The organism is Pandoraea sp. PE-S2T-3 (assembly GCF_002179965.1).
Classification (GTDB): Bacteria; Pseudomonadota; Gammaproteobacteria; order Burkholderiales; family Burkholderiaceae; genus Pandoraea.
Genome location: NZ_NGUQ01000018.1, coordinates 1 through 115,343, shown reverse-complemented (window position 1 = coordinate 115,343; position 115,343 = coordinate 1). Strand labels below are relative to the sequence as shown.

Genomic DNA, 115,343 nt, shown 5'->3' with positions numbered 1-115,343 from the left:
ACCCCGTCGTCGTCCACATGAAGCGTCGCCCCGGCGCCATTCTCCAGCGCCATCGCGATATCCGAGTCTTCTGCGCCAACAGAAAACGCACCGGACGGCAGGGGCAACGAGCGCCCCGCGAGCGGGCCGTCAAGCAAGGTGAGTGTGTACGTCGTCGTCATGCTTTCGGCTCACCGGACGTGGGCTCGGCCTTGATGAGGAACAACCGGATCACGCTTTCATTGCGATGCGTGGTCGAGCGGAAGAGCCACCCGATAAATGGAATATCGCCCAGCAGCGGGATCTTGCTTTCCTGCTCGTGCTGGGTGTCCTGAACGAAGCCGCCGAGCAGCAGACTCTGTCCGGCCTGAAGCGTGGCTTGCGTCGAGATTGCCGAATTTCGGATAGTTGGGACCTCGTTGCGTGAGTCGCGGGCGCTCCGTATTTCGCCGCCGTCTTCGATGTTGAGCGTAAGCATGACCTGATCAAGACCACCGGCATCGTCGGGCACCAGTCGCGGCGTCACGCGTAACAGCGAACCCGACGTCACGCTCTCGAGCTTGGCCACCTTTTCACCGGTGACCTTCGTATAGAACGTCACGCTGCGATCGAGCACCGCCTGCATGTTGTCGAGCGTGACGATGGACGGCCGCGAAAGCACGCGCGCTTTCGAATTCCGCTCAAGTGCGGAGAGATTGACCATGAATTTGTTGGTATCTCCGACCACCGCCGAAAACGTACCCTGATCGTTCGCGTCGGCGCCGTTGTCGCCTCGCATGCGATTACTGTTCAGGCCCAGCGTGCCGAAGCCGCCAAGCCGCGCACTGCCGGCGATGTCGACGCCAAGCTCGGCAATGTCGCTCGCGTTCACGTCGATGATGGCGACCGAGATGTCGACCAGACGCGGACGCACATCCAACTGCGCAACCAGATCCGCGTAGAGCGGCAGGTTGCGGCGTCGCTCGCGCACCACGACAGCGTTGCGGCGGGCATCCGCGGAAAAACGCGGGGTGTTCGCACGCGGCGGACTCGCTGGGGTCCCCGCTGCCCCGGCTGCTTCGCCCGCCACGGCGACGAGCGGGCCAGCGCCGAGAATAAGGTCTTGCAAGACGCTGACGACGCCGGGGACGACAACTTCCTGTCCGCGATAAAAGTACCTCGTGTCGGCCGCCGTCGCGAATTTCAGGGGAAAAATCTCGATGGTCTCCTCGCTCTCCTGCTGATCTCTGGCGTCGCGCTCCAGATGTTCGGCGAGCATCGCCACCGTTTCCAGGCAGGCTGGCACGCCAGCGATCTCAAGTGCGCGAGCGGCGGGAATCGCCCGTGCGACGCAGTGCTGCGGGTGAAGGACACCTGCACTGCGCAAATGCGAAAGCAACTGATCCGGCGATGCATAACGCAGCGACACCACCTGTCTCGCGACCTCGCTGGCCTTATAGATATGCAACGTCTGGCCGTTGAAATACCACGAAAGCCGATAACGTTCGGAGAGCGCGTCGAGTGTCACCTGTGGTGTACCCGCCGGTAACGCGCCGATGAACTTGTCGGTGACCTGCGCGCTGACGATCGTCGGGATGCGGTGATGCGCACCGAAGTCGCGCAACAGTTCGGCGAGTGGCGTGCCGGCGCTCTGGAAGAGGAACGCGCCACCACGCCAGACCGGCAGGGTGGCTGTCGTCGAAACGGGATTCGCAGGCGTGAGAAGCGTTTCGGAGGCAGACGAGGGGAGTGCGAACGCCGGCATGGGCGCCGCCAGGTAAAAAATCGCGGCAGCACCCGCGGACAAGGGCAACAGCGCCACACGCCGTGAGACACGATGAAACGAGCGGTGAATCCCCATGGTCATGAGCGGCGCATGGCACGAAGCCGTTGGCTGGCTTGCCGGGCGCCGATGTGCTGGACGGGCGCTGGCGACGTTGGGTTGCGGGGTTCGGTGTCGGCTTTGGGCGCGACGAGGTGACAGGCGAGTATCTGGCGGCGAAGCTGCGCCTCAACGCTGGCGGGCGTCTCGTCGGCATCGAATCGATGCATCCACCACACGTCACCGTGTGCGATGCAAACGCTGTCGCAGCGAAGCTCGGGCTGGGCGGCCAGCACGAGGGTGAGCCGCGTGAGCCAGCCCGGTGGCAGGGTTTCGTAGTCAGTGGCACGCGCGCCGAGCCGGTGTTGGACAGGCACCGGTATCGCGATGGCCACACAGAAACTATCGTTGATCGTGCAGACCCAGCCACGTTGACCGTCGAGATCAATGGCATGACGCGCGCCTTTTACATCGCGCGGGGTAATCCAGTCGAGGGCGGCGAGCGCGAAAGGCAAACGCATACGTGGAGAAGATTGTCGGGAGAGAGAAGGAGGGTGGCAGCGCACCCCGCAAAGCGGCGGTCGAGCGAGGACGATCCGTGTGGCCGGCCTGCGCCCGCAAAGACCGGAATTGTCGCGCGCCTGCGTGCGAGTGCCATCCGGCACATACCTGATTTCATGTGCCAGTGCGCGACTGGGAGGAAAAACGCCAACGCGATGTCGCGTCAGAGATACGGGATAAAGCTCAAGAATCGCGTCGCTAATTCGGATACCAAAATTATGGTCAAAAATCCGTATATCCATAAAACACAAATGTCCAGGAGTCGGGAATGACGGGAAGCACAGGCGTTATCGTTGTAGAGGACCACGAGTTGCTGGCGGACGGCATGTGCCGTCTGGTCGAGGGGGATCTCAAGTGGCGCGTGCTCGCCCGGGTGGCCAACGGGCTCGACGTCTACCGCGCGTGTCAGGTGCATCGTCCCGATCTGGTGATGCTCGACCTCGGGCTGCCGGGGATGGACGGCATCGATGTCATTCGCCAGTGCTGTCAGCGCTGGCTCGGCCTGCGGGTATTGGTCAACTCGGCGAGCAACGACGGCGAGCGCGCGCGTCAGGCGCTCGATGCGGGCGCAGCCGCGTACGTCCTGAAAAGCAGCGCGCGCGATACGGTGATTCACGCTGCCCGGCAAGTGATGACGGGGCGGCGCTTCATTGACCCGGCCGTGTTTGGCGTGATGCGAACCCCGACGCAGCCGCCGTACCTGCCAATCCCCTGCGACAACGAAACGCCGGAACGTCTGCTGACGTTGCGAGAGCGTCAGGTACTCAAGCTGGTCGCCGAGGGGCAACGCAATCGTGACATCGCCGCACTGCTGTCGATCAGTATCAAGACGGTCGAAACGCACCGGCTCAACATGATGCGCAAGCTCGATGCTCACAACGTGGCCGATATCGTGAACTGGGCACACCGGCTCAGGATGATGTTGTGACGCCCGGACGATCTCGCGTTTTGGGGTGAAGTTCAGGTCTGCGCCGGATGTCCGGTGCAACACGCGTGCGAGACCATCGCTCGTGTTCCTGTCATTCCACTTCACGACTGCCCAACCGGTATCCGGTGCGCGCCGCATGCACTCCTCCCCGATCGATCTCCAGACACAACGCAAGCTTGAACAGCTCTTCGAACTGCTGGCGCTGCCGGCACGCGCGATCGCACCGAAGATGCGGGTGACGCTTGCGCCGTGTCACCTGATGATCGAGGCCGGGACGACGGGGGTGACGCTGGCGCTGACATTGATCGAGCGGAGCACCCGAGCGGAGCGTTGGTTGCCTTTGATGCTGCAAACCTGCGCGCCGGAGTGGAGCCTCGGGATTCCGGTGCGGGCCTGCGTCGCGCAGGGACGCCCCATGTTGATCGCCACGCCGACCGTTGCGTCTCGCATGCAAGCGGGAGACTGGTGGCAATGCCTTTCGCGCATGCGACGCCTGCTGGAGCGTATCCATGCCGAACAACAGCGGGATTCGCGCGATGTCCCCGATGGCCGTAGTGCTGCGGAGCCGCGAGCATGACCCGCGTGATGTCGTGGCTTGGCGCTGCCGCCGGACGGCAAGACATCGTGCTTGCGGCGCTGCTGCTCGTCACCGTTCTGATGATCATCATCCCGATGCCACCCTCGGTGATGGACATGCTCATCGCGCTCAACCTTGCGGTGTCGCTGCTGCTCCTGATGGTGGCGCTCTACGTCAACGAACCGCTCGACTTCTCTGTCTTTCCCTCCGTATTGCTGATGACCACCCTGTTCCGGCTGGGGCTGACGATCAGCACGAGCCGGCTGATTCTGCTGCGCGCTGACGCTGGCGATATCGTCTACACCTTCGGAGACTTTGCGGCGGGTGGCAACATCGTGGTGGGGATGATCGTGTTCCTGATCATCACGGTGGTGAACTTCATCGTGATCACCAAGGGCTCCGAGCGGGTGGCGGAAGTGGGCGCGCGATTCTCGCTCGACGGCATGCCCGGCAAGCAGATGAGTATCGACGGCGACCTGCGTGCCGGGACCATCGATGCGGTCGAAGCCGGCCGTCTGCGCCGGGTAGTGCAGAAGGAGAGTCAGTTCTATGGCGCGATGGATGGAGCGATGAAGTTCGTCAAGGGCGATGCCATCGCCGGACTCGTCATCATCGTGGTCAACTTGCTGGGCGGGATCGGCGTCGGCGTTTTCATGCACGGCATGAGCGCGAGCGAGGCGGGTGCGCTCTACGCCATCCTGTCGATCGGCGACGGGCTCGTGTCGCAGATTCCGGCGCTTCTCATTTCGGTGACAGCGGGCATTATCGTGACGCGCGTGCCGGGGGAGCACCGGCATAACCTTGCGCGCGAACTGACCGACCAGCTCGCCGCGCAGCCGCAGTCGCTGATGGTCGCTGCGGTGGTGCTGGTCCTGTTCGGCCTGATTCCCGGCTTTCCGATGCACTACTTCATCCTTCTCGCGGCCATGTCGGGCACGGCGGCGTGGTGGGTGCGCCGCCGGGCGCGCGAAGGTAGCACCGGCTCTGGTGGCACCCGCGCAGACGGCAGTGCAGGGGGGGCGCAAACCGGCCGCCCGGGCGCGCAGCCGTTGCAAGTTCGCGTGGGAAGCGGGTTGGTGAGTGCATTGGCAAGTCCATCCGGCGGCGCCGGCTCGCTCGCCAACCGGATCGACGCATTACGTGATCAGAAATTCGAGCAGTTCGGCGTGCCGATGCCGGAAGTCAGTCTGGTGATCGACGCGTCGCTGGCGCCGGACATGCTCGACATTCAGCTCTATCACGAGAGCGTATTGACGCTTCCGATGTCGCCCGGCATGGCACTCGCCCGATTTGACGGCGAGCATACGTTGACGGCACTGCGCGGGCTCGTCGCCCATGACAACGCAGACAAAGCTGACAACGATGACCTTGCGCGAACCCCGTTGGCGTTCGGCGGCCACGTGCTTTACTGGCTCACGACGGCGCAGCGAGATCGGTGGCGCGAGCACGGCGGCATCGCGCTCGAAGGCGATGAACGCGTCGCACATTGCGTGTCGCTGGTCATCGATGCGCATGCGGCCGATTTCCTTGGCGTGCAGGAAACGCGCTTCTTGATGGACGCGATGGAAGATCGCTATGGCGAACTGGTGAAAGAGTTGCAGCGGCAGTTGCCGATCAACCGCACGGCCGAAGTCTTGCAGCGACTGGTGGCCGAAGGCATTTCGATTCGTGACCTGCGGCGCGTGTTCGAGGCATTGATCGAATGGGCGCCTCGCGAGCGCGATCAGATCATGCTCACGGAATATGTGCGACTCGGTTTGCGGCGCCACATCACGCGGCGTTTCCGGCGGGGTAACGCGCAGATCGCAGGCTGGAATGTCGGCCAGGGGATCGAAGACACGGTACGCGCAGCCGTGCGTCAGACGTCGTCGGGTTCGTACGCCGATCTGAACGCCGAGCAGACGGAATCGATTCTGTGCGCGATCGACGACGTGCTGGCCGCGCACGACGGCAGCCCCGCCGTGCTGTTCACGGCGCTCGACGTGCGCCGCTTCGTGCGCAAGCTGATCGAGCGCGAGCGCGCCGATCTGGCGGTGCTGTCGTTTCAGGAAGTCGCGGACGAGCCGCAGGTTCGCGTGCTGGGCACGATCGATCTGCAAGGGGCCTACTGACATGCGCCAGCCCGACGCCATTCGTGTCGCCAACGCCTTGCGGCGCTCGCTCAGCGCACGCCGAAAGGCCTGCGTCGAATGGCGTGCCGCGCCCGGGCGAGACATCCCTCATGGACGCATCGACAAGGTCACGCCGAATGCGCTGCGTGCACGATTACCCGGCGCATCGCTTGGCGAGCAGTGCCGCATCGTGTCGCCCGTCATCGATGCGGAAGTGATTGCCGTCGAAGGGCCGCATGTCTGGCTTTCTCCCTATGCGGAACCGCGCGGCGTCGCCAGTGGCGCGCTGGTGTATGCGCTCGGCACGCCGTCGCGCGTCGCCGTGGACGAGCACATGGGCGGGCTTGTGCTCGATGGTCTTGGGCGACGGCTGGATGCCGATGTGACGTCGGGGAGTGCGTTCGATGACTCGCACGGCATCGCGCGGTCCGGGACGGTCTGGCGACCCCTTGACGCTGCGCCGCCGCCCGCGATGACCCGTGCGTTGGTCAGTACACCGTTGCCGCTCGGCATTCGCGCCATCGACGGCTTGTTGACCTGCGGGCGAGGACAGCGAATCGGCATCTTCGCCGCCGCGGGCGGTGGCAAGAGCACGCTGCTTTCCATGATGTGCCAAGGGGCGGATGCGGACGTGATTGTGCTGGCGCTGATTGGTGAGCGTGGCCGGGAGGTTCGCGAATTTCTCGAACATGCGTTGCCCCCTGCCGCCAGAGCACGCACTGTCTGCGTGGTGGCAACCTCCGATCGCCCGGCGTTGGAGCGCATGAAGGCGGCCTACACAGCCACGGCGATTGCCGAGGCGTTCCGCGACCAGGGCAAGAACGTGCTGCTGCTCATGGACTCGCTCACGCGCTTCGGGCGCGCTGTGCGGGATATCGGCATGGCGGCGGGCGAACCGCTGGGCGCGACCAGTGGTCTGCCGCCGAGCTTTTATGCGCGCCTGCCGCGCTTGCTCGAACGCGCCGGTACGGCAGCGCACGGCAGCATCACGGCGTTCTACACGGTGCTGGTCGAAGGCGACAACCTCGACGAGCCGCTCGCCGATGAGGTTCGCTCGATCCTCGATGGCCACATCGTGCTCTCCCGCCGTCTCGCGCAAGAAAACCACTATCCGGCGATCGATATCGCGGCAAGTCTGTCTCGCGTGATGAGCCATGTGACCGACACGCAGCACGTCGCTGCCGCCGCGCGAGTGCGCCGCGCCATGGCACTGGCGTCCGAGGTCGAACTGCTCGTGCGCGTTGGCGAATATCAACCGGGGGAAGACCCCGAGACAGATGACGCGCTCTCACGCGCTCCCGATATCCGCGAATTCCTGTGTCAGCCGTATGGCGAAATCGCGCCATTTGATGAGACACAGGCATGGCTCGCGCGTCTCACGACCTGAACGCGATCGCCCAGATAGACGCATTGGCGTCGATTGCCCGGCGGCGAGAGGTCAGCCTGCGTGTCGCCGTGACGCGGGCAACGCAGGCGCTCAACGAGGCCGAGGCGGCCGAGACGCAACGGCGACACGCGTGTGAGGTTCAACGACAGCGCTGGCGCGAAGCACTCACACGCGGTGGTGTGTACCGCCAACGCACGCTTTCCGAGGCGAGTCATGCCGTGGAGACCGAGCGCTCGGCGCTGGTCGGCGCGTTGTCTGCACAGGACGCTGCAATCGCCGCCAGCGCGCAGGCACGAGCGGCCTTGCAGGAGCAACGGGCGCTATTGCAGACCAATGCACGCAAGCAGGAGAAGCTGCGCGAATGGCGTGCGTCGTTGCGGCCGTAGCAGACATCAACAGATGTAAGAGACGTAGAGGATTTCGCGCCGCGGATGAGAATCAATCGATTTTTGTTCGCAACCACAATGCAACCAAAAGGACTTCACGATGAGCACGATACGTCGCAATGGCATGTCAGCAGAGGCATTCGCCAGTCTGGGGGCCGGTTCGCTGGTGTCGCATCGTACGGCGAGCAAAGGAAGCGCGACACGTCGGCAAATGGATGACGACGATGAACGGGAATTCACACTGAATGCGCCGGCGCCGCGCGTCACCGGGCCAGCCGACGTGTTGCGCTGGCTACGCGTCTGGCATGCACGGCAGGAGCAGGCGTGGGATGGTGGGAGCGCATTGCGGATCTGCGTGCACGGTGGCGTGCTCGATGAGATGGTCGTCGAGGCCAGACGCGGGTTACACGGCGTCACCCTCAGTCTGCTGTCGCCGCGTCTCACGTTGTACCGCCGATTGTTGACGCAGCGTGGCCGTCTCGCCCGGGCGATGACATGTCGGCTCGGATTGCCGGTGACGGTGGAAGTCGAGGCACGCTATGCACCCTGATGCCGGCGTCGCGATGGGCGGGGGCATCGCTGACGAGATATTCGGCGACATGTTGGGCGGTGGCGGCAGTGTCCACTTTGCGCAAGGCGACTTGCAGGTGCAGGCCGGTTGGTTGCGCGTGAGTGGCGAGGGGCTGATTGTGACGGCGCGCGTAGACGAAGGCACGGTCGGGGAGGTGCGCTTCTGGTGCGATGAACAGCAGTGGCGTGATTGGCTGGCGCCGTGGCTGCCGGTACCCTCGTTCGAGGCGCTGCCGCAAGCGTGGCACGACATTGCCGCATCGCTGACACTGGCTTCCAATGACGTTGACCATGGTGGCGATGCTTGGCCGCAGGCGATACGACTCGCGTCAGGGACCGCAGATGCCGCGTGGCGTATCGGCGTCGTATTGCAACGCGACGGCAGGCGGCTGGCGCTGGCATGGATGGGCGGCGCGGCGTCATGGCTTCGCGAGCGTTGCGAACGGGCCGAGATGGCTTCCGAGCCGATCGATCCCGCCGGGCTGCCGCACCGCGAGTGTCTTCTGGTGGCGGGATGGGCCGATATTTCGCGTGCACAATGCGACGCGTTGCGCGCCGGCGATGCGGTGATGCTCAGCAAGTCGGCCGACGTGACGAAGGGGGCGCATTGGGTCATCGACGGTGATTTCGCGTTGTCATTTCGCGGAGACCTTACCGGACACCCTGCCGCGCCTGCGAGCGGGGCGGATGTGTTTCGACTGACGCCGGTGAACGTGAATCGGGGGGACGTGACGCCGGACGCGCTGTCGCTTGTGCGTATCTTCGCGACGCTGTGCGCGAAGCCGTTCCCGGTGCCAGTGCTCAACGCTTGGCGAACCGGAGAATTACCGGCAGCGGGCGCGATCCACTCACCCGCCGAACCGGCGCTCCACATGAGCCGCGTCACGCTCTGGCGCGACGGTGCCGCGTGGGCGATGGCACGCTTGCTTCGTTTTGAAAATGACCAACTTGCGGTTTGCCTTGAAGGTGAACGCGAGAACGGCGACACCTCGCACGTCAGCACCCAAAGTCGCGCCAATTCGGGTGGCGACCTGATGGGCGTGCACCCGCAGACCCCCTAAGATCGCGCCACTTGTCGTGGCATCCCGTGCATCGTCTGCGGAACACGCCGCGCCGCATCGTCAGGCGCTCGCACGCTGCCGCACTTCCACGCCGCACACGCGTGCCGGCCTCGGGTATTCAACGGAGTCCGTATGTCCCTGCTCGACCACCCGGTGCAGCTCGTGGTGTTGCTCTCGCTGCTGTCGATCCTGCCGCTGCTGGTCGTCCTCGGGACGGCGTTTCTGAAGTTGGCCGTCGTGTTCGCCTTGCTGCGCAATGCGCTCGGCACGCAACAAATTCCTCCCAACATCGCCATCTATGGTCTTTCGCTCGTGCTGACTTGTTTCATCATGGCGCCAGTCGTTTTCGACATCGAAGCCAATCTCGCGAAACGTCCTGTGGCGCTGTCCTCGCCCAGTGCGGTGGCCGATGCCGACGCCAGCATTCTGGTGCCGTACCGCGCCTTTCTCACGCGGCATACCGACCCACGCCAGCGCGACTTCTTCGCCGGAATTGCGAGCGATACGTGGCCTGAAAAGCACCGTGCCCGCATCGGTCCCGATTCTTTGCTCGTGCTGATGCCGGCGTTCACGCTGAGCCAGCTTGCCGAAGCCTTCAAGATCGGGCTGCTGCTCTACCTGCCGTTTGTCGTCATCGATCTGGTGATCTCGAACATCTTGCTGGCGATGGGGATGATGATGGTCTCGCCCATGACCATTGCGCTGCCGTTCAAGCTGCTGGTGTTCGTGATGATGAACGGGTGGGAGCAGTTGGTTCGCCAGTTGCTGCTGTCGTACGCGTGATTCGGTATGGGTGATTTGGCATGAGTGAAGCGATCGTCGTCAAATTCACGAGCGAAATGCTCTGGCTCACGCTGCTGCTGTCGCTGCCCACGGTCATCGTGGCATCGGCCGTCGGGGTGTTCGTGTCGCTGGTGCAGGCGCTCACGCAGGTGCAGGACCAGACCGTGCAGTTCCTGATCAAGCTCCTTGCGGTGTCGGTCACGCTGGTGGCGACCTATGGCTGGATGGGGAATGTGCTGCTCAATTACGCGGGCAGCGCATTCGAACAGATCAGCCGAATGCAATGACCGGCGCCCTCGCATCGATATTGGGCCCGGCACTCGGGTCACCGATCGGACAGGCACTTGGGGCGGCACCTGGCGATGCGTTGTTCATGCGGCTCTGGGGCGACCTGTCCGGCTGGCTGCTCGCGTGGGGCGTGGCGGCGCTGCGCCCGCTTGGCGTGGCGATGCTGCTGCCGGTGTTCTCGCAAGGCATGCTCGGCGCCGGCATGCTCCGCAACGCGCTCGTGCTGGCGTTGGCGCTGCCCGTCGTGCCGTTAGTGCATGTGGGCCTCGACATCGCGCCGCAGTGGGGCTCGTGGGCGATGTTGATCCTCGGGGAATTGAGCGTCGGGCTCTTGCTCGGCTTTGCGGCCGCGCTGCCCTTCTGGGCGGTCGACATGACCGGCTACGTGATCGACACGATTCGCGGTGCGTCGATGGCGAGCGTGCTCAATCCGCTCATGGGGGCCCAGTCGTCGATCTTCGGCATCGCGCTCACCCAAATGCTGTGCGTGCTGTTCTTCGTGACGCCGGCAGCGCATTCGGTGCTCGCGGCGTTGTACGACTCGTACGCCGTGTTGCCGCCCGGCACGTCATGGCGTTGGCAGGCGCAGGGCCTGCCGTGGTTGCTCACGCTCTGGCAGGCCATGCAGACGATGTGCGTCGCGGTGGCGTTGCCCGCCATGGTGGTGATGGTGCTGGTCGACATGGCGATGGGCTTCATCAATCGCGCCGCACAGCAACTCAACGTGTTTTTCCTTGCCATGCCGGTCAAGAGTGCGATGGCGCTGCTCGTCACGCTGGCCAGTCTGCCGTTCGCCATTGCCGTGCCGTTGGGCTATTGGTATCGGCTGCCCGAGATATTTCAGGCGTGGGTGGTGACTGCCTTGGGGAATGGCTGAACGTCCATGAGCGAAAAGAATCAGCCGCCCACCCCCAAGAAGATTCAGGACGAGCGCAAGAAGGGGCGCGTCGCGAAGAGCGCCGACCTTGCGGTTTGCGCGCAACTCGGCGTGGTGCTCGCCTGGCTGGTCTTCGAAGGGCCTGAGTTGTACGGCGCCTGTGTGGGGCTCGTGCAGCGGATGTTGCTCGTGCTGGGCGATCCCGTCGGCGAAGCGGTGCGTGGTTTGCTGGTGCCGTCGCTACTGCTGCTCGTGCGATTTTGCGGCGGGCTGGCCGTGGTGCTGATCGTGACCACATGGCTCGTCATGGTGTTGCAAATCGGCGTGCTGGTGGCACCGGACGCGATCACGCCCAAATTCGAGCGCATCGATCCCATTGCCAAAGCCAAGCAACTGTTCTCGATGCAGTCGCTCTTCGAGTTTGCGAAGTCGTTACTCAAGGTCGGCGTACTCGGCACGGTGTTTTTCTATCTGATCCGGCAGTACACGCCGTCGCTCGCCGTGCTGCCGCAATGTGGCGCGGACTGCGGCCTCACGCTGACGGCGCGCCTGCTGTTCTGGCTGATGTCGGTGCTCATCATCGCGTACGTGGTGTTCGGTGCGCTCGATTTCGCCTATCAGAAATACAACCTTCACAAGCAACTGATGATGTCGCATGACGAGATCAAGCGTGAATTCAAAGAGGTCGACGGCAATCCGGAGATCAAGCACAAACGCCGCGAAATTCACCGGGAAACGATCGAGAGCGGCAGTCTTGCCAGCAATGTAAAGCGCTCGACGGTGGTGGTGCGAAACCCCACGCGGCTGGCCGTGTGCCTGCGTTATGTGGCCGGAGAAACGCCGGTGCCCTGTGTGATCGAGAAGGGGCGTGCCGCTCGCGCACGCACGATCGTCGCGTTAGCCGAGCGCGAAGGCGTGCCGGTGGTCGAACACATTCCGGTGGCGCGACGGCTGATGGCAGAGGTTGCTATCGATGCCCCGATTCCGTCGGATCTTTTCGACGTCGTGGCAGCGATTCTGCGACTTGCGCTCGATTTGCCCTATGAGGTGAATGGGGGCGTCAAGCCGGGCGAAGGAGAGGCGTCGTGACGCGATCGACGATTGACGTGTGGCGCTGGCGGGTACGGATGACGTATCCGGTCTGGGTACCCGGCGTCGTGCTGGCAGTGGGGCTCATCCACGTGCCGTTGGGGGTGCAGTCCGCGCAGGACCGCCTGACGCTGCCCTCGCATCCGCGCATGGCCGAAGCGGGCATCGAGGTGCCGGTACGGCGTGCCGTGCCTGTCGCCGCAAGCGCGTCTGCCCATGAGGCTGAGGCGTCGGGCGTTGACGCGTCAGGCGATCAAGACGACGAAATTGAGGACGCCCCGTCGCCAAGCCTGCCGTTCGACGCGCTGGTGCAGACGACGGCGAACGACCTGTCGCTCGATGCCGCGTTGCTGCATGCCATCGTGAACGTGGAGTCGGGATATGACGCGCTGGCCGTGTCGCGCAAAGGCGCCATCGGTCTGATGCAGGTGCGGCCGCAGACGGGGGCCCGCTTCGGCTTTCGTCGTCTGGAAGATCCCGCCGAGAACCTGCGAGCGGGCGCCACGTACCTGCAATGGCTGCTCACGCGCTTCGACGGCGATTTGTCGCTGGCGCTGGCGGCGTACAACGCGGGGGAGGGCGCGGTGCTGCGGTATGGGCGAAAAATTCCGCCATACCCGGAAACGCAGGGTTACGTTCGAAAAGTGATGGCCGGCTATTCGCGGCTGGTGGCAGCCCGCGTGCCGGTGACCGCCGCAGAGCGGGCACCGGTGAGCGCGCGCAAAGTCGGTGTTGCGGCGGCCCCGCCGGAGAATTCCCGGGCGTGGCAACTGCTGAGGGGGCTTGGCGCGTTGATTACGCGTAGTCCGTCGGACGCGCCAGACGGTGGTGCGGCCTTGCAAGGCCGCGACGCACCGGCCGTCGCCGTACCGGCCAAGCGGCGGCCGCCAAGTCACGGTTAGGCAAGGTTAGGCCCGGTTAGTCATGGCGAGTTACCACCGGTCATGCGCGCAGCCACGGCCAGCGTCGCGCATAGCCGTGGATGACCTTGGATGGGGACTTACGCCGGTGCCGTGTCGGCGACCGACGGGCGTGCCGACATGCGCTCGAAATGGCGTTCGAGATTGGGGTGGTCGCGGCGCCATTCGATTTCCGGAAAGCGGAAGTCGAGGAAGCCGAGCGCGCAGACGAGGGCCACATCGGCCAGTGTCAGGCGGTTGCTCGCGCACCATTGGCGGTCATCGAGCCCCTGCGACATGGCGCGCAGCGCCTCGTCGATCTTGCTGCGCTGACGGTCGATGAGCGCTTGTGAGCGTGTGGCCTCATCGTGGAACTTCATTTCGACACGAATCTGCACGGCGGCGTCGGTCACCCCGTCGGCAAGCGCTTCCCACACCCGCACCTCGGCGCGTTCGCGGCCCGAAGGGGGAATGAGCTTGCCCACCGGCGAAAGCGTGTCGAGATACTCGCAAATCACCCGCGAATCGAAGACGGCTTCCCCGTCTTCCATCACCAGACATGGCACCTTGGCCAGCGGGTTGGACTGCTGGATGCGGGTGTCGTCGGCCCACACGTTCTCTAGCTCAAACTTGTAATCGAGCTTCTTTTCCGCAAGCACGATGCGGACTTTTCGAACGTAAGGGCTGGCGAGGGCACCGATCAACTTCATGTGAATCCTTGATAAATCGCAATAGCGCCGCAGAGTATAACGTGCTGCCCGGGGCATCGCGTAGCGACCCGGTCAGGCCCGCCGGGAGCGGAAAGGGCGTGAACCGGGCGGGCAATGGTAAAATATCGGCCTTTCCGAGTTGGCGTTTCCGTTTTGCAAGGTTTGGCCGGCGTCGCGCGGTGTTCCGGGCTCCCCCAGAGGGACGGCCGGCCTCGTGCGAGTGCTGCGGCAGGCCTCGCCGGCTCCCCGGTTTTCTTTTTCGGTGCCCAGTGCCATGTCCGACGAATTCTCCCCCTTGACCGCGCTTTCCCCGCTCGACGGCCGCTATGCCAGCAAGACCGACGCTCTGCGTCCGTGGCTGTCCGAAGCCGCTTTCATGCGCCATCGCGTGACGGTCGAAATCCATTGGCTGATCGCCTTGTCGAAGGCCGGTTTCGCTGAGATCGCCCCGTTCTCGGCCGAAGCAGAGAAATTCCTCCTGGATCTGGCGGCCAACTTCTCGAATGCCGATGCGCAGCGCATCAAGGACATCGAGAAAGTCACCAACCACGATGTGAAGGCTGTCGAATACTGGCTCAAGGAAAAGGTACTGGGTCAGGCCGAACTCGAGAAGGCGAGCGAGTTCATCCACTTCGCCTGCACGTCGGAAGACATCAACAACACCTCGCACGGCCTGATGATCAAGGGCGCACGCGACAAGGTGATCGTGCCCGCGCTCGAATCGCTGGTCGCCAAGTTGAGCGAACTGGCCCGCGAACACGCATCGCAGCCGATGCTCTCGCGCACCCACGGTCAGCCGGCCTCGCCGACCACGCTGGGCAAGGAACTCGCCAACGTGGCCGTGCGTCTGGCCCGTGCCCTGGAGCGCGTGCGTCGCGTCGAACTGCTCGCCAAGATGAACGGTGCCGTGGGTAACTACAACGCCCACCTGTCGGCTTATCCGGCATATGACTGGGAAGCGTTCTCGAAGGCCGTCATCGAGCAACGTCTGGGCCTCACGTTCAACCCGTACACGATCCAGATCGAACCGCACGACTACATGGCCGAGTTGTTCGACGCCGTGGCGCGCGCCAACACGATCCTGCTCGACCTGAACCGCGACGTCTGGGGTTACATCTCGGTCGGCTACTTCAAGCAGAAGACGAAGGCCGGCGAAATCGGCTCGTCGACCATGCCGCACAAAGTCAACCCGATCGATTTCGAGAACTCGGAAGGCAATCTGGGTCTGGCCAACGCCGTGTTGCACCATCTGGCCGAGAAGCTGCCGGTGTCGCGCTGGCAGCGTGACCTGACCGACTCGACCGTGCTGCGTAACATCGGCGTCGCGTTCGGCTACAGCCTGCTCGCCTACGACTCGTGCCTGCGCGGTCTGGCCAAGCTGGAAGTCAACCCGCAGCGACTGAACGAAGATCTGGACAACACGTGGGAAGTGCTGGCCGAGCCGGTGCAGACGGTGATGCGCCGCTTCGGTGTGCCCAACCCGTACGAGCAACTGAAGGAACTCACGCGCGGCAAGGGCATTACCCGTGAAGCGCTGCAAACCTTCATCAAGCAACTGGCGATTCCGGAAGATGCCAAGGCGCTTCTGCTGGAAATGACGCCGGCAAACTACATCGGTATTGCCGAGTCGCTTGCCAAGCGCGTCTGACGCATCTGATGTATCCGACGTGTTTGACACGTCGTTCGCTGCAAACAAAAAGGGCCGCTGATGCGGCCCTTTTTGCATGTCATACGGGGTACTGACGAGATGTGTATCATGGCCGCATAACTCAAAAGGAGAATCCCCTGAAATGAAGCTCGCCCTTGCTCTCGCTACCCTCGCCGCGGCTTTGGTCCCGGCGCTCTCGCACGCTCAGTTCGCCAAGCCCGACGACGCTGTGGAGTACCGCCAGTCGGCCCTGTTCCTGCTCGGTAACCACTTCGGCCGCATCGGTGCGGTCGTCAAGGGTGACGCGCCGTTCAACAAGGACGACGTGGCCAAGAACGCCGAACTCGTGGCCACGCTCTCGAAGCTGCCGTGGCCCGCATTCGACGGCGGCCAGACCACGGCAAAGAGCAAGGCCAAGCCGGAAGTCTTCACCGACAAGGTGAAGTTCCAGCAAGCGCAGGAGAAGATGGAAACGGCCGTGGCGCAATTGAACACGGTCGCCAAGGGCGGTGATCTGGCGTCGATCAAGAAAGCCTTCGGCGACGCTGCACAGACCTGCAAGAGCTGCCACGACAACTTCCGCGCGAAGTAAGTCAGTCAGTCAGCCGATTTGCGGCATGTGTGGGGCGGCTTTTGCCGGCTGAGGCTGCCAAAGAAAAAGACCGGTCCCCGTGAGGGCACCGGTCTTTTTTTGTCTGATGACGACGCTTGGGCGATGTGAGGACAGACTTCGGCCAAAGCCCCCGTGAAATCAGTACGACGGCAGCGAAGCCACAGCCGGCGTGAGATGGACGATGCGGTACACCAGCGCCGACGCCAGCACGATCAGCACCAGCGCGCCGGTGCGCACGCGCCAGTCGTCGCGGGCAGGGCGGGCGGGCGTGGCGAGCGGCTTGTCGCCGACGATCATGGGCGTGATCAGGTCTTTCTTCTTGCCGAAGCGATAGTAGAGAATCGCCAGCACATGCAGCACCACCAGCCCGATCAGTACCCACTGGTTGAGCTGGTGCCAGCCGGTGAGCGTGTCGCTCAGGTCCTTGTCGATGAACTTGACGAGCGGGCCGTCGTTGAAAATGTCGTCGTTCGAGAACAGCCCAAGCACGACCTGAATGCCGAAGAACAGCAGCATGGCAATGACCGACAGTCCGCCGAGCGGCGTGTGCCCGGCAAAGCGCGCGTCGGTGGCAGCAGGCGTGCGCAATGACCGGAAAAACGTCCGTGGACCGGTCATGAAGTCGCAAAAACGCGCATAACGCGGGCCCACGAGCCCCCAGACCAGCCGGAAGATCAGCAACGCGAGAATCGCGTAGCCGCACCAGAAGTGATAGATCATCGCGTTGCCACCGGTCTTGGCGGTGACGTAGGCGGTGACCGCCAGCACGACAAACGACCAGTGGAAGAGACGGGTGGGCAGGTCCCAGATGCGGATCGGCTTCATGGCGAGGGATGTCGGGGAATGTTGTAGATAGTCGTAAGCGACGAATCTCGCGAGATTACCGCAAGCCCGTTGCGCGCGCACGTATTGGGTTCGACATTCGGGTCGACGAACGCAAGCGAAAAAAAACCGCCGGACAGGCCGGCGGTTTTTTCAGACAAGTGACAAACGGCAACGCAAGCCGGTCAGACGCGTGCGCCAAAGTTCGGATCGTTACGATCGGAACCTTCTTCTTCGTCCTTGCTGTTGTGCTTGATGAGGTCTTCGCGCTTCACGCCGAACCACATCGCAAGCGCTGCTGCCACGAACACCGACGAGTAGATACCGAACAGAATACCCACGGTCAGTGCCAGTGCGAAGTAGTGCAGCGTCTGGCCGCCGAAGAAGAACATCGACAGCACCATCATTTCCGTACTGGCGTGGGTGATGATCGTACGCGACATGGTCGTCGTAATGGCGTGATCGATCACTTCCTGCACGGTGGCCTTGCGCATCTTGCGGAAGGTCTCGCGAATCCGGTCGAAGATAACGACCGATTCGTTCACCGAGTAGCCGAGCACCGCCAGCACCCCCGCAAGCACCGCCAGCGAGAACTCCCACTGGAAGTACGCGAAGAAGCCGAGAATGATCACCACGTCGTGCAAGTTGGCGATCACGCCGGCCACTGCGAATTTCCATTCGAAGCGGAACGACAGGTAGATGATGATGCCGACCACCACGAACGTCAGCGCCAGCAACCCGTCGGTAAAGAGCTCGTGGCCGATCTGCGGGCCGACGAATTCCACCCGGCGCAGTTGCACGTCAGGCGCGTCAGCCTTGAGCGCGCTCATGACGGCGTCGCTCTGCTGGGCGCTGGTGACTTGCTTGCCGTCCGTGCCGGTCTGAATCGGCAGACGGATCATCACGTCGCGCGAGGTGCCGAAACTCTGCACCTGCACGTCGCGATAGCCCAGCTTGCCGACTTCGCCGCGAATCTTCTCGAGATCGGCCGCTTGCGTGTAGGCCACTTCCATGACCGTCCCGCCCGTGAACTCGATCGACAGATGCAGACCGCGTGTGAGCAGGAAGAACACGGCCGCGACAAATGTCAGCGCCGAAATAACGTTGAAGATCAGGGCATGCCGCATGAACGGCACGTCTTTCTTGATACGGAAAAATTCCATGACTGTTTCCTCTCGCGCCTGCGGTTATTGCTCGCCTGCGTCGGGTGCGTTCTTCGCACCGTCCGGGCGCCAGACTTGACCGATCGCCAGCGATTTGAGCTTGCGACGGCCGCCGTACCACAGGTTGACCAGGCCGCGCGAGAAGAACACGGCAGAGAACATCGAGGTCAGGATACCCAGGCAGTGCACCACGGCAAACGCGCGCACCGGGCCCGAACCGAAGGCCAGCAGCGCCAGACCGGCGATCAGCGTGGTCACGTTCGAGTCCAGAATCGTGGCCCAGGCATGTTCGAAGCCCAGCGAAATGGCCTTTTGCGCCGAAGCGCCGGCCCGCAGTTCTTCACGAATCCGCTCGTTGATCAGCACGTTGGCGTCGATGGCCATACCGAGCGTGAGCGCGATAGCGGCAATACCCGGCAGCGTGAGCGTGGCCTGCAACAGCGACAGCATGGCGACGAGCAGCAGCAGGTTGAACAGCAGGGCGATCACCGAGAACACGCCGAACAGCATGTAGTACATCATCATGAACAGGGCGATGGCGATCAGGCCGTACAGCACCGAATCCACACCCTTTTGCACGTTATCGGCACCGAGGCTCGGGCCGATCGTACGTTCTTCGATGATTTCCATCGGCGCAGCCAGCGAACCGGCGCGCAGCAGCAGCGCCAGATCGTTGGCACCCTGTGCCGAGCCCATGCCGGTGATCTGGAAGCTCTGACCCAGTTCGCTGCGGATGTTCGCCACCGTCAGCACTTCGCCCTTGCCCTTTTCGAACAGCACGATGGCCATCGGCTTGCCGATGTTGTCGCGCGACACGTCGCGCAGCACACGGCCACCGGCGGCGTCGAGCTTGATGTTCACCGACGGTTGCTGGTGATCGTCGAAGCCGGCGGCGGCGCTGGTGATGCGATCGCCGCTGAAGATCACCGAACGCTTGAGCAGCACCGGCGCGCCATTGCCATGCAGGAACAGTTCGTCCTGCGGCGGCACCGGCGTGTCGGCGGTTACGAGACGCGGCGCGTCCGGGTCTGCCAGACGGGCTTCGAGCGTTGCCGTACGGCCGATGATGTCCTTCGCCTTGGCGGTGTCCTGCACGCCCGGCAATTGCACGACGATACGGTCCGGGCCTTCCTGCTGGATCACCGGCTCAGCCACGCCGAGTTCGTTCACGCGGTTATGCAGCGTGACGATGTTCTGCTTGACGGCGTTGTCCTGCACCGCGCGGCGTGCCGCTTCGGTGAACGCACCCACGACCTTGAACGTTCCGTTGGGACCGGCTTGCGTGGTGTAGGTGAGATCGGGCAGGCCATCGGCGAGCACGCCGCGGGCGCGATCGGCTTCATCCTGACTCGTGAAGGCGACTTCGATGCCGCTGTCCGTGCGCGTCACGCCGTTGTGGCGGACGTTCTTGTCGCGCAGCAGGGCACGGGCGTCGGCGGCCGAAGCGTCGAGACGCTTCGTGATGGCGCCGGCCATGTCCACTTGCAACAGAAAGTGCACACCGCCACGCAGGTCGAGACCGAGATACATCGGCAGCGCGTGCATCTTGGTCAGCCACGAGGGCGAAGCCGAGAGCAGGTTCAGCGCGACGACATAGGTCGGGTCGGTGGGGTCGGCGTTCAGCGACGTCTGGAGAAGATCCTTGGCGCGCAGTTGCGTGTCGGTATCCGAGAAGCGGATACGCACGCTCGGGTTGCTACCGGTGCTGTCGAACACTGCCCCTTGATAGGTAATGTTCTGCGCCTTGAGCGCGTCTTCAGCGCGCGCGAGCGTCGAGGGGTCGACCTTGACGGTCGCCTTGACGCTGGAAATCTGTACCGCGGGTGTTTCACCGAACAGGTTCGGCAGCGTGTAGAGCACCCCGATGGCAAGAGCCACCAGAATGACGATGTATTTCCAGAGAGGATAGCGATTCATAGCGGCGGGCTAGGGTGATGCCTCGTGGCAAACCGTGCTTCAGACCGGACGCATGGCGGTACCGGTGCCCCGAAGGGCGGGTACCGCCATGCGCTGCGGCCGCCGGATATGGCGGCCGCGTGCGGTTGCGCGAAGGATCAGAGCGCCTTGATGGTGCCCTTCGGCAGCAGGGTCGTGATAGCGCCCTTTTGCACGTTGATCTCGACGTTCTCGGCGATCTCAACGGTCACGAAGGTCTCACCGACCTTCGAGATACGACCGGCGAGGCCGCCCGAGGTCACGACTTCGTCGCCCTTGGCGAGCGCTGCCAGCATGTTGCGGGTTTCTTTCTGACGCTTCATCTGCGGACGGATCATGATGAAGTACAGCACCACGAACATCAGTACGAGCGGCAGGAAGCTCATCAGGTTGCTGGTCGAGCTGGCGGCGCCAGCCGTCTGGGCGAAGGCTTCTGAAATCAGCACGTTCGGTTCTCCTTATGTGTAAGACGTGTAAAAGCCGCGTGTGGCCGAATATCCGGTCACGCGCGGCATGTGTTTCGGTGCGAGGATGCAGGATCCAAGCCCGGCATTTTACCACCGCCCGACCCCATTCCCCCGGGGATTCGGTGCCTGAGCCTCAGGCGCCGGCCGTCAGTGCACCCCGCGCGCGCGATCGGCCCGGAATTGGGCGACGAAGGCGTCGAAACGGTGGGCCTCGATGGCATCCCGGATTTCCTGCATCAGCGTCAGATAGTAATGCAGGTTGTGGATGGTGTTGAGCCGCGCGCCCAGAATCTCCCCGGCTCGCTGCAAGTGGTGCAGATAGGCGCGCGAGAAGTTTCGACAGGCGTAACAGCCGCAAGTTTCGTCCAGCGGACGCGTGTCGGTCTTGTGCGACGCGTTACGAATTTTCAGATCGCCAAAACGGGTGAACAGCCAGCCGTTACGCGCATTGCGGGTCGGCATGACGCAATCGAACATGTCCACACCTGCGGCCACGCCTGCCACCAGATCTTCCGGTGTGCCCACGCCCATCAGGTAATGCGGCTTGTCCGCCGGCAGGCGCGGGGCGACGTGGTTGAGCACGCGCATCATGTCTTCCTTCGGCTCGCCGACCGACAATCCGCCGATTGCGTAGCCGTGGAACGGCAATTCCGACAGCCCGGCGAGCGACTCGTCGCGCAGGTTCTCGTACATCCCGCCCTGCACAATGCCGAACAGGGCGTTCGGGTTTTCCAGTTTGTTGAATTCGTCGATCGAGCGCTTGGCCCAGCGCATCGACATGCGCATCGACTGACCGGCTTCAGTTTCGGTGGCCGGGCGGCCGTCGATCTCGTACGGCGTGCACTCGTCGAACTGCATGACGATGTCCGAATTCAGCACGCGCTGAATCTGCATCGAGATTTCAGGGGAGAGGAAAAGCCGGTCGCCGTTGACTGGCGAGGCGAATTTCACGCCTTCTTCGCTGATTTTGCGCAGTTCACCGAGGCTGAAGACCTGAAAACCGCCCGAATCGGTCAGGATCGGCTTGTCCCAGCCCATGAACTTGTGCAGTCCGCCGTGCGCGGCAATCGTCTCCAGACCCGGGCGCAGCCACAGGTGGAACGTATTGCCGAGGATGATCTGGGCGTTGTTTTCGACCAGCTCGACGGGCGACATCGCCTTGACCGAGCCGTAAGTGCCCACGGGCATGAAGATGGGCGTTTCGACCACGCCGTGATTGAGCGTGACGCGCCCCCGACGGGCTTGTCCGTCGGTGGTGATGAGTTCGAACTTGAGCATGTGTCTTGCGCCCCGGCACCACCGGCAAAACAAGCCGGCGCCCGCACGGGACGGGATAAAGCGGCACGCGCCCCATGCGCGGCCAGGCCGCTATTGTACCGGCTCGGGCCTTGCCGGTTCGATAAGCGTCATACGCTCGTTGATGGGGTAGCGCACACCGCGCCCGAACGCATCTTCCATGGGCGTTCCGCCCGTGGTGTCGTCCTCGCGAACGACCGCCCGCTCAAGCGCTTCGGCGAATGCAAAGGCATCGCCCCGGCGCAGCACGGTGACGGCGATGTCTTCGCCAGCATTGGGACCGGTGCTTTCGTTGCGATCGCAGTGAGCCGGCACGCCATTGTGTCCACCGAAGATCCGCGTATTGGTGTCTACGTATTCCAGCAGCTTGCGGTGTGAGACGAGGTACTGCTTCACGTCACTGCCGGGAAGATGTGCCAGCAACTCCCCCGCGTAGAGATGATCGCCGGTCCAGATGCGATTGCCGTTGCGCTCGATCAGCGCGGTGGAGTCGGCGCTATGGCCGGGCAGGGAGAGCACATCGAGTGTCAGGCCGCCGAGTTCGATTGCATGCCCCGGGGCGAGCCACTGGGTCACGCGAAACGGGGGCGGATCAAAGCCTTCGCGCTTGCCGAGGTGTATCTCTGCGGGCACCCGCACGCGGCCGTCGTCGCCGATGAGCTGGCGGGTGAAGGGCAGGTCGATGAGGGCAATGTCATCGAAGTGCTTAAGACCACCGATGTGGTCGAAATGCAAATGCGACGGGAGTACCAGAATCGGCTTGTCCGTCAGGTGCGCAATCGCGCGGCGAATATCCTTGCCGGCGCTGCCGCCCGGGTCGAACAACAGGGCGCGTTCACTCCCGACGATCAGATACGCGACGTTGCGCTGCCAGTACCCCGGCTCATGGATGGCGTAGTGGTGTTCATCGAGGCGTTCGATGGCAAAGCCTTGTCCGTCGAGCGCGGAGGTGGACGGACAAGGCGCCGATGGCGTTGCCGGTGTGGATGCGGGGGCAGGAAGGTGCGCCCCGGCCACGGACGCGTTGGCAGGACCGCATAACGCGACCATCAGTCCGACCGTCATCGTGACCGCCACCGCGACGCTGGCGGCGACGCTAGCGAGAACGCTTGCGAGCGAGCGCTGGCGAGAACGACGGTGATGGGAGAAACAAGTGGTGTACGAGGAATGCCGCAAATGCAGCGAAGAGCAAGAAGCAGGGGCTGGCATGAAAGACTCCGGAGGTGCGAACGAGCGTGTCGCAGTGTGCCTCCGGGGATGTGGCCGACGTAACGCTCTGCGAGTCACAATCGGCCGTTTTGGGATGCCGTCCTATCAGGGGTTAGGGTGGCGTCCCAGCCCTACCATCAAGCCGCGGCCTTCGGTGCCTCGTGCATTTCCACGCGCGACAGGATCATCGCGTCGCCGTAGCTGAAGAAGCGGTAGCGCTGTTCGATCGCATGACGGTAGGCCGCGCGGATCGTCTCCATGCCCGAGAACGCCGACACGAGCATGAGCAGCGTCGACTTGGGCAGGTGGAAATTGGTGATCATCCGGTCGACCAGCTGGAAGCGGTAACCCGGCGTGATGAAGATGTCGGTCTCAGTGCTGCCCGCGCGTAGCGTACCCGCCTCACCGCCCGCAGCCAACGTCGCCTGTGCGGCAGACTCCAGCGCGCGCATCGACGTTGTGCCGACCGCGATCACGCGGCCGCCGCGTGCCCGGGTGGCGGCAATCGCATCGACCAGTTCGGGCGTGATTTCGTACCACTCCGAGTGCATCTTGTGCTCGCCGAGATTCTCCACGCGCACCGGCTGGAAGGTGCCTGCGCCCACGTGCAGCGTGAGCGTGGCGCGCTGCACGCCCAGCGCGTCGAGGCGTTCGAACAGGGCATCGTCGAAGTGCAGGCCGGCGGTCGGTGCGGCCACAGCGCCCGGGTTACGGGCGTAGACGGTCTGGTAGCGGGTCTCGTCACCCGCATCGGCTTCGTGAGCGATATACGGCGGCAACGGCAGGCGGCCGTAAGTTTCCAGCAATGGGTAGCAGTCGCTCGGGAAATGCAGGGTGTAGAACTGGTCGACGCGCTCGCCGACGGTGACTTCGAAGGCGTCGGCCAGCCGCAGGACGGTGCCGGGGCCCGGGCTCTTGCTGGCGCGGATCTGGGCGAGCACCGTGGTGCTGTCGATCACACGCTCGACGAGCACTTCGATCTTGCCGCCGCTCGCTTTCTGGCCGAACAGGCGGGCCTTGATGACGCGGGTATCGTTGAACACCAGCAGGTCGCCCGGTGCCAGCAGGCCCGGCAGGTCGGCAAAGCGGCGGTCGTAGAGATGCGGCGGCGTGACGCTGCCGTCGACCTCCAGCAGGCGGCTGGCGGAGCGCTCGGCGAGCGCGGTCTGCGCGATCAGTTCGGGCGGCAGGTCGAAATCGAAATCGGAAAGGGTATACATCAGCGTTTACAATGCGTAGCAACCGACATTTTACTTGGTTCGTCCGATGGCTTGCCGATAAGGCGTGCACCCGAGGGCGAACGCCCGACGCCGCGACTGCATGACCGAACGCCGAATGCCTGCCCCAGCGCCTGCCGCCGACCTTGTAGACCTTGCCGATGCTGCCGATGGCACTGCCACCGGCGCCGCGTCCGCACGGGGTGACGCGGCGCAAACCGGGGGCAAAGCCGTCACGAAGCGCGGTGCGAAATCGAAGGCTGGTGTCTCCGCCAACGACGATGCCGCGGCTGGCGCATCGGCCAAAAACAGCACCAAAAGCGCCGCCAAAAAAGCGTCTTCAAAATCTTCCGAAAAGCCCGCTGCCGGCAGCAGCAGCGCCGCCCGCAAGGGCAGTGCGGACAAGCTGGCCAAACTCGGCCTCAAGCGTGACATCGATCTGATTCTGCATCTGCCGATGCGGTATGAGGACGAGACGCGCCTGAGCAAGATCGGTGACGTCCTGCCGAGTGAACTCGCGCAGGTCGAAGGCACGGTCACGTCGAGTGACGTCGCTTACCGTCCGCGACGCCAATGGCTGGTACGCATCGAAGACGAAGGGCACGAATTAGTGCTGCGTTTTCTGAATTTCTACGGCAGCCAGCAAAAACAGCTTTCCGTCGGCACCCGCGTGCGTGTGCGCGGCGAAGTCCGCGGCGGCTTCTTCGGTCTGGAGATGGTGCACCCGTCGTATCGCGTGGTGTCCGACGCCGCGCAGCCGCTGCCTGAAGCGCTCACGCCGGTCTATCCGAGCGCCGCCGGTCTGTCGCAGGCGTATCTGCGCAAAGCCATTCATAACGCCATGGAGCGCACGCCGCTCCCGGAACTGCTGCCGCCCGGGCTCCTGCAAGCCTCGATCGGGCCGGACCATCCGCTGCCGTCGCTCGCCGACGCCGTGCGCTTGCTTCATGCGCCGCCGCCGAAGGTCTCCGAGACGTCACTCATGGAGCGCTCGCACCCGGCATGGCTGCGCATCAAGTGTGAAGAGCTTCTGGCGCAGCAACTCTCGCTCAAGCGGGCACAGGCCGCACGTCGCCGACTGGCGGCGCCTTCGCTTGGCAAGCACGTCCCCGGCGGCCTGCTCGAACGCTTCGAGGCGGCGCTGCCGTTCCGGCTCACCGGCGCGCAGCAGCGCGTGTGGGCGGAAATTCGCGCGGATCTGACCGAACCGCACCCGATGCAGCGCTTGCTGCAAGGCGACGTGGGCAGCGGCAAGACGATCATTGCCGCGCTCGCCGCAGCGCAAGCCATCGACGCCGGATATCAGGCCGCGATCATGGCACCGACCGAAATTCTGGCCGAACAACATCTGCGCAAGCTCTCCGGGTGGCTGACGCCGCTGGGTGTGCAGGTCGCGTGGCTCGCCGGCAGCATGAAGGCGAAAGAGAAGCGTGAAGCGTTGGCGCGTGTCGCCAGCGGCGAGGCGCAACTCGTCATCGGCACGCACGCGATCATTCAGGACACGGTGACTTTTGCGCGCCTCGGTATGGCAGTCGTCGACGAGCAGCACCGTTTCGGTGTTGCGCAGCGTCTGGCGTTGCGCAGCAAGATGCAGACGGCGGGGATGGGCGCGAACGCCATGCCGCACCAGTTGATGATGAGTGCGACGCCGATTCCGCGCACGCTCGCCATGACGTACTACGCCGATCTCGACGTCTCCGTGATTGACGAACTGCCGCCGGGCCGCAGCCCGGTGGTGACCAAGCTGATCAGCGACACGCGGCGCGCCGAAGTGGTCGACCGTGTGCGTGCGGCGGCGCTGGCCGGGCGTCAGGTCTACTGGGTGTGTCCGCTCATCGAGGAAAGCGAGGCGCTGCAATTGCAGACCGCCGTCGACACCCATGCGCAACTGATGGTCGCGCTGCCCGAGTTACGTGTGGGCCTCGTCCACGGACGTCTCTCGCCGGCCGAGAAGGCGGCCGTGATGGAGGACTTCACGCGTGGCAACACGCATCTGCTGGTAGCCACGACCGTGATCGAAGTGGGTGTGGATGTGCCTAACGCGTCACTGATGGTGATTGAACATGCCGAGCGTTTCGGCCTCGCACAGTTGCACCAGTTGCGCGGGCGCGTTGGGCGGGGTTCCGCCGAATCGGTGTGTTTGCTGATGTATGCGTCGCCGTTGTCGATGGGCGCGAAGGCGCGCCTGCAAACGATGCGCGAGACGACCGACGGCTTCGTCATTGCGCGTCGCGACCTCGAAATTCGCGGTCCCGGGGAGTTTCTCGGGGCGCGGCAATCGGGTGCCGCGATGCTGCGCTTCGTCGATCTGAACGAAGACGGCTGGATGATTCCCGGCGCGCAGGAAGCCGCCGAGCAACTGCTGGCTTCGCATCCGGGCGCCGTGGCGGCGCATCTGGAGCGCTGGCTCGGTGCGCGAGAAGACTATCTGAAAGCCTGACCGGAGACGTGCGCTTCAGCGAGAAGCCGGTCTTATCGAAACGGGCTGCAATTGGCTGAATCCGGGGTCCGCTCAATGCGGCGACGACGATCGGACGTCGCCTGAAAACGGGCAATGACCGCTCGATTGTGCTATAAAAAACAAAATCTATCGATTGCGGTAATCCGATTAATTTACAGGTTAGGACGACATGACCCTCACGGAACTCAAGTACATCGTGGCGGTGGCGCGAGAACGCCATTTTGGTCGCGCAGCGGAAGCCTGTTTCGTCAGCCAGCCGACGCTGTCGGTGGCGATCAAGAAGCTCGAAGACGAGCTGAATGTGCAGATTTTCGAGCGTGGCGCCGCTGAGGTGAGCGTCACGCCGCTGGGTGAGCAGATCGTTGCGCAGGCGCAGCGCGTGCTCGAACAGACCATTGCCATCAAAGAAATTGCCAAGCAGGGGCGCGACCCGCTCGCCGGGCCGCTGCGTCTGGGCGTGATCTACACGATCGGGCCGTATCTTCTGCCCGCGCTGGTCAAGCAGATGATCGAGACCACGCCGCAGATGCCGCTCATGCTGCAAGAGAACTACACGCTCAAGCTGATCGAATTGCTCAAGCAGGGCGAAATCGACGCGGCGATCATGGCGCTGCCGTTCCCCGAGAGCGGGTTGATGGTGCGCCCGCTGTACGACGAGCCGTTCGTGGTGGCGCTGCCGCGCGCCCATCCGTGGGCCAACCGTGATCAGATCGACGCGGGGGACCTGAAGCAGGAAACGATGCTGCTGCTGGGCAGCGGTCATTGCTTCCGCGATCACGTGCTTGGTGTCTGCCCGGAGCTCATGCGTTTCTCGCAGAACGCTGATGGCATTCAGAAGACCTTTGAAGGCTCGTCGCTCGAGACGATTCGCCATATGGTAGCGAGCGGCGTCGGCATCACCGTGTTGCCGAAGACGTCGGTGCCTGAAGTGCAGGCGTCCGACAGCCTGCTGAGCTACGTGCCGTTCTCGGCCCCGGTGCCCGATCGTCGCGTCGTGCTCGCATGGCGCAAGAGCTTCACGCGCCTGCCCGCGATCGAGGCGGTGGCGCAGGCCATCGCGCGATGCAATCTGCCCGGTGTGATCACGCTCGATCTGCCGGCTACGGCCAACTAAGAGGCCAACCAAGGCCAGCCAGACGCCTGCGGCCCGCCACCGGGCCGTCTCTCCCCCAAGAACGTCATGCGCCGCTGCTTCCCGCCGCGGCGCATTGCTTTTGGCTATGCGATAGATAAAAACGATTAATTCGACTGTTTTAATTAGAATTATTAACCTAGCGACACGCGTTTGCGAACCTTTGCGACCCACTGGAGGCGACCACGATGACCGCACTGAAAACCTATCTGCACGACATCGAAGCCACGCTGGAGCACGTGCTTGCCGAGTTTGCGCAGATGGCGGCGTAAGCCCATTCCCCCCCACAGCCTGCCCGACAGGCTGACCGATCAAGAAACAGGAGAGCGTCGCATGTCCGATTCCACGAATCCCAAGAAACTCACGACCGCCGCCGGTGCACCGGTGCCCGACAACCAGAACACGATCACTGCCGGCCCGCGCGGCCCGGCGCTGCTGCAAGACGTGTGGTTCCTCGAAAAACTCGCCCACTTCGACCGCGAAGTGATTCCCGAGCGTCGTGTGCACGCCAAGGGTTCCGGCGCCTACGGCAAGCTCACCATCACGCACGACATCACCCGTTTCAGCCGTGCCCGCGTGTTCGAAGGCATTGGCAAAGAAACCCCGGTGTTCCTGCGCTTCTCGACGGTGGCCGGCGAGCGTGGCGCGGCCGACGCCGAACGCGACGTGCGCGGCTTCGCGTTGAAGTTCTATACCGATGAAGGCAACTGGGATCTCGTGGGCAACAACACGCCAGTGTTCTTCGTGCGCGATCCGCTCAAGTTCCCCGACTTCATCCATACGCAGAAGCGCGACCCGAAGACCAACCTGCGTAACCCGACGGCCGCATGGGACTTCTGGTCGCGTCACCCCGAATCGCTGCATCAGGTCACCATTCTCATGAGCGACCGTGGCTTGCCTGCGAACTACCGCCAGCAGCACGGCTTCGGCTCGCACACGTTCAGCTTCATCAATGCGGCGAACGAACGGTTCTGGGTGAAGTTCCACTTCAAGTCGATGCAGGGTGTCGAGAACCTGACCAACGCACAAGCCGCTGAAGTTGTCGCCGGTGACCGCGAGAGCGCGCAACGCGATCTGTTCGATGCCATCGAAGCGGGCAACTTCCCGCGCTGGCGCATGCAGGTGCAGGTGATGCCGGAGGCCGACGCGGCAACGTACGCCATCAATCCGTTCGATCTGACGAAGGTCTGGCCGCATGGCGACTACCCGTTGATCGACGTGGGCGTGCTTGAACTCAATCGCAACCCGGAGAACTACTTCGCGGAAGTGGAGCAGGCGGCGTTCAACCCGGCGAATGTGGTGCCGGGCATCAGCTTCTCGCCCGATCGCATGTTGCAGGGGCGCCTGTTCTCGTACGGCGATACGCAGCGTTATCGTCTTGGGGTGAACCACAGCGCGATTCCGGTGAACGCACCGAAATGCCCGTTCCACAACAGCTTCCATCGCGATGGTGCGATGCGTGTGGACGGCAATCTGGGCGGCACGACGAACTATCAGCCGAACCGCTACGGCGCGTTCGCCGATCAACCCGAGTTTCGTGATCCGCCCGAAGCCGTCGGAGCGGTTGCCGATCGTTACGACCATCGCGTCGACGACGATTACTACTCGCAGCCGCGCGCGTTGTTCCGCTTGTTCGACGATGCACAGAAAGCGCGCCTGTTCGGCAATGTCGCCGCGTCGATGCAGGGCGTGCCCGACGATGTGGCGGACCGCCAGTTGGAGCATTTCGGCAAGATCGATCCGGCCTACGCGCAGGGCGTGAAGGCGGCGCGCGAGGCGCTGGCGAAGTCGTAACGCTTAGCTGGCTGGCCAGAACGCTCGGATGGCAGCGATGCCGTAGGCGCCCGCGTGACGCGCGGCCGTCAGGCTGTCGGCACGCATGCCGCCGAGCGCGAAGACCGGCAACGTTGTCTGTGCGGCGAGCGCGGCGAACGCCGGCCAGCCGAGGGGCGTGGCGTCGGGATGCGTGGCGGTAGCGAGTACCGGTGAGAGCGTCACGAAGTCGACGCCAAGACGACCGGCGTGTACGAGTTGCTCAGTGTCATGACAGGCGGCGCTCACGAGTTTCCAGCCGGTCGGCCGCTCACGGCAGGCCAACAGCCGCGCACTCGTGAGATGCCAGCCGTCGGCATGCGGCACCGTGTCGGCGTGAAGACCCTTCGCGGCGTCGAGCCAGAGATCGGCAACGTCGGCGCGTGGATTGAGCAGCAACTGCGCGCCTGCCGCATGCGTGAGTGCCAGCGCCGATTCCGCAAGTGCGCGATAGCCGTCGGCATCGAGTGAACGGTTACGGAGTTGCACAAGCCGGGTGCCGCGCGCGAGCGCCTGTGCGAGCCGTGACGCAAACGACGCGATCTCTGCGCGTGACGTGACTTCCGGCGTCACCAGAAGTTGACGGGGCAGGGCGGCATCAGCGCTGTCGCCCTGCGCGTTGGCGGCGCTGGACGCACTTGAAGAACCGGACAGGCTGGACATCGACAGGAATCGGGCTAGGTCGGCAGGCATGGGCGCAGTGTAACCGGAACATTCATTGCGTTGCCGCATCAGACAAATAGTGTGCCTCGCATCGTCACTCGATTCTGGTGACAGGGCAGGCGGCAAGCCGTGACACCGCAAGCCTGCCGATTTCGCGAGAGCGTGCCCGCGAGGGCCAATAAAGTGAACTTAACGAACGGAGTGATCATGGCTAAGAAAAACAACGTCGCCAGCGTGAATATCGGGATCAGCGAGAAGGACCGCAAGCGCATCGTCGAAGGATTGAATCACCTGCTCGCCGACACGTACACGCTGTATCTGAAGACGCACAACTTTCATTGGAACGTGACTGGTCCGATGTTCAACACGCTGCATCTGATGTTCGAAGGCCAGTACAACGAACTGGCGCTGGCGGTCGATCAGATTGCCGAGCGGATTCGCGCACTGGGCTATCCGGCACCGGGCACCTACAAGGAATTCGCAAAGCTGTCGTCGATTCCCGAGGCCGAGGGCGTGCCGAGCGCGGAAGAGATGATTCGCCAACTGGTCGAAGGGCAGGAAGCCGTAACGCGCACCGCACGCGGCATCTTCCCGACCGTGGACGCCGCATCGGACGAGCCGACCGCCGACCTGCTCACCCAGCGCATGCAGTTGCACGAGAAGAACGCCTGGATGCTACGCAGCTTGCTGGCATAAATTGCTGACAGAAGTTGCTGACATGAGTTGCTGGCATAAGCGCCCTATCGTACGAGAAATGTCATAGAGAAAGGGTGCACTCGGATAGGCAGTCCAGTACACTGGCCGGATGCCTACCGATTGGCTTATCCGCAATCTCTTCGTCAGTCTGTTCCTTCCGCCCGCCAATGTTCTGGTGCTGGCGTTGCTGGCGTTCGCCTGCTGGCGGCGCTGGCCGCGGCTGGGCAAGACACTGTCCGTCGTGGCCGTGCTGGCGTTTTGGCTTCAGGCCATGCCGTGGGTCGCAAGCCGCGTGTCGCACGCGCTCAACGTCGGGGTGCCGATCGATGTGAAGGCACTCGACGCCGCGCGCCAGTCGCCGGAGGCTGCCGCCAAGCTGCCGCAGGCGGTGGTCATTCTCGGCGGCGGCACCAGTCTGGGCGGGCCGGAATTCGGCCGGCCCGATGGCGCCGATGTGAGTGAGATGACCCTTGGCCGCGTGCGCTACGGCGCGTTTCTCGCGCGCCGGGCCCAACTTCCCGTTCTCGTGTCCGGCGGTGCGCCGTCGGGCTATCCCATTGCGGAGGGCCGCCTGATGGCGCAAGTGCTCTCCGACGAATTCGGCGTCCCGGTCCGCTGGACCGAGGCCCAATCGCTGAACACGGCGCAAAACGCCACGTTCAGTGCGCGCATGCTGGCCAATGCCGGCGTCACGCGCGTCTATCTGGTGACGAGCGCCTGGCATATGCGCCGCGCCCGCGACCAGTTTGTCCGCGCCGGACTCACGGTGGTACCCGCACCGTGCTGCAACGAGCGCGCGCTGGATCCCGATGCGATTCCCGGCTGGTGGCCGACACTCGACGGCATGCGCGCCACGCGCGTCGCGCTGCGCGAGTGGATGGCAATTGCCGTGGGGCATTGAGCCGCCCTCGGTGTGCCTGATGTCACGAAGCGGCGGCATAGTTCGTGTGAACGGCCGCACGTGCCGCGACCGGAGCGCCGGCTTTCTGTTTTGCTCACCCACCCGAATGAGAGAGACATATGAAGACCAAAGCAGTCCTGACCGCTGAAGACGTACAAAAGATCAACGCTGCCGCCGTGGCCGAAGCCACCGCGAACGGCTGGAACGTGTGCATCACGATCGTCGATGACGGTGGCCACGCGTTGTCGCTGCATCGCATGGACGGCGCTGCCCCCAGCACCGCGATGATGTCGTTGGGCAAGGCGCAGACTTCGGCGGTGAGCCGTCGCGACAGCGGCGTGTTCGAAGAGATGATCAATGGCGGCCGCTACGCCTTCCTGAGCGCGCCGAACACGGCCATGCTCGAAGGCGGCGTTGCCATCGTTGTCGACGGCAATGTGATCGGTGCCGTGGGTGTGTCGGGCGTGAAGTCGGCGCAGGACGCGCAAATCGCCCGCGCTGGTATTGCTGCTGTCGTTAGCGCGTAAATTAGCGCCTGCGTCGCGGGATGAAAGTCTCGCGACGCGTTGAGCGCCACCACACATCCGGCAGCCCAAAAAAGAAAAACCCGCTCTCGCGAACGGGTTAAAGGCTTGTCAGGCCGGATGGCCGCAACCTGAGGCTTGGCAGGTTGGGCCACGAGGAGAACATCAATGAAACCCTTGTGGCTGGACAAAAAAGTGGCTTGGCTGGCGCGCAACGCAGGTAGAGAGGGGCTTGCCGTAACTACATGGGATCGCGTTGCGTTCGCTGGCTACTGCCAAACACCTCTTAGGCGAGGTGGTCCCCACAAAACTCGGTGAAGGCGGCGGCAAGGTCGTGGTCAAGCCACCGCCAAAATTCTTTACTTCGCCTTCTTACTGCTTCTTGCAACTTACCTCGGTTACTTCGTCAGAATCAGCTTGCCGTAGCGCGTAGCGCGCAGTTGGTAAGTCTGGCCGTTGTGCAGGATGTTCACGCATTGCGTGCCTTGCAGCAGATGGTCGCTCGTCAGGACGCGGCCGGGTGTCGTGCTTGCCGGCTTGGCTGCCACCGGGCTAGCCACTTGCGTACGCGACACCGACAAGGTGCGGCGCGGCGCCGTAGCGGGCGTGGTCTGGCGTGCTGTGGTGTGGCTTGCGCTCATCTCGCTCATCCGTATGTCTGACTGTGAGAAGAATATTAAATGAGAATCATTCCCATTTGTATTTGAATTTGTCTATTGTGTTGTTAATGGCGATAGATTTATTGAATTCGTGGAGTGTCGTGCCGGACGCGATGACGAGACGTCCGGCACGACGTCACTGCTGACGTCAACCGAAGGGCAGCGCGCCGCTCAGTCGAGGGCGCCTTGCTCGGCGAGCGCGCGAATATGCGCGATGGTGTCGATGTCGGCCTCGCGATAGGCCGATTTCACGAACTCGCTGTAGCGGGTATCGGCCGTGGCGGCGTCTTCCGGCAGCGTGGTGCTGTAGATGAAGCGTACGAAGTAGTGCGTGGGCGACGGCTCTTCGATGGCCATCGTGAGCGTGCCGCCCGCGTGCTGCTCGGTGGCGGCGGTCTCGTAGCGCACCGATTGCAGCGCCGTGAAGATCACGCGATCGCGCACCACGGCTTGGCCGAAGCGCAGTTCGCGCTCCAGCGTGTCGTCGGTGCGCGCATGCAGGATGCACTCGTCCAGACCCAGCACGAAGTTTGCCGGCTGCTCGGCGCGCAGCACGAGCCCGTTCCAGAGTTGTTCGCGCGAGAGCGAAAAGGCCAGCGGGTTCAGGAGGTCGTTGACCTCGATCAGGTGTTCGTACTGCAAGAAATTTCCCCTTGAATCGATAACCGCCAGCGCGCCACATTGGCGGGCCGGCGGAGCAGGTGCGGGCTGTGACGCGTATCCACAGCAATGACGGCCATCCGTCGCCGCGTTACTCGATGAGTGAACTGTCGATCGCGATCGTACCCGACAACACCTTGTGAATTGGGCACGCGTTGGCGATTTCCAAGAGGCGCTGACGTTGTTCTTCCGACAGATCGCCACCGAGCTCGATCTTGCGTGTGATTTGCGTCGTGCCTGCCGCGGGTTTGCCATCCGGATTCATGGCCAGCGTGACCTTCACTTCCTTGAGCGGCCACTCTTTGCGGCGGGCATACATCTGCAACGTGATCGACGTGCAGGCGCCCAGACTCGAGAGCAGCAGCGCAGAGGGCATCGGGCCCAGATCGCCGCCACCCAGCGAGGCGGGTTCGTCGCCGATCCATTCGTGCTTGCCATCCGACAGGCGCGTAGTAAAACCGGCCGCACCCAGATGGGCGGTGACAATCGCTTCTGCGCTCATAACAACTCCTGTTAGATGCTCCAATGGATCACAACGCACTCTGCGTGTCATTGTGACCCAAATTGGTCCCTCAAGTGCGGCGGCGGGTATCTCGGTGCACCCTCGCACCTTGATACCCGCCGTTCGTCTTACTGCCGCTACGTCGATACGTCGGATGGGCTTCGATCAGGCTGCGGAACCCGTGGCCGGAATGTGGCCCATACGTCCCGCTTGAAAATCGAGAATCGCCTGACGAATCTCGCCTTCCGTATTCATCACAAACGGGCCGTAGCGTGCGACCGGTTCGCCCAGCGGCTTGCCACCGATCAGCAGGAACGACAGCGGCTTGTCGCTGACGTTGCGTACGGTCACGCCTTCGCCTTTGCCGTCATCGTTGCTGCCGAACACGACCATCTGGTGCTTCTTGGCCGCCGATGCTTCCGTACCGAACTCGCCTTCCCCGTCGACCACATACGCAAACACGTTGAAGTCGGCCGGTACTGCCTGTTCGAGCAGCGCCTGCGGTTGCAGCGTGAAGTGCTGATACAGAATCGGCGTGCGGGTCTCGATCGCGGCCTTCGTACCGAGGGCTTCACCGGCAATCACGCGCACCGACACCTTGCCGTCCGCGCTGGTGGCGCTCGGAATACCGGCGGCCGGCAGTTCCTGATAGCGCGGCGTCATCAACTTGTCCACGCGCGGCAGGTTCACCCAGAGCTGAAAGCCGTGCATTTCACCGCCACGTTCCTGAAACGCCTTCGACGGCATCTCGGAGTGAATGACACCGGCCCCGGCCGTCATCCACTGCACGTCACCGGGCGTGAGTTTGCCTGCGTGACCTTGCGAGTCGCGGTGTTCCATTTCGCCGGCGAGCAAATACGTCACCGTCTCGAAGCCGCGGTGCGGATGGTCAGGCGCGCCCTTGGCATCGCCGGGGGCGACCTGCATCGGGCCCATCTCGTCGAGCAGCAAAAACGGATCGAAGTCCATCAGCATGCGCGTGGGGAACGGGCGGTTGACGTAAAAGCCGGCACCTTCCTGCGTTTGCGCAGCCGTGAAGACGCGGGCAACCGGGCGGGTGTAGGTCGTGCTCATGAGGGGACTCTCCTGTGGAGGGCTGACACGCCGTGGCGTAATCAGTCCGTTGTCATGTGCAGACTATATCGGGGCGAGTGGGGCGGGGAGTAGCCCTCAAGCGGGGAAGGATTGTTACCCGATTGGAACAATCGGGCGGAAGTCGTGGCACAAGACGAAAAAAAGCGCGGTGATGAAAACCGCGCTTTTCGACTTCTGTACGACTTCTGCAACTTGTGAATTGCCCGGACGCTTACTTGGCCGGTTCGGTCACGAAGCCCAGTTTGGTGACGCCAGCCGATTGCGCGTCGGCGAGCACCTTGGCGACGCTCTCGTAACGCACGTTCTTGTCGGCGAACAGGTGCAGCTCGGGTTGCGGCTGCGCGTCGGCGGCTTGTTGCAGGCGGGCGTGCAGCGTGGCCTCGTCGACCGGCTGCTTGTCCCAGAAGACCGTGCCGTCGGCCTGAATCGACAGATCGATCTTGGCCGGCTTGGTGTCTTCCGGCTGGCTGCTTGCCTGCGGCAGGTCGAGCTTGACGGCGTGGTTGAGCACCGGCAGCGTCACGATGAAGATGATCAGCAGCACCAGCATAACGTCGACCAGCGGCGTCATGTTGATTTCGCTCATCATGCCGTCGTCCATGCTTTCGTCGCTGCTATAAGACCCCATGGCCATGGCGAACTCCTTCTCTCTTGCGGCGGCTTAGCTGGCGCTGGCCGGGGTGGACTTGCGCACCGGCGTGACGTTGTTCGCGAACTGCGGCGAATGCAGGCTGGCACCGGTCAGGAAGTAGGCGTGCAGGCTGTGGGCAAAGCGGTTCAGCTTCGAGACCACGCCCTTGTTGCCGCGCGTCAGGGCGTTGTAGCCGAGCACTGCCGGGATGGCGACGAACAGGCCGAAGGCCGTCATGATCAGGGCTTCACCCACCGGGCCGGCCACCTTGTCGATGGTCGTCTGACCCGACGCGCCGATCGCCAGCAGGGCGTGATAGATACCCCACACCGTGCCGAACAGGCCGACGAACGGCGAGGTCGAACCGATCGAGGCCAGCATGGCCAGACCGCTTTGCAGGCGCGAGACGGTGTCGTCCACCGAGTTCTTCAGCGCGCGCGTGATCCAGTCGCTCACGTCCATCTTGTCGTGCAGATGCGGCTGGCTCTGGCGGTGATGTTCGGCCGCGTCCTGACCGGCGAGTGCCAGTGCGAGGAACGGGTTGTTGCTGCCCGACGATTCGCCCAGCTTTTGCAGACCGGCGGTGAAGTTTTCCGAATGCCAGAAGTCCGGCTCGGCCGTGCGCGTGAGGCGGCTCAGGCGGAAGATCTGCGTGCCCTTGATGAGGATGACCGTCCAGGACAGCACCGACATCACCAACAACACGATCGCGATGGCACGGGTGACGAAATCGCCCTGCGCCCAGACGTGGCTCAAACCATACTCTTGCATTTTGCGTTCCTCGGGAGATCCAGTTCGTGAATCGTTACGTTAATCGTTGAGATTGAAATTAAACGGTTTGGTCGCTGCGGCTTCCACCGCGCGGCCGCCCTGCATCGGGGGCGCACAGCGCATCGCCAGCGCGGCGGTGCGGGCCGCCTGATCGAGACGGGGGAAACCGCTCGACTTGACGATATTGGCCGTCGACACCACGCCACGCGTATCGATCACCAGACGCAGCGTGACGGTGCCTTCCTCGCCAACGCGTCGTGATTGCGTAGGATAGACCACGCGCGGCTCGTCGCACTTGACGGCCAGACCTTCGATCGGACCCGACGGTGCGGGGGCCGGCGTCGGCGCGGGCGGTGCGGGCGGTGTCGGGGCAGCGTTCTGCGTCGGCTCGGCCGGGGCCGGCGGTGCAACAGGCTCGGCTTTCTGCGTGATGGCGTTTTGCGGCTGCACGCGCGGCTTGGGCGGCGGCGGCGCGACCTTCGGCTTGGGCGGTTCGGGTTGCGGCTTGGGCGGCGCCGGTTGCGGCGGCGTGGGCGCAGGGGTGAGCGGAATGATCGTCGCGGTAAACGTCGTCGGCTCGATCGTTGCCTTCTCGGGTTCGTTGTGCATCAACGAAAGCCCGATCAGGGCGGCAATATGGACGACTACGATCGCTGTGGCGACCGCGATAGCTCGCGGCGACATCAACGGATCGCGGCTCGGCATGAGCGCGAGGGTCGTAGGGGGCACGGTCGACATGGTAACGGCTAGGGTACGCTAATTGCGGCGGTGAACGGTGAGAGAAGCGCGGTGTGCGGAACTCGGGAGTTCGGAAAGGCCGGACGTGCGATCAAAGGAAAACCGCGCCAAGGGGCGCGGTCGGCGAAAACTGCGAATGTCGCGAAAGCAGTGAACCGAGAGATTGCCGGGCACTCACCTTCGAAACAGGAAGAACGATAAGCATAACGTTGAGACAAAGCCAATCAGGAGTTCCATTTGACACCTCCGTGGGTGACGCGAATCGCTGGCTGGCGCATGGCCGCCTGATGCGGTTGACCGCATGCGAGACGCCTGGCTGGCTCCCTTGCCGTCGCGACGTTGCTGCCCTGTCGCAATGGCGAAATCCTACCGGATGACACGTTACAGGCGCTACCCGGCGCTCATGAATCAGAGGCGGGCGCGAACGCTGAATTACGCTGCCAACGCGAGTTCTTGCATGACGACGACTTCCGTCGTGGTCGTCGTGGTGACGTCGCAGGCGGACTGGCAGCAGCCACCGCACGAGCGGCCGCAGCACGGCGACGCACCGGCCACCATTTCTTGAACGAACGGACCGCACTTGCCGCAGCACAGGGCCACGCCGAGGTCGATCTGGAGATCTTCCATCGAAGTGGCGCCAGCGTCGAGACAGGCCTTGATCTGGCGCTCGGAGACGGATTTGCAGACGCAAACGATCATGATGAAAACGTCAAAATGTAACACTAATGAGAATAATTATTATTTAACCGATCAGATTTTGCAAGCCTAAATACCCTATCCCATAGCACGCTCATGGATATACGGGTGTTTGAATCGGGCTAAACAGTTGGGAACTATGGGAAGGTTTGCCGGGCGATGCGTGGGGCAGAAGCCCGTGGGACGGGCGGCAGCGGCCGATGACCGGCATTCGCCGCCGCTAAATCTCAGTTGGCGAGTGCCGAGCCCGTTTTGACTGGTGCATCGATCCGGGGCCACGCGGTCCCGTCGATTTGTCCGATTTCGACGATCTGGGCGACCGGCGGGTTGACGAGCAAGCGGTCCGCCATCGTCTGAAGCGCCTGAACGTTGGCCGTCGTGAACAATTGCATGTTCCCGCTGGCGCCGGGGTCGCGCGGTGCGCAGAGGCCATCGGTTTCCAGACGGCGTTGCAACTGCCGCGCGATGGCCGCGCCGGTGTCGATCAGCGTGAGCGCCGTGCCGAAGCGCTGGCGGATGGCCGGAATCAGGAACGGGTAGTGGGTGCAGCCCAACACCAGCGTGTCGGCGCCTTGCGCCACCATTGGCGCGACGTAGCGCTCCAGCAACGCCATGACGGCGGGCGAGTCCACATCGCCTGCTTCGATGCACTCCACCAGACCGTGTCCCGGCTGGCAGAGGAAGCGTTGCCCCTGCGCCGTGTGACGGGCCAGCAAGTCGGCAAAACGAGCGCTGCGCAGGGTGGCGGCCGTGGCAAGGACCCCAATCACACCAGTGCGCGACACAGCGGCGGCCGGCTTGATACCCGGTTCGACGCCCACGACCGGCCACGGCGCGTCGGCCCGCAGGGCGGTGACGCCATGCGCGGTGGCCGTGTTGCACGCGACCACAAACGCTTTGGCGCCGCGCTCGCGCAGCCAGCGGCCGACGGCGAGACTGCGTTCGGCGATGAAGGCGTCGGGACGTTCGCCGTAGGGAGCGAAGGCGGAGTCGGCCACGTAGAGCAGCGACTCGTGGGGGAGCAGGGCGCGCACGGCCTGAAGGACCGAGAGACCGCCGAGACCGGAATCGAAGACGCCAATCGGCGCGTTGGAGGACATGGTAAACAGAAAAGGGCCGGCAAATGGCCGGCCCCGGAATTCTAGCGCAAAGCCCGTTGGGCGGTATTCACCGACGCTGTGTCGGTACTTGCCAACGGGTGTCGTGCGTAATTCTCTAACCCGCTCAGTCTTCGAACGACGCCATGCCCGACTGTTGGTAGTTTTGCAGGCCGACCTTGGCGATCAGTTCGATCTGCGTTTCCAGCCAGTCGATGTGCTCTTCCGTGTCGTGCAGGATTTCGTTGAAGATTTCGCGCGAGACGAAGTCCTTCACGGTTTCGCAGTGCGCCACGCCTTCCTTGCAGGTCTTCTGCGAGAGGTATTCCAGCTTCAAATCGCAAGCCAGAATTTCTTCCGTGTTCTCGCCGATGAGCAGCTTGTGCAGGTCTTGCAGGTTCGGCAGGCCGTCGAGCATGAAAATGCGCTCGATGAGCTTGTCGGCGTGCTTCATCTCACCGATCGACTCGTCGTACTCGTGCTTGCCGAGCTTGTCGAGACCCCAGTGCTTGTACATGCGGGCGTGCAGAAAGTACTGGTTGATCGCGGTCAGTTCGTTGGTGAGCTGAGCGTTGAGGAGTTCGAGGACTTTCTTGTCGCCTTTCATTTCGGATCCCTATATGCAGTTGTGCAATTTGCAAGCGGTTGAACGATAGCCTGAAAAGCTCGGAAAGCCAAGCCCTGCAAGGCTTTTCGTGAACCGAGACACGAATGGTAACGCGATCCATTCGCGTTGCATTCGGCCTGTTTTCAACAAGAAAAAGGCCCGGGCATTGCCGGGCCTTTGACTACAACGCCATTACGACAGCATTACGCCGCTGCGACCGGAATCTTGCCGATCTTGGCTTGCCATTCCTTCGGGCCGGTCTGGTGCACCGACACGCCGGTGGAGTCCACCGCGACGGTGACGGGCATGTCCTTCACGTCGAATTCGTAGATGGCTTCCATGCCGAGGTCTTCGAAGGCCAGCACGCGTGCGGCGCGAATCGCCTTCGACACCAGATAAGCGGCACCGCCCACGGCCATCAGGTACGCAGCCTTGTGCTTCTTGATCGCTTCGATGGCGGCCGGGCCACGTTCCGACTTGCCGATCATGACCGCGAGGCCCGTCTTCGACAGCATCATGTCGGTGAACTTGTCCATGCGCGTGGACGTGGTCGGACCGGCCGGGCCGACGACTTCGTCACGCACCGGATCGACCGGGCCGACGTAGTAAATCGCGCGGCCATTGAAGTCGACCGGCAGCGGCTCGCCCTTGGCGATCATGTCGGCGATGCGCTTGTGAGCGGCGTCGCGGCCCGTGAGCATCTTGCCCGAGAGCAGCAGCGTCTGACCCGGCTTCCAGCTGGCGACTTCTTCCGGCGTGAGCGTGTCGAGGTCGACGCGCTTGCTCGTCTCGGTGTTCGGTTCCCAGTGCACGTTCGGCCAGGCGTCGAGCGACGGGGCGGCGAGGAACGAGGGGCCCGAGCCGTCGAGCGTGAAGTGCGCGTGACGCGTGGCGGCGCAGTTCGGGATCATGGCGACCGGCTTCGACGCGGCGTGCGTCGGGTAGTCGAGAATCTTCACGTCGAGCACCGTGGCGAGGCCGCCGAGGCCTTGCGCGCCGATACCGAGGGCGTTGACCTTCTCGAACAGCTCGATACGCAGCTCTTCGTTCCAGTTCTGCGGGCCGCGCTTGATCAGGTCATGGATGTCGATCGGGTCCATGAGCGATTCCTTCGCGAGGACCATGGCCTTCTCGGCCGTGCCGCCGATACCGATGCCGAGCATGCCCGGCGGGCACCAGCCGGCGCCCATCGTCGGCACGGTCTTCACGACCCAGTCGACGATCGAGTCGGACGGGTTGAGCATCACGAACTTCGACTTGTTCTCCGAGCCGCCGCCCTTGGCTGCGACCGTGATGTCGACCTTGTCGCCTTCCACGATTTCGTAGTGGATGACGGCGGGCGTATTGTCCTTCGTGTTCTTGCGGCCGCCTTCGGGCGGGGCAACGATCGAGGCGCGCAGCACGTTCTCGGGGTGCATGTAAGCCTGACGCACGCCTTCATTGATCATGTCCGTGAGGCTGCGCTTGGCATCCCACTGCACGTTCATGCCGACCTTCACGAAGACGGTCACGATACCGGTGTCCTGACACAGCGGGCGGCGGCCTTCGGCGCACATGCGGCTGTTGGTCAGAATTTGCGCGATGGCATCCTTGGCGGCGGGGCTTTCTTCGGCCTCGTAGGCACGGCCCAGCGCTTGGATGTAATCGTCCGGATGGAAGTAGCTGATGTACTGAAGGGCACCGGCGACGCTCTGAATGACGTCGTCTTCTTTAATGACGGTAGACATGAAACGGCTCTCGACTTAGTGGGGACTTGGTGAGGATTTAATGGGTATTGTTATTAGGTACAGCCGGTACAGCTTGGGGGGTAGCGTACGCCGGGGCGTGGCTGTCGTTGGTCATCTTGTTGACCACGGCCATCACGACGGCGGAAAGCAGGAACGAGATGTGGATGATGACTTGCCACATGATCGTGTGCGGCGTTTGCTGGGACGCATCGATAAACGTCTTGAGCAGGTGGATCGACGAGATGCTGATGAGCGCCATCGAGAGCTTCACCTTGAGCACGCCGGCGTTCACGTGATCGAGCCATTCGGGCTCGTCGGGGTGGCCTTCCACACCGAGGCGGGAGACGAAGGTCTCATAGCCGCCGATGATCACCATGATGAGCAGATTCGAGATCATCACCACGTCGATCAGGCCGAGCACGACCAGCATGATCTGCGTTTCGTCGAAGCTGGCGGCGTGGGTGACGAGGTGCCAGAGTTCGGCGAGAAACTTGTAGACGTAGACGCCTTGCGCTGCGATCAGGCCGAGATAGAGCGGCAGTTGCAGCCAGCGGCTGAAGAAAATGATGCGGGGCAGCGGGCGCATCGGCGCGTCGGAGGAGCGGCCGGGAGTCGACATGGCAATCTTGACGAAGTGGGGGGACATTCGCCTGCGCCCGAAGCCGCAGGCCATTATTATCAAATCAACATCAAATCAAAGCATCCGGTCGGATTCACGAGGCGAAATCCGACACCGGCGGCATTTTACAACGTCTTGCCGGGCGAGCCGCCCTTATCCGTGGGGGCAGCGGCCAGTTTCTTGCTGGCGCCCGCGCCGGGCATGGCGGCGAGCACGACGCCCGAGACCGTCAGCGCCAGCGCTGCGCCTTGGGTGAACGTCAGCTGTTCGCCGAGAAACACGACCCCGTAGGCCGTGGCGGCCACCGGCACCATGGCAGTGAAAACGCCCGCCAGTTGGGCGCTCACGTGGCGAATGCCGCGCATCCAGAGGAAGAACGAGAACACGCTCGCGGCGAGCCCGTACCAGACGATGAGGGCCCAATGGCCGGGCGTGAGTACCGAGTAATCCACGGCCATCAACCCCACGATGCCGAGCGGCAGCATCATCGCCCCGCCGAGCAGATGGGTGTACGCGCAGATATCGATCGCCGAGAGTTCCGAGGCGAGGCGCTTCGAGACGATCACGTAAATCCCCTCGCACACCACAGCGCCGAGCACTAGCAGATTCCCCAGCCACGCGTTGCCAGTGGAGCCGCTGCCACTGCCCGCCCCGTGCGCGTCGCCGCGCGACAGGTTGAGCAGCGCAACCCCGAGGATGGCCAGCCCAATGCTTACCAGCGTGCGCCGCGACGGGTGTTCCCGCAGCACAGCCCATGACAGCAGGGCGACACAGGCGGGCAGCGTGGCGGTAATCACCCCGGCGGCGGTCGCCGTGGTCTGACGCACGCCATAGAGCATCAGCAGGGTGAAGAGAAACGTCCCGAAGAACGTCTGCACAAAAAGGTTGCGCCATTGCGACCGGGTGACGAGCCGCATTCTCGCCGGGCGATAACGCGGGGTGAGGGCGATGACGGCGATCACGAAGCGCCAGAGGGCGAAGGCGGCCACGGGCATGACGGCGACCATGGTTTTGCCGATGCCGACATTGGTGCCGACGAAGGTCATGGCCAGGGCCAGCGCGAAACTCGGAAAGCGGGCAAACAGCCGGTCGGTTGACGATGCCGACGCGTGGGCTGAAGGCGTGGATTGGGACGAAGAGGTCGAATTCACGGGCGCTCCGGGCGAGTCCGGGGTTGGCGGGATAGGGATGATGCGGGTAGGATTGTAGCGAATACGCCACGGTCTGCTGCACCGCAGTGACGCGCTTGCGTGAGTCCCGCACGCGAGAGACGTCACGCGGGTGCACCAGTGTAAGGCGTTAGTAAGTCGCTCGTCTTAATGTGGCGTTAGCGATTTGTTTTGGCTTGATTGCAATCGTTTTTGCATATCCATAAGAGGGGACAACTCATGGCAGCAATTGAATCGGTAATGCAGGAGCAGCGCATTTTCGCGCCGCCGCAGGCGCTTGTCGCCAAAGCGAACATCTCCGGCATGCCCGCCTATGAGGCGCTGTGCGCCGAGGCCGAGAAGGATTACGAGGGATTCTGGGCGCGTCAGGCGCGCGAGAATCTGGCCTGGCACAAGCCGTTCACCAAAGTCCTCGACGAGACCAACGCCCCGTTCTACACGTGGTTCGAAGATGGTCAGCTCAATGCGTCGTACAACTGTCTCGACCGCCAGATTGAAGCCGGTCTGGGCGACAAGAACGCCATTCTCTTTGAAGCCGACGACGGCACGGTGACCCCGGTTACCTACCGCGACCTGCTGGCGCGCGTGAGCCGCTTTGCGAACGCGCTCAAGGCTCAGGGCGTGAAGAAGGGCGACCGCGTCGTGATTTACATGCCGATGTCGATCGAAGGCGTCGTGGCCATGCAGGCCTGCGCACGGATCGGCGCGACGCACTCCGTCGTGTTCGGCGGCTTTTCGGCCAAGTCGCTGAACGAGCGCGCGATCGACGCCGGCGCCGTGGCGATCATCACCGCCGACGAGCAGATGCGTGGCGGCAAGGCGCTGCCGCTCAAGGCCATCGTCGACGAGGCGCTGGCGATGGGCGGCTGCGATCACGTGAAGTCGGTGATCGTCTACCGCCGTACCGGCGGCAACGTGACGATGCAGGCGGGCCGTGATCACGTGCTGCAAGACTTGGTCGCGACGCAATCGGATCAGTGCGAGCCGGAGTGGGTGGGCGCGGAGCATCCGCTGTTCATCCTCTACACGTCGGGCTCGACGGGCAAGCCGAAGGGTGTGCAACACAGCACGGGCGGCTATCTGCTGTGGGCGTCGCTCACGATGCAGTGGACGTTCGACATCAAGCCGGACGACGTTTTCTGGTGCACGGCGGATATCGGCTGGATTACCGGCCACACGTACATCGCTTACGGCCCGCTCGCGGTCGGTGCGACGCAGGTCGTGTTCGAAGGCGTGCCGACGTATCCGAATGCCGGGCGTTTCTGGGAGATGATCGGTCGCCACAAGGTGTCGGTGTTCTACACCGCGCCGACGGCGATTCGTTCGCTGATCAAGGCGGCCGAGCAGACACCGGACGTGCATCCGAAGAAATACGATCTGTCGTCGCTGCGCATTCTCGGGTCGGTTGGTGAGCCGATCAATCCGGAAGCGTGGATGTGGTACTACGAGAACATTGGCGGCGGCCGTTGCCCGATCGTCGATACGTGGTGGCAGACGGAGACTGGCGGTCATGTGATCACGCCGCTGCCGGGCGCGACGCCGCTGGTGCCGGGTTCGTGCACGCTGGGGCTGCCGGGGATCGACGTGGCGATTGTCGATGAGACCGGGCAGGACGTGCCGAACGGTCAGGGTGGCATGCTCGTGATCAAGCGCGCGTGGCCGTCGATGATTCGTACGATCTGGGGCGACCCGGAGCGTTACAAGTCGAGCTACTTCCCGCCGGAGCTGGGTGGAAAGATCTATCTGGCCGGCGACGGTTCGATTCGTGATGCGAAGACCGGGTACTTCACGATCATGGGGCGCATCGACGACGTGCTGAACGTCTCGGGTCACCGCATGGGCACGATGGAGATCGAGTCGGCGCTGGTGGCGAATCCGATCGTGGCGGAGGCTGCGGTGGTGGGCCGTCCGGACGACACGACAGGCGAGGCGATTGTCGCGTTCGTGGTGCTCAAGCGTTCGCGCCCGACGGGGGATGAAGCCAAGCAACTGGCGCTCGAACTGCGCAACTGGGTGGGCAAGGAGATCGGACCGATCGCCAAGCCGAAGGACATCCGCTTCGGCGACAACCTGCCGAAGACGCGTTCGGGCAAGATCATGCGCCGTCTGTTGCGCGTGATCGCGAAGGGCGAGGAGATCACGCAGGACACCTCCACGCTTGAAAACCCGGCGATTCTCGATCAGTTGAAGCAAGCGCAGTGAGTTGGCTGCGGCAACTGTGTCGCGGAGATTGATCCGGGTACAGTGCCGCAGGCTGCGAAAGCCGAGACAACTTCCTCGAAGCAATGTCTGTGGGGTTCCGTCAGGACTTGACGGGCCCCGTGAGCGCCCATGGCGCGTAGACATTGCTGCACCTCGGAACATGGCGATGATGAGTCTTCCGCTGCGTGCTGGCGGTACGTCGGTGTTGCGGAACGCCGGAGTGCGTCGATGGTGAATCCCCCGAAAACCGATGCCGGTGATCTGTCAGCAACGTCCGCACTGACCGACGGTTTGCCACGCGATTCGCATTGGCATCGAGAAGCGGCCGCGATTGCGGCGCGTCACTGGCACCGCACCTTGTGGCTGGTGGCGGCGCTGATGACGATCGGCTTCGTGGTGACGTTCGTTCCGCAGTTCTGGGCGCGAGAATGGATGTCAGTGCGATTTGCCGGCTGGCCGTTGCCGTTCTACATGGGGGCGCAGGGTTCGATCCTTATCGATATCGGATTAATCGTCATCTATGCGTTGATCCAGCGTCGTAACGACGCACGATATCGCGCTGACCTGCAAATTTTGCGCCGTGCACACAGTGACAGCCTTGGGCTTGGCGATGCTGCGGTTTCCGGCATGTCCGGCGGCGCGCAGGGCACTGCTTCCGCTTCTTCTCGCATGACTTCTCGCGCCGCGTCGGCGCCGACTTCCCGATGAGTTACACGCGCAGACTGCTGCGCTACTACCTGTATTACACGGCGGGTTTCTTCGCGTTCGTGCTGATGATCGGCTTGCTTGAGCGGGTCAACGGGCCAGGCGTATGGATCGGTTACGCGTTTCTGTTCGTCACCATTGCCGTCTACGCGGTGATCGGACTGATTTCCAGAACGTCAGATGCTACGGAGTACTACGTTGCAGGACGCCGCGTGCCACCGGTGTTCAACGGCATGGCGTGTGCGGCCGACTGGATGAGTGCGGCGTCGTTCATGGGATTGGCGGGTTCGTTGTACGTCTCGGGCTACGACGGCTTGGCCTATGTCATGGGATGGACGGGCGGCTACTGTCTGGTGGCGTTTCTGCTGGCGCCGTACCTTCGCAAGATGGGGCGCTACACCGTGCCCGACTTTCTCGGCACGCGTTACGACAGCAATGTCGTGCGGGCGCTGGGGGTGTTCTCGACGATTCTGTGTTCGTTCGTCTATTTGGTGGCGCAGATTCAGGGCGTGGGGTTGATCGCGTCGCGCTTCATCGGGGTGGAATTCACCATCGGCATCTTCTTCGGGCTGGCGGGCATTCTGGTGTGCTCGTTCCTCGGCGGGATGCGCGCGGTGACGTGGACGCAGGTGGCGCAGTACATCATCATGATCACGGCGTTTCTGGTGCCGACGGCGATGATCGGGCACCAGACGGGACATGGCTGGTTTCCGCAGTTCAGCTACGGGCAGGCGCTGGCAAAGGTGGAGGCACTGGAGCGAGAGATTCAGCAGTCGATTCCCGAGCGAGAGGTGCGCGATTATTACCGGGAGCAGGGCGAGCAGATGCAGCGCCGGCTGGACGGTCTGCCGGACAGCTTCTACACCGAGCGCGCGGAGCTGGAGCGCCAGTTGCTCGATACGAAGCGCCACAACGGACCGCTGCGCGATGTGAAGGTGCTGGAAGCGAAGCTGGATGCGTTCCCGCGCGATGTAGGAGACGCGCAGAACCAATGGCTGGAGTTGCGCAATCAGTATGCGGAGCGCAGTGAGCCGCCGCATGCAATGACGGAGCCATTCCCGGCGCGCGACGAGACGACGCGCAGTTCTCAGCGATTGAATTTCCTGTTGTTGATGGTGTGCCTGATGATTGGCACGGCGAGCTTGCCGCACATTCTCACGCGGTACGGCACGACAGCAACGGTGCAGGGGGCGCGTAGCTCGGTGGGCTGGACGCTGTTCTTTGTGGCGTTGTTGTACGTGAGTGCGCCGGCGTTGGCGGTGATGCTCAAGTACGACGTGCTGCTGCATCTGGTCGGGGCGCGATACGAGAACTTACCGGGATGGGTGATGCAGTGGCGGCACGCGACGCCGGTGCAATTGGACATTTCGGATGTTTATCGGGATGGCGTGGTTCAGTGGGGCGAAATCTGGATGCAACCGGACATGCTCGTGCTTGCCGGACCGGAGATAGCGGGGCTGCCGTATGTGATCTCAGGATTGGTGGCAGCGGGCGCGTTGGCGGCGGTGCTGTCGACGGCGGACGGGTTGTTGCTGACGATTGCGAACGCGCTGTCGCACGACGTGTACTTCCACATGGTGGATCGCAATGCGTCGAGCCAGAAGCGGGTGACGACGTCGAAGATTCTGTTGCTGTGCGTGGCGATGTTTGCGTCTTACGTGACGTCGTTGAAGCTGGGCAATATTCTGTTTCTGGTGGGCGCGGCGTTTTCGCTGGCGGCGTCGTGCCTGTTCTCGGCGTTGGTGCTGGGGGTGTTCTGGAAGCGAACGACGCGGTTGGGCGCGACGGCCGGGATGGTGAGTGGGTTGCTGGTGTGCGTGTACTACATCATGACGACGTATCCGTTCTTTACCCGACTGACAGGCTTTGCGGGAGCCCGCTGGTGGGGCGTGGATCCGATAGCGGCCGGGGCGTTCGGCGTGCCGGTCGGGTTCGCCGTGGCGATCTTGTTCAGCTTGCTGGGCGGGCGCCCGAGCGAACGGGACGAGCATCTGGTGGACCACCTGCGGCGCCCGTAAGGAATAAATTTTGAAGGGGTAGCGGCGAAAGGGGGTGGGATATTCCCGGCGACCTGCTATAATGCGCGACTCTTCAGGAGAGATGGATGAGCGGTTTAAGTCGCACGCCTGGAAAGCGTGTATAGGTTAATAGCCTATCGGGGGTTCGAATCCCCCTCTCTCCGCCACATATTCCAAACGGGTTTCCGGCTAGCGCCTGAAACCCGTTTGTGTCATAAGCCGAGCGTTGTGTCATTCAACCCGGTTTCTTGAGCGAATTCACTCGCTCGACCTTCCACCGTTAGATTTGCTGTGTTGTTCTGCTATCCGCGTGCGAGAGCAGGGCACGTGCTTGCTCAAGCGACTCCGCGTCGCTTGCCTGCACCTTCTCCCGGCGCGCGTGGTCATGACCCCGCCACGCCTGCCCGCTTGATACAACGTTTTTTATGCACTTTGGCGCTGGACGCCGAGGCCCGCCAGCATTGGCGGGAAGGGGCATTTTCGGGTGCAAAAACAGTGTGCACTTTCATGCGCCAAGCTTGTGCAATTGCGATAATCGCCCATCACATGAAGAAATCGGGGGATCGCTTGGACGACGATGCGAAGGATTGGAGACTGCACACTCAGGCGAAGGTCGCCGAGGACGCGATACTTCCTTGGAGCGGACAGGTAGTCAAAAAGGGGACGATCATTACACAGGCGGTAACAGTCCCATTGGCAGCAAAGAAACGGACACTCTTTTTCCACGTGCCGAATGCGACGGCGCTATTCCTGAGCATGGCCCATCGAGAGTTTCAGGCGGCGCGAACCATAGGGGAAGAGCGCGACATTTTCGCTGGACTGGCGAAGCAGGCCAACTTCGCGAGCAATGATGAGATGGCTCGCTATTTCGAAAGCATGTTCACGTCGGTCATCGCGGCATATACCGCGATTGAGGCGTTTGCTAATGAAGTGATCCCTGACGATTTTTGTTATACACGCGAGCGAAACGGTGTTGCTGAAACCCTCCGGAAGGACGCCATTGAGCGTCGGTTAGCGTTGTCGGAAAAGCTCGGCGTCGTTATTCCGGAAGCTCTCAAAATTGCTTCACCGAGGAGCCATCGCTCCTGGCAAGACTTTCATCGTTTAGAGAAGATGCGTGACCGATTGATTCACATGAAGTCAGCTGACCGCAAAGCGACGGGGCTATCAAAGGGCACGATCTGGCACGACATCGTGTTGTTTCCGTCACCGACGGCACTCGCGACGCCCATCCTGGATTTCCTCGCGTCGAAGATTGACGTTAAGCGCTCGTGGCACCTCTCACGCCCGTTTGATAAGCCCCCTAAGCCCACGTAGATCGAACCCGCGACCGGCGTATAACGGGCGAAGCTATTCCACGGCGGGTGTCGGGAAAAAGGTAACCGGGGTAACCAGTTCGAGAAACTGCCTCGAAACCCGCATGAATACAGGATTTCACTGGTTACCTTTCAAAGGTAACCGAGAGTAACCAAAAGGTAACCGAGATCTAAGTTGTTGATTTTAAGGAGAGTGTAAGAATTGAAAAGTTACCTTTTATTTAAATCGCTGAAAGGCTTTGCTGGTGTGGGTTTGAGGCCGACTATAGAGGGTCGGTTACTTCGGTTACCTTTTTCCCGACACCCGCCGGATTTTCGCCGTTACGATGCTGGCAGTGGGACGCCTTATCGCGCTCCGCTGGTAACCGGCATGCTCGATGTCGCAAGACAACACGAATCCATCATCGGCACACTATGGGCGTCATCTATCTGGATCAGAACTTTGTCTCCGACGTAGCGGGGGGGACCCGCGTTGCTGACGCAGATGTCGAGCGCGCACGAGCCACAGAGATCGTCAAGGCAGGTGATTACCGCTTTGCGGTTTCGGTTTGGAACATGTACGAAACAGCCCGGGCCGAGCGAGAGGACACGAGGGAAGGTTGTATTGAGTTCATTTCGGACGTCGTGCCGATCTATTGTGTGAACCCGCGCCTTGTTCAGGTGCAAGAGATCGTCCGATACGCAGCCTCCAATCACCCCGACGAGCCGTATCGTCTCGAGGAGATCAGACCTTTCTGCGACACGCCAGCTCAGATGTGGGCCACTTACACGAGCCCGGACAGCCAGGCGACACCTCTCGTGGGCGAAAGCTTTCGCGATGGCGTGGAGATGTTTGCTCGTTCGGATCTGCGTGTAGAACTTGACGATGCGCTTGATGATGGACCGGCGGCCGCCGACGCCGGCCGCCAAGCTTTTGCGGCCGGCGTAGTAGAACGAGACGAGCAGCTGATTGACAGGCAGTGGCTGCTGGAATTGCTTCCCGAGCGGCATCAGGCCAACGGCAAATTTGTCGATCTACGACGACGCGAAGCGTTGGTAGACTTCCTACTCCAACAGATCGAAGATGTGTACTGTCACTGCCCGACACTCCACGCCGAAGAGCAGATCTATCGGCATCGAATAGCCGGTCAGCGCAAGCTGAGACGATCGGATGGAGTTGACATCCAATTCGGCGTCTTGGCCATCGCGCACTGCGATGTGATCGTTACATCGGACAAGGCTCTGCGAGAGATGCTCGGTGTCGTGGGGGAGAAAATTGGCTCTCCCTGCCGAGTGCTTTCGCGACTCACGGACGTGTAGGCAACCTTGCGCGAGCGAAGGCTGGCTCTCGCGGGAAATTGTGTGTCCTTCAACTTACACGAAACGAGTCATATCAAGCACTTGCGGGAACGGTTTAGACAATTCTGTGACACAGTGAAGCTGGCGTAGCTATATGAATTTACTATGGAATTGTTCGTTTGCTATGTAAGTTAATAGCCTATTAGGGGTTCGAATCCCCCTCTCTCCGCCAGTTACTCATAAATGAGGGCACCGCCGGCATAGTTGCCCTCATGTGTGCTAGGGCCGCCTCCAAAACTCCGATGTTCGGCCCTGATACGCTGGCTTCGTCCGCGTAGACTCGAATCTCCCCGACCACCAAGTGCATAAATGCTCTTGCGTCGTCGCTACTAGAGTCCTCCAAAAGGGCAATTGCTGCAGCGCGGAACGTGCCGACGTCGATACTGTTAGCGATGTTCGCGGACAGAGTAACGGGGACCCTGATGCTGTTCAGCTTCACAGTTAAGTTCTTCAGCTCATCCTGCCAAGACTGGATGCGCCTCCCCAGACTGCCATCGATTCTCACCTTCTCATCCTCGACGAGCCTGTAAAGGTTGGTGAGTTTTCGCTCAACTTTTGCTCTCGCATCAGTAATTTGACGGCGCTCTGTCCCCTGGTGTTTCGCAAAGCGGTCCGCGTGAGTACAGCAATCATCGAGAATCGTCTTCAGTTTGCGTTCGGACAGAACGTGTTCCGCAACCGTTTTGAGAATCATCTTCTCAAAGCGTTCATAAGGCACATTTGGGCTCCTACAAATTGAGCCTGAAATCGTGTGGCGCCTACTGCACTTTAGATAGCGGTAGCGCCCGCTCTTTCCCGTAACGATGTGCATCGACGATTGGCAGTACCCGCAATGGCAGAGTCCTGTGAGCAATGTTCTGGGGGCCACGTGCAATGGGGGCGTATTTCGTGGAGCTCGAGCTGCTCGTCTGACTTCTACTCGCTGGAATCTGTCCTTGTCGACGATAACTGGTACCGGAACCGATACAACGGAGTCATCGTCCTTATCCAAGGCTACTCCGTAGCTACCAGATGGCATTGTGTTTCGATTGTGAAGCTTCCATCGAGCGCCGAACTCGAAAACGCCCGTATAGACAGGGTCGCTTAATATCTTCTGAATCTTCTGGACCCTCCAGAGTTGCCCGCGGCACAGGCATTTCGCATTCATGTACTCAACAATCTTCCTCATACCCATCGGAGCAGGCACGCCGACGCCCTCGTAGAGGTCAAAAATTTCCCGTACTATCGCCGCTTCGTCGTCGTCCAAAGCTAGAATTTTCCGATAGCCTGTGCGCCCAATGACTTTTGTCTCAGTCGTTCTGTATCCGTATGGTGGTCGACTGCCATTAAAAAACCCCCGTCGCGCATTTTCCTTGAGAGCACGTTTTACGTGCTTTGAATTCTCAGCCGAATTCATTTCATCAACCAAACCATAGAACAGAGTGACGAAACGGCCAATCGGACTGTCATCCACATCTTGAGTGACAGAAATGAGTCTAGTTCCGGCTTGGCTAAGACTTCGCAGGTATAGCGCCAAATCGGTTACATTTCTAAACGCTCTTGAGAACGAATGAACAACTATCGCATGAATTTTTTTATCATTGTTCATTACACTATCAATCATCGCCTGAAATGCTGGACGGTTATCGTCGGTTGCAGTTCGACCTTCATCAACGTACTCATCTAAAACAACGAAATTGCGAGACTCGCAATACATCCGCATCCTATTGAGCTGGTCTGGAATAGATAAGTCCTTTACCGCTTGTCGTTCGGTGGAAACTCGCGCATACAAGAAGACAAAGATTGCAACGTCAGATTCCTTCTGATTTTCCATAATGGCCTCCTGATTCTTGGCTGCGCTCAGCGGCAATTCGCTCGATTACTCGTCTTGCAAAATATCGAAATTGCGGGCTTGTTTCCAAAAGCGACCAGCGATCAGTGTGCAAGTAACACTCGCAGCGCAACGTCAAGGTGTCCGACAGCAGAAAACGCAGCTCGAGCAGCTCATCCGAGGGCGAACTCTTGTCACGCGTACTGATTGCCCCAGCACAACTGGGTGGCTTCTGGCGAGCGTCAATGACGTGGGAGGCTCCCGTCCGCATAACATACCTATGCGTTCTCACGTTCTGTTCGGTCGGTCAGTTCCGGCGATTTTCATGGCACCTCCTTGTCGCGACATTGATGACATAGAAATTATCAAGATAAATTCAGATTCAATTTTATTATTTAAAAAAATCAAGTCAAGAATAAATTCATTTAATAATCAATGATTTGATGGTATGCGCCGTCTGATGAAAGTGCGATTTTCATGTTATTCGGATATTTTAAATTCGCGTTGTTTTGTTAAATTTTAATTTTAATATTATGTGAGAATTTACTTTAATTAATGTTTCAGGAGACCTGCCTCCCTCGATGTTCGTTGGGCTTCGGCGTAAGCGGAAAAAATGTGCCTCTTAACTGGAAAAATCTATCGTAAGAGGCACATTTTTGCCGCTTACGGTGACAACCGACGCCGCGATAAGGTGTTAACTTTGCAGGTCGTACAACAACAAACTTAACCCATGGCGAACATCGGGGACTTGAAGGGCGTAGCGCGGCAATTCTTGAGTGGTTCTGTGGCATCTGAAGTTCCGAGCCTTTCAGCAGCGATAAGCTCAGGTGCCCATCCGCGCGAATCGTATAGAACCGTACCGGGCTAGCCAGCGTCTCCAAACGGAGGACGTCGTGGGGTCCGGGATACCTAGTCATTTTCGCCAAGACCTCCAGGTATCACGGAGTTTCATAGCTTTTGAAACTTCTCAAGTGCGATGAAACCACATTGCTTTCGAGAGAGATGCACTTCCCGGCCCGAGAGACCCTAGCCCAATTGGTGAGCGCGCACGGACTCCTAGCCCCTCAAGACGTACACTATTCAAGCAAGGATGTAACCGCTGCGCGCAATGCCGTCGGGCAGTGACGGTCACCCTGTCATGGATGATGAGCGTCGGTGATGTAGTTGTTGTCGCTCATGCTGACGGGCGTACTGACCACCAAGGCGTGAGGTAGGTCGAACACTAGGGGCTGCCTTGAGAAGCTCAACGCGCCGGCGAAGATGGAAGCGCGAGGCGTAAGGCAACGAAGATTTCATGGGAAATGAAACGATTCAAATTCGAAGATACCGCTTGATACCGGCCATGGCCGTCAAGAATGGTCGAGTAGTGGTGAGGGCGCATCCTCAGTGCGGCCCCAGATACACCTACACATCGTGTGAAATTCGCTGTAGGCAAATCAGTTTGGACTGTCTGGAACCTAACGCTTCAATTAAAGACCCAAATTTTGTGGTTGGCGAAATGACTATGCCGGCATTAGATTTTCTACCATATAATCAAAATCTGATGTTGTATCTCAATGCTGTAGTGGCGCGCGCAAACATATCGGGGGATGTGTTTGCCGCCGGTTAAAGGGTGATGAAAGTCGGTGGTCTCGAAAAACATCTGGCTGTGACGATGCCGTCGAAGTAGGCGGTATCGTCAATAGGTTCCCTTTTTCATGTCCAATAATTGCCGCACATGGCGTAAGCAGATTCGCGACCAGTATGACAACAGGGAAAAAGAGAAAGACAACTGCTCCTGGGCAAGCGTATGGATACCTCGTTCAGGTCGTGCGCGTGTTGTGGCACCTCCTTCGAGCCAATCCCGGTGATGTTGTTGCATTTGAGGAATTGGGAGATGTCTCCCGTGCCGGGGGCAGTGAAACGCTTTCAGAGGAAGACAAAAGCGGACTCGCGCACAATCCAATTTCGGACGGTTCACCATCGCTTTGGAAGACGTTTGCTAATTGGGTGGCCGCTCGCCAGGACGGGACGCTCCCTGAGGGGTGTAAGTACATCCTGTACGTTGCCCAGCCATACGACGGGGCGTGGGTTCAACGTTTGAGTGATTGCGAGTCTGCCCCTGAAGCGGACAAGCTGGTGCGCAAGCTGCGCAAAGAAATGAAATCCAAGCTTGAGCAACCCGGTGAAGACGGTGTCGGAGAAGCACTGCAGGCTCAGCTTATTCGTTTGTTCTCCCATAGCGACAAGCTAATCGCAAGCATCGTCACGGATTTCACGCTCGAGAAGGCGGAGTCCTCTCCAATTGAGGACGTGGAGCTAGAGCTTTCACGCGGCGTCGCTGACAATCATGTACACGACCTCACCGATAGTCTTTTGGGTTGGGTTAAGACTCGGCTGATGAAGCAAATCAAAAAAGGCGAACCCGCGCGGATACCGTACAACGATTTCAGGAAGCAGCGACTGAATGTCACACAGCGCATTGCAGGCAGGCTGATAGCTTTCCCAGAAAGTCAAATTGACGTTACAAGCGAGCAGATTGCCGCGCAGTTTGTCGACAGCACTTACGTGCGCCAATTGAACCTGCTCCAGCTGAATAACGATGAAATCGAAGTGCATGTTAACCACTTCTTACGTGCGTCTGCGCAGAGAGTCATATGGAGTGAGGATGGCTTTCTTAATAAGACGAATATTGAAAGGTACGAAGCAGACTTGGTTGACATGTGGAAGCTCAGTCGCTCCCACATTCAGCGTACCAAGTCGGAAGCGTCTCCCGTCGTCCGCGGGGTTGAGATTCTGTTTCGCTGTCTTGACGGGCGCGCCCAAGTGGAGTCTGTTCCTGTGCCGGCGTTCTTTTTGCACGGCAGCTTCCACGCGATAGCCAACGAGCCGAGGATTGGTTGGCACCCGGACTGGGAAGGGCTTTTGAATGCTGAACGGAAGGAAGGTGGCTGACCATGCTCATGAACGACGTTGAGCAAATACAAAACCCAGGCCTTGGTGCAACGCTCATCTGGCGGTTCGTATGCGGATACATAGCCGACGGCAGACATAGCAGGGCTCCATTAACGTATGCATTTTTGGTCGTTCCGTTACTTTTCAATAGGGCCGCGCTAGACGCAGTGGCCTCTTCGTATAAGGGGTTGCGAAAAGTCGAAGAGAAGGTGGCCGGGCAAGATGCGCTTGCCGCGTCGTTACAGGATTCGGTGCTGGCAATGCGCGCACTGTCACAGGAGTCCGTCGGAATTGCCATACGTGCTGGGCTCGTATCGTTGGATGTCAAAAGTGCGTTGATGCAGCCTCTGAGCACGAGTGCACCGACCCTGAAGGAGGCTGGAGCCGAACGCATGCTCGGTGCAGCCGAGAAGCTCGGGGCCTGGGCGAGCCAAGTATCGCTGCGTGAGTTCTGCTTCGTATTTAATTTGGAGCTCTGAATTGAAGCTGCAAGTCCTTGAAATTGTCCTTTGGCCGCGAAAAGCCGGTCACGAGCCTCGACGCGTGGCCTTCGAGCCCAACATGGCCAATGTGATTACGGGGGCCTCAAAGACGGGTAAGTCGTCCATCATTCCGATTATTGACTACTGCCTTGCATCTGACCGTTGCACGATTCCTGTCGGTGTCATTCGACAAGCGGTTGCTTGGTTTGGCATTGTGATTCAGACCGATGAGGGGCAGAAGCTGCTGGCTCGCCCCGAGCCGGGGCAGCTCAATAGCCCCACTGAAATGTACTTGGCCGAGTTTGATGAGATCGCTGTCCCGCAAGTCATTCCAGAAGGGAATACGAACATCAAGCAAGTGAAGACTATGCTTGACCGTCTGGCGCAACTCACGATGCTGGGGACGGATGCTGAAAATCAAGGGAGCGGATTTTCCGGCCGACCGAGCTTCCGCGACTTGATGGCCTTCTGCTTTCAGCCGCAAAACGTTGTCGCCAACCCCGATGTGCTGTTCTACCGAGCCGATACCACGGCGTATCGAGAGAAGCTTCGGGCTATTTTTCCGTACGTTTTGGGGGCGACAACACCAGAAATTCTGGAGAAGGAATGGGAGCTGGAATCGCTCAACCGCGCGCTTCGCATGAAGCAGAGGGAAATGAAGGCATATGCCACCGCCTCCGAAACCTGGAAAGCAAATCTCGCCAACTGGGTGGGAGAGGCGCACGAACTCGGTCTCGTCGGAAATGGCGCCCTTCAACTCAAGGAAGAGGCGGCCCTTCTATCATTGCTGAATTCGCTTGTACATCGTGACGTGCCCGAACGCCCATTGTCTCCAGATGCCATCGAAGATTCCGCGAAAGAGTATGCCGAGTTGCAGAATGAGGAGGCCACGCTGAACGCGGAGCTCACAGAGGTAAGGCATAGATTGAACCGACTTGCAGACCTACGGAAGTCCGTAGGTCAGTACGATTTGTCACTGACCGCGAAGAAGCAACGGCTTTCCCTTTCCAGGTGGTTACGAAACCAGACGCAAGGGTCGGAGCAGACATCATGCCCCGTGTGTGCCCAGTCTCTGGAGTCCCATACTCAAGCTGTAGATGCTATGTGCGATGCTCTGGCGGTTGTTGAAACCGACGCGCGGCGAGTGTCAAAGGCCCCGGTAGTCTTCGACAGGGACTGGGCATCCTTGAACGAAAGCATGCGCTCGCTTACTGATAAGCTCGGTGCCGTCAATGTTCGCCGTAGGGGCATCGAACAGCGAAGTGCTCGGGCAAAGCAACAGCGGTTGCAGACAAATCAGATAGCGCGCTTTCTCGGTGCAATGGAGCAGGCTCTCGTCCTGTATAACGCAAGAGAGAATCCCGCCGCTGCGAAAGAGATTGACGCTCTCATGGAGAGTATTCTGAAACTCCAAGGGGAACTGCAGAATCACAACTATGAGGACCGACTCTCTAAGGCGTTGAGGCGCCTCGCCAAGTCAATGGAGAAGCTCGCGACGAAGCTCGATGCGGAGGACCCAGACGCCAAGTTGCAACTCGACATTAGGGAGCTCACTGTAAAAGTGCGTGGCGACGACGGACGCTCCGACTTCCTCTGGCAGTTGGGGAGTGGCGCAAATTGGCTTACCTATCACGTTGCAGCGACGATTGCGCTTCACGCATTGTTCGTGCGTTTGAAGCGTTCCCCCGTTCCGGGTTTGATGGTCTACGACCAACCGAGTCAAGTCTACTTTCCGAGAAAGTTGGCCACTAGACGTTCCAAAAAACCTGAAGCTGAGCCTCGGATTGCCGACGAGGATGCACAGGCGGTCAGTCGATTCTTCGACGTGTTCGGCAAGGCGACGACCACCCTTCCGGGCGACTTCCAGATTATTGTCGTGGACCACGCCAGCCCAGACGTTTGGGGGGGCTTGAAAGGTGTACACCTCGTCGAAGAGTGGCGGAACGGCAAGAAGTTGGTTCCGCTAAACTGGCTCGATACCCCGAACACCGACGACTCCGCCTGAACGGAGAATTGAGGGATAGCACTCGCGCCCCTGCTTTAGGATGGGCCTTCTCGGCCAAGAACTCGGCCTCGCAACGCCCCCATAGGCACACCAAAAGACCCGAGGAGAGGGCATGACGAATGTATCGCGGACGATTTCGCCCGTTCGAGCATGGCTGCTAGAGTTTCTTTTCGTCAGAGACCTATCCGAGGGTCCCTCAGGCTTGCCTCTGTATAGATACCAAGTCGCGCCGAGTGAGTTTCGAGAACTTGAGGAAGTCCTTCGGCTTAATCATGGGCACGCCTCACACTCGACATATGGTTTATCCTGGGCGGCCGGTTTTTGCCTATTCGTAGCGGAGTCTTTCCGGCGTGAGTACGACGCGACGGACGGCGGATGGGCCTGGGCGCCGTTTGAGAGCCGATTGGGCTGTAGCTTTACGCCGGCGCAGCATGGCGAACTCGTACGCCAAGGCCTTAATCAGTACTGGAAACGCCCGATTCGACAATACCACGGAGGTAGAGACAATCTTCTCGGCTCGCTCTTCATTGAGGGTGGACTTCCTTGGCCACTTGTTCAAAGCGAGTCGCATGGCTTCGGGAAAGTTGTCAGAAGAGGCTTGAAGTATTTCTACAGGACGGAAAACGGCCACCGGACGACTGCCGATTTACTGGCCGACTTCGAGCAAGACCTTCCGCAGACTTTTCGCACACTCGAGACACGCCAACTGCTTGCCGGAATCGTCGAGCAATTGATGTCCCTGGCAACCCGATACCCGCTCAAGGGTAAGACGGACCCAGTCCAGCTACTGGACCAGGAATACCCGGGGTGGCGCAAAGATTTTCCGCTTCCCCTGGATGAAGACAATGCGCGGCGACTGATTAGTGAGTGGCTGCGAGATGCGAAGCTGCACCATGCAGAGCGAGAGGTAGAGCAGGCTGGAACGGGGGTATTCGGATGCAATCACCGCTTGCTCGACCTGCCAGATGGCTGGTGCATACGCTCCGAAGTTACGATTCCTCGCGAGGTCCAACTTCCCATCGACCCGCATCGCTTCAGTACCACACGGTTCGAGCTCGCCTTCTTCGAAGGCGACCGGCTCCGTGCGCCAGCTGGCACCGCGTACGGCCAACTAAGGGATGGGGAGTCTGGGCTGCATGTGCGCTTCTTGCGAAACCAGGTCTCGCTTAACCGAACACAGCTAAGTGATGAACTCACGCTCCAGCTGCTTGCAAATGGTAGTACTGCACATGTGGTTCGCTTTGAGGGAGGAGCAATCGATGTGCAGGAACTCCCCTTAGTGTTTGAATGTCGAGGCGACGAGTGGTGGTTCGTTGCCAGCGCGTCATGTTCGACAGCCAGCGAGCGGGTGCGCGTTCGCATCCCGAAGAAATTCAGTTATGACTGCAGCGGTCCCGTTAATGTGTGCGGCGAAACGGAAGATGCGCTCTGGCTTGAAACATCCGACGAACTGCGTCTCTTCTCCGACGTCGGTGACCGGTACACGGTAACTCCGAAATGCCCTGAGGGGCGACGAAGCGCGCTCCATCTAAAGGGTCACTTGACGTCGTACGAGTCTGTTCCGCAGATGGTCTATGCTGGCTGGCCTCGTCTTGAGCCCCTGCTCAGCGGCGAAGAGCCTTCATCTTCAATTCAACAATATGCAAATCGCCGGCTGGTCGTCCCTGCAAACGTCGCCGAACACATAGGCGGTATTCGCTATACCGCAAGGAACGCAACCGGTGAGGTCCTGCTTCAGCGTCGTTTTGGCGTTGTGCCCTCCGGATTCGCAATACAGGCATTTCCTGCCTATGGCAACAGGCCGGCGCGACTTGTGGTGAAGAATGCTGGGCTCCTCCAACTGCAGGTCATCGAAAGTGCAATCAAGAGCAGGATAGAGGCTGGCGACCAAGACACGTCAATTTTACTGGAACCCCTCAGTAATGCCCCACCTTCTTACCTAACACTTGAAGCCTGCGGAAATTCCGGAGTTGACTCAATTCAGTTCAGGCTACCCTTTCCATACCACGGTGCCAGGCTGATTGGTCCAGACGGGAAGGCCACTTCGCGTCGTGACTTCACCCTTGCCGAACTACTCGGCCTTCGCGTGGCATTGTCCACCTCGGCGACCAATGGTGCGGAATTCTGTCTGCAGCTCGAATTGAATGACCGAGAAGGGCGATGTACCCGGCACTACTTCATCAAGGCGGGTCACACACCAGTCCTGTCGAGCCTCTTTAGCTATCAAGCTGACATGCTGCAGATGCTGGGCGCGGTTAACGACCAAGATGCTTTCTTACGCGTCACGGTCGAGACTGACAAGCCGCATCTCAACTTCCGCGTCCGGCGCTACAACGGCGCCCTTCGATGGGAAGGCCAATCCGTATTTGCCATTATGGGTCCGTCCGAGACTTCGTCTGTAACGGACGTTTCCGTCGAGGCGATGTTACTTGCGGACCCCAAACAGACCCCCATCAAAATTAGCGAAATTACGAGCGAAAGCGTGGGGACTGGCAGATTTAGAATACCCGCTGCGATGCTGAGCGATGGCCCGTGGCTCATCTATCCCGCCACGGAATCATCGACGCAGTTTCGCCCTGCGCTGCATGCGCCAGAGGTTGCTGCAAGCATCCCAGACCAAATTCGCTCTCTGCATACAGCGGCACAGGTCTTTCATCCCGTTAGCCAACCGGATGTCATCAATGAGCAGATTGCAGAGATGGCTTCCGACTTGGACCATAGCGGCTGGCAGTATCTTGCAGACCTTAGACAGCACTACCGGCATCTTCCCCTCTCGGCGTTTGAAGCGTGGCTCGCACTGTCGCGCAATCAAAAGGCGCTCGCCATTGCGGTGTTTCGACTCGAGCTGGATGAGCCGTTCTGCCTGCGTATTCAGGATGAGCTTGCGGTGATATGGGAATGCGTATCGCTGCCAGGGTGGGCGAGCGCATACGCTCAGTTCCGTGAATGGCTCATACGACAGGGCGTGCCTGCCGTTTTTCTGGAAAGTGTCTTGAAGAACCGCCAGGCGATGCTCCCTGCCGTGGTATCCGGGTTCAGGGAAGTCGGCAACTACCTAGAGACCAGCAACGCCAAGAACCTCCGCAGGCTCCCCATCGAAGCCATCCTGCCAGGCTGGTACCAGCAGCTTCGCCGAACTCACGAAGCGAACAATCGTTGGCCAACGGACCTCGGTTTTCTACTGAAGGAATGGATAAGGCGACAGCCGCTTCCCAAGCCAGTGACGAGTCTCTCAGTGGTCGATTTTTCGGACGCGGTCACATTGCTTCCAATATTCATGGCGTTTGTGACAGCCGGTCTGACAACCATAGACGAACTCAAAGCTAACCGCTCCCGCTCCTATGTCAAATTTGCAATAAAGATGGTGTCGGATTTTGACAGGGATGGTTGGTACACGCCCGTTCACAGCATCATGGTTTCCTATTTACTCGCAGCTACAAAAGCGTAGGGGAGTGAGATGAAGTACTTTACAACCTTGGTGGAACAAAGCCTGAATCGCACGCGCGAAGCGACCCTAAGCATCCTTGGCGTCAATGATGAGGCTTTGCGAAGGCACCTAGGCGAGCAAATGAACGATGAACTGGGTTCCGAAGGTTGCTTTCTGGCTCCACCGGTCTTTGAGCATACCTTCGGATGGCAGGAAAGCGAGGAGGCCACGTTTGGTGACCTTAGTGGAAGGCTGCTTTCGAAGACGCTGGTGGACACCCTGCAAAGCGCGCCCCCTCCTTACCGCTTCGCAGCAGCCAGCCATCCGTACGTGCACCAACTGACGGCGTGGGAGACGCTTCTCGGGCCAACACCGAAATCCGCAGTCATCACAAGTGGCACTGGTTCAGGCAAAACCGAGTGCTTCATGATTCCCATCCTTGATGACCTAGTACGGGAGCGCGATGCATCTGGGAAGCCTCTCGTTGGGGTCCACGCGCTGTTCCTATACCCACTTAACGCGCTTATCAACTCACAGCGCGAGCGGCTTCATGCATGGACCAAGACATTTGGCTCAGATATACGCTTTTGCCTCTATAACGGAAAAACTGCCGAGAGCGCCAGTGAAGTTCGCAAGCTCCAGCAGGAAAAGCCCAACGAGGTTCTGTCGCGCGAACACCTGAGGAGAGAACCGCCGCCACTGCTCATGACCAATGCGACCATGCTCGAATATATGCTCGTTCGTCAGGTCGACGCCCCAATTCTGGACATTTCACGTCAGCGTAGGTCCCTGCGCTGGATAGTCTTGGATGAGGCTCACACATACATCGGCTCGCAGGCCGCCGAACTTGCGTTGCTTTTGCGTCGCGTGGTCCAGGCATTTGGAAAGCACCCCGAAGAAATTCGTTTTGTTGCAACTTCGGCAACCATCGCGGATAAGAATGCCAATGAGCGACTACAGCAGTACCTCGCGAGTCTCGCCGGCGTACGCACAGAACAGGTAGTCGTGATTGGTGGCTCCAGAAAAGTGCCTGACCTCGTTCGAGTTGGGGAGCTCAAGGCCAGAAGCCTGGAGGACCTTGCTGACATCGACCGGAACTCGGAGGCAACCGCCCGTCGCTTTTCCGCCCTGGCACACCATCCGCTTTCCAGCAACCTTCGCCACCACATCGTAAGCCAGGGGCGTCCCCTTGACCTCAATGAGCTCGTTCATATTGCCGGCGACTCACTGCAAAGCGATACACTCACTGCGAAGCAGCGAGAAGTGATGGCATGGCTTGACTTGATGAGCGGAACACGGGGGTCGGAATCCGGACCGCCCTTTATCAAGGTTCGGGCCCACCTATTCCAGCGCATGCTGCACGGCCTTTGGGCTTGTGTTGACCCGAAATGCACAGCGAAACCAGCCAGCCTTGACGCTTGGCCATTCGGCAATGTCTACGTCACGCAACGTTCGCGCTGCGATTGTCATGCGCCCGTATATGAGCTTGCGTTTTGCGATGAGTGCAGAACGCCTCACTTGCTCGCGGAAGACCGTGGCGGGCAATTGCAGCAACGCAACCCCTACGCAGGCGATGAGTTCTCCCTCAGCTATGAGAGTCCTGCAGAAGATGAGGCGAGCCCAGAACGTCCCTCTCATTCGGGACGGCGCCAGCCGGCGGAGAAATTTGTCGTGGCTCCCCACTCGAGTACGCCGGGTGCCCCCTATTTCTCACTCCAAATCGACCGGAATTCTCTGGTTGTTAGCGTCCTCCCATCATCCGCGATGCAAGAGGTCTTCGTGGCCCCGGAAGCCCAGTCCTGTTGCAGCAAATGCGAGATGAGCTTTGTGGAGTCACCAAGCGCCCTACGCAAAGCATACCTCGGTGCCCCCTTCTATGTCGCGAACGTGGTGCCGACCGTCCTCGAGTTCTGTCCTGACCCCATGCCCGACGACTGCGATAGTAAGTCGCCTGAGGAGCTACCAGGACGAGGGCGGAAACTCATTACATTCACCGACAGTCGCCAGGGCACTGCCCGTATGGCCGTGCGCATGCAGCAGGAAGCGGAACGGTCTCGCCTCCGCGGTCTAGTATTCGAAGTACTTCGCAATAGTCAATCGAAGCTTGACGCAAGACCCAAAGACACCCCGACACTCGGGTACGACGCGTTAGTTCAAGAAGCGGAGCGTGCGAAATCATTCGGCATGCATGACATGGCTACGCGGTTCCTGCAATTGGCGGAAGAAGCTAAGTCCGGGGTATCTACGCCCATCGCCAGCCAAATCTCATGGGCGGACATGGTAAGTGAGCTCGCGACATCGAAAGACATCGCTCAATCAATCCTGGACTACAACAAGTATGCAAATCCGGAGCTGTTCGGCGGCCACGAAGCAGCCCAACCGATGGCGCGCCTTCTTCTTGCTAGAGAGTACTCCCGCAGACCAAAGAATCAGAACAGCACGGAGACGCTAGGTTTGGTAGCCATTGGCTACAGTGGTCTCAACGAGATTTCAAGTGCTCCCCCATTATGGTGCGAACGCAAAGCAGGCCCAGTCGTAAGCGGTAACAGAGACGCCGCCGGCAATCTTACCCTTCAGGACTGGAAGGACTTTCTCAAGGTGTCCCTGGACTTTTACGTTCGCGAGAACACATTCATTCGCCTCGACCCAGCGATGCAGAGGTGGATGGGCGGACGATTCACGTCGAAAGCGCTTACGCCGCCAAAACGCGAAGCCGTCGAAAGCTCAACACTAAAAAAGTGGCCGCAGGTCAAGCCAGGAAGAGCTCACCGTCTTGTGAAACTGCTTGAGCTTGGATGTAACCTAGACCGGACCCGTGCGGAGGACAAGGACATTATTAACCACTTCCTTGAGCATGCGTGGTCGGCCTTGGTCGGTGCAACAATCCTCGAGCAATTCGAAGGAGGGTACGCGCTCAATCTGAATACCCTCACGTTCTCACTTCCCTCGGTCGGCTGGGTGTGCCCGCTCACCTATAGAATCTTTGATACTACGTTCCGCGGGCTGACACCGTACTTGCCGAACAGCGCACATGGGGGGAATTTCCTGTGTACGAAGGTTCAGATGCCGATGTTCTCGCAGCTATCGCCGGGTGGAGATGCTGAGTCCGCACTGACACAGGTCCGCCGACTCGCTGCCGAAAATTCACAAGTTCAGAACCTTCGGGCGCAAAACCTGTGGACCGACATCAGTGACCGAACCGTGGAAGGCGGATTCTACTACCGCACTGCAGAACACTCAGCACAACAGTCGTCTACCAAACTTGAAACATATGAGGATATGTTCAAGCGCGGAAAAATCAACGTGCTCAACTGCTCCACCACCATGGAAATGGGCGTGGACATCGGCGGTGTTTCGGCGGTCGTTATGAACAACGTGCCTCCACATCCCGCCAATTATCTTCAGCGAGCGGGTCGTGCCGGCCGCCGTAGCGAGGCCCGTTCAATTGCCTACACGTTGTGCAAGGCGGACCCACACAACCAGCGGGCATTTCAGGAACCGAAATGGCCGTTCGTAACGGCAATTCCGGCCCCTGGCATCACGCTCAGTTCGGAGCGAATTGTCCAGAGACACGTCAATTCGATGCTTCTCGGTACATATCTGCGTACCCTGGGGGACACAGGGCCTGACCGAACGAAGCTTAGCCTGAAATGGTTCTTCGGCGGCGGCGACACATCGGCGTGCTCTCGCTTTGTCGACTGGCTAGGAAATACACCAGATGGCCTCAAGGAACGCGTTGCCGACATCACCCGCGGCACCGGCTTGGCTGCGCGTCTGTTGGAATCAATCATCGAAGAAGCGGTAGAGACCCTCGAGTCCATTCAATCGCGTTGGTGCGCTGAGCACCAGAACCTTACACAGTTGCTGGCATCCGCGGCCGACGAGCCTTACAAAAAGGCTCTGGGCTTTGAGCTGAAGCGCCATGAGGACGAGTACTTGCTGCGTGACCTAGCAGCCCGGACTTTCCTGCCTGGTTATGGATTTCCGACAGACGTTGTGAATCTGAACACGTATAACGTGGAAGATTTTAAGGAACGCGCCCGACAACGAGAAGAGAAGAGCCGCGAGGACAATATCTTCACATCGAAGGAACAACCGACCCGCGGACTGGATGTCGCGATACGGGAGTACGCGCCGGGCGGACAAATCGTCATAGATGGGCGTGTCTATCGCTCCGCAGGCATTGGGCTACATTGGCACTCTGGAGGTGTCATCAATGAAGCCCAGAAGTTCGATATTGCCTGGCGGTGCACCCATTGCGGTACGACTGGCGTTACCGAGAACGCCTATTCGAACAGTAGCAACATGCGATGCACACGATGCGCCAGTTCGATTCTTGCTTCAGAGCGGAAGCTGGTCCTTCGTCCGTCCGGCTTTGCCACCGACTTTTACGAGCCCACGACCAATGACCTGAGTGCACAAAAATTCATTAAGGTCGCGCCCCCAAGAATCCAGCTTGATGGCGAAACGCTGGCCCTCCCTGATAGCCGATGCGGGTATTTGCATTTTGGCCACAACGGCAGCGTGTTCTACCACTCCTCGGGCGAACATGAGAATGGGTACGCCATTTGTCTCGCATGTGGCAGGGCAGAGTCGATGACAGACAGCGGCGAAGTTCCCATGTCGCTGCGGCCAGATAAACTACATCGGCCCGTCGGCGGAACGAAAGGAAGTAGCAAGGATAAGACGTGCTCAGGCGCATCGGTCAAGGCAGGAGTCCATCTCGGCTATCACACGGCCACCGACGTGCTCGAATTCGTACTGAGAAACCCGAAGACTGGAGAGTGGCTCGGTGATTCTTCGGAGGACGCGATTATTGCAACCACGCTAGCAGTTGCCTTGCGTGATGCAATTGCGGATGAAATTGGCGTTGCGAGCACCGAAATGGGCGTCGGCACGCGCCTCGACAAAGACATAAGCACGGGAAGGATTCGGTCAGTAATTCAGCTCTTTGACCAAGTGAGCGGTGGCGCCGGCTTCGTGTTGACAGCGTTGCCGCAGGTGACAAAGCTGCTAACGCGAGCGGTTAACAAGTTGTGCTGTCCGGCTGACTGCGAGAATGTGTGCCCCTCGTGCCTCGCGAGTCAGGACAGCCGCGTCGAACGGGACGAGCTGGACAGGCATGCCGCAAAGCGTTGGCTGAATACCAGCGAATTTCTCAGTCATCTCGAACTGCCGCCAACCTTGCAACGCGTCCCAGGTGCAACTTACTGTTCCTTTGGCCCGCAACGCTTTATTCGGGAGAGTATAAACAAGGGTGCGACAGCGATTCAGCTCCTATTGCGGGGTGCCCCCGAGGAGTGGGACCTAACCCTTCCCGCATTCCGCGACAACGTGTTGACTTGGAAAGTAAAAGATTCGCTTGATGTGCGCATCACAATTCCGTCGCTCGAGCTGCTCTCTGAGGAGAACAAGCGGAGTCTAAGTTTCCTGAGCAAACTTGGCGTCCACATTTGCCAGAGCAATGACGATTGGGATACGTCTGGCGTCCCTGGCATCCTGCAAATGTACCGGGGCGACACGGCACAGACGCTCTTTGCAATCACGGACGAGTCTGGTTTGCCGGGCGAGGGCTGGCTACAAACAACCGATTCAAGTACATGGGTATCTACGGAGCAGGTCAAAGCCTTTCGCGCGACCCCGCTTGATGTCGCGAGCTGGTACATCAGCGAACCTGGAGCCACCGTACTTGAGGTCACATCGGAGCTTAACGGGCCAGTGTCGACATTGGCGGCTCGACTGAGGATGCTACTTCGCGACAAGGCACCTTCACTGAATACCCTATTAGAAACGGACCATGCGGTAGAAGTGAGCTATAGCGACCGATACCTCAAATCACCATGGTCCTTGATGGTATTGGGTGGGTTTCTGTCGCTGTTCAAGAATGCCGAACTACAACGCCTGCAGATTGCGACGCTTCAACCCCAGTCGATGGAATCAGGAAACAGTATCAAGCATGACTGGAATCGCCCTGAGGATTTGAAGGAGCTGGTCAAGGCCTGGCTACAGACCTTTGTTTCTGTGGAGCCTCTCGTCACAATGGAGAAGAGAACATATGACTTGCAGCATAGTCGGGTCGTCGCGGTGTCATGGGCGTCTGGAAAAAGGACCAGACTTATCTTGGACCAAGGAGTTGGCTATTGGCAGCCCAGGACGCCTTATCGCGACCAATTGCACTTCGATTTCAGCGCGAGCCTAACGGCGCAAGGCAGTCGCATGGTGGAGCAATATGGATTCGCCAATATGACCAATGGCGGCACATGGCCAACCATCCTGTCCATCGTCTCAGAATAGCGAGACACCGAGCAAGCTTCCCCCGCTTGCGGAAGCCAAGAATGGCTTCCGCAAGCGCAGGAGAAGCGCAGTTTCTCGTACTTTCTGCTCCTGCCGGGCTTAAGGGTTAACGACGGGGACCGGGAGTCTTGCGGAGGCAGTCGCGGGGAAACATAGTGCCGCCGGCGGCTTCCAGAATGTGTGTGCGGTGGTGTATTCGTTGATTTCTTCGTATACGTCTACTTTCGATTTTTTCCACCTGATTGATTTTTATGGAAAATATCAGAAATTTGGCGAGAAACTTCCCAGTGCCCAAATTTGTCCTCAATGGCCCGCCACAGATAAACAAAGGGCTCCCCGTGCGGGAGCCCTTTGCATTCCTGCGGTAAAAATCCGACCTATCTTGGCACTGCGTGTTGATCCGAGATGGCCTGCGGAGAGAGATCCCCGCGACATGCCGATATCCAGCCTCGGGACTAGGAAGTCTGGGCGTTGGGTCTCAACTTACGGCACTCATTAACGAGCTCCGTAGCGAGTTCGCCAAGCTCTCCGAACATCGCGATCAGGAATCTGGTTGGAATCTCATTGCCGCTGTCGGTGGTGCATACCGCGAGAGCGAAGATGCGTTCGGAGAGCGTGCTTAGTTTTTCAGCCGATTTACGGGATAAGGAAATTGCGGAAGCGTGAGAAGTCATGCGGGGAACCTCGATCTAGTCAATTCTTGGACCCCGCCACCCGCTGCATTGCGCAGGGGTGGGCGGGCACTGGACTAGGTTAGCGAACCGCTGATGACCAGGCTGAGCGGCACACCCGAAGGTGTCCCAATCCAGGCCCACCCATGGAAAGGATGTGCGTGGTCACTCGCACACAAAAGCCGCAACTGCTGCGGCTGTGTGCCCTGGATACCATCATTCGGGTCGCTAAACCCGGTCGCGTTTGGGGCGCGACGGGAACCAGATTAGCTATCCGACGATGTGGGCACCACGCGTTCAGAGTCGCATTCTAGGGCACTCGTTGAAATTCAGAACATTCCGATGTCTCAATAGGGACTCTTCTTGTTCGATGGCGAAGATCCTCGCGATGAACCGCCAGAAACGAAAACGGAGCCGAATGGCTCCGTTCACAAGTGGGCACAGACAACGTTATCCGTACCGTTTGACCAGCAGCCCACTACCGACGAGACCCGCGACTGTGGCAATCAGCGTGATGGTTACGCTGGGAGTCATAAGCGCCACAGTGAGGCTCACGGAGACTGTTCCTGCGAGAGTGGAGGCAACTTTTATTAATCCGCTAGACGCTTGCGGACGGCGTCGATATGGGGTTTTGCGATACCGAAGACGAGTCTTATGGACCGCCCGCGCCTTCGTCGAACTAGCTGCAAGTTTCTTCCGTGCCGGCGTCGTCAATGCAATTCACTCCATTGATAACTTCACGTCTTAATGACGGTCTGCGCATGCTATCAGCCGACGGAGAGTTAACACGGCGGCGATGCACGGGGCCCGCACGTGGAAACGAGTACTTCGAGCGACGTATTCGAAGGAAATCGCCTTGGTGCTGAGGTGTGCTGGTATGCGTTGTATCGACTCTGGACAAAAGAGAAGAGGCACCAACTTCCGCAAATATAAGAGGGTGCCCATGCAGAGTGATGCCATTGTTTCGATCCGAGCTGGAACAAATGACGGAACGATGACTGATGGACGCATCGCCCGCGCCCGATAGTCCCGTCGCCTCCCCATCCCCCCGCATGAATGATTTCCCATCGTGCATACACGTCGTTTTTTTCGATTGTGCGTAAAAAAATGGCTGCCTACCTTCTCCCTGCCGGTTCGTAATCAAAAAACACCGCTCGAATTCGTCGCCGCGGCTGGCGCTCACACGTCGCCAGCACTTGCCGTACGCGGCCAGACGATCAAGCGCACTCGAATAACCGGCCGGGCCCGCTATTAAAACGGGTCCGGGGGGCAGAGCTATATGGATGGGAGATCCAGATGAAGAAAATCGCAGTCGGCCTGATCGCATTTTTCCTGATATCCAGCACGGCGCTGGCGCAGTCGAACGTGACGATTTATGGCGCAATTGATGAAGCGGTCGTGTACTCGAACAATGCCGGTGGTGGGAGTGTCGTGCAAATGCTCGACAGCTATCACTGGAATACCGTGTTTGGCTTCCGGGGGACGGAGGATTTGGGGGGCGGGCTGAAGGTCGTATTCGATCTGGCGAGCTATTTCAATCTGTCTAATGGCAAGCAGTTCCGATCGGATACGTTCTTCAGTCGCAGCGCATGGGTGGGTTTGTCCAAGGCGGAGTACGGCACACTGACTTTCGGGCACCACAACGATTTTTCGGTGCTCTTATTAGGCAATTCACCGGGATTCAATTCAACGTTCTCCCAAACCCCTGCGAATGCCGACCACATGGCCGGTGGTTATGTGAACAACTCCGCCTCCTATCGATCACCGACATTCGGCGGCTTCACCCTATTTGCGCTCTACGCACTCCCTGGTGGTACGTCCGACACCTACAACCGGGGCCGCGCGATGAGCTTCGCCCTGTCTTATGGAGACGAGCGATTCAAGGCGGCGGCTGTCGGCACCAAGATCAACGGCGTGAACTTCACGCCCACGCTGGCCGGCATGAAATCGTTTCTCGGCCAGACCGTTACCCCGTATCGCTCCTTTGCCGTCGATTCTCAAAACATCTATGGGGCAAGTGCCTCCTACAAGTTCGCCGAGAAGTGGACCGCAGGGTTGAGCTTTACCGACGTGGCGTTTGCCGGGTTCGGCAAATACGAATCGATCCGCAGTGGCACGGTCGACGTCATTTACGATTTTCAGCCCGATCTCAAGATCACGCTCGGGTACGGGCGCAGCGCCTTAGGTTCTGGGCGGCTCTCCAACTACAGCCTTTTCGTCGACAAATTCCTGTCGAAGCGGACCGACATTTACGTGGGGACGAGTTTCGTGACGTCCTCCGGCGCGACCCAATCGGCCGTCTTGTTCCCTCTGGCACCGTCGACGACCAGCCGTCAATTTGCCGTGGCCACGGGGATACGCACCTTCTTCTGACCACAGGTAGCGCAATTAAAAAAACGAGAGGAATGCGCATTCGTTCGGGCGCGCTTTCTTCCGTCGAATTCTGAGCAAGTGCAGTAAATCAAGATGATTTGGAGGGGTTTGATGAAACAAGGAAATATCACTTCAGCCGCGACGATGCCCGCAGAAGGCGCGCGCACCAATCAGCCGTGGCTCATGGTCGCTTACGCGACGATCGGCGCAAGCGTGTGCAGCACGGCGATCATTCTGATGACGGTGGGCGTATTCATTCGGGCGCTCGGGACCGCACAAGGTTGGGATCGCGCACAGATTTCTGGCGCGCTGTCCATCTGCGCGCTGAGTTTGGCGGTCGCAACACCAGTCGTCGGCGCGCTGATCGACCGGTTTCATCTTCGAACCGTGCTGGTCACGTCGTTGCTCACCTATGGCGCGACGGTTTTGGCAGTCCCGTTGATGGTGAAGACGTGGGGACTCACCGGGTTCTTTCTGGCGTTTTTCCTGATCGGCGTCTTTGGCGCAGGGTCGAACACCATCGTCTACTTGCGAGTGATCTCCGGGTGGTTCGACCGATCGCGCGGTCTTGCGCTGGGCATTAGCATGGCCGGCGTTGCACTCGGCGGGGCTATTGCCGCTCCCATTGCCGCTGCGATGATCCAGCGGTTTGGGTGGGAGGCCGGGTACTACTTCTTGGGCGCGGTGCCGATCGTGATTGGCGTGCCATTGGGCCTGTTTCTACTACGGGAAGCGCCGACGCAGAGTGGCGTCAGCGGGCGTGCTGCCGGCGCACTCGGGGCAGCGGGACGCACGCTCTCACAAGCGTTCGCCAGCCGCGCATTCTGGTTGGTCGGTATTGCTGCGTTCCTCATGGCCGTGGCCATCAACGGAGCGCAAATCCATTTGGTCCCCATGTTGCTCGACCGGGGCGTCGCGCTCTCGTCGGCAGCGTTCGCGACGACGGTATTAGCGGTTGCCGCGCTCATCGGACGCGTTGCGGCGGGCTATCTGTTCGATCGAATCTTCGCGCCTCGCGCCGCCATTGGAATTTTTGCGTTGTCGTGCGTCGGCTGCGCAGGCCTCCTGCTCACGAACGCCCCGGCATCCGTGTATCTGTGCGCGGCACTCCTTGGCTTTGGTGCGGGCGCTGAATCCGACTTGCTGGGGTATTTGATCAGCCGGTATTTCGGGTTGGATCACTTCGGCAAGATCTTCGGTTGGGTGTTTGCCTCGTTCATGGCGGGTTCGGCCGTCGGTCCGGTCGTGTTCGGGATGGGGTTCGATGCGTCGGGAAGTTACGCCATGCCGCTGTATCTGGCGTGCGCGGCCCTGCTAATCGTCTGCGCGTTGTGCGCCATGATGCCGCGATATCAACCCGTGCAAGAAGCGCAAGTGGAAAGCCTCGCCTAGCCGGCATATGCGCTTCTCCTCTCTAAGGCACGCACACCGGGATGCATTACAAAACGTGGGGCAAGGGCTGCAAACAAAGCGTGTATAGCGCGTTGACACACTGCATACAGTGCACAAAACTCTCCGCTCCAATTGAGGCGACGTCGCAGACGACAGTCTCAATGTTTCGCACGCGTTTCGAGGAAATGATGAAAGAAGTCGAACTAGAAGAACTGATCGCGTCGAGACTGCGCGATGCGTACACCAGCGGCCCTATTGCCCCATTTGCCTCGTGCGTGGGCGGCGACATCGACGCCGCCTATCGCATCCAGCACCGCAACACTGACCACGCGGTGCAAGTGGACGGCCGCCGAATCGTAGGCCGCAAGATCGGCCTCACGTCGGCTGCCGTCCAGAAACAGCTTGGGGTGGACCAGCCCGACTACGGCGTTCTGTTCGACGACATGGCGGTCGTCAATGCCGGCCTCGTCAATATGTCGAGCCTCTTGCAGCCCAAGATCGAAGCAGAGCTTGCGTTTGGCTTTCGAGTGGACATCGACGACCCGTCACTCGAAATGTCCGACCTGTTCGAGCGAATTGAATGGGTGGCGCCCGCGCTTGAAATTGTGGACAGCCGCATCGCGGACTGGAAAATCGGGATTGTGGAGACGATTGCGGATAACGCCTCGTCTGGCCGATTCGTGATTGGCCGGAAATTGCCATTCACGCCTGACATCGACTTGGTGAATTGCCAAATGCGCATGCAGGAGAACCGGCAGGTGGCATCGACAGGAAGCGGGGCGGCATGTCTGGGGAATCCGCTGAACGCCGCGCTTTGGCTGGCCAAGAAACTGATCGAGGTAGGGCATCCGATCAAAGCGGGCGAACTGGTGCTCAGTGGCGCACTCGGCCCCATGGTGAACGTCAAGCACTACAGCACCTATCACGCGGACATCGAGGGGATCGGTGAGGTCTCGGTTCGGTTCGGCGACTAACGTCGGAAATTGATTTGGAAGTCGGGAGAGAAATTTGCCATACCTAGATCATCATGAAAGTCGGCTGTATTACGAAGTACACGGCAGCGGTTCACCGGTAGTGCTGCTGCATGGCGTGGGGGGAAATCACGCGAGCTGGTTCTATCAGGTTGCCGCCTGGCGAGCGGATTTCAAGGTCATTCTTGTGGATGCCCGAGGCTTCGGAAAGTCCACGGACGCCGAGCTTGCCGGACGCGCCGAGTTCACAAACGATCTTGTCGCGGTTCTGGACGCGCTCGATTTGCAGCGCGTCTCGTTTGTCGCGCAGTCGATGGGCGCTGGCACGGCAATCGATTTCGCGTGCCGCTATCCTGACCGCGTTGCGTCCTTACTGATTGCCGATTCTTTGGTCGGCATCACCTTGCCTGAATCCATCGCGGTGGAAATGGCAAAGGTGCAGAGCGCGACGCGCGACCTGTCGCAGGCTGAACGTGTGCTTGGACGCACGCACCTCGCCAACTCGCCAGCCATGACGCAGTTGTATCTACAGATTGCCGGATTCAATCGCTACACCTTCAAAACACTCGTAGGCGTCCAGCCGTCGTACACGCCCGAGCAGATCGCTGCGACGGGCGCACGTATCGGCTTTCTCGTCGGCGAGGAAGACGTCCTGTTTCCACCCAAGATCGTCGCCGAAATGTGCAAGCACTTTGACGGCGCGGAATTGATGACGATTGCCGGTGCGGGTCACTCGGCCTATTTCGAAGCACCGGACCAGTTCAACGCGCGCGTCGCCAATTGGCTTCAATTCCAAGAATAGAAAGCAAACGAACTGCGGCATGAAAAGAGCGCTCGCGAGATTGACCGACGTCCACGTTGCCGGGGGGCAACGTTCTGTGACTGCGGTCAATCTCGCGACGCACCCTTGGGGCCAACGGCACTTTCGCTCACGTTTGAGCGCCATTGATTGAAGGGTTCCGGCGGCTATGGCAGTTTCTCAGGAAGTCGGGCAGCGATTGCGCGACAGGATTTACGACGCGATCCGAGATCTCGTCGAGCGCGGCAAGCTGCAACCCGGTCAACGGTTGACGGAAACGCATCTCGCTGCGCGGTTCGGCGTTTCCAGAACGCCCGTGCGTGAGGCGTTGTTTCAGTTGGCGCGCGAGGGGCTGCTGGAGCCATTGGAGCGCGGTTACGGATTCAGCGAAATGCCGATGCCGGCGCTGCTGGCTCGATTGGACGTCAAGTCGATTCTCGACCCTGTGGTCGTCGTCAACGTTGTTGAGTCAGCATCCAGCAAAGAGATTGCGAAAATTTCCACGCTCGCGGACGAGGCGAGACGCCTGCTCCTTTGCGAGCCCTCGTCATTTGTTTCCGCGAGTGCGGTTCACGGACTCCAAAAATACCTCGCCACCGTTTGCACGAACCAAGTGCTGGCGCGGTGCTTCAGTGCGGCAGAGGATGATTTTCTCGCCGCCCGCCCATTGCTGCTGCGAACCGAAAGAAACCGCTTGATGACGGCGGATTATCTGGAAGCCTTGGTTCAACATCTGACGACTCGGGACGCGGCGTTAGCCGAGGCACAAACGCGCACCCATATCGCCAGCCTTGCGGAATCGTGCCGCATGCAACTCTGAGAGGGCAACGCAGGGGGAGTGCGCGCTACGAACGCTTCGGCAACGCCGTCCTCGCGCTGCGCTTTCGAGCCGCGCGTTCGGCGGGCTTCGCAAGTGTCGTTATCAGCATCTCAACGTACTCTTTCGCGATTTTCCCCGCGCCTTTCACGTCGCGCGAACGAATGGCGGCGAGCAACAGCCCATCGCGATGTACCGAAATAGCGCGATTCCCTTCGTCTTTGTAGTGTTCGTTGCGCACTAGAAGAAACTGGTCTTCCAGCACCGCGCAAACGCGCGTCAGCGCCGTGTTGTGGCTCATTTCGAGTAGGACGGTGCGAAACTCGTGTGCCGCCGAAACAAACGCCGAATACTTCGACGACGCCTCGGCCTTTTTCATCTTTTCATAAGCACTGGCCAGCACTTCGATCTGCTCATCGGACCCGTACTTTGCCGCGTGTTCTGCCAGCGGCGGATCGAGCAAGAGTCGAACCTCCATGCGCTGGAGGAAATCGCGTGGTGTATCCGTCATCAGCGAGTACCCGCGATCGGTGCGCACCACGAGGCCTTCACGCGCCAGTTGGAAGAGTGCTTCGCGAATCGGCGTGCGCGAGACCCCATACCGCTCGGCCAATTCCAACTCAACGAGCCGCGACCCGGCCGCAATGGCGCCCCCGTGCAGATCCTCCCGGAGCAACTGGTAAACCTGATCGCGTAACCGATCGCTCTGTACGACTCTGCGGGTGGCGCTCATGACGTTGAAGTTTTGGTTGGTTAGCCGCGATTCTACGACGAAACGAGTGAGATTTCGGTAGGAAACGCGGGATTCCGTGACATCCACTCAACACATTCGCAAGGCTCATGCATGAGTGAATTTCAAATCGTTTGTTGCGCGTAGAACGGCGCCCTAGGATGGCAATCACGTCGAGTTGCGGCGTATAAGCCGTCCGCACGCAACCGTGATTCCAGTCGTCATTGCATACAGTACGCAAACAAATAAATCGGAGACGCCCCCAATGAGTGAACAGGCACATTTCGTAGACGAGAGTTTGTTGAACAAGGTCCCGCGCTGGCGCAATTACCTTGCGGCCAAGCTGGGTTTCCGGAACCACTGGTATCCGGTGAAGCTGTCCAGCGACGTCCTCGAAGGGAAGGTATCCCAGGCGACGGTATGCGGCGAGGAGATCCTGCTGAAGCGCGTGGACGGGGAGGTGAAGGCGATTCGCGACCGGTGCCTGCACCGCGGCGTGAAGTTCTCGGAGAAGGTGGAGTGCTATACGCCCGACACCATCACCTGCTGGTATCACGGCTTCACCTACAAGTGGAACGACGGCAAGCTGTGCGACATCCTCGCCTCGCCGGACAGCAAGGCCATCGGCCGGCGCAGCGTCAAGAGCTATCCGGTGCAGGAAGCCAAGGGCCTGATCTTCGTGTTTGTGGGCGACGAAGGGTTTGAAGCGCCTCCGCTCGCGGAAGATGTGCCGCCGACCTTCCTTGACGACGATTTGCAGCTGCACTGCGCGATCTATGAGGTCGAGTCGAACTGGCGCGTCGGCTGCGAAAACGGCTTCGACGGCTTGCACGTCTACATTCACCGCGCCTCGGAACTCGTGCCGGACACCCAGCGATCGTTGCCCATCGGGCACCTTGCGAAATCGGGCGACGTGCTGGTGCACGAGGACGAGGGCGCACCGAAGGGCGTCTACGACGCGTTTGCCAACCACACGAGCATTTGGGAAGGCAAGGTAGATGGTCAGGTGGTCGTCACCGGCACCAAGCGCGTGTCGGAGAAGCCGACCCGAACCACGGCGGCGTCGCTCTGGATGCCGTGCGGGCTGCGCGTCGACGACTTCCCGGATCAGGACATCACACAGTTCGAGTTCTACGTGCCGGTGACGGAAACGAAGCACCTCTATGTGATGCTCGTCGGCAAGCGCGTTTCGACGGAAGAAGAAAGCGCGCACTTCAATCACGAGTTCTGGAATCGCTGGAAGCCCATCGGCTTCGAGAATTTCAACGCGCAGGATATTCAGGCGCGACTCGCACTGCAAACCTTCTACAAGCGCGATTCGGCGTGGCTCGACGAGATGCTGATCGAAGGCGACTCGCCGCTCATCAAGTGGCGCGAGTTGTGTCATCGCCATGCGCGCGGCATTCAGAAGCCGGAGCACATGTGAGCGGTCAACGCTCAATGGCGTGAGGTGAGCAATGAAAAATACACATGAGAATGAGCCGATGGTGATCATCGGCGCGGGCATCGCAGCCGTCTACGCCGCCGAAAGCGCGCGAAAGGCGGGCTTTGACGGCCGAATCATCATCTGCGGCGACGAGCGCGAAGCCCCTTACGACCGTCCTCCGCTTTCCAAGAAGGTGCTTCAGGAGGCGGAAGAGGCGGCCCACATTTCGTTGCGAGACAACGCGTTCTACGACGCGCACAACATCGATCTGCGTTTAGGTAACGCGGCGCAGCGTATTGACCGGGAGACGCGTCGGGTCGAATTCTCCGACGGCACGTCGCTTGGATACGGGACGCTGGTGCTGGCAACCGGTTCGTCGCTGCGCATGCTTCCACTGCTTCATCCCGGCATGCCGCAGGTGTTTTACCTGCGCCGTATTTCCGACGCCATCGCGCTGCGAGAAGCGTTGCCGAAGATCCGCAATCTCGTGGTGGTGGGCGCAGGCGTCATTGGCCTTGAAGTGGCGTCCGTGGCCAACGGCATGGGAATCGACGTGACGGTACTCGAAGCCGGGGAGCGTCCGATGGCGCGCGCGACTTGCGCCGAGGTTTGCGAGTTCGTCGTGAAGCAGCATGAACAACGAGGCGTGCGCATTCGCACCGGTGTATCGATCCGAGAGGTCACCGAACGCCCGTCCGGCTATCGTCTCGCGCTCTCCGACGGCGAATCACTCGACGCCGATGCAGTGGTAGTCGGCATCGGCGTGGTGCCGAACGTCGCCCTTGCCGAAGCCGCTGGCCTTGAGACGTGCGCGTCTGGGATCTGCGTCGACGGGCAGGGGAGAACGTCCGACGGGAACATCTATGCCGCCGGGGAAGTCGCATTTCACTTCAACGCGCGGGTAGGGCGGGCGGAGCGTCAGGAGAACTGGCATCACGCCGTCGCCCACGGGGAGCATGTCGGGCGAGCGATCGTATGCAGTGGGCCTGACTACGAGGAAATCAGCGGCTACTGGTCAGATCAGTACGACTTCAGCCTCCAGTCCTTCGGGGTTCCCATCGGCGAGCAGAACGTCGTGCGCGGCAGTACCGACATCGGGGCGTTCGTCGTCTTCCACTTGCAGGCGGGAGTGGTCGTCGGCGTCAGCGCCGTGGGCGTGCCTCGCGAAATGCGGGCGGGCAAAGCGCTCGTGAGGTCGGCGGCAAAAGTCCCCGTTTCCGTGCTGCGGGATGCCAGCGTCGACTTGGCAAAGTGGCGGGAAGCGCGGCCTTCCGATGCCGAGTCCGCGTCTGAGTCCGCATAGGAGGCCGCATGCGAATCCTGTTTGCAATGACGGGCAAGGACACGGGGCCATGGATCGATGCGCTGCGATGCGCCATGCCGGGGGCCGACGTTCGCGAGTGGCGCGTCGCCGACGTAGCCCCTGCCGATTACGCGCTGGTCTGGAAATCCGATCCTGAAGTCCTGCGCCGTCGCCCTGAGCTGAAAGCCATCTTCAACGTGGGGGCGGGTGTCGACTGGATTTTCAACGCGGTCGCGAAAGACCCGGTGGCGGTGACCGGCGACGTGCCCATCTATCGGATTGAAGACGCCGGCATGGCATCGCAGATGGTCGAGTACGCCACGTACGCGACGTTGCGAAGCTTCCGACGTTTCGATGCGTATGAACAGCAGCAGCGCGACGGTGTCTGGCAGCCGGTCGCCGTTCCTGCGGCGGGCGAGTTCATCGTCGGCGTGCTCGGTTTGGGCAGCCTCGGTGCCGCCGTCGCCAGCCGGCTGGCGTCGTTTGGCTTCGATGTCCGAGGCTACAGCCGGTCGCCGAAACGGGTGGATGGGGTGCAGTGCTTCAGCGGCGAGAGCGAATGGGCGTCGTTCGTCTACGGCGCGCATGTCCTGATCAATCTCTTGCCCAATACACAGGAGACCCGTGGGGTGCTGAACGCACAGACATTCCTGCGACTGGCAAAGGGCGCACATGTCGTGAACTTGGCGCGTGGCGAGCATCTGGTCGAAAACGATCTGTTGCAGGCCATCGAACAGGGACAACTCTCCGGCGCAACGCTCGACGTATTCATGCACGAGCCGCTCCCGACAGGCCATCCGTTTTGGACGGAACCTCGCATCTGCATCACGCCACATATCTCGGCGCAAACGCGTCTTGGCGAGAGCGTCGAACAGCTCGTGCGCAAGATCGGCGAGATCGAACACGGCCAAACGCCCACCGGTCGGGTGGATGTATTTCGCGGCTATTGAACGGAAAAGACAAGTCTTATGGAAAAGAAGGTTTTCTTGTGTCGCAAGGCGGACGTGCCGAGCGAGAGCGTGATTCAGGTCTGCCCGAAAGAGGTCGAGGACGGGCTCGCGGTGTATCACGTCGAAGGGAAGTTCTACGCGACGGAGGATCTCTGCACGCACGGCATGGTCGCGCTGTCGGGCGGCGATCTGCAAGGCACCACCATTTTTTGCCCGCTCCATGGCGGGGCATTCGATATCTGCTCGGGCGACGCGCTCGAGAAGCCGTGCACCGTGCCACTCAAAACCTACCGCGTCATTGAGGAAGGCGACGCGCTGTTCGGGCTCATCGACTGACCTTGCCCATTGCCCCTTGCTGCGCGTCAGGCGGCAAGCATCGGTTCAATTTCTGAGGGAAAACTTATGTTCAGTAAGGAAGACAACGAGCGACTGTGTCGAGTAGGCCCCGACACGCCGATGGGCAAGGCATTCCGCAGCATGTGGATGCCGTTCCTGATGCCGGAAGAACTGCCCGGGCCGGACTGTCCACCCATTCGTGTTCGTCTGCTGGGGGAAGACCTCGTCGCGTTTCGCGATACCAACGGCAAGATCGGCCTGCTCGATCGCTATTGCCCGCATCGTCGCGTGGACCTCTTCTTCGGGCGCAACGAGGAGTGTGGTCTGCGCTGCGTGTATCACGGCTGGAAGTTCGATGTGTCCGGTACGATCGTCGACATGCCGGCAGAACCGGAGAACACGCGCATGAAGTCCGATACGCGGATCAAGAGCTATCCGGTCATCGAGTGGGGCGGTGTCATCTGGGCGTATATGGGTGACCCCGCACACATGCCCGAACGGCCTCCCGAGCTTGAATGGGGACTGGTGCCGCCCGATTTCCGCTTCATCACCAAGCGCTTGCAGCGCACGAATTATGCACAGGGCGTGGAAGGGGGCATCGACTCCAGCCACGTCGGCATTCTCCACAGCCACCTCGATGCGGAGCATCCCGAACGGCCATTTCGCCAGCGGCAGGTATCGCCCAACTTGGCGATTCCTTATCTGGCATCGGACACCGCGCCGAAGTTCTTTGTCCGCCCGACCGACTACGGCATGGCCATCGGCGCGCGGCGCAACGCGAGCGATACGTCGTACTACTGGCGTGTAACGCAATTCCTCGCGCCGTTCTACACGATGATCGCGCCGATCAAGGAAGGGCGCGCATATATGGGGCACGCGTGGACGCCCATCGACGACGAGAATTGCTGGGTGTTCACCATGACGTGGAATAGCGACCGCCCGCTGAGTCAGGAGGAACTGGACCACGGTGCCGTGCACTCGGATGTGATGAACGACGGCACGTATCGCCCCTTGGTGACGGCGGAAACCGATTACGGCATCGATCGCCTGCGTCAACGTCTGCACAGTTCGACGGGCATCGAGGGCATCGGTATGCAGGACACCGCCGTGCAGGAGAGCATGGGCGCGATCGTTGATCGCTCGCGCGAGAATCTGGGCTCAGGCGACGCGGCTATCGTCGGATTCCGCAAGGCATTGCTGAAGTTGGCGACGCAGTGGGAAGCAGGCGGCGTGCTCGACGTAGCACACCACCCCGAGTGGTACCGCGTTCGATCCACGGCCGCCATTCTCGAACACGGTATCGATTTTCAGGCGGGCACCTCGGCTGCCACGACCGTGTCCTGATCCACCTCACCCATCTCGTTCATCTGGCAACGCAAGCGACTGGCTTCCTGTGCAAGCCAGTCGCGCAGCACTCGCACGGCGCCATCTTCTTGCGCGCCTTCGCGCATCAACAAGTGATACGCCCCCGCGCTGGACACCTCGCCCAGCGGCGGCACCACCAGCTCGTCGCGTCCCTCGTAGTTCTCGAGCACGGCCTTCGGCACCAGTGCCACGCCCTTGCCGTCCTTCACCGCCTGTAGCGTGATGATGAAGTGCCCGAAATCGAGCGGGTTGGCGTCATCGGGGACACGCAGTCCATGCAGGGCCAACCAGTCCGGCCACGCGTGCCGGCGGCTCGCCGTATTGATCAGACGGTACTGAAGCAGGTCGGCAGGTTCGTTGATGGGGCCGACCGCGTCCATGAGATGGGCGGATACCACGGGCACCAGAATGTCCGGGAACAGCGGCTCGACATAGACGTCCTTCCAGTTTTCCGTCATATCCAGATCGATGCGAGGCGCGCGCCGGTCGTAGCGCTGCCCCGGAACCTTGCCAACGCGGATGGCCACATCCACCTTCTCGCTGTGCAGATTCACCGGGTCGATCGACGAGATCAGCCGGACTTCGATATCCCTGTGCGCTTCGGTGAATTGCGCGAGCCTTGGCATCAGCCAACACGTGGCGAGCGTCGGCAGCACATCGAGCGTGACGACGCGATGGGGGTCTCGCACGGCACGATGGGTCGCCATGGAGATGATGTCGAGCGCCTGTCGAATCGATCGGAAGTACTCCACCCCGGCGGGTGTCATCTCGATCTTTCGCGTCAGCCGGACAAACAGCTTTTGCCCGAGAAAACTCTCGAGAAGCCGAATCTGCCGGGAGATAGCCCCCTGCGTCAGATGCAGCTCTTCTCCGGCTTTGGTGAAGGACAGGTGCCGTGTCGACGCTTCAAAGGCGCGCAGGGCCAACAGGGGGGGAAGGCGATAGCTCATATGGCGTACCAAGTTCGATGGACTTGTGGGGGTGGCTCCAGCGCGGGCGTTTATCAATGACGCATTCCAAAATGCACACGTCCGACGCAGAAAAAATCGTTTGTTGACGGCAGCGGTGAACTCCTACCATCCAGACTCGTAACTGACAGGGCTCGAAGGTCGTAAATTTCAATATTTTGCGATTTCCGTGACATTGAGTCTTTATTTATCAGGCACTTACGGATTCCACTGTATACAGTACTCAATGGATTCGATACTAGAGAAAACGCTATGGCAAAAATTGTGATGGGCATCGGTTCCTCCCATAGTCCGACCCTTTTGATGAAGCCATCCGCTTGGTTGGCCCGCGCCGCGACTGACGATCAGAACTTCTTTGTGCTGCACGATCACTCCGGCGCCCGGGTGAGCTATGGCGAGTTGCTTGAAAAGGCCGACCCGGCAATCCTCGACGAGATCACGCCCGCCAAACTCGAGCAGCGTCACCAGCAGAATCAGGCGGCTGTGGCGCGTCTTGCCGAGACACTCAACGAGGTGAACCCGGACATCGTGGTCATCATTGGCGACGACCATAAGGAAGTGTTTCACGACGACAACATGCCGGCGCTTTCGGTGTATTGGGGCGAGACCATTCCCTATCGCCCGGCGGGGATCATGAAGTGGAAGTACGACCCCGATCTCGATCAGCAGCTCTGGTATCCGCAGGAACCCAAGGACTATCCCGTCGCCTCCCAATACGCCGAGCGCCTGATTCGCGGAATGATGGATGACGGCTTCGATGTCGCGCAGTCCAAGTACTTCAAAGATCAGCAGGCGATGAGCCATTCCTTTGGCTACGTCTATTACAAGCTGATGACCGACAAGATCTACCCGTCGATTCCGGTCAGCATCAACACCTACTACCCGCCCAACAACGTATCGCCGCTGCGGGCCTATCGCATCGGACAGTCGATCCGCCGCCAGATCGAGTCGTGGAGCGAAGACCTTCGCGTCGTGGTCATGTCGACGGGCGGGCTCAGCCACTTTGTGGTCGACGAAGCGTTCGACCGGCAGTTCCTCGAGCGGCTCGCCGCCGGCGGCCCTGACGTGCATGCGCAACTGCCGCTGGAAAAGCTGCAATCGGGGAATTCCGAGTTCCGTTGCTGGTCGGCGCTGGCCGGCGCGGTCGACGGCATGAAGATGGATCTGGTCGACTACATCCCGTGCTATCGGAGCCCCGCCGGCACCGGATGCGCAATGGCATTTGCGACCTGGTCGTAAAGCAAAGCTTCTGGTTCGGGCGGCGGGGCAATGAAAAGAAGCCATGGCCGCTGCCCGTGATAACGCCGGTGAATTCGAGGATTAGGAAAAGTAGATATGCAAGCGCATACGAGCGGTCAAACGAAACGAGTGGGCGTGGCGGTACTGGGGACGGTTGGCAAATCGATCGCGAAAGCGCTCGATGAAGGGATTCCGGGGATCGAGTTGGTCGCCGTTGCGGCGCGCGATGTCAAAGCGGCCGCTGAGTGGGTCAGCACGCTGAGGAGCCGTCCCGTTGTCGCCAGCTTTGGCGAGATGGCGCAACTGTGCGACGTCGTGATCGAGTGCGCACCGGCGCATCTGCTGCCGGAGATCGCCGCGCCCGCGCTCAAGCTGGGAAAGCAGGTCGTCGTACTCAGTTGCGGCGCACTGCTCAATAACGATGAACTCATCGAAATCGCTCGTGAGCACGGCGGGCAGATCGTGATTCCGACCGGGGCGCTGCTGGGACTGGACGCGGTGACCGCAGCGGCAGAAGGCCGAATCATGTCGGTGAGCATGGTGACGCGCAAGCCCGTCAAGGGACTGCTGGGCGCTCCCTACCTTGCGGAGCAGGGCATCGTCATCGACGGAATCACCGAGAAGACCCGGATATTTGCCGGCACGGCGCGCGAAGCCGCTAAGGGCTTCCCGGCGAATTTGAATGTCGTGGTTGCGCTGTCGCTGGCGGGGATCGGGCCCGACCAGACGAAGCTCGAAATCTGGGCCGATCCGGACATTTCGCGAAACATGCACACCATCACGGTGGAGTCGGATGCCGCGCTGCTGTCCATGTCGATCGAAAACATTCCGACCGAGAACCCCCGCACCGGGCGCATTACGGCGCAAAGCGTGCTGGCGCTCCTGCGCAAGATGACGTCGCCGATGCGCGTGGGAACGTAAGGCGTGGCCATGAGCGTACGACGTCGCCCCCCCGTGGAACTGCACCGGTTGATTAGCGCGCTCGTGCACCGTCCCGAGCTGGTCGCCCGGCTGCGAGAAGCGCCCGACGAGGTGCACGAGGCGTTCGGGATTCCCGCAGATCAACGCAAGCAATTGCAGGCCGATCCAGCGAAAGCGCTACGTGATCTCGATGTGCATCCGAACTTGCAGTTCAAATATCTGGGCGCCCGTGGGCTGTTGAAGCTGGCCCGGCGTCGATTGCGCCGTTTCTTCAAAAACAAGGTCTTGGCGATGGGAAAGATTGTTAGTGCGGCGGCCACCTCTCACACGTTTGGCGTGGCGGACGGAGTGGAGGCGCAAGCGCAGCGCATCTTCGACGGCATCGACCGGATTGGACAGGCGATTCAGGCGTCCAGACCCGATGTGATCCTGATTGCCACCAGCGACCATCTGGTCAATTTCTCGTTGGATTTCCAGATTCCGCTCGCGGTCGGCATCTCTGACGATTGGTGCCCCTATGGCGATTTGGGTGTGCCTCGGCAGTCATTCCCGGGGCATCGGGAATTCGCCACTGAACTCGTCGCGTTTGCCGCCAGAAAGCACTTCGATCTCGCTGCGGTCGAGAACGTGAAGCCGGATCACGGATTGGCGATGCCGAACGCGATCATCAATCGCGGCTTGAACGTGCCGGTGGTGCCGATCTACATCAATACCGTGATGACCCCGGCGCCGACGTGTGCGCGCAGTTTCGCTTTAGGGAAAGCGGTGCGGGAATTTGTTGAGACCGCGCGTCCCGCGAACGAGCGTGTCGCAATTCTAGCGACGGGCGGGCTCTCGCACTGGATCTGCTTACCCGATTCAGGACGTGTGAATGCGGAGTGGGACCGCGCGTTGATCGAGCGGGTGGTTTCCGGTCGTGGTGCCGAACTAGCGGAACTGTCCTTCGACGCAATCATGAAGGATGGCGGCAACGGTGGGCTCGAGATGGCCACGTGGGCATTCATGGCCGGCACCACCGGAGATAGCGTGGGCGAGCGCGTCTATTACGAGGAAATGACGGCGTGGTGGACCGGCATGGGCGGCGTGCTCATGCATCTGGATGCGGCGTGATGCTCATCCACCAACGACGCGATGTTTCCCTAACAATTTAAAGAAGGTTGGATCATGAGCTATCCCTCTCTGCCTGCGGACGTTCAGGCGGCAAGTCATACGGTCGAAGTGAATGGCATCGAAACGCATTACCTCGATGTCGGACAAGGCGACCCGCTGATCCTGATTCATGGCGGCGGCGCCGGTGCCGACAGCTGGGGCAACTGGCGCGGCTGTCTGGACACTTACGCCAAGCACTTTCGTGTGATCGCGTACGACATGCCGGGCTTCGGCCGCACGGCAAAACCGTCACCCGAAGTGTATGAATACACGCAACAGAACCGTAATCGCCATCTGCTCGGATTCATCGACGCGCTTGGCCTTGATCGTGTCCGGGTCATCGGTAATTCGATGGGCGGGGCGACGGGGCTCGGTTTGGCGATGGAACATCCGGAGCGCGTCGAAAGGCTTGTACTGATGGGGAGCGCAGGACTGAATATCGCCAATCCCGATCCGTCGTATATCAAGAACCTGCAAGGCTACGACTACACGCTGGAAGCCATGCAGCGGATCATGCGCGCCATGGTGGGCTCTCGTCACGTTGTTGATCCCGTGCTCGTGCAATATCGCCACGAGATCATGCAGAACGAGGATGCACGGCAGGCAATTCAGCAAATCACCCGGTCCAAACTGACTTACGAGCGCGAGCAGATTGCAGCGGTTAAGACGCCGACGCTTGTCGTTGGCGGAAAGGAAGACAAAGTGGCGGTGCTGGCAAGAACCTATGGTTATCTCGAATTATTGGATAACTCTTGGGGATTCATCGTGCCTCACGTCGGCCACTGGGTGATGATCGAAGCGCCGCAGGAGTTCGCGGTGATCACGCTGCGCTTTCTGATGGACGACGCCTTCGTCGCGTGCTGATTTGCCTTAATGGCAGGGATTCTTGGTTGGCCAAGGATCCTTGAATCGCCTCGACCTGTCACCCTTAACAGGTGTCCAAACGCCGCGAATTGCCTAAGGTTCAATTACCCCCTGTTGTGGGCGCGTTTCCCTAGGAGTCAATCATGGCAAGTATTCAAAGTGTCAGCCCCACTCAGGTAACGAGTAGCGACGGCGTTAAGCTCACCATTGCCGGGGATGGATTCAACGCAGCGACGGCGGTCTATTTTCTGGTGTCGTCCTCGTCGTCAAAGGTCTTTGCGCGCAGCTTCACTATCGTCAGCGATAAGCAGATCGACACCTCTATTCCCTCGCTTCCGATCACTGCCGGTATGTTTGAAGTCAATGTCGTCATCGGTGGTGCAGTCGCTACTGTGGCGACGAGCACCAATCCTCTGGCGGCGGTGTTCGGACCGGTCAATTTCATTCAGATATCGTCCGGTCAACGAGCCACGCTATAGCGACCAATTACGCATACCCTTCGCCAGCAGTGTCCCTGCGCAGCCACAAATATCCATCAAGCGCCAATTGAGGGTTTAAATCCTCATTGTTTTGCCAAAAAACTAAGAAAACCCCATAAAATCAAGTGTCTTATGGGGTTCTTGTTTTTCAATTGGCACACCCAGCGATTTCGGGGGCAGTTGAGATGCAAGCAATGACCTCCAACGGGGAAGGGGAGTCATCATGGCAAGCGTGGACATTCGCATTTCGACTGACTTGATCGAGCCGTCCTTACGAGACGACTACTGGCGAGAAGTCACGCGCCCGTTCGTGGAGACCTTGCGCTCTACTACCGCGAACGCACCTCCGTTGGAAGGCACCATGCTGATCCGCACCGTCGGCGGCATGACGCTCGGCTCGACAAAATTCAACGCCCAACGCTACGTGCGCGACAAGCGGACGATTGCGCAAGGCGGCCTCGACGACTATCTCATCCACGTGCTGGCGGCTGGCTCGATTCACGGCGATTTCGCGGGGAAAGATGTGGTTGCCGCTCCGGGGGGCATTTGCGTCATCGATCTCGCACGCACCTATACCTGTGAAGTCGACGCCGGGGTACGGATGGCCACAACGGTGCCACGCGCGAGTATCGAAAAATTGTTAGGCGCGCGAGACCTGCACGGGTTCGTACTCAAGGCCGGACAGCCGCTCACTCGCTTGCTGGTCGACTACATACAGGGCCTGCATGCGATTTCTGCGAGCCTGTCGGCCAGCGAAGACATCGCGGTGCAGGACGCGCTCATGACGTTGCTCGCGGCTGGCCTCGCCAGCGCGCCGCCCGCACATGCCGAACCCAAATCGGTGCTCGGGCGCGCGTTACGCGAGCGCTTGCTCGCCTTCATCGAAAGCCATCTCACGCATCCGGATCTCGGGCCGGAGCTTCTGATTCAGCGGTTTCGCATTTCGCGAGCGCATCTGTATCGTGCGTTCGCCGACGACGGCGGCATTGTCGGCGTCATCCGGAACAAGCGCCTTAGCGCGGCCTATCGGGCGCTGCTGGATCCAAGCCGTGCGGCAAGGCCGACCGCAGGCATTGCCACGGACTTTGGTTTTTCAGACGGAGGGAAATTCCGGAAGGCATTCATCGCGAGCTTCGGCGTGACGCCTGACGACGCACGCGAGCAAGGTCAATACATGGCGTTGCCCACAGACGGCGCTGGTCATCTGTCGACACATTTCGCGGCTTTCGGAGGGCAAACCGCTGTCCGGCAAACGCGTAACTAGACGCGACGCCCCGCAGCCACCGAACGAGGCCACCAATCGCGCTGATGCGTGAAGTGTAGTTGGCTCAAAACTGGTACCTCAGGCCCACGATCGGGCCCTGCTGAACAACGTTGTAGACGAAGCCGCTCTTGTTGTACTTCACGCCGAGCGCCCGGTATCCCAGCATGACGGACCAGCTCTCCTTGAACTGATAGCCCAGTGCCGCCGTCACATCCCAATCAAGATCTGCCTGACCCGTGCCGACAACGCCCCAGCCGGTCAAATACCAGTTGTCGGTCAAGAAGTAGTGCCCCCGCACCCCCGTAACGGCGTCCACCCACGTTGCGCTGTCGCTTCGGCGCTTACCGTTGAGCAATCCACCGGTGATATCGATTTCCGTGCTCGCATACCAGACACGCGCGCCGGCGACCAAATCCAAACGGCTCCTGCCCGTGTCGAGAACGTTGTAGCTCCCTCCCAAGAAGCTCGTGAAAGTCTTCGACGTCACATCGAATTTCCCGCCGGTGGAAACTCGCCCGTACATCACATCAGCCAGCAAACCGTAGCGGCCGTATCGCGCTTCGCCGCCCGCCATGAACGACAGGTCCACGTTCTTGAGAATGGTGCCGAAATCAGAACTGATATGCGTCGCCGCCATACCGAACTGTCCGACGTTGCCATGGATGCCGGCCGCCCAGATGTACGGGCTGACACTGAACGTCCAGTGCTCGGCGTTCGGCGAATCGTTCTTCAACAGCATCGGCGGAACAGGAAGTGAATCCGTTGCGCCCGCCGCGTCCGCTGAGCCGTGCATCCCCAATATCACGCTCAGCAGCGTCGTTGTTGCGACAAATAATTTCATGGTGCCCCGATAAGAGATCCTGTCTGTCAATCAATAAGTCCGTTAGACGGCTTATTGACCCGACAAGGCCGCTTCTTCCGCAGCGCAATTCAACGGCGACGACGAGCCCTTCGACTGTTGAGCCAGCACTTCTTTACGCGCCGCTTTCAGATCGGCGAGAAAAGCCGCGTTCGTGCGAAGCTTGGCGACGGTGGCCGCGCCCATGGTGCGACCCGCGTCCACGTCGCTTTGCCAATGGGCGTTGCAAATCACGCGGCTTTGACCGAACGCCAGACCACGCCGGAGCAGCGCGTCGGCCCGCGCGGGATTGATTTCAGTCAGGACGAGCGCCCACGCCCAGCCTGCGGCCGTATGCCCCGAGGGATATGAGCCGTCATTGCGCAGCAGCGGTTCCTGCTCAGGGAAGCAAGTGCCTTCGTTGTGAACGACGAACGGGCGTGTGCGGTTGTAAGTGTTTTTGACGCCGTAAGTCGACAGGCCGGCGTCGGTCAGCACCCGCTGCATCAGGTGGTACAGATGCGGGGTTTTCTTCTCGCTGATGTCGACCCCCATCGCGCAGGAGAAGTTTTTCGCGGGCTGCGGAAATTGCAGATCCGCATCAAGACGCGCCAGCTCGGAACGCGGCTTGCCACGCAGTGGAATCGTCGCCTCGCGTGCTTCTTCGTCACGGGCAAGCGCTGCGCTTCCCGCAGCCGGGGGCGGTCCGAGCAGTTTCAGGCTATCGGGCAAGTCTTTTGGCTGAAGGTAGCCGGGCGCCAGCTTAAAGTGCGGGTCGGTGACTTCGGGGCGCGGGCCGGGCGTGTTGTCTTTCGCAATGGAGACGGCACTGTACATGCCGACAACAACAACCGCGAGAGTCGAAATTTTCTGATGAACGTGCGAGCGCATGGGCGAGGGGTCCCGTCGAAATGAAGGTCAAAGGTAGTTCATGAATCTCAGGACTGCGACCTTGATGCCTACGCCGGTGTTACTCGTGCGCCTGCGAGCGGGTGATAGCGGGTCTATCCAGTGAGCCGCGTTCGTTTGTGACAAGGTTTCTCGTGCGATCCTGCCCGCGAATTTACCTTGGGGGACTTCGGAAAGGACGGGGCCAGCGGCGGGAAGAGACAAATCCACGTCGATAAAGAGACAGAACCGGGGATCGTTTCACTCGGTCAATCGATCCCCGGCTGCCTTATCACCGTCCCGGGATGATCGGCGAGGGCGGCGGCGGGCTGGGACGCTGCGGCGTCGCCGAATTCCCGAATGCATTTCCCATCCGCTGAGACGTGCCGCTCCAATTGAACTGGCCGCCGATCTGATTGCTCGGCTTGTTGGCAATGTCTTCCGACTCGAGGCCGGGCGCGCGCCCACCTGCGAGCGGACTCGACGCCGGCTGCAACTGGTGCGTCAGGCAGTCGTACGACGGCGAGCGCTGCCCGTTCACTTCCACGTCCACGCAACCGGCCCGCGAGGGCGCTGCCGAAGGGGCCGCCGATGCGCCGCTGGCACCCGACGAGCCGTCGGCGGCGCCCGCGTGGGCAGCCATACCGAGCATCAATGCAACAACGCCCGCCATCGCGGCTCCCCGCCACTGAGCGTGCGTGCGAAACCACGGATTACCCCGGCTGTTCTCTGCCTTCATGGCATGTCTCCCCCATCAAAAATGTTAGGTGGTCCATCAGGACTCCGACCCAACAAGCATACGTCAGCCCGTGCGTTTTTCGAGAAAGATGAATTTCTCGTGACAAACGTTAGTCGGCCGCGCTCCCGGACGTCTAGGTACCTGTATTCGTGAGGAATGTCGACACGGATTGCGTGCGGCAGGGCACTACCAGCGTTGTTTGGCGGTATGCGCTGGTAAGCGCCAGGCCACCGGGGGCACTGCATCGGGCAGGGCCGCGTCGACCTAACAAAGCAGAGTCTTCTATATGCGTTTGATGAAAACGAACCGGCCGTGGCTGCGCTGGGCGGCGGTATGCGCTGTCACGTTGGGGGGAACCGTTCATGGCGTTGCGATTGCTCAGGAAGCCAAAGCAGCTCAGTCGGACAACTCGCCTGCGGTAAATCCGCAGGCCGGCGCAACGGGATCGGCGCAGGCAAAGGAAAACGCCGCCGACGCGCAAAAGCCCGTCAATATCAATGAGTACGTCGTGCGCGGCAATACCGTCCTCGATGTACGCACCATCGAAAAGGCCGTCACGCCCTATCTCGGGCCTAACCGCACGCTCGCCGACATCGAAGCCGCACGCGACGCGTTGCTCGCCGCCTATCAGGCCAAGGGCTATCAGTCGGTGTATGTCGATTTGCCGGAGCAGCAGGTCACCGGCGGCATCGTCTATCTGAAGGTAAGCGAGACCAAGCTGGGCCGCCTGCGCGTGGTCGGCTCGGAATACCACTCGCCGCGCGAGGTGCGCGAGCGCGTGCCGTCGCTGGCCGAAGGCAAGGTGCCTGACTTCAATGCCGCGCAGGCGGAACTCACGGCGCTGAACCGCACTGGCGAGCAACAGGTGGTGCCGCTCGTCAAGCAGGGCGCGGTGCCCGGCACGATGGACGTCGATCTCAAGGTCGAAGACACCAACCCGTGGCGCGCGAGCCTGAGCCTCAACAACGACCGCAGCGCCGATACGAAGCCGCTGCGCATGCTCGCCTCGGTGGGCTACGACAACCTGTGGCAGCTCGGCCATCGCGTGTCGATGAGCTTCTTCGGCGCGCCGCAGGACTTCAGCCAGAGCAAGGTCTGGTCGGGCTCGTACGTGGCGCCGATCGGCTCGTCGCCATGGTCGCTCGAACTCAACGGCTATCAGTCGGACAGCAATGTCGCCACCACCGGCGGCACGACCGTGCTCGGCAAGGGACACGCGATCGGTGTGAAGACGACGTACACGGTGCCGGATACCGGCGCCTGGTATCACGCCTTCAGTCTGGGCGTGGACTTCAAGGACAACACGGAAACCACGCGCTTCGGCACGGCCGGCGACGTGGTGCCGCTCAAGTACGCGCCGATCACGCTGGGCTACAGCGGCTTCTATCAGGACGAAGACCTGAGCGCCGGCCTGAACACGTCGATCGTCTCCGGCATGTCGAGCTTCCTCGGCTACGGCAGCAGCCCCGCCCAGTTCGATGCGAAGCGCTACAAGGCGTCGCCGAGCTTCATGGTGCTGCGCGCCGATGCCAACGGCACTTATACGTTCGGCGGCGGCTGGCAGCTCGCCGCGCGCGTTGCCACGCAGATGACCGATTCGCCGCTCATTTCGAACGAACAGCTCGCGGGCGGGGGCATGAACTCGGTGCGTGGCTACCTCTCGGCCGAAGCGACGGGCGACTACGGTGTGGTCGGCTCGATCGAATGGCGCACGCCGCCGATTCCGCTGCTCGCCCCGGTCGTCTCGAACTGGCGTGCTTATGCGTTCTTCGACGGCGCACGTCTGGGATTGCGTGACACCTTGGCTGAGCAGACCTCGCGTTATTCGCTGGCGTCGGTCGGTCTGGGCACGTCGCTGCGCCTGACGTCGCACGTGACGGGACGCGTCGATGCGGCCTATCCGCTGACCAACGGACCGCGCACGGAGCGCTACAAGCCGCGCGTGAACTTCAGCGTGACGGCGACTTATTGAGCGAACCCAGCGAACACACGACAGCGGGCGGGTCGAGCCACTAGCGAACCGCACGAACAAGACACATCCGAATTTCACGACACAACATTCACGACCTGATGCCCGGTGCGCCAATTCAACGCGTCGGGCGGCATAAACGGAGAAATACAGCCATGCGACGCATTCTTCCATTCCTGCTTGCGCTGATCGGCACGCTGATGCCGGTGCTCGCGCACGCCTGGTGGCAACCGGATTGGGCGTACCGCAAGCCGATTACCATCGACGCCGGCCCGCAAGGCGGCAACATCACGGGCGACGCCGGCCGGGTGCCGATGCTGTTGCGCCTGCATACGGGCAACTTCAGCTTTGAAGGCGTGAACGAAACCGGTGCCGACCTGCGTTTCGTGGCCGCCGACGACAAGACCGTGCTGAATCACCAGATCGAGCAGTTCGATCCGGTGCTGGGCATTGCGCTCGTGTGGGTCGATGTGCCCGCGGTGAGCGCCGGCGCCAAGCAACAGGTCTGGATGTACTACGGCAACCGCAAGGCCCCCGCGGCCGGCAACGGTCAGCGCGTGTTCGATCCGGATTACACCGCCGTGTACCACTTCGGTGAGTCGAACGTGCCCGCACGCGACACGACCGCTTACGGCAACAACAGCCAGAACCCGGTCGTCACGCTGGATGGCGCGATCATCGGCAAGGGCGCGCAGGCCGGCGCTTCGCCGATCGTGCTGCCGGCCTCGCCGTCGCTCGCGCTCGCCGCAGGCAGCCCGTTCACGTTCTCGGCCTGGGTGCACCCGGAGAAGCTGGGCGCGAACGAAGCGATTTACGTTCGCCGCGATGGTGGCAACGATCTCGTGGTCGGTATCGATCAGGGCGTGCCGTTCGTGCAGGTGGGCGCGCAGCGCAGCCAGCCGGGCCAACCGATTCAGGCGGGTAAGTGGTCGCATCTGGCCGTCACGGCAGATGGCAAGTCGGTCACGCTTTACGTCGGCGGTCACGCCGCCACGACGCTCGCCGTCGCACTGCCCGCACTGAACTCGCCGACGATCATCGGCGGTGATGTCGATGGCGCCACCGGTGGCCTCGCTCACTTCTCGGGTGCTGTGGACGAAGTGCATCTCTCGAAGGTCGCACGTAGCGCCGCACTGCTGCAAACCGACGCTGTCTCGCAAGGTTCGGAATCGCGCCTGATCGCCTTCGGTCCGGACGAGCAGCAGGCCGGCAAGAGCCACTTCGCCTTCATCCTCTCGGCCATGCCGGTCGACGCTTGGGTGGTGGTTTGTGTGCTGGGTCTGATGGCGCTGGTGTCGTGGCTCATCATGATCACGAAGGGTCGCAGCTACGCCGCCAAGGCGCGTGCCAACAGCGCCTTCATGACGCATTTTCGCGAAGCCTCGGGCGCACCGCTCGACCAGATCGCGCGCACGAATCGCGTGCCGGACGACGTGCGCGGGCAATCGCCGCTGTGGCGTCTGTACGAGGTCGCGCTGGGTGAGCTGCATCGCCGTCACGAACTCGGCTACGACACGAGCGCCGTTTCGGACGCGACCATCAGCGCCATTCGCGCGTCGATGGACGGTGCGATGGTGCGCGAAGTCGAAGACATGAGCAAACGCATGAACTGGCTCTCGACGTCGATCGAAGGCGCGCCGTATGTCGGTCTGTTCGGCACCGTGATCGGGATCATGCTGGTGTTCGTCGTGGCCGCCATGGCGGGCGCGGTGGACATCAACTCGGTGGCCCCGGGGATGGCCGCGGCACTGCTGTGTACGGCCGCCGGTCTCGGCGTGGCCATTCCTGCACTGTTTGGCTACAACTGGCTGGTGTCGCGCTCGGATGCACTGTCGGCCGACATGGCCGTGTTCGTCGACGAATTCACGACGCGCCTCGCAGAAGAGCAGGGCGAAGGCCGCCGTCAGCCCGTGCTGCAACGCGCCTGACGAGGACGAATCATGGCTAACGCAACGCGATTCGCCGCGAAGAAGCGCTCGGGCGGCATCAACATCACGCCGTTTGTCGACGTGCTGCTGGTGGTGCTGGTGATCTTCATTCTCACGAGCAACGCCAGCATTCCCGGCATCAAGGTCGATCTCCCGAAGGCCAGCTCATCGGTGGCCCTCGAGAAGCCGAAGACCAAGGCGATCACGGTCGACAACGCCGGTCAGGTCTTTCTCGATGCCTATCCGGTGACGCTCACCGAGCTCGAGGATCGCTTGCGCACGGAAAAGGCAGTCACACCCGACTTCCCGGTGATCGTGCGCGGCGACGCGCAGGTTCAGTACGCCAAGGTCGTCGAAGTGCTCGACCTGCTGCGCCGGATCGATCTCAACCAGGTCGGCCTCGTGACCGGCAAGCCGCAGTAAGGAGCGCAGCGTGAAACCTCGCGATTTCGCGTCCAGCCCCGTGCGGCCCGCCGCCAAACCGCCCAGTCCGGCGCTGGCGCTGCTGCGCCAGCGCGGCCCACTGATCGTCGGCGGTCTGGTCGTGCTCGGTCTGATCGCCCTTTTCTGGCACTTGCTCACGGACAAGGCCAGCATGCGCCGCGAGGTGAACACCCCGCCGATGCTCATGCTGCCACCGCCTCCGCCGCCACCGCCGCCTCAGGAGAAACCGCCTGAGCCGCAGCCGGAGAAGATCAAGCCCGAAGTCGTCGAGCCGAAGCCGGCCGACCCTGTCGAGCCGCCGAAGGACGACACGCCGCCGAGCCCGACCAAGGATCTCGGCGACGCCGTGACGATCAATGGCGACGCACAGGCGGGCACTGACGCATTCGGTATCGGCGCCGGCAATGGCGGCGGCATGACGGGCGGTGGCGGCGGGCTGGGTAGCCGCTCTTACAGCGCGTGGCTTGCCAGCTCACTGCAACAGGCGTTCGGGCGCGATGCGCGCACTCGCACGCTGGCCTTCGACGACGTACGTATCGATCTCTGGCTCGACGCCGACGGGCGCGCCACGCGCGCTCAACTGGTACGGGGCACGGGTAACGCGGCCATCGACGATGCGGTCCTCGCGATGCTGCGCGACTTCCGCGCAGAAGAGAAGCCGCCGGCGTCGCTGCGCTATCCGCTGTCGATGAGTATCCGGGGACGCCGGCCATGAAGCGCAATTCGACGCTCGTCACGCCTCAGGTGGTTGCGCAGGTGATGAATGAAGGACTTCCTTTTTACGCAAAAGTCACACACAAAATGAAAGCACTGGAACGTATGACCGGCGCGCTCGCACTCCGACGTGCGCCACGCGCTGCGGGGACCGCAGGCGCCGTGGCGCTGGCGCTCGCACTGATGGGGACCGCAGGTCTGGCTCAGGCACAGGCGCAGCCGGCCCCGAAAGAGACGGCGATGGTCAAGTTGATCCGTGGCCTCATCAAGAGCGGCGCGATCGACAAGACCACGGGCGAAGCTCTGCTGGCACAAGCCGAAACGGAAGCCTACGCGGCATCGGCGGCGGCGCAGAAGGCTGCCGCCGCACCGGTGGCTGTGGCCGCGGTGCCGGGTGCCGAGCCGGGCGACGTGCGCATTCCGTACATCTCGCAGACCACGCGCGATCAGATTCGCGACGAGGTGAAGAACGAAGTGATGGCGCAGGCCAAGACGGAAGGCTGGGCCGCACCGAACGAAACCCCCGAGTGGACCAAGCGCATTCATATCGAAGGCGACTTCCGCCTGCGTAACGAATCGCGCTTCTATTCGAGCAGCAACACCAACACGCAGATCGACTGGGCGCAGATCAACAAGGGCAATGGTTTCGACGTCAACTCGAACACCAACCTGGCGCTCCCGCCGCTGCTCAACACCACGCAGAACCGCACCAACCAGTTCCGCGCCCGTGCACGCTTCGGCATCTTCGCCGACGTCTCGGAGCAGGTGAAAGCCGGTGTGCGGCTGGCGAGCAGCAACGACGACAGCCCCGTCTCGACCAACTCCACGCTGGGCGGCGGTCTGAACAAGAAGAGCGTCTGGCTCGACCAGATGTGGATGTCGTATCAGCCGTTCACGTGGATGAAGGTCACCGGCGGGCGTTTCGCCCCGCCGTACGTCACCACCGACATGCTGTTCTCGAGCGACCTGAACATCGACGGCATTGCCGCGCAGTTCAACAAGGTGCTGCCGCAGAACCCGAACGTCGAACTGTTCGGCTCGCTCGGCTTCATCCCGCTCGAGTATTCGGGCGACAACTCGCCGTCGAACAGCCAGAGCAAGATGTCGAGCCAGACCAAGTGGATGCTCGGCACGCAGTTCGGCGCGAACTGGAAGCTCGACTCGAAGAACAGCTTCCGCGGCACGGTCGGCTACTTCGACTTCCGCAACATCACGGGTCAACTGTCGTCGCCTTGCGCGCTTTACGCGGGCCAGACGAGCTGCGATTCGGACTGGTCACGCCCGGCGTTCATGCAGAAGGGCAACACGCTCATGCTGCTGCGTAACATCGCGCTCAACCCGCTCGATCCGGCTAACACGGCGCAGCCGCAGTACGTTGGCTACGCCTCGAAGTTCCAGTTGCTCGATCTCTCGGCCCGTTGGGACACGATGCTGGCCGGCCGCTACCCGCTGCGCTTCGACGTGAACTACATCCGCAACCTGGCCTACAACGAAGGCGAGATGTGGGCGCGCGCGAATGGCGGCATCGTGAACAACTTCGGTTCCGGCGATGCAACCCGTGCCAACTTCAAGAGCGGCCCGAACGCCTACATGGTTCAGGCGACCTTCGGCAAGCCGGTCATGGCGTCGCGCGGCGACTGGAACGTGTTGTTCGGTTACAAGCGTATCGAGCCGGATGCCGTGCCCGATGCCTACAACGATTCGACGTTCCACGGCGGCGGCACGAACGCGAAGGGCTACTACCTTGGCGCGTCGTATGCCTTCGACAAGAATGCATGGCTGACTGGCCGCTGGCTCTCGACGAAGGAAGTCTATGGCGCGCCGTTGTCGATCGACACGCTGCAAATCGAAGTCAACGCGCGATTCTAAGGAGGTCGTCATGAGTCAACAGCCCCCGCGCGCGATGTCGCGTCTGGCGTCAGGTGTAGCCGCCGCGGTGCTGCTTGCCGCGTGCGCTGCCGCCTCGGCGCAGACGCCGCAGGGCGCGCCGACGATGGAAGAGCGTCTGCGCACGCAACTGCGCAGCACGACCGAGCAGCTCCAGCAGGCGAAGAACGAACTCGCCGCGCTCAAGGCCGGTGGTGCCACGGCCGGTGCCGCCGGCAAAGAGTCGCCCGAAGCGTTGAAGAAGGCGCTTGATGAGGCGCAGCAGCAACTGGCCGCTGAGCGTCAGGCGCGAGAGCGCCTCGCGCAGGACGCCCGCGCGTCGCAATCGGAAGTGAAGTCGGTGGCCGATAAGGCCAACACGCAGATTGCCCAGTATCGCAACGCCTACGACGAGCTGCTCAAGCTCGCCCGTCAGGCCGATGCACAGCGCAAGCATCTCGCCGACGAGTCGGCTGCACAACGTGTCGCGCTCACGATGTGCAAGGAGAAGAACGATCGTCTGTATGCCGTCGGACAGGAAATCCTGACGGCCTACGAGACGATGGATGTGGCGACCGTGGTTGCGGCGCGCCAGCCGTTCGCCGGGCAGGCCCGAGTGAAGTACGAGCGTATCGCGCAGGAGTACGGCGACAAGCTCTACGAGGGCAAGTTCGACGAGCAGCAGGCCGCTGCGGCCATTGCCGCCAAGCCTGCCGAGACCGCAGCAGCCACGGCGTCGGCACCGGCTGCATCGCAGTAATACCGCGCGTGACGAGGGGGGGCATGGCGCCCCTCGTCCTGAATTCGCATAACGATAGTTAGAGGACCACTGGCATGAACGAAGAGAACACGATGCAACACGATAACTACGACAGCCACGACGCCGAGCGAGCCGGTGCGCCGACGTCTTCGAGCACGTCGCCGCTCGCAGGCATCATCACCTTTGTCACGTCCGCTCAGGTCGCCGAAGCCATTCGCGCTGCCGGTTGCGCGGTGACCGTGCAGCAAGACGATCTGGTCACGCGCCTGCATAGCGCGAGCCACGGCATCGGCTACCAGGTGCACTGGGGCAATCAGGCCGGCGCCGACGAGTATCTCGATTTCACGCTGAGCTGCCCGCTGCGTGTGCAGGGCGGTGATCTGCCCGAAGGCCTTATCAACGAGTGGCATCGCTCGCGCCGGTTTGCCCGTGTGGCGGCCCACGGCGAGTTCCTCGTGCTGGAAATGGACGTCATCGTGGCAGGCGGCGTTTCCCCGGATTTCCTGAATTTCTCGATGCGTCTCTGGGTCGAGATGATGGGACAGTTCTTCCTGCACCTTCGCAACTTCACGCAGCAGTCGACCGGCCAGATCGCCGGTGATGAAGCGTCGGGCGAAGGCATCTCTGCTGCGCCGGGCGACGTGCTCGCGAGCGGCGATGGACAGGCACCGATGACGCTTAACTAAAGCGTCGCCGCGCGACGCATCTTTTGTGTGTTTCTCGCCTGAGCCTCGGGAACCTCCCGCGCGCGGCTGTATCACGTCCAGTTAGACGACTGGTTGGCCCGTAACCTGCCCGTACCCCGTGGCCGTGTTACGGGCTTTTTTCGTTGTGACTGCGTCAGGACTCCTGATTTTTCAGCGATATCGGGACACGTTGAGAAACATTTCATGACGATAAGTGGCACTGTCAAAGTACGGTCACAATCGGACACCAGAATCCTCAGGAATTCTTACAAATTATTCGTGGATCCACGGGGAAACGGCGATCGCCTGGGGGCATCGCCGCGTGCTTTGCTTGCCGCAGAGGTCCCGCCACTTCCGATATTTCCGACCGCCTGCCATGCAAAGGCCAACCGCCCGACATGATTGCTACTGCTCGCTCTCCACGTTTGCGCTTCGCGGCTGCGAGCGTTCTGGCGGGCTGGCTGCTGGGCGGCATGTTCAGCATGGCACTCGAATGTGCCGTTGCAGCGCCGCTTCAGGCGCAGTCGTTTGATCTCCCGGAGCTGCCTTTGAAGGACGCGCTCGCCCGCTTCGATGCGCTGACCCGCATGTCTGTCTTCTACCCGTCTGCACTGGTGGAAGGGCGTCGCTCGCACGCCGTCTCGGGGATCTACTCGCCGGGCGAAGCGCTCAACGAATTGCTCGAAGGCACCGGCGTGATGGCCGAAGCCACGGCGCAGAACGCGTTTGTTCTCGCGCCGCTGGGGCGTGCCGATGCCGATACACAAGGCGAGACGGGCCGTAGTGCCGCCCGGGCCGCCACCGACTATCACGCACGCTTGCAGGGCAAGGTGTTGCAGGCGTTGTGCGCGGCACCGTCGCTCTCGCCGGGCGAGTATCGATTGGCCATGACGGTTCAGGTTGGCCCGAACGCGCGAGTGGCGCAGGTGCGTCTGCTCGATACGACCGGTGATGGCCGTCGCGACGCCGCCATCTTGCGTCGTTTGCAGGGCCTTGATGTCGGGAGTACGCCTGCTGACACGTCGCGGCCGTTCGTTCTGCTTCTGGTGAGCGCCGACTGTCAGGCGAACCAGCCCACGTGTGCGCATTCGCCGTGTCAGGCGACAACGGAGCGATAGATGGCCGATACGCCCCGATCCTTCCTGCGCGATTTGCTGACGCAGCGCTATGAGGACCTCAAACGCAAGCTGACCTGGCGTCTCGGGTCGGCGGAACTCGCGAGCGACGCGCTGCACGACACGTGGGTGCATCTCGATGACCGGGCCGACCGTCAGAACGACGTGAAGAGTCCCGGTGCGTATCTGATGCGTATCGCCATGAATATGGCGTTCGATCGCGTGCAGCGCGAACGCCGGTACATGAGCGACGACGAGATCGATGCGCTCATGACGGAGTTCGTGGACCCCGCGCCGGGCCCCGCGCAGACGGTCGAAGCGCGCGACGAGATTGCGCTGCTCGAACGGCTGCTCGCTACCCTGCCGCCGCGCCGCCGGGCGATTTTCATCGCCGTGCGGGTGCACGAGATGTCCAACGAGGACGTGGCGCGCCGCTTCGGTGTGTCGCCGCGTCTGGTTGGCCTTGAACTCAAACGCGCCCACGAGTACTGCGTGGCCCACATGCCGAGGTCGGAATGAACGAAGGATTGCCGATGGCGCGTGGGAAAACCGTCTCATGGAGTGAGACCTTCTGTCTCGTGCGAGGGGTGACGCCATGAGTTCTCGACCCGAAACCAAGTTGCCGCCGAAGCGGCGTCTCGACGCGCTTGAGCGCCAGGCCATGACCTGGGTGCGGCGCATGGCAGCCGGTGAGATGACGCATGCCGATGGCGATGCGCTGCGCGAATGGGCGCGGCGCGACCCGAGTCATGCGCAGGCGCTCGCCGACGCGCGTCGTCAGTGGCAACACCTCACGCAAGCGGCCCAGCAGGCAGCGTCTGCGTCTTGCATGGCACCGGCAAAGCCGGCGGTACCGGCACCGGAACGAAAAGCCACGCGGGGCTTCGATCCCCGTCGGCGCTGGTGGCTGGCCGGAACGGCCGGCGCGTTCGCGACCGTCGCAGGCGTGGCGGTGATCGGTGCGCCGCTCGGATTGTTGCCGGGCACGGCCGCCCTGCGCGCGGATTACAGCACCGGTACCGGCGAGCAGCGCACGATCGCGCTGGCCGGCAACGTGTCCGTCGAAATGAATACGCGTACCAGCATGGCGTTGAGCGCGGGCACAACACCCGGCATCAATCTGCTTGGCGGCGAAGCGGCGGTCGATACCACGCGCGCATCGGCACCGTTCGAAATCGTCGCGGGGGCCGGGCGTACGATTGCCCGCAGTGCCCGGGTGGAAGTGCGCAACGTAGCGCAGAAAGTGTGCGTGACGTGTATCGAGGGCGTGGCCGACGTCGTGCATACGGCCGGGCGAGTGCAATTGCGCGCGCGCCAGCAACTGGTCTATGACGAGCGCGCTTTGCAGTCGCTCGTGAACGTTGGCGACAACGACATGCCGGCGTGGCGCGATGGGTATCTGCGCTTCGCCGAAGTCCCGCTCGGCGAGGTGATCGACGAGATCAATCGCTATCGGCCGGGCAAGGTCGTGCTGGTGAACGACAAGGTGGCTGCACGGCCGGTGACGGGGCGCTTTGCCATTCGCTCGCTCGACGTGGCGCTGGGTCAGATCGAGCGTTCGCTGCAACTCTCCGCACACACCTTGCCGGGCGGCATCGTCCTGCTCGGTTGAACGTGCACGTTGTGCTTCGTGACGATCGGATCGTGTCACGAAAGATTCAAATAAATCCTTGCCGATTGGCTCGCGCCGAACGGTCTTAATCCCGAGAGCGTCAAGCGTTCGCATCGCTTGAACGAAAACTTGCCAGGGCCGTCGCTGGCGTTGTCGCGAGACAACGTCCCACGGCCGCACGAGACGCCAGACGGGATTGAGATGACCATGCAAAAGCGCGTAGTTTCCCTATCAACACGCACGCGGGCCAGCGCACGTCTGCCGCGCATTCGGCCGCTGGCTCAGGCCGTCGCCGTATTCGCCGCGACTAGCGCCATGATCGGCGCGGCACAAGCCCAACAGGCCTTCAGCAACGGGTGGTTTGCCGCGCGCGGTGCGGCGCAATCCACGGCCGCGCAGACGGGCCGCTTGCCGAACGGCATGCCGGTATCGTCGCTGCAAAATCCGGGCGAGCAGCAGCAACGCGCCAACCAGGCGCTCCAGAACTCGATTGCCAATCTCGCCACCGCTGCGCAGGGCATCGCGGCGATGCAGGCCGCGCAGACTGCCGCACGTCAGGCGGCCGCTGCCACACCCGAGACGATTCCCGACGGTCTGGCCGAAGGCGGCCTGAAGGTCGACACCAATAGCCTCACGGCGGGCTGGATCAACGCGAAGAAGGACATCGCGAAGAGCCGCGACGCCGCGGGCAACACCAAGGTGGCCATCGAGCAAACGGGCGAGAAGGCGATTCTGAACTGGGAGACGTTCAACGTTGGCCGCCGCACGACGGTCGAGTTCGTGCAGCAGCCGGGCTGGGCCGTGCTCAACCGCGTGAACGATCCGCTGGCCCGTCCGAGTCAGATTCAAGGGCAGATCAAGGCCGACGGCACGGTCATGATCGTCAACCGTAACGGCATTCAGTTCACGGGCACGGCGCAGGTCGATACGCGCAATCTCGTGGCGGCAGCCGTTGGCATGACGAACGATCAGTTCAATCGCGGGATCTACGGCGCGGCCGTGTCCGGCGCGACGGTGCCGACCTTCGCCAACGACCTTCAGGTGAGCGGCTCGAGCGTGTCGCACACGGGCGCTACCGCCAACGTGACGGTAGACGCGGGTGCCCGCATCAATACGCGGCGTCCGCAGTCGGTTACCGAGGGCGGCGGCTACGTGTTGCTGCTCGGGCGCGAAGCGCACAATCGCGGCACCATCGTCACGCCCTCGGGGCAGACGGTCTTGGCCGGTGGCGACTCGTTCGTGATCCGGCGCGGTGTGGGCACCGACGGCAATCTGAATTCCAGCACGCGCGGCAATGAGGTCGAACCGAAGCTGTTGCCGGGTTCGACCGCGGGTCGCGTCAGCAACAGTGGGCTGATCCTGGCCGAGCTTGGTGACATCACGCTCGCGGCCCGGCAGGTCGAACAAACCGGCGTGCTGGTTTCGAGCACTTCGGTCAATACGCGCGGCACGATTCACCTGAGCGCCAACGGCGATGCGAATGCGCTGGTGCGCGTTGCCCCCGGCGCGATCAACGCCATCGTGCTCGACACGTCGAGCGATGCGGCACTCGATGCGCAGCGCACCACGCTGCTGGCGCAGGCCGACAAGGTCGCAGAGTTGGGGCTTTTCAATCGCCGCGATCAGTCGCTCGTGCAGATCGTGTCGTCCGGCGACGTGTTGTTCGACAGCGACTCGCTCACGCTGGCCACGGGCGGCCAGATCAACGTGCTCGCCACGCGCCGCGCGATGGCGATGGAGCGCGCAAAGCTCGATGTCTCCGGCGCCGTGGGCGTGAAGATGTCGATGTCGGCAAACAATCTCGAAGTCAATGTGCAGGGCAACGAGCAACGTGATGCGCCGAGCAATCGCGACACGCACATGCTCAACAACCTGACCGTCTACATCGATCGACGCTATCTGGTGCGCGTGCCTGCCGGAACGCAGGGGTACACCACCGACCGCTGGTACACGCAGGGCGGCCTGCTGGAGGTGAGCGGGTATCTGAACACGGCCTCGCACGGCATTGGCGAGTGGGCGGCACAGGGCGGCACGGTGCAACTGGGCGGTGCAGAAGTGGTCACGCGCGCCGGTTCGCTCATCAATCTGGCAGGCGGCACGCTCGACGTGCAGACCGGCATGATCCGGCAAAGCTGGCTGCGTGGCGCCGACGGGCAGTTGTATCGCGTTGACAATGCACCGGGCGATCTTCGTTATCTCGGCGTGTATCGCGGCTTCGAGCTCGAACACGCTCGCTGGGGGAAGGGCACCACCGAGAGCTACGCTACGCTGTTCATCGCGCCGGGGCAGCGTCTGGAGAACGGTTACACGGTCGGGCGCGACGCCGGGCGGTTGATTGTTTCAGGTCCGTCGGTCGTGCTTGAAGGCGATGTCGATACGACGGTCTTTCAGGGCCCGCGCCAGACACAGGCGGCCGACCGAGGGCTTTACGACGGGTATCTGCAATCGCAGCTTGCTGCGCCGCGTGCCGGTCAACTGGTTGTCGGCAAGCTCACGCCGTACTACGACGACGTTTCGCTCTCGCTGCGCGACAGCCCGTCGGCTATCGCACGCACCATCGATGTCGGCGACGTTCAGGCGCTCGCGGCAACGATTGCGCAGGGAAGCCCGCTGGATGCGCAGCGCGCAGGAAAGATCACGATCGACGCCGACTGGCTCAATCGCCAGCAATTCGGCGGCGTGAAGCTGTTGGCAACGGACGAGGTCACGCTCTCGCGCGACATTCGCGTGGCGGACGGCGGCGATGTGGGTCTGCATGCTACGCGTGTGAACATCGGCGCGAACATCACGGCGCGCGGCGGCTCGATTGCGGCGGGCAACGTCCTGATGCGCATGCTGGCGACGTCTGGCAACGGTACATGGGGTGACTCGCCCCTGACGGACCCGGCGCTCGTGACGGGCGGCCAGTCCGTCAAGGTGGCGAATGGTGTAACGCTCGACGTGCGCGGGCTGTGGGGCCGGGCGGACGACGGCGAGGCAGGCATCCACGGTATGCCGTATCTCAACGGCGGCAGCGTCGTGTTTTCGACGACCGGCGACGTGCGGGTGCAGCAGGGCAGCACCATCGATGTGTCGTCGGGCGCTGCCCTGCTGTCGGGTGGCACGGTGCGCGGCGGCAAGGGCGGCAACGTCTCGCTGCTCGCCAGTCAGTACGACGCGGCCGGCAAAAACAACGGCGAACTGCATCTTGACGGTGCACTGCGTGGCTACGGCGTGAGCGGTGGCGGTACGCTGACCTTGAACACGGGCAACAGCGTTGTGATCGGTGGCCCGGCTTCGGTGGTCGCCTTGCGCGATACGTGGCTGGACACGTCGCTCTTCTCGACCGGCTTCTCGCGTTACGACGTGACCGGCCAGCGCAATGTGACGGTGGCCGACAACACGCGCCTCGATGTCGTCATGCCGGTGCTGAACATCGATAAACAAGCGGCAGGTGGCGCTTTCAGTGGCAGCGACCCGTCCGGCGTCATGTCGGTCTTGCTGGCACCCGTCTGGCAAAGCGACGCCGCGAAGGGCACTCTCACGCAACGTGGCGGGGCCGACATCGCGCTGTCCGCCGGTGCGATGCGCAAGCGCGGGCAGTTGAGTGTCGGTGAAGGCGCGCGGATTGAAGTCGACCCGGGCCGCAGCATTACGCTGACGGGCAACGGGCAGATGACAGTGCTTGGCACCCTCCGGGCGGTATCGGGCACGGTCAGCCTGTTGCCCGGCTTGTTCAGCGCGACCGACGGGTATGACGGCCCCGAGGGGATGTTCACCCCGACATCGATCTGGCTCGGTGGGAATTCCGTGATCGATGTGGCCTCGCGGGCGGTCGTGGCGCAGGGTGCGTCGGGCGCGATTTCCGGCAAAGTCGCCGCAGGCGGCACCATCCAGATCGGCGCGAAGTATGTGGCGGGAGCCACGCAAGTCGATGCGTCCGACGCGTTCGTGATCGTGCGCCCGGGGGCGCAGCTCGATGCGTCGGGCTCGGCGGCGGACATCGATGTGCCGGGGCAGGGCCGCACGCACGTGGTCAGTAACGGTGGGGTTATCTCGCTGGCGTCGGGCCGCGGCCTCTATCTCGACGGCGACATGAAGGCGGCAGCCGGTGGTGCAGGTGCCGCGGGTGGCACGCTGAACGTCGTGCTGGAGACGCTCACCTACGGCATGGTCGATCGCGTCACGTTGCGCGGCCCCATGGTGGATGATTCCGTCCGTGTCGCGCACGAGTTGACCGTGGCGCAAACGCAGGGCAACAGCCGGCTCTCGGATACGTTGGCCCCGGGTTCGCTCGGCGGCGGGCTGACGATGGGTAGCGCGCGCATCGGTGTGGACCGTGTGACGGCAGGCGGGTTCGACAACCTGGCGTTGTTCGCGAACGGGATGATGAGTTTCGACGGCAACGTCAATCTGGCGCTCGGTCAGAGCCTTCGTCTGACGGCGAGTTCGTTTGGTCTGGCGACGACCGCCGCACCGGACACACAGGTTCGACTCGCCGCGCCCTATGTGCAACTCGCCGGCCCGACGCGCCAGCAGATCGACAACTACATCATTCCCAATCCGGTGAGCGGGTCGAAGAACTCGGGGCAGGGGTCTGGAACACTGGGCGCGCCGTTGTTGGCCGAGAAGACAAAGTTCGAAATCGACGGCGCGCTCATCGACGTAGCGGGCCGGATGCAGTTCGGCACGGCAGGGACCATCGAGACCAACGCAGGGACGCCTGTCAGTGTCTTGCGCAATGCCTTTGGTAACGTCGCGTTGCGCAGTACCGGCGACCTTCGTCTGCTCGACAAGACCGAAGTCTATTCGCCCGGCGACATGACGTTGGCCGCAGTGCAGATCTATCCCGGACAGAACGCCACCGCAAAGATTGTCGTGGGGCAGCGCAGCTATCCGAGCGATTGCTGCGTGCGTACGACGAGGCTGGACCCGGATCGTGTGCTGACCGTCGAGCGCGTTGGCGACAGTCTGGTGCCGCAACCGTACTCGCTGTTCGGCCGTATGACCCTTCTGGCAGGGCAGATTCGTCAGGGCGGCGTGTTGCGCGCCCCGATGGGGGGCATCGTCTTCGGTTCATCGCTCGACACGGAAGCCAACGGCGTTCTCCACTTGTTGCCGGGCAGCGTGACGTCAGTGAGTGCCAATGGACTGGTGATGCCCTATGGGGGCACGCTCGACGGATTGAGCTATCTCAATGCTGCCGCAGACGCGGTGTACGGGCTGGCGGGCGGTGGGCCGTCGGTGATCGTGTATAGCCATTCGGTCGCTGCGGACCCGGGCGCCGTGATCGACTTGTCGGGCGGTGGCGAAATTCGCGGCGCGGCGTTCCTGACCGGGCGTGGCGGCTCTACCGATGCGCGTCTCGCGCCGCTCATGCAAGTGGTGCAGACCGGCACGAAGGGAAGTTTCCGTCTGCCGTCGCTCTCTTCCAATCCGGTGTACGCGATCGTGCCCGGCGCGCAACCGGCTTATGCCCCTGTCGTGGGCGAGACCGGGGCCGGTGCCCCGCTCGCCGGCCAGCAGATCACCATCGGCGCTGGCGTGCCGGGACTGCCGGCGGGCACTTACACGCTGCTGCCGTCGACGTTCGCGCTGCTGCCCGGCGCGTATCGCGTGGAGTTGCAGACGCAGGCCGTCTCTCAGGCGGGGTTGGCGCCGGTCGCCATGCGTAATGGGTCGCTGACGCTCCCGGCGCAATTGAGTGTGAACAACACCGCCATTCGCAATGCCACCCCGACGCAGGTCGTGCTCACGTCGGCGGATGTCCTGCGGACCTACTCGCAGTACAACGAAATGAGCTATGCGGACTTCGCGCGTGCCACGAGTGATCGCGTGGGTGCGCCGCGTTCGCTGCTCGAGGCAGACGCCAAGCGCCTTGATCTCATGTTCTTGCCGGACATTTATTGGGGCAAGGTTGGCGACACGCCCGCGTTGCGCTTCGAGGGTACGGTCAATGTCGCACCGGCCAAGGGCGGCTACGGCGCGAGCCTGCTGGTGAATGCCGACAACATCGAGATTATTGGGGCAGGCGCGACGCCCCGGCAGGGCGACAAATCGTTGATCTCACTCAAGGCCGACGATCTGAACGCCATCGGCGCAGCACGCGTCGGGATCGGTGCGTTGCCGGTTGTGTCTCAGGACAACTCGGGGTCGATTCTCAATGCCACCACGGCGGGGTTCTCCGGCCGCGCGAATAACGTGGTGCTGCGCGGCGGCGCGGTGCTTCGCGGCAGCGAAGTCTTCATCGTGACGAGCTCGCCGACCAGGGGCATCACCATCGAGCAGGGCAGTGGCATCAATACACTCGGCTACGGCGTGTCGATGTGGGATTCGACGTTGGGGTATACCTACGCGCCGGGCGCGGCGGGGGTGCTCGCGGTGTCCAATGGACGGCTCTCCATGCTCGCACCGGTGGCGTCCACGATTGGCGATTCGTTCGGGGCGGGTTATATCGACCTCGGCGTTTGCGCGGCGGGCGCGGCATGTTCGGGCGAATCGCTGCTGCTCTCCGAAGGGTCAATTGCGGTGGCGACCGACAAGCGGTTCACGATCTCCGATGCCGTGCGCTACGGCACGCGACAGTTGTCGCTCGCCGTCGGCCGGGTCAATGTCGGCGATCAGGCGTCGCTCGACGCCCTCGCGGCGGACGGACGTCTGGCCGCCGGTCTTACGCTCAACCAAGCGGTGCTCTCGCGGCTGATGCGTGGCGACAGGACTTACGGCGCGCCTGCGCTGGAAAGCCTTTCGCTCATCGCGCGCGAATCGATCAACTTCTACGATTCCGTCGAACTCTCGACCATCGACGCAGCGACGGGTAAATCGACCATCGATACGCTCGTGTTGGGTACGCCCGCCATCTTCGGATACGGGACGAGCGATGCGATCGCCCGCATTCGGACCGACCGGCTTGTGTGGACCGGATCGAAATCGCCGGCGGGTGCCATTGTCGCGGGCGGGGCGGGCACCGGCAGCGGGCGGTTGTCCATCGATGCGCGCGAGATCGAGTTCGGCTTCGGGCCGGCCACGCAGTACGACGTCAATCACGACATGAACCGGATGGCCGTCGGCTTCTCGACGGTGGCGCTAAACGCCAGCGAGCGCGTGAGCGCCAACCAGAAGGGCACCTTGTCCGTCTATCGTTCGCAGAATGGGTGGAACGATCAGAAGCAGAACTTCGACTACAGCGGGGGCGACATCGTTATCGATACGCCGCTGCTCACCGGCGCGGCGGGATCGGTGAACCGGTTCATCGCCGGTGGCAATGTGTCGGTATCCAACGCCAGTGCGCGCGCGAAACCCGTGGTCGACAACGGCGCACTGGTCGCAGCGCTGGGCGCGGAGGTCGGACTGACGGCGGGCGGCGCCGCCATCATCGACACGAATGTCGTGCTGCCGAGCGGCCGACTGACGGTGGCCGCTCAGGGCGATGTGACGCTGGGTGACGGCGCACAGCTCGACCTCGCCGGACGCAAGCTCGATTTCTTCGACACCAGCAAATACAGTTGGGGTGGCGATGTGGTGGTGTCGAGCGCGAACGGTAACGTGCGCCAGACGGCGGGTTCACGCATCGATTTGTCGGCGGTGGAGAACCGGGCCGGCAAGCTCAGCGTTTCTGCGTTGTCACCGGCGGGCGGTTTCGTGTCGCTGGCGGGCAAGCTGCTCGGCAGTGCCAGCGGGCGCTACGACGCGGGTGGTACGTTCGTGCCGTTCTCGGCGGGCGGTGTGGATATTCGGGCACAGCGCATCGACGACTTCGCGGCGCTGAACGCGCGTTTGACCGAAGGCGGTGTCTTCGGCAGCCGCAGCTTCCAGATCAAGCAGGGCGATCTCGTCGTAGGCGACGAGCTCAAGGCGCGTGAGATCACGCTGTCGATCGACGGCGGGCGGCTCGACGTGCTTGGACGTGTCGACGCGAGCGGCGCACAGGTGGGCACGATTCGTCTGTCGGCACGCGATGGTGTGACGGTTGGCGGCAACGCCGTGCTCGACGCGCACAGCACGACACTGCGTCTGGACAGCTATGGTCAGCCCATCGAGGCGTCCAACCGTGCGGTCATCGAGATCAACGGTGCGCAGGGGCGCGTGGTGCTGGCCGATGGCGCACGGCTCGATGTGCGCGCCGGCACGAACGACAAGCATGGCGCGCCGCTCTCGGCAGGCACGGTCGAGATCAGCGCCAAGCGGCTCGGCGGCGCGAACGAGGCGCTGGGCAACGACATTGCCATCGACGCGGGCGGCAACGTCGTGATCGACGGTGCGCGCTCGATTACCGTCAATGGGATGTTCCGCGACACGAAAGCACCGGCAGGCACGGACGTGACGGTCGACGGCCGTCCGTATCAGGTCGTCAATCAGGCGTATCTGGATGCGCTGCACGCGCAGAACGAGACGTTCATGTCGAACGCGCTGGCCAATGGCGCGTTGCTGGCGCGTCTGGCCGGATTGCGCCGCTACACCGACGCTTTCCATTTGCGCCCGGGTGTCGAAATCGTCAGTGCGACACCCAATGGCGATATTCACCTCGACGGCGACATCGATCTGTCGCGCTATCGCTACGCGAGCCTGAATCCGAACACGCAGAAGACCGGTGTGTATGGCAGCGGCGAAGCCGGTGCGCTGACGATCCGCGCTGGCGGCAATCTGAATATATTCGGCAGCCTGAGCGACGGGTTCGACACCAGCAAGCTCACGCCGAACGTCGACAGTCAGGGGTGGGTGCTGACCAGCGGAAAGGCCGGTTGGGGCGGTGATGCCGTGGTGCCGGTGGGCGGGCTGGTAACGCTCGCCGCTGGCACCGCCTTCCCGGCGGAACGCAAGCTCAATTACGACGTGCAAGTGGCGGCGGCGAAGCTGCCCGCTGGCACGCGTCTGCCGGCGCTCGCCACGCTTGCCGCCGATCTCACGCTGCCTGCCGGCACCGTGCTCGGGGCCGCCGTGCGTGATGCGGCAGGCAACGTGGTGTATCCGGCCGGTACCGCCCTGACGTCGGCGCTTACCTTGCGCTCCGGTATGCAACTCGATGCCGGGTTGCTGCTGCCCACCGAGGCGTCGGTAGGGGCCATGCGCTGGCCTGCGGGCGCCGTGATGCCGGTGAGCCTGAAGCTTGCTGTCGATATGCAGTTGCGCAAGGGCGCGATCATTCCCTCCGAGACCGATGTCAAGCTGCCGGGGGGCGTGCTGTTCGTCAACGTTCGTCCGGCAGATGCCGACGGCAATCAGGGGCTGATCCACGCGCTTTCACCGATGCTTCAGGCGGGCTCGGCGTCGTGGTCGTTGCGGCTCGTCGCGGGCGCCGACACGTCGGCGGCCGATCCGCGTGCGTTGCAGCCGCTGGGCGCCGACGGTCATCTGATTCTCTCGGATACCCATTACGGCATGGGCCAACTCGATGTGCTCCGGCCGGGAACCGGCACCCTCGGGGTCTGGCGTTGGGGGCCGGATGCCTGGCAAATGGGCGGTGTCGAGGGCGAGATCGTCACGGATGACGACTGGGCGAACTGGGGCGTCTCGACGCCCGCAGACATCGAGATGTGGAACGGGTACTACGACGCGTTTCACGTCGTGACGCCGGGGGTCCCCGCCGAGTACGACAAGAAGACGCAGCCCGCGCGTGAGCCGGTCTTCAGCGTGGTGCGCACCGGCACGGGCGATCTCGACATGCTCGCGGCGGGTAACTTCACGATGAACTCGCCGTTCGGGGTCTACACGGCGGGTACGCAGGCGCGCGATGTGACGAGCGCCTATAACCTCGCCCGTGCCAAGGTCAATAACGCATCCGTGCTTGGCGCAGACGGCACATCCTTCGAGAAGTACGTCAGCGGTACACAGAGTCTCTACAGCGCGTGGTATCCGGAGCACGGCGGCAATCTGTTCGTGCGCGCTCAGGGCGATATTCGTGGCGATACCGTTGGCCAGCGCGACGGGTATTCGCGCGCCACAAGCTTCGGCGTGCCGCGAGCGGTGCCGGATTCCGGCAACGTCGGCAATTGGTTGTGGCGACAGGGATCGGGTTCCGCGATCGCACAAGGTGGCGTGCCCGCTGCCTGGTGGATCAACTTCGGGACTTACGCCGTCGGCAAGCAATCCGGCTACTCGGTGTATGAAACGGCGCCGTTCCTGATCGGCTTCACCGGACTTGGCACGCTCGGCGGCGGCAATGTCGTGCTCGAAGCCGGTGGCAATGCCGGCATGCTGGAGTCGCGCATCGGGCCGGGAAGTGCCGACGGTACGCGTGCGACGGCGCGTAGCGAAGGCCTGAACGTGTCGGTCGGCAGCACCGGGCGCATGTCGGCAGACGGCTCTGAGATCCAGTTGACGGGGGGCGGCGATCTCGACGTGCGTATCGGCGGCGGGCTGAACCCGGTGCGCGAAGCACGCGCTGTGGTATCGATCGGCGCCGCTGTGAACGATGCATCGGACTGGCGCAACGGGAATCTGGCGTTGAACGGCACGTTCACAAATCTGCGCGGGGCGACGCGCATCGAAGCGGGAGCGCTTGGCGGTGTCGATACCCGCTTCGGGGCACCCGACTTGCGCGAAGCGCGGGCGCGCGATGTATTTACGGCGCAAACGGCGCTCGCAACCGGTGGCCCGACGCTGGTGCTCGGCGACTCGGCGGCGCGCATCGACACACGTGGCGATCTGGTGATCGGCGGCTATGGTGACGCGACACGCTTGCAGCAGCGAACCAATGGCACGCCGTTCTCGGCGGGCGGTGTCGACTACAGCGGCGAAGGTTTCAGTTGGTTCACGCTGTGGACGCCCTCGACTGCCATCGACTTGTTCAGCGTGGGGGGGAATCTCTCGCCGCTCACCGCGATGGCCGACAATCGCAAAGGGTCGAACTATGCCCCAACCGACGGTCGCTTCGTGCTGCCGGCAACGCTTCGTGCCGTGGCCGCGAGCGGCAATATTTACAACGGCTTTTCGGCGACAGCGATTACCGACAGGGCCTCGGCCGTCACCATCGGCGATACCCCTGCGTTGCTGGCGCCCGAGCCCGTCAGTTCATTGTTCAAGGTCGCTACCGATGGCGGGGCGCTCGAGATGATTGCGGGGCGTTCGGTGTATGGGTCGGGTTACCCGATCAGCCGCTCGGCGGCAGATCCGACGGCCCTGCCTACGCCGCAGCATCCGGCGTTTGCCGGCGGTGTGCAAACGGCATGGTTTGGCCGTGTCTTTCTCACCAATGTCAGACAGGACGCGCTGGCACCGGAGCTCATCCCCACCCCGGGGTGGGACTCGGCAACGATATTCCCGATGTTTAGCCTGACCCCGGCGACTGTGTCCGGTTACGACTTCACCGGTATTTCCCCGGCGCGCTTCTACGCACTCACGGGCGATATCGTGGGCCTGCACACCGGCGGGATCGACTATCGCGGCAGCATTCAGCCCAAACAGGGCACCCAGCCGACTTGGTACGAGGGCAACGGCGCGGTGGCCATCCGGGCCGGACGGGACATTGTCAGCTCGGGAACGCCGCTGGGCACCTATCTGGACACCGACAGCCTGTTCGCCGGCTGGACCACGACGCCGGACTTCCGGGACCCGGTGAACAACCCGGGGCGGCCGATGACGGTGGCGAGCACGACGATGCGCGGCAATCTGATCGTGCAGAACTCGGCAGACGATGTCTCCGTGGTGTCGGCGGGCCGGGATATTCTTTACAGCACGTTCTACGTGGCGGGTCCGGGGGTGCTGGAAATCACCGCGGGACGCAACGTGTTCATGGGCGACAAGGCCGAATTGCGCAGTCTCGGCGCGCTCGCCAACGTCAAGGCGGGCGACCGGAGCAATGGGGCGGCGATTGCGGTGGCCGCCGGTGTGGGGCCGAAGGGGCTCGACGGTATCAACTTCAAGGCGTTCGCCGCCCGGTATCTCGATGCGGCGAATCAGGCAGACGGCTCGCGGCCGTTTGCGGATCAGCCCGGTAAGGCGGTGGTCGTGTATGGCGGAGAACTCACGCTCCCGGGTTGGCTGCGTCAGGAGTTTGGCTACGACGGCACTGCCGCCGGGGCCGATGCGTTCCTCGTCCAGAAACAGGCGGAGCTCGACGCGGCAGGTAAGGCGGCGGGCAGCGGCGGTGGTGTGGCCAAGCGTGATCTGCGCAACGAGTTCGGGCAGCAAAGCCAGCTTTATCTGGTGAACTGGCTTGCCACGCGTTTTGGCGGCCGCAATAGCCTTGGCCGTCAATTCGATGCGGCGTCGATGGATGCGCGTCAGTTCTTCGATGCGCTTCCGGCCGAGCAGCAGCGCGCTTATCTGCGTGACGTGTACTTCGCGGAGTTGCGCGCCTCGGGGCGTGAGTACAACGACGCCAGCGGCCAGCGTGCAGGGAGCTATCTGCGGGGGCGCGAAGCGATTGCCACGCTGTTCCCCGCGAAGGATGCGTCTGGCGCTGCGATCGAGTACGACGGCAGCCTCACGATGTACAGCAGTGCGCTCTATTACCTTGAGAACATCGGGCGAATTTCGACGACGCGCCCGAAGCCCGGCGTGGCGTATCTGACGCAAGAGCAGTGGGCGGCGCGGGGCAGTCCGGCGTACTTTGTGCCTCACTACGAAGTGCAGGACGCCGGCATTCATACCGACTTCGGCGGCGGGGTGAGCATTCTCACGCCGGGCGGGCGCACGCTGGTGGGGGTGGACGGCGGCTTCGTACCGGGTGAAGGCTCGGGGGTACTCACGCAGGGACGCGGCAATGTCGATCTATATGCGCGTGACAGCATCCTGCTCGGTCAGAGCCGTGTGTTCACCACGTTCGGCGGCAATATTCTGGCCTGGTCGGCGCAGGGGGATATCAACGCGGGGCGTGGGTCGAAATCGACGGTGGTCTACACGCCGCAACGTCGGGTGTACGACGAACTCGGGTTGGTGTCGTTGTCGCCGACCACGCCGAACACCGGTGCCGGCATTGCTACGCTGAACCCGATCCCGGAGATTCCGCCGGGCGACATCGATCTGATCGCACCGCTTGGCACGGTCGACGCGGGTGAGGCGGGGATTCGGGTGTCCGGTAACGTGAATATCGCGGCGCTGCGGGTCATGAACGCCGAGAACATTCAGGTGCAGGGCAAGTCCGTCGGCATTCCGACCATTGCCGCAGTGAACGTGGGGGCGCTGACGAATGCCAGCGCCACGGCAGCGCAGGCGGCGGCTGCGGCGCAGGATGCCGTAGCGCGTGACCGGGCGTCGTCGCGCCAGAACCAGTCGTCGATCTTCTCGGTACGGATGATCGATGCGGCAACGTCTGGCGATGCGGCGGGCAAGCCGCGTGCCGATAACGGCCGGATGTTCCGCTACGATCCGGCGTCGCCCGTGCAGGTCCTCGGACAGATGAACCTGAGTGAAGCGCAGATGCAGGCGCTCACGCCGACGGAGCGCAGGAACCTGATGCGTTGATCGTCGACGCGCAAGGGTGAGGGAAAGGAAAACGCCGCAGGGGCCGTTGTTTGGCACCTGCGGCGTTTTTCATTGATGGTGCCCGGTGGATCAGACGTCGATCGTGCGCCACTCGCTATATATAGCGAGTGGCGGGATTTGGCGCCTTTTCAAAATAGTTTCACAAAGTGCTTGCGCAGTTCGTGGAACGTGACTAATATCTCGTCTCTCGCAACGACAGCGACGCAGCGAAAGCGGCGAAGCAGGAAGATGCGACGGGCTGGAAAGCCCGGTGGTTAGTGGTTTTGGAGCTTGTGAGTCGCTACGGCGGCGAACG

At 61.6% G+C, this 115,343-nt stretch carries 88 protein-coding genes and 1 tRNA gene (1 of these 89 running past the window's edge); 58 read left to right on the top strand and 31 right to left on the bottom strand.

The features are described from left to right. The 3 genes from sctD to CDV46_RS15935 form a co-directional block, all read right to left on the bottom strand. Positions 1 to 161: the beginning of a type III secretion system inner membrane ring subunit SctD gene (gene sctD / locus CDV46_RS15945; protein ID WP_087723586.1), read on the bottom strand. 1,222 nt of this gene lie to the left of the window's left edge; 161 of the gene's 1,383 nt are visible here — the first part of the coding sequence; the start codon lies at positions 159 to 161; the stop codon falls past the left edge of the window. Further along, positions 158 to 1,723: an EscC/YscC/HrcC family type III secretion system outer membrane ring protein gene (locus tag CDV46_RS15940; protein ID WP_176399096.1), complete on the bottom strand. Its 1,566-nt coding sequence runs from the start codon at positions 1,721 to 1,723 to the stop codon at positions 158 to 160. The genes sctD and CDV46_RS15940 overlap by 4 nt, the downstream gene beginning before the upstream one ends. A gap of 98 nt (positions 1,724 to 1,821) precedes the next feature. Continuing rightward, positions 1,822 to 2,301 carry a hypothetical protein gene (locus CDV46_RS15935; protein WP_087723583.1) on the bottom strand — a complete coding sequence of 160 codons (480 nt, stop codon included), beginning with the start codon at positions 2,299 to 2,301 and terminating at the stop codon, positions 1,822 to 1,824. A gap of 308 nt (positions 2,302 to 2,609) precedes the next feature. Here CDV46_RS15935 and CDV46_RS15930 point away from each other — a divergent pair, with 308 nt between their 5' ends. The 12 genes from CDV46_RS15930 (at position 2,610) to CDV46_RS15875 (ending at position 13,300) form a co-directional block, all read left to right on the top strand. Then, positions 2,610 to 3,269 (top strand): two component system response regulator, encoded by a 660-nt coding sequence (locus CDV46_RS15930; RefSeq protein ID WP_087723582.1) that lies wholly within the window; start codon positions 2,610 to 2,612, stop codon positions 3,267 to 3,269. Positions 3,270 to 3,405: 136 nt separating this feature from the next. Then, positions 3,406 to 3,846 carry a hypothetical protein gene (locus CDV46_RS15925; protein WP_140413397.1) on the top strand — a complete coding sequence of 147 codons (441 nt, stop codon included), beginning with the start codon at positions 3,406 to 3,408 and terminating at the stop codon, positions 3,844 to 3,846. Continuing rightward, on the top strand, positions 3,843 to 5,957 hold the full coding sequence (gene sctV / locus CDV46_RS15920; protein WP_087723578.1) for a type III secretion system export apparatus subunit SctV: 2,115 nt from the start codon (positions 3,843 to 3,845) through the stop codon (positions 5,955 to 5,957). Before CDV46_RS15925 ends, sctV begins: the two co-directional genes overlap by 4 nt. A gap of 1 nt (position 5,958) precedes the next feature. Beyond that, a complete protein-coding gene (locus CDV46_RS15915) occupies positions 5,959 to 7,344 on the top strand; it encodes a FliI/YscN family ATPase (RefSeq protein ID WP_087723576.1) in 1,386 nt (461 codons plus the stop codon). After that, a complete protein-coding gene (locus tag CDV46_RS15910; protein WP_087723574.1) occupies positions 7,320 to 7,730 on the top strand; it encodes a hypothetical protein in 411 nt (136 codons plus the stop codon). The genes CDV46_RS15915 and CDV46_RS15910 overlap by 25 nt, the downstream gene beginning before the upstream one ends. A gap of 100 nt (positions 7,731 to 7,830) precedes the next feature. Continuing rightward, positions 7,831 to 8,280: a hypothetical protein gene (locus tag CDV46_RS15905; protein WP_140413396.1), complete on the top strand. Its 450-nt coding sequence runs from the start codon at positions 7,831 to 7,833 to the stop codon at positions 8,278 to 8,280. Then, on the top strand, positions 8,270 to 9,361 hold the full coding sequence (locus CDV46_RS15900) for a hypothetical protein (protein WP_087723570.1): 1,092 nt from the start codon (positions 8,270 to 8,272) through the stop codon (positions 9,359 to 9,361). Before CDV46_RS15905 ends, CDV46_RS15900 begins: the two co-directional genes overlap by 11 nt. A gap of 132 nt (positions 9,362 to 9,493) precedes the next feature. After that, complete coding sequence (gene sctR / locus CDV46_RS15895) at positions 9,494 to 10,144, top strand: type III secretion system export apparatus subunit SctR (protein ID WP_058377482.1); 651 nt, start codon at positions 9,494 to 9,496, stop codon at positions 10,142 to 10,144. 20 nt (positions 10,145 to 10,164) lie between these two features. Further along, positions 10,165 to 10,431 carry a type III secretion system export apparatus subunit SctS gene (gene sctS / locus CDV46_RS15890; RefSeq protein WP_087689243.1) on the top strand — a complete coding sequence of 89 codons (267 nt, stop codon included), beginning with the start codon at positions 10,165 to 10,167 and terminating at the stop codon, positions 10,429 to 10,431. Further along, positions 10,428 to 11,309: a type III secretion system export apparatus subunit SctT gene (sctT, locus tag CDV46_RS15885; RefSeq protein WP_254916083.1), complete on the top strand. Its 882-nt coding sequence runs from the start codon at positions 10,428 to 10,430 to the stop codon at positions 11,307 to 11,309. Before sctS ends, sctT begins: the two co-directional genes overlap by 4 nt. A 6-nt stretch (positions 11,310 to 11,315) precedes the next feature. After that, positions 11,316 to 12,398, top strand: a complete 1,083-nt coding sequence (locus CDV46_RS15880; RefSeq protein ID WP_087723567.1) for an EscU/YscU/HrcU family type III secretion system export apparatus switch protein — start codon at positions 11,316 to 11,318, stop codon at positions 12,396 to 12,398. Further along, positions 12,395 to 13,300 (top strand): lytic transglycosylase domain-containing protein, encoded by a 906-nt coding sequence (locus CDV46_RS15875; RefSeq protein WP_254916081.1) that lies wholly within the window; start codon positions 12,395 to 12,397, stop codon positions 13,298 to 13,300. Before CDV46_RS15880 ends, CDV46_RS15875 begins: the two co-directional genes overlap by 4 nt. A gap of 98 nt (positions 13,301 to 13,398) precedes the next feature. Here CDV46_RS15875 and CDV46_RS15870 read toward each other — a convergent pair whose 3' ends face one another. Beyond that, positions 13,399 to 14,007: a glutathione S-transferase family protein gene (locus tag CDV46_RS15870; RefSeq protein ID WP_087723565.1), complete on the bottom strand. Its 609-nt coding sequence runs from the start codon at positions 14,005 to 14,007 to the stop codon at positions 13,399 to 13,401. Between the two features lie 274 nt (positions 14,008 to 14,281). On the opposite strand from CDV46_RS15870, the gene purB reads away from it, so the two are divergent. Both purB and CDV46_RS15860 read left to right on the top strand, forming a co-directional pair. After that, on the top strand, positions 14,282 to 15,655 hold the full coding sequence (gene purB, locus CDV46_RS15865; protein WP_087723563.1) for an adenylosuccinate lyase: 1,374 nt from the start codon (positions 14,282 to 14,284) through the stop codon (positions 15,653 to 15,655). 142 nt (positions 15,656 to 15,797) lie between these two features. Then, positions 15,798 to 16,247, top strand: a complete 450-nt coding sequence (locus CDV46_RS15860) for a c-type cytochrome (RefSeq protein WP_087723560.1) — start codon at positions 15,798 to 15,800, stop codon at positions 16,245 to 16,247. A gap of 159 nt (positions 16,248 to 16,406) precedes the next feature. Here the strand turns inward: CDV46_RS15860 and CDV46_RS15855 are convergent, their stop codons facing one another. From CDV46_RS15855 to queA, 7 genes are all read right to left on the bottom strand, one after another. Next, positions 16,407 to 17,093, bottom strand: coding sequence for a cytochrome b/b6 domain-containing protein (locus CDV46_RS15855; RefSeq protein ID WP_087689236.1), 687 nt, complete (start codon positions 17,091 to 17,093; stop codon positions 16,407 to 16,409). 182 nt (positions 17,094 to 17,275) lie between these two features. Then, the gene (secF, locus tag CDV46_RS15850; RefSeq protein ID WP_087689234.1) at positions 17,276 to 18,253 is read right to left on the bottom strand and encodes a protein translocase subunit SecF; all 978 of its coding nucleotides are present in this window, start codon (positions 18,251 to 18,253) and stop codon (positions 17,276 to 17,278) included. 24 nt (positions 18,254 to 18,277) lie between these two features. After that, positions 18,278 to 20,170: a protein translocase subunit SecD gene (gene secD, locus CDV46_RS15845; RefSeq protein ID WP_087689232.1), complete on the bottom strand. Its 1,893-nt coding sequence runs from the start codon at positions 20,168 to 20,170 to the stop codon at positions 18,278 to 18,280. A gap of 137 nt (positions 20,171 to 20,307) precedes the next feature. Continuing rightward, the gene (yajC, locus tag CDV46_RS15840) at positions 20,308 to 20,574 is read right to left on the bottom strand and encodes a preprotein translocase subunit YajC (RefSeq protein WP_233179920.1); all 267 of its coding nucleotides are present in this window, start codon (positions 20,572 to 20,574) and stop codon (positions 20,308 to 20,310) included. 228 nt (positions 20,575 to 20,802) lie between these two features. Continuing rightward, positions 20,803 to 21,933 carry a tRNA guanosine(34) transglycosylase Tgt gene (tgt, locus tag CDV46_RS15835; protein WP_087723558.1) on the bottom strand — a complete coding sequence of 377 codons (1,131 nt, stop codon included), beginning with the start codon at positions 21,931 to 21,933 and terminating at the stop codon, positions 20,803 to 20,805. A gap of 90 nt (positions 21,934 to 22,023) precedes the next feature. Beyond that, positions 22,024 to 23,160: an MBL fold metallo-hydrolase gene (locus CDV46_RS15830; RefSeq protein WP_087723556.1), complete on the bottom strand. Its 1,137-nt coding sequence runs from the start codon at positions 23,158 to 23,160 to the stop codon at positions 22,024 to 22,026. 137 nt (positions 23,161 to 23,297) lie between these two features. Next, the gene (queA, locus tag CDV46_RS15825) at positions 23,298 to 24,380 is read right to left on the bottom strand and encodes a tRNA preQ1(34) S-adenosylmethionine ribosyltransferase-isomerase QueA (RefSeq protein WP_087723553.1); all 1,083 of its coding nucleotides are present in this window, start codon (positions 24,378 to 24,380) and stop codon (positions 23,298 to 23,300) included. A gap of 115 nt (positions 24,381 to 24,495) precedes the next feature. Here queA and recG point away from each other — a divergent pair, with 115 nt between their 5' ends. From recG to CDV46_RS15810, 3 genes are all read left to right on the top strand, one after another. Beyond that, a complete protein-coding gene (gene recG / locus CDV46_RS15820; RefSeq protein WP_441339339.1) occupies positions 24,496 to 26,817 on the top strand; it encodes an ATP-dependent DNA helicase RecG in 2,322 nt (773 codons plus the stop codon). 190 nt (positions 26,818 to 27,007) lie between these two features. After that, positions 27,008 to 27,952 carry a LysR substrate-binding domain-containing protein gene (locus CDV46_RS15815; RefSeq protein ID WP_087689225.1) on the top strand — a complete coding sequence of 315 codons (945 nt, stop codon included), beginning with the start codon at positions 27,008 to 27,010 and terminating at the stop codon, positions 27,950 to 27,952. Between the two features lie 351 nt (positions 27,953 to 28,303). Next, complete coding sequence (locus CDV46_RS15810) at positions 28,304 to 29,764, top strand: catalase (RefSeq protein ID WP_087689223.1); 1,461 nt, start codon at positions 28,304 to 28,306, stop codon at positions 29,762 to 29,764. Between the two features lie 3 nt (positions 29,765 to 29,767). Here CDV46_RS15810 and CDV46_RS15805 read toward each other — a convergent pair whose 3' ends face one another. Next, entirely contained in the window at positions 29,768 to 30,445 is a 678-nt protein-coding gene (locus CDV46_RS15805) for a thiamine phosphate synthase (RefSeq protein ID WP_087723549.1), read from the bottom strand. Positions 30,446 to 30,652: 207 nt separating this feature from the next. On the opposite strand from CDV46_RS15805, the gene CDV46_RS15800 reads away from it, so the two are divergent. From CDV46_RS15800 to CDV46_RS15790, 3 genes are all read left to right on the top strand, one after another. Beyond that, positions 30,653 to 31,141, top strand: a complete 489-nt coding sequence (locus CDV46_RS15800; RefSeq protein ID WP_058377498.1) for a Dps family protein — start codon at positions 30,653 to 30,655, stop codon at positions 31,139 to 31,141. A gap of 109 nt (positions 31,142 to 31,250) precedes the next feature. Further along, complete coding sequence (locus CDV46_RS15795) at positions 31,251 to 32,042, top strand: YdcF family protein (protein ID WP_087723547.1); 792 nt, start codon at positions 31,251 to 31,253, stop codon at positions 32,040 to 32,042. A gap of 119 nt (positions 32,043 to 32,161) precedes the next feature. Then, positions 32,162 to 32,569, top strand: coding sequence for a GlcG/HbpS family heme-binding protein (locus tag CDV46_RS15790; RefSeq protein ID WP_087723545.1), 408 nt, complete (start codon positions 32,162 to 32,164; stop codon positions 32,567 to 32,569). Between the two features lie 395 nt (positions 32,570 to 32,964). On the opposite strand, the gene hemP is transcribed toward CDV46_RS15790, so the two are convergent. The 13 genes from hemP to CDV46_RS15725 all read right to left on the bottom strand — a co-directional run bounded on the left by hemP (position 32,965) and on the right by CDV46_RS15725 (position 43,453). Further along, entirely contained in the window at positions 32,965 to 33,216 is a 252-nt protein-coding gene (hemP, locus tag CDV46_RS15785; RefSeq protein WP_058377501.1) for a hemin uptake protein HemP, read from the bottom strand. A 180-nt stretch (positions 33,217 to 33,396) separates the two neighbouring features. Next, positions 33,397 to 33,867: an SRPBCC family protein gene (locus CDV46_RS15780; RefSeq protein WP_087689213.1), complete on the bottom strand. Its 471-nt coding sequence runs from the start codon at positions 33,865 to 33,867 to the stop codon at positions 33,397 to 33,399. A 109-nt stretch (positions 33,868 to 33,976) separates the two neighbouring features. Beyond that, entirely contained in the window at positions 33,977 to 34,387 is a 411-nt protein-coding gene (locus CDV46_RS15775; RefSeq protein ID WP_058377503.1) for an OsmC family protein, read from the bottom strand. A 165-nt stretch (positions 34,388 to 34,552) separates the two neighbouring features. Beyond that, positions 34,553 to 35,461 (bottom strand): pirin family protein, encoded by a 909-nt coding sequence (locus CDV46_RS15770; RefSeq protein WP_087723543.1) that lies wholly within the window; start codon positions 35,459 to 35,461, stop codon positions 34,553 to 34,555. Between the two features lie 232 nt (positions 35,462 to 35,693). Beyond that, positions 35,694 to 36,116 (bottom strand): ExbD/TolR family protein, encoded by a 423-nt coding sequence (locus tag CDV46_RS15765; RefSeq protein WP_058377505.1) that lies wholly within the window; start codon positions 36,114 to 36,116, stop codon positions 35,694 to 35,696. A 27-nt stretch (positions 36,117 to 36,143) separates the two neighbouring features. Then, positions 36,144 to 36,884: a MotA/TolQ/ExbB proton channel family protein gene (locus CDV46_RS15760; protein ID WP_058377506.1), complete on the bottom strand. Its 741-nt coding sequence runs from the start codon at positions 36,882 to 36,884 to the stop codon at positions 36,144 to 36,146. 39 nt (positions 36,885 to 36,923) lie between these two features. Further along, positions 36,924 to 37,622: an energy transducer TonB gene (locus CDV46_RS27165; protein WP_058377507.1), complete on the bottom strand. Its 699-nt coding sequence runs from the start codon at positions 37,620 to 37,622 to the stop codon at positions 36,924 to 36,926. A 432-nt stretch (positions 37,623 to 38,054) separates the two neighbouring features. Then, positions 38,055 to 38,321, bottom strand: a complete 267-nt coding sequence (locus CDV46_RS15750; RefSeq protein WP_058377508.1) for a (2Fe-2S)-binding protein — start codon at positions 38,319 to 38,321, stop codon at positions 38,055 to 38,057. Between the two features lie 224 nt (positions 38,322 to 38,545). Beyond that, complete coding sequence (gene murI / locus CDV46_RS15745; RefSeq protein ID WP_087723541.1) at positions 38,546 to 39,418, bottom strand: glutamate racemase; 873 nt, start codon at positions 39,416 to 39,418, stop codon at positions 38,546 to 38,548. A 124-nt stretch (positions 39,419 to 39,542) separates the two neighbouring features. Further along, the gene (gene bfr / locus CDV46_RS15740) at positions 39,543 to 40,022 is read right to left on the bottom strand and encodes a bacterioferritin (RefSeq protein WP_058377509.1); all 480 of its coding nucleotides are present in this window, start codon (positions 40,020 to 40,022) and stop codon (positions 39,543 to 39,545) included. Positions 40,023 to 40,225: 203 nt separating this feature from the next. Further along, positions 40,226 to 41,749, bottom strand: a complete 1,524-nt coding sequence (locus CDV46_RS15735) for a fumarate hydratase (RefSeq protein ID WP_058377510.1) — start codon at positions 41,747 to 41,749, stop codon at positions 40,226 to 40,228. A 37-nt stretch (positions 41,750 to 41,786) separates the two neighbouring features. After that, entirely contained in the window at positions 41,787 to 42,368 is a 582-nt protein-coding gene (locus CDV46_RS15730; RefSeq protein ID WP_058377511.1) for a TIGR00645 family protein, read from the bottom strand. A 125-nt stretch (positions 42,369 to 42,493) separates the two neighbouring features. Further along, the gene (locus CDV46_RS15725) at positions 42,494 to 43,453 is read right to left on the bottom strand and encodes a DMT family transporter (protein WP_254916110.1); all 960 of its coding nucleotides are present in this window, start codon (positions 43,451 to 43,453) and stop codon (positions 42,494 to 42,496) included. 303 nt (positions 43,454 to 43,756) lie between these two features. Here CDV46_RS15725 and acs point away from each other — a divergent pair, with 303 nt between their 5' ends. From acs to CDV46_RS15695, 6 genes are all read left to right on the top strand, one after another. Then, entirely contained in the window at positions 43,757 to 45,739 is a 1,983-nt protein-coding gene (acs, locus tag CDV46_RS15720) for an acetate--CoA ligase (protein ID WP_087723538.1), read from the top strand. A gap of 228 nt (positions 45,740 to 45,967) precedes the next feature. Next, positions 45,968 to 46,447, top strand: a complete 480-nt coding sequence (locus tag CDV46_RS15715; protein WP_087723536.1) for a DUF4212 domain-containing protein — start codon at positions 45,968 to 45,970, stop codon at positions 46,445 to 46,447. Further along, on the top strand, positions 46,444 to 48,462 hold the full coding sequence (locus CDV46_RS15710; protein ID WP_087723534.1) for a sodium:solute symporter family protein: 2,019 nt from the start codon (positions 46,444 to 46,446) through the stop codon (positions 48,460 to 48,462). Before CDV46_RS15715 ends, CDV46_RS15710 begins: the two co-directional genes overlap by 4 nt. Positions 48,463 to 48,538: 76 nt before the next feature. Further along, positions 48,539 to 48,629 (top strand) — tRNA-Ser (locus CDV46_RS15705). 160 nt (positions 48,630 to 48,789) lie between these two features. Continuing rightward, entirely contained in the window at positions 48,790 to 49,779 is a 990-nt protein-coding gene (locus CDV46_RS15700) for a hypothetical protein (RefSeq protein WP_176399095.1), read from the top strand. 413 nt (positions 49,780 to 50,192) lie between these two features. Further along, entirely contained in the window at positions 50,193 to 51,077 is an 885-nt protein-coding gene (locus CDV46_RS15695; RefSeq protein ID WP_087723530.1) for a hypothetical protein, read from the top strand. A gap of 181 nt (positions 51,078 to 51,258) precedes the next feature. Here the strand turns inward: CDV46_RS15695 and CDV46_RS15690 are convergent, their stop codons facing one another. Next, on the bottom strand, positions 51,259 to 52,929 hold the full coding sequence (locus tag CDV46_RS15690; RefSeq protein WP_087723528.1) for a recombinase family protein: 1,671 nt from the start codon (positions 52,927 to 52,929) through the stop codon (positions 51,259 to 51,261). 1,740 nt (positions 52,930 to 54,669) lie between these two features. Between CDV46_RS15690 and CDV46_RS15685 the strand changes: the two genes are divergently transcribed. From CDV46_RS15685 to CDV46_RS15640, 10 genes are all read left to right on the top strand, one after another. Further along, positions 54,670 to 55,860: an ABC-three component system protein gene (locus CDV46_RS15685; RefSeq protein ID WP_140413391.1), complete on the top strand. Its 1,191-nt coding sequence runs from the start codon at positions 54,670 to 54,672 to the stop codon at positions 55,858 to 55,860. A gap of 2 nt (positions 55,861 to 55,862) precedes the next feature. Further along, on the top strand, positions 55,863 to 56,339 hold the full coding sequence (locus tag CDV46_RS15680) for a three component ABC system middle component (protein WP_087723524.1): 477 nt from the start codon (positions 55,863 to 55,865) through the stop codon (positions 56,337 to 56,339). 1 nt (position 56,340) lies between these two features. Then, on the top strand, positions 56,341 to 58,347 hold the full coding sequence (locus tag CDV46_RS15675; RefSeq protein WP_087723522.1) for a DUF3732 domain-containing protein: 2,007 nt from the start codon (positions 56,341 to 56,343) through the stop codon (positions 58,345 to 58,347). 112 nt (positions 58,348 to 58,459) lie between these two features. Next, entirely contained in the window at positions 58,460 to 61,795 is a 3,336-nt protein-coding gene (locus tag CDV46_RS15670) for an STY4851/ECs_5259 family protein (RefSeq protein WP_217896746.1), read from the top strand. Between the two features lie 9 nt (positions 61,796 to 61,804). Next, complete coding sequence (locus CDV46_RS15665) at positions 61,805 to 68,068, top strand: DEAD/DEAH box helicase (RefSeq protein WP_087723517.1); 6,264 nt, start codon at positions 61,805 to 61,807, stop codon at positions 68,066 to 68,068. A gap of 1,967 nt (positions 68,069 to 70,035) precedes the next feature. Then, complete coding sequence (locus tag CDV46_RS15660; protein WP_087723515.1) at positions 70,036 to 71,112, top strand: porin; 1,077 nt, start codon at positions 70,036 to 70,038, stop codon at positions 71,110 to 71,112. Positions 71,113 to 71,223: 111 nt separating this feature from the next. After that, positions 71,224 to 72,504 (top strand): MFS transporter, encoded by a 1,281-nt coding sequence (locus CDV46_RS15655; RefSeq protein ID WP_176399094.1) that lies wholly within the window; start codon positions 71,224 to 71,226, stop codon positions 72,502 to 72,504. Positions 72,505 to 72,665: 161 nt separating this feature from the next. Further along, on the top strand, positions 72,666 to 73,478 hold the full coding sequence (locus tag CDV46_RS15650) for a 2-keto-4-pentenoate hydratase (RefSeq protein WP_254916079.1): 813 nt from the start codon (positions 72,666 to 72,668) through the stop codon (positions 73,476 to 73,478). Positions 73,479 to 73,512: 34 nt separating this feature from the next. After that, positions 73,513 to 74,277 (top strand): alpha/beta fold hydrolase, encoded by a 765-nt coding sequence (locus tag CDV46_RS15645; protein ID WP_087723512.1) that lies wholly within the window; start codon positions 73,513 to 73,515, stop codon positions 74,275 to 74,277. 166 nt (positions 74,278 to 74,443) lie between these two features. Beyond that, a complete protein-coding gene (locus CDV46_RS15640; RefSeq protein ID WP_087723510.1) occupies positions 74,444 to 75,094 on the top strand; it encodes a GntR family transcriptional regulator in 651 nt (216 codons plus the stop codon). A 25-nt stretch (positions 75,095 to 75,119) separates the two neighbouring features. Here the strand turns inward: CDV46_RS15640 and CDV46_RS15635 are convergent, their stop codons facing one another. Continuing rightward, complete coding sequence (locus tag CDV46_RS15635; RefSeq protein ID WP_140413390.1) at positions 75,120 to 75,911, bottom strand: GntR family transcriptional regulator; 792 nt, start codon at positions 75,909 to 75,911, stop codon at positions 75,120 to 75,122. A gap of 175 nt (positions 75,912 to 76,086) precedes the next feature. Between CDV46_RS15635 and CDV46_RS15630 the strand changes: the two genes are divergently transcribed. From CDV46_RS15630 to CDV46_RS15610, 5 genes are all read left to right on the top strand, one after another. Further along, positions 76,087 to 77,247 carry a Rieske 2Fe-2S domain-containing protein gene (locus tag CDV46_RS15630; protein ID WP_087723506.1) on the top strand — a complete coding sequence of 387 codons (1,161 nt, stop codon included), beginning with the start codon at positions 76,087 to 76,089 and terminating at the stop codon, positions 77,245 to 77,247. Between the two features lie 31 nt (positions 77,248 to 77,278). Beyond that, positions 77,279 to 78,550 (top strand): NAD(P)/FAD-dependent oxidoreductase, encoded by a 1,272-nt coding sequence (locus CDV46_RS15625; RefSeq protein ID WP_087723503.1) that lies wholly within the window; start codon positions 77,279 to 77,281, stop codon positions 78,548 to 78,550. Positions 78,551 to 78,558: 8 nt separating this feature from the next. After that, entirely contained in the window at positions 78,559 to 79,500 is a 942-nt protein-coding gene (locus CDV46_RS15620) for a 2-hydroxyacid dehydrogenase (RefSeq protein WP_087723501.1), read from the top strand. An 18-nt stretch (positions 79,501 to 79,518) separates the two neighbouring features. Next, complete coding sequence (locus CDV46_RS15615) at positions 79,519 to 79,836, top strand: non-heme iron oxygenase ferredoxin subunit (protein ID WP_087689179.1); 318 nt, start codon at positions 79,519 to 79,521, stop codon at positions 79,834 to 79,836. A 66-nt stretch (positions 79,837 to 79,902) separates the two neighbouring features. Continuing rightward, a complete protein-coding gene (locus CDV46_RS15610) occupies positions 79,903 to 81,180 on the top strand; it encodes a Rieske 2Fe-2S domain-containing protein (protein WP_254916078.1) in 1,278 nt (425 codons plus the stop codon). Here CDV46_RS15610 and CDV46_RS15605 read toward each other — a convergent pair. Continuing rightward, positions 81,144 to 82,151, bottom strand: a complete 1,008-nt coding sequence (locus CDV46_RS15605) for a LysR substrate-binding domain-containing protein (protein WP_087689178.1) — start codon at positions 82,149 to 82,151, stop codon at positions 81,144 to 81,146. The two genes, CDV46_RS15610 and CDV46_RS15605, sit on opposite strands and share 37 nt — an antisense overlap. Positions 82,152 to 82,472: 321 nt before the next feature. On the opposite strand from CDV46_RS15605, the gene CDV46_RS15600 reads away from it, so the two are divergent. The 6 genes from CDV46_RS15600 to CDV46_RS15575 all read left to right on the top strand — a co-directional run bounded on the left by CDV46_RS15600 (position 82,473) and on the right by CDV46_RS15575 (position 88,085). Further along, a complete protein-coding gene (locus CDV46_RS15600; protein ID WP_058377532.1) occupies positions 82,473 to 83,408 on the top strand; it encodes a hypothetical protein in 936 nt (311 codons plus the stop codon). Between the two features lie 96 nt (positions 83,409 to 83,504). After that, the gene (locus CDV46_RS15595) at positions 83,505 to 84,329 is read left to right on the top strand and encodes an aspartate dehydrogenase (protein ID WP_087723499.1); all 825 of its coding nucleotides are present in this window, start codon (positions 83,505 to 83,507) and stop codon (positions 84,327 to 84,329) included. A gap of 9 nt (positions 84,330 to 84,338) precedes the next feature. Then, the gene (locus tag CDV46_RS15590) at positions 84,339 to 85,439 is read left to right on the top strand and encodes a protocatechuate 3,4-dioxygenase (protein WP_087723497.1); all 1,101 of its coding nucleotides are present in this window, start codon (positions 84,339 to 84,341) and stop codon (positions 85,437 to 85,439) included. A gap of 54 nt (positions 85,440 to 85,493) precedes the next feature. Then, positions 85,494 to 86,342 carry an alpha/beta fold hydrolase gene (locus CDV46_RS15585; RefSeq protein WP_087723495.1) on the top strand — a complete coding sequence of 283 codons (849 nt, stop codon included), beginning with the start codon at positions 85,494 to 85,496 and terminating at the stop codon, positions 86,340 to 86,342. A 143-nt stretch (positions 86,343 to 86,485) separates the two neighbouring features. Further along, positions 86,486 to 86,821, top strand: coding sequence for an IPT/TIG domain-containing protein (locus tag CDV46_RS15580; RefSeq protein ID WP_087723493.1), 336 nt, complete (start codon positions 86,486 to 86,488; stop codon positions 86,819 to 86,821). A 223-nt stretch (positions 86,822 to 87,044) separates the two neighbouring features. Then, positions 87,045 to 88,085: a helix-turn-helix domain-containing protein gene (locus CDV46_RS15575; protein ID WP_087723491.1), complete on the top strand. Its 1,041-nt coding sequence runs from the start codon at positions 87,045 to 87,047 to the stop codon at positions 88,083 to 88,085. Between the two features lie 64 nt (positions 88,086 to 88,149). Here the strand turns inward: CDV46_RS15575 and CDV46_RS15570 are convergent, their stop codons facing one another. From CDV46_RS15570 to CDV46_RS15560, 3 genes are all read right to left on the bottom strand, one after another. Then, the gene (locus CDV46_RS15570) at positions 88,150 to 88,926 is read right to left on the bottom strand and encodes a hypothetical protein (protein ID WP_217896745.1); all 777 of its coding nucleotides are present in this window, start codon (positions 88,924 to 88,926) and stop codon (positions 88,150 to 88,152) included. A gap of 51 nt (positions 88,927 to 88,977) precedes the next feature. Beyond that, positions 88,978 to 89,814: an acid phosphatase gene (locus CDV46_RS15565; protein WP_087723488.1), complete on the bottom strand. Its 837-nt coding sequence runs from the start codon at positions 89,812 to 89,814 to the stop codon at positions 88,978 to 88,980. Positions 89,815 to 90,103: 289 nt separating this feature from the next. Then, positions 90,104 to 90,550: a hypothetical protein gene (locus tag CDV46_RS15560; RefSeq protein WP_140413389.1), complete on the bottom strand. Its 447-nt coding sequence runs from the start codon at positions 90,548 to 90,550 to the stop codon at positions 90,104 to 90,106. A gap of 286 nt (positions 90,551 to 90,836) precedes the next feature. Here CDV46_RS15560 and CDV46_RS15555 point away from each other — a divergent pair, with 286 nt between their 5' ends. The 11 genes from CDV46_RS15555 to CDV46_RS15505 all read left to right on the top strand — a co-directional run bounded on the left by CDV46_RS15555 (position 90,837) and on the right by CDV46_RS15505 (position 115,027). Further along, a complete protein-coding gene (locus CDV46_RS15555; RefSeq protein WP_249277609.1) occupies positions 90,837 to 92,522 on the top strand; it encodes a ShlB/FhaC/HecB family hemolysin secretion/activation protein in 1,686 nt (561 codons plus the stop codon). 152 nt (positions 92,523 to 92,674) lie between these two features. Further along, positions 92,675 to 94,447: a DUF2341 domain-containing protein gene (locus CDV46_RS15550; protein WP_087689169.1), complete on the top strand. Its 1,773-nt coding sequence runs from the start codon at positions 92,675 to 92,677 to the stop codon at positions 94,445 to 94,447. Between the two features lie 12 nt (positions 94,448 to 94,459). Then, positions 94,460 to 94,870 (top strand): ExbD/TolR family protein, encoded by a 411-nt coding sequence (locus CDV46_RS15545; protein WP_010808895.1) that lies wholly within the window; start codon positions 94,460 to 94,462, stop codon positions 94,868 to 94,870. A gap of 10 nt (positions 94,871 to 94,880) precedes the next feature. Further along, the gene (locus CDV46_RS15540) at positions 94,881 to 95,606 is read left to right on the top strand and encodes an energy transducer TonB family protein (RefSeq protein ID WP_249277608.1); all 726 of its coding nucleotides are present in this window, start codon (positions 94,881 to 94,883) and stop codon (positions 95,604 to 95,606) included. An 86-nt stretch (positions 95,607 to 95,692) separates the two neighbouring features. Further along, entirely contained in the window at positions 95,693 to 97,474 is a 1,782-nt protein-coding gene (locus CDV46_RS15535) for a putative porin (protein WP_087724122.1), read from the top strand. A 10-nt stretch (positions 97,475 to 97,484) separates the two neighbouring features. Further along, on the top strand, positions 97,485 to 98,231 hold the full coding sequence (locus CDV46_RS15530; protein WP_058377543.1) for a hypothetical protein: 747 nt from the start codon (positions 97,485 to 97,487) through the stop codon (positions 98,229 to 98,231). A gap of 74 nt (positions 98,232 to 98,305) precedes the next feature. After that, positions 98,306 to 98,917 (top strand): YbjN domain-containing protein, encoded by a 612-nt coding sequence (locus tag CDV46_RS15525; RefSeq protein WP_087723487.1) that lies wholly within the window; start codon positions 98,306 to 98,308, stop codon positions 98,915 to 98,917. A gap of 398 nt (positions 98,918 to 99,315) precedes the next feature. Continuing rightward, positions 99,316 to 100,035, top strand: coding sequence for an STN domain-containing protein (locus CDV46_RS15520; RefSeq protein WP_140413388.1), 720 nt, complete (start codon positions 99,316 to 99,318; stop codon positions 100,033 to 100,035). After that, complete coding sequence (locus CDV46_RS15515) at positions 100,036 to 100,551, top strand: RNA polymerase sigma factor (protein ID WP_087689166.1); 516 nt, start codon at positions 100,036 to 100,038, stop codon at positions 100,549 to 100,551. It begins immediately after the preceding gene. A 76-nt stretch (positions 100,552 to 100,627) separates the two neighbouring features. After that, positions 100,628 to 101,644, top strand: coding sequence for a FecR family protein (locus tag CDV46_RS15510; protein WP_087723483.1), 1,017 nt, complete (start codon positions 100,628 to 100,630; stop codon positions 101,642 to 101,644). A gap of 207 nt (positions 101,645 to 101,851) precedes the next feature. After that, positions 101,852 to 115,027 carry a filamentous haemagglutinin family protein gene (locus tag CDV46_RS15505; RefSeq protein WP_176399093.1) on the top strand — a complete coding sequence of 4,392 codons (13,176 nt, stop codon included), beginning with the start codon at positions 101,852 to 101,854 and terminating at the stop codon, positions 115,025 to 115,027. Positions 115,028 to 115,343: the final 316 nt, after the last annotated feature.

Excerpts from the sequence above, each read along its gene's own strand:
- yajC (WP_233179920.1), bottom strand. The coding sequence starts at position 20,574 with ATGAGCTTCCTGCCGCTCGTACTGATGTTCGTGGTGCTGTACTTCATC.
- CDV46_RS15680 (WP_087723524.1), top strand. The coding sequence starts at position 55,863 with ATGCTCATGAACGACGTTGAGCAAATACAAAACCCAGGCCTTGGTGCA.
- CDV46_RS15555 (WP_249277609.1), top strand. The coding sequence starts at position 90,837 with ATGCGTTTGATGAAAACGAACCGGCCGTGGCTGCGCTGGGCGGCGGTA.
- CDV46_RS15530 (WP_058377543.1), top strand. The coding sequence starts at position 97,485 with ATGAGTCAACAGCCCCCGCGCGCGATGTCGCGTCTGGCGTCAGGTGTA.
- CDV46_RS15940 (WP_176399096.1), bottom strand. The coding sequence starts at position 1,723 with ATGCCGGCGTTCGCACTCCCCTCGTCTGCCTCCGAAACGCTTCTCACG.
- CDV46_RS15710 (WP_087723534.1), top strand. The coding sequence starts at position 46,444 with ATGAGTTACACGCGCAGACTGCTGCGCTACTACCTGTATTACACGGCG.
- CDV46_RS15520 (WP_140413388.1), top strand. The coding sequence starts at position 99,316 with ATGATTGCTACTGCTCGCTCTCCACGTTTGCGCTTCGCGGCTGCGAGC.
- CDV46_RS15670 (WP_217896746.1), top strand. The coding sequence starts at position 58,460 with ATGACGAATGTATCGCGGACGATTTCGCCCGTTCGAGCATGGCTGCTA.
- CDV46_RS15730 (WP_058377511.1), bottom strand. The coding sequence starts at position 42,368 with ATGTCGACTCCCGGCCGCTCCTCCGACGCGCCGATGCGCCCGCTGCCC.
- CDV46_RS15690 (WP_087723528.1), bottom strand. The coding sequence starts at position 52,929 with ATGGAAAATCAGAAGGAATCTGACGTTGCAATCTTTGTCTTCTTGTAT.
- CDV46_RS15750 (WP_058377508.1), bottom strand. The coding sequence starts at position 38,321 with ATGATCGTTTGCGTCTGCAAATCCGTCTCCGAGCGCCAGATCAAGGCC.
- CDV46_RS27165 (WP_058377507.1), bottom strand. The coding sequence starts at position 37,622 with ATGTCGACCGTGCCCCCTACGACCCTCGCGCTCATGCCGAGCCGCGAT.
- purB (WP_087723563.1), top strand. The coding sequence starts at position 14,282 with ATGTCCGACGAATTCTCCCCCTTGACCGCGCTTTCCCCGCTCGACGGC.
- CDV46_RS15905 (WP_140413396.1), top strand. The coding sequence starts at position 7,831 with ATGAGCACGATACGTCGCAATGGCATGTCAGCAGAGGCATTCGCCAGT.
- CDV46_RS15630 (WP_087723506.1), top strand. The coding sequence starts at position 76,087 with ATGAGTGAACAGGCACATTTCGTAGACGAGAGTTTGTTGAACAAGGTC.
- sctV (WP_087723578.1), top strand. The coding sequence starts at position 3,843 with ATGACCCGCGTGATGTCGTGGCTTGGCGCTGCCGCCGGACGGCAAGAC.
- CDV46_RS15605 (WP_087689178.1), bottom strand. The coding sequence starts at position 82,151 with ATGAGCTATCGCCTTCCCCCCCTGTTGGCCCTGCGCGCCTTTGAAGCG.
- CDV46_RS15570 (WP_217896745.1), bottom strand. The coding sequence starts at position 88,926 with ATGAAATTATTTGTCGCAACAACGACGCTGCTGAGCGTGATATTGGGG.
- CDV46_RS15770 (WP_087723543.1), bottom strand. The coding sequence starts at position 35,461 with ATGAGCACGACCTACACCCGCCCGGTTGCCCGCGTCTTCACGGCTGCG.
- CDV46_RS15655 (WP_176399094.1), top strand. The coding sequence starts at position 71,224 with ATGAAACAAGGAAATATCACTTCAGCCGCGACGATGCCCGCAGAAGGC.
- CDV46_RS15715 (WP_087723536.1), top strand. The coding sequence starts at position 45,968 with ATGGTGAATCCCCCGAAAACCGATGCCGGTGATCTGTCAGCAACGTCC.
- bfr (WP_058377509.1), bottom strand. The coding sequence starts at position 40,022 with ATGAAAGGCGACAAGAAAGTCCTCGAACTCCTCAACGCTCAGCTCACC.
- CDV46_RS15830 (WP_087723556.1), bottom strand. The coding sequence starts at position 23,160 with ATGCCAGCCCCTGCTTCTTGCTCTTCGCTGCATTTGCGGCATTCCTCG.
- CDV46_RS15880 (WP_087723567.1), top strand. The coding sequence starts at position 11,316 with ATGAGCGAAAAGAATCAGCCGCCCACCCCCAAGAAGATTCAGGACGAG.
- CDV46_RS15765 (WP_058377505.1), bottom strand. The coding sequence starts at position 36,116 with ATGGCCATGGGGTCTTATAGCAGCGACGAAAGCATGGACGACGGCATG.
- CDV46_RS15595 (WP_087723499.1), top strand. The coding sequence starts at position 83,505 with ATGCAAGCGCATACGAGCGGTCAAACGAAACGAGTGGGCGTGGCGGTA.
- CDV46_RS15815 (WP_087689225.1), top strand. The coding sequence starts at position 27,008 with ATGACCCTCACGGAACTCAAGTACATCGTGGCGGTGGCGCGAGAACGC.
- CDV46_RS15615 (WP_087689179.1), top strand. The coding sequence starts at position 79,519 with ATGGAAAAGAAGGTTTTCTTGTGTCGCAAGGCGGACGTGCCGAGCGAG.
- CDV46_RS15640 (WP_087723510.1), top strand. The coding sequence starts at position 74,444 with ATGGCAGTTTCTCAGGAAGTCGGGCAGCGATTGCGCGACAGGATTTAC.
- murI (WP_087723541.1), bottom strand. The coding sequence starts at position 39,418 with ATGTCCTCCAACGCGCCGATTGGCGTCTTCGATTCCGGTCTCGGCGGT.
- secD (WP_087689232.1), bottom strand. The coding sequence starts at position 20,170 with ATGAATCGCTATCCTCTCTGGAAATACATCGTCATTCTGGTGGCTCTT.
- CDV46_RS15525 (WP_087723487.1), top strand. The coding sequence starts at position 98,306 with ATGAACGAAGAGAACACGATGCAACACGATAACTACGACAGCCACGAC.
- CDV46_RS15590 (WP_087723497.1), top strand. The coding sequence starts at position 84,339 with ATGAGCGTACGACGTCGCCCCCCCGTGGAACTGCACCGGTTGATTAGC.
- CDV46_RS15550 (WP_087689169.1), top strand. The coding sequence starts at position 92,675 with ATGCGACGCATTCTTCCATTCCTGCTTGCGCTGATCGGCACGCTGATG.
- CDV46_RS15575 (WP_087723491.1), top strand. The coding sequence starts at position 87,045 with ATGGCAAGCGTGGACATTCGCATTTCGACTGACTTGATCGAGCCGTCC.
- CDV46_RS15805 (WP_087723549.1), bottom strand. The coding sequence starts at position 30,445 with ATGTCCAGCCTGTCCGGTTCTTCAAGTGCGTCCAGCGCCGCCAACGCG.
- CDV46_RS15775 (WP_058377503.1), bottom strand. The coding sequence starts at position 34,387 with ATGAGCGCAGAAGCGATTGTCACCGCCCATCTGGGTGCGGCCGGTTTT.
- recG (WP_441339339.1), top strand. The coding sequence starts at position 24,496 with ATGCCTGCCCCAGCGCCTGCCGCCGACCTTGTAGACCTTGCCGATGCT.
- CDV46_RS15625 (WP_087723503.1), top strand. The coding sequence starts at position 77,279 with ATGAAAAATACACATGAGAATGAGCCGATGGTGATCATCGGCGCGGGC.
- CDV46_RS15695 (WP_087723530.1), top strand. The coding sequence starts at position 50,193 with ATGGGCGTCATCTATCTGGATCAGAACTTTGTCTCCGACGTAGCGGGG.
- CDV46_RS15870 (WP_087723565.1), bottom strand. The coding sequence starts at position 14,007 with ATGAAGTTGATCGGTGCCCTCGCCAGCCCTTACGTTCGAAAAGTCCGC.
- CDV46_RS15760 (WP_058377506.1), bottom strand. The coding sequence starts at position 36,884 with ATGCAAGAGTATGGTTTGAGCCACGTCTGGGCGCAGGGCGATTTCGTC.
- CDV46_RS15600 (WP_058377532.1), top strand. The coding sequence starts at position 82,473 with ATGAAGCCATCCGCTTGGTTGGCCCGCGCCGCGACTGACGATCAGAAC.
- CDV46_RS15685 (WP_140413391.1), top strand. The coding sequence starts at position 54,670 with ATGACAACAGGGAAAAAGAGAAAGACAACTGCTCCTGGGCAAGCGTAT.
- acs (WP_087723538.1), top strand. The coding sequence starts at position 43,757 with ATGGCAGCAATTGAATCGGTAATGCAGGAGCAGCGCATTTTCGCGCCG.
- CDV46_RS15660 (WP_087723515.1), top strand. The coding sequence starts at position 70,036 with ATGAAGAAAATCGCAGTCGGCCTGATCGCATTTTTCCTGATATCCAGC.
- CDV46_RS15860 (WP_087723560.1), top strand. The coding sequence starts at position 15,798 with ATGAAGCTCGCCCTTGCTCTCGCTACCCTCGCCGCGGCTTTGGTCCCG.
- CDV46_RS15915 (WP_087723576.1), top strand. The coding sequence starts at position 5,959 with ATGCGCCAGCCCGACGCCATTCGTGTCGCCAACGCCTTGCGGCGCTCG.
- tgt (WP_087723558.1), bottom strand. The coding sequence starts at position 21,933 with ATGCTCAAGTTCGAACTCATCACCACCGACGGACAAGCCCGTCGGGGG.
- CDV46_RS15620 (WP_087723501.1), top strand. The coding sequence starts at position 78,559 with ATGCGAATCCTGTTTGCAATGACGGGCAAGGACACGGGGCCATGGATC.
- CDV46_RS15795 (WP_087723547.1), top strand. The coding sequence starts at position 31,251 with ATGCCTACCGATTGGCTTATCCGCAATCTCTTCGTCAGTCTGTTCCTT.
- CDV46_RS15855 (WP_087689236.1), bottom strand. The coding sequence starts at position 17,093 with ATGAAGCCGATCCGCATCTGGGACCTGCCCACCCGTCTCTTCCACTGG.
- CDV46_RS15735 (WP_058377510.1), bottom strand. The coding sequence starts at position 41,749 with ATGTCTACCGTCATTAAAGAAGACGACGTCATTCAGAGCGTCGCCGGT.
- sctR (WP_058377482.1), top strand. The coding sequence starts at position 9,494 with ATGTCCCTGCTCGACCACCCGGTGCAGCTCGTGGTGTTGCTCTCGCTG.
- CDV46_RS15535 (WP_087724122.1), top strand. The coding sequence starts at position 95,693 with ATGAAAGCACTGGAACGTATGACCGGCGCGCTCGCACTCCGACGTGCG.
- sctS (WP_087689243.1), top strand. The coding sequence starts at position 10,165 with ATGAGTGAAGCGATCGTCGTCAAATTCACGAGCGAAATGCTCTGGCTC.
- CDV46_RS15585 (WP_087723495.1), top strand. The coding sequence starts at position 85,494 with ATGAGCTATCCCTCTCTGCCTGCGGACGTTCAGGCGGCAAGTCATACG.
- hemP (WP_058377501.1), bottom strand. The coding sequence starts at position 33,216 with ATGAGCGAGATGAGCGCAAGCCACACCACAGCACGCCAGACCACGCCC.
- CDV46_RS15925 (WP_140413397.1), top strand. The coding sequence starts at position 3,406 with ATGCACTCCTCCCCGATCGATCTCCAGACACAACGCAAGCTTGAACAG.
- CDV46_RS15505 (WP_176399093.1), top strand. The coding sequence starts at position 101,852 with ATGCAAAAGCGCGTAGTTTCCCTATCAACACGCACGCGGGCCAGCGCA.
- CDV46_RS15565 (WP_087723488.1), bottom strand. The coding sequence starts at position 89,814 with ATGCGCTCGCACGTTCATCAGAAAATTTCGACTCTCGCGGTTGTTGTT.
- sctT (WP_254916083.1), top strand. The coding sequence starts at position 10,428 with ATGACCGGCGCCCTCGCATCGATATTGGGCCCGGCACTCGGGTCACCG.
- CDV46_RS15935 (WP_087723583.1), bottom strand. The coding sequence starts at position 2,301 with ATGCGTTTGCCTTTCGCGCTCGCCGCCCTCGACTGGATTACCCCGCGC.
- CDV46_RS15515 (WP_087689166.1), top strand. The coding sequence starts at position 100,036 with ATGGCCGATACGCCCCGATCCTTCCTGCGCGATTTGCTGACGCAGCGC.
- CDV46_RS15650 (WP_254916079.1), top strand. The coding sequence starts at position 72,666 with ATGTTTCGCACGCGTTTCGAGGAAATGATGAAAGAAGTCGAACTAGAA.
- secF (WP_087689234.1), bottom strand. The coding sequence starts at position 18,253 with ATGGAATTTTTCCGTATCAAGAAAGACGTGCCGTTCATGCGGCATGCC.
- queA (WP_087723553.1), bottom strand. The coding sequence starts at position 24,380 with ATGTATACCCTTTCCGATTTCGATTTCGACCTGCCGCCCGAACTGATC.
- CDV46_RS15545 (WP_010808895.1), top strand. The coding sequence starts at position 94,460 with ATGGCTAACGCAACGCGATTCGCCGCGAAGAAGCGCTCGGGCGGCATC.
- CDV46_RS15560 (WP_140413389.1), bottom strand. The coding sequence starts at position 90,550 with ATGAAGGCAGAGAACAGCCGGGGTAATCCGTGGTTTCGCACGCACGCT.
- CDV46_RS15800 (WP_058377498.1), top strand. The coding sequence starts at position 30,653 with ATGGCTAAGAAAAACAACGTCGCCAGCGTGAATATCGGGATCAGCGAG.
- CDV46_RS15910 (WP_087723574.1), top strand. The coding sequence starts at position 7,320 with ATGGCTCGCGCGTCTCACGACCTGAACGCGATCGCCCAGATAGACGCA.
- CDV46_RS15790 (WP_087723545.1), top strand. The coding sequence starts at position 32,162 with ATGAAGACCAAAGCAGTCCTGACCGCTGAAGACGTACAAAAGATCAAC.
- CDV46_RS15930 (WP_087723582.1), top strand. The coding sequence starts at position 2,610 with ATGACGGGAAGCACAGGCGTTATCGTTGTAGAGGACCACGAGTTGCTG.
- CDV46_RS15810 (WP_087689223.1), top strand. The coding sequence starts at position 28,304 with ATGTCCGATTCCACGAATCCCAAGAAACTCACGACCGCCGCCGGTGCA.
- CDV46_RS15665 (WP_087723517.1), top strand. The coding sequence starts at position 61,805 with ATGAAGTACTTTACAACCTTGGTGGAACAAAGCCTGAATCGCACGCGC.
- CDV46_RS15610 (WP_254916078.1), top strand. The coding sequence starts at position 79,903 with ATGTTCAGTAAGGAAGACAACGAGCGACTGTGTCGAGTAGGCCCCGAC.
- CDV46_RS15580 (WP_087723493.1), top strand. The coding sequence starts at position 86,486 with ATGGCAAGTATTCAAAGTGTCAGCCCCACTCAGGTAACGAGTAGCGAC.
- CDV46_RS15510 (WP_087723483.1), top strand. The coding sequence starts at position 100,628 with ATGAGTTCTCGACCCGAAACCAAGTTGCCGCCGAAGCGGCGTCTCGAC.
- CDV46_RS15900 (WP_087723570.1), top strand. The coding sequence starts at position 8,270 with ATGCACCCTGATGCCGGCGTCGCGATGGGCGGGGGCATCGCTGACGAG.